The sequence below is a fragment of the Metallosphaera javensis (ex Hofmann et al. 2022) genome, assembly GCF_022064045.1.
In the GTDB taxonomy this organism is placed as follows: Archaea; Thermoproteota; Thermoprotei_A; order Sulfolobales; family Sulfolobaceae; genus Metallosphaera; species Metallosphaera javensis.
Genome location: NZ_JAKNCW010000001.1, coordinates 166052 through 276255 on the forward strand (window position 1 = coordinate 166052; position 110204 = coordinate 276255).

General features: G+C 45.3%; 118 protein-coding genes, 5 tRNA genes, 1 rRNA gene, 1 other RNA gene and 2 pseudogenes (1 of these 127 cut by a window edge). 59 read left to right on the plus strand and 68 right to left on the minus strand.

Going from position 1 to position 110204, the window contains the following annotated elements:
• Positions 1 to 521: the 5' portion of a sulfide-dependent adenosine diphosphate thiazole synthase gene (locus tag L3N51_RS01090; RefSeq protein WP_238024764.1), read on the minus strand. It extends 295 nt beyond the left edge of the window; the window shows 521 of its 816 coding nt (coding positions 1–521); its start codon is at positions 519 to 521; the stop codon falls past the left edge of the window.
• 229 nt (positions 522 to 750) lie between these two features.
• Between L3N51_RS01090 and L3N51_RS01095 the strand changes: the two genes are divergently transcribed.
• A complete protein-coding gene (locus L3N51_RS01095; RefSeq protein WP_238024765.1) occupies positions 751 to 1359 on the plus strand; it encodes a UbiX family flavin prenyltransferase in 609 nt (202 codons plus the stop codon).
• Here L3N51_RS01095 and L3N51_RS01100 read toward each other — a convergent pair.
• The 6 genes from L3N51_RS01100 to glyS are packed head-to-tail and all read right to left on the minus strand — an operon-like array spanning position 1352 to position 5473.
• Positions 1352 to 1762 carry a hypothetical protein gene (locus tag L3N51_RS01100; protein WP_320056929.1) on the minus strand — a complete coding sequence of 137 codons (411 nt, stop codon included), beginning with the start codon at positions 1760 to 1762 and terminating at the stop codon, positions 1352 to 1354. The genes L3N51_RS01095 and L3N51_RS01100 overlap by 8 nt on opposite strands.
• A gap of 40 nt (positions 1763 to 1802) precedes the next feature.
• Positions 1803 to 2351, minus strand: a complete 549-nt coding sequence (gene endA / locus L3N51_RS01105) for a tRNA-intron lyase (RefSeq protein ID WP_425597975.1) — start codon at positions 2349 to 2351, stop codon at positions 1803 to 1805.
• Positions 2351 to 2992 (minus strand): phosphate transport regulator, encoded by a 642-nt coding sequence (locus L3N51_RS01110; RefSeq protein WP_238024767.1) that lies wholly within the window; start codon positions 2990 to 2992, stop codon positions 2351 to 2353. Before L3N51_RS01110 ends, endA begins: the two co-directional genes overlap by 1 nt.
• 17 nt (positions 2993 to 3009) lie before the next feature.
• A complete protein-coding gene (locus L3N51_RS01115) occupies positions 3010 to 3411 on the minus strand; it encodes a hypothetical protein (RefSeq protein WP_238024768.1) in 402 nt (133 codons plus the stop codon).
• A complete protein-coding gene (locus L3N51_RS01120) occupies positions 3411 to 3761 on the minus strand; it encodes a hypothetical protein (protein ID WP_238024769.1) in 351 nt (116 codons plus the stop codon). The genes L3N51_RS01115 and L3N51_RS01120 overlap by 1 nt, the downstream gene beginning before the upstream one ends.
• Positions 3758 to 5473 carry a glycine--tRNA ligase gene (glyS, locus tag L3N51_RS01125; RefSeq protein WP_238024770.1) on the minus strand — a complete coding sequence of 572 codons (1716 nt, stop codon included), beginning with the start codon at positions 5471 to 5473 and terminating at the stop codon, positions 3758 to 3760. The genes L3N51_RS01120 and glyS overlap by 4 nt, the downstream gene beginning before the upstream one ends.
• 52 nt (positions 5474 to 5525) lie before the next feature.
• Here glyS and speB point away from each other — a divergent pair, with 52 nt between their 5' ends.
• The gene (gene speB, locus L3N51_RS01130; protein WP_238024771.1) at positions 5526 to 6407 is read left to right on the plus strand and encodes an agmatinase; all 882 of its coding nucleotides are present in this window, start codon (positions 5526 to 5528) and stop codon (positions 6405 to 6407) included.
• On the opposite strand, the gene L3N51_RS01135 is transcribed toward speB, so the two are convergent.
• Entirely contained in the window at positions 6394 to 6543 is a 150-nt protein-coding gene (locus L3N51_RS01135; protein WP_238024772.1) for a DNA-directed RNA polymerase subunit P, read from the minus strand. The two genes, speB and L3N51_RS01135, sit on opposite strands and share 14 nt — an antisense overlap.
• A gap of 91 nt (positions 6544 to 6634) precedes the next feature.
• On the opposite strand from L3N51_RS01135, the gene yciH reads away from it, so the two are divergent.
• Positions 6635 to 6934 (plus strand): stress response translation initiation inhibitor YciH, encoded by a 300-nt coding sequence (gene yciH, locus L3N51_RS01140; protein WP_238024773.1) that lies wholly within the window; start codon positions 6635 to 6637, stop codon positions 6932 to 6934.
• Between the two features lie 24 nt (positions 6935 to 6958).
• Here the strand turns inward: yciH and L3N51_RS01145 are convergent, their stop codons facing one another.
• Both L3N51_RS01145 and L3N51_RS01150 read right to left on the minus strand, forming a co-directional pair.
• Entirely contained in the window at positions 6959 to 7876 is a 918-nt protein-coding gene (locus L3N51_RS01145; RefSeq protein WP_238024774.1) for a transcription initiation factor IIB, read from the minus strand.
• A 159-nt stretch (positions 7877 to 8035) separates the two neighbouring features.
• On the minus strand, positions 8036 to 8296 hold the full coding sequence (locus L3N51_RS01150) for a TIGR00304 family membrane protein (protein ID WP_238024775.1): 261 nt from the start codon (positions 8294 to 8296) through the stop codon (positions 8036 to 8038).
• Between the two features lie 41 nt (positions 8297 to 8337).
• Between L3N51_RS01150 and L3N51_RS01155 the strand changes: the two genes are divergently transcribed.
• The gene (locus L3N51_RS01155) at positions 8338 to 9231 is read left to right on the plus strand and encodes a translation elongation factor (RefSeq protein ID WP_238024776.1); all 894 of its coding nucleotides are present in this window, start codon (positions 8338 to 8340) and stop codon (positions 9229 to 9231) included.
• Between the two features lie 3 nt (positions 9232 to 9234).
• Here L3N51_RS01155 and L3N51_RS12655 read toward each other — a convergent pair whose 3' ends face one another.
• The 6 genes from L3N51_RS12655 to L3N51_RS01185 all read right to left on the minus strand — a co-directional run bounded on the left by L3N51_RS12655 (position 9235) and on the right by L3N51_RS01185 (position 17018).
• Positions 9235 to 10485: an ABC transporter ATP-binding protein gene (locus L3N51_RS12655; protein WP_238024777.1), complete on the minus strand. Its 1251-nt coding sequence runs from the start codon at positions 10483 to 10485 to the stop codon at positions 9235 to 9237.
• Entirely contained in the window at positions 10482 to 11843 is a 1362-nt protein-coding gene (locus L3N51_RS01165; protein ID WP_238024778.1) for an ABC transporter ATP-binding protein, read from the minus strand. The genes L3N51_RS12655 and L3N51_RS01165 overlap by 4 nt, the downstream gene beginning before the upstream one ends.
• Positions 11843 to 12739 carry an ABC transporter permease gene (locus L3N51_RS01170; RefSeq protein WP_238024779.1) on the minus strand — a complete coding sequence of 299 codons (897 nt, stop codon included), beginning with the start codon at positions 12737 to 12739 and terminating at the stop codon, positions 11843 to 11845. Before L3N51_RS01170 ends, L3N51_RS01165 begins: the two co-directional genes overlap by 1 nt.
• Before the next feature lie 10 nt (positions 12740 to 12749).
• A complete protein-coding gene (locus tag L3N51_RS01175; protein WP_238024780.1) occupies positions 12750 to 13814 on the minus strand; it encodes an ABC transporter permease in 1065 nt (354 codons plus the stop codon).
• Between the two features lie 38 nt (positions 13815 to 13852).
• Positions 13853 to 16474 carry an ABC transporter substrate-binding protein gene (locus tag L3N51_RS01180; protein WP_238024781.1) on the minus strand — a complete coding sequence of 874 codons (2622 nt, stop codon included), beginning with the start codon at positions 16472 to 16474 and terminating at the stop codon, positions 13853 to 13855.
• A 455-nt stretch (positions 16475 to 16929) separates the two neighbouring features.
• Positions 16930 to 17018, minus strand: a tRNA-Glu gene (locus L3N51_RS01185).
• Between the two features lie 175 nt (positions 17019 to 17193).
• Between L3N51_RS01185 and L3N51_RS01190 the strand changes: the two genes are divergently transcribed.
• Both L3N51_RS01190 and L3N51_RS01195 read left to right on the plus strand, forming a co-directional pair.
• The gene (locus L3N51_RS01190) at positions 17194 to 17775 is read left to right on the plus strand and encodes a helix-turn-helix domain-containing protein (protein ID WP_238024782.1); all 582 of its coding nucleotides are present in this window, start codon (positions 17194 to 17196) and stop codon (positions 17773 to 17775) included.
• Positions 17775 to 18740 (plus strand): pyridoxal phosphate-dependent aminotransferase, encoded by a 966-nt coding sequence (locus tag L3N51_RS01195; protein ID WP_238024783.1) that lies wholly within the window; start codon positions 17775 to 17777, stop codon positions 18738 to 18740. The genes L3N51_RS01190 and L3N51_RS01195 overlap by 1 nt, the downstream gene beginning before the upstream one ends.
• On the opposite strand, the gene alaXM is transcribed toward L3N51_RS01195, so the two are convergent.
• Positions 18737 to 19444 carry an alanyl-tRNA editing protein AlaXM gene (alaXM, locus tag L3N51_RS01200; protein WP_238024784.1) on the minus strand — a complete coding sequence of 236 codons (708 nt, stop codon included), beginning with the start codon at positions 19442 to 19444 and terminating at the stop codon, positions 18737 to 18739. The two genes, L3N51_RS01195 and alaXM, sit on opposite strands and share 4 nt — an antisense overlap.
• A gap of 3 nt (positions 19445 to 19447) precedes the next feature.
• On the minus strand, positions 19448 to 19708 hold the full coding sequence (locus tag L3N51_RS01205) for a hypothetical protein (RefSeq protein WP_238024785.1): 261 nt from the start codon (positions 19706 to 19708) through the stop codon (positions 19448 to 19450).
• Positions 19709 to 19968: 260 nt separating this feature from the next.
• Here L3N51_RS01205 and cdvB1/B2 point away from each other — a divergent pair, with 260 nt between their 5' ends.
• Both cdvB1/B2 and L3N51_RS01215 read left to right on the plus strand, forming a co-directional pair.
• On the plus strand, positions 19969 to 20604 hold the full coding sequence (cdvB1/B2, locus tag L3N51_RS01210; RefSeq protein WP_238024786.1) for a cell division protein CdvB1/B2: 636 nt from the start codon (positions 19969 to 19971) through the stop codon (positions 20602 to 20604).
• Positions 20605 to 20649: 45 nt separating this feature from the next.
• Complete coding sequence (locus L3N51_RS01215) at positions 20650 to 21795, plus strand: tryptophan--tRNA ligase (RefSeq protein WP_238024787.1); 1146 nt, start codon at positions 20650 to 20652, stop codon at positions 21793 to 21795.
• On the opposite strand, the gene cbp1 is transcribed toward L3N51_RS01215, so the two are convergent.
• Positions 21796 to 22215, minus strand: a complete 420-nt coding sequence (gene cbp1 / locus L3N51_RS01220; protein WP_287689824.1) for a CRISPR DNA repeat-binding protein Cbp1 — start codon at positions 22213 to 22215, stop codon at positions 21796 to 21798.
• A gap of 125 nt (positions 22216 to 22340) precedes the next feature.
• Between cbp1 and L3N51_RS01225 the strand changes: the two genes are divergently transcribed.
• Complete coding sequence (locus tag L3N51_RS01225) at positions 22341 to 22910, plus strand: LysE family translocator (RefSeq protein ID WP_238024788.1); 570 nt, start codon at positions 22341 to 22343, stop codon at positions 22908 to 22910.
• Here the strand turns inward: L3N51_RS01225 and L3N51_RS01230 are convergent.
• Positions 22891 to 23238: a helix-turn-helix domain-containing protein gene (locus L3N51_RS01230; protein WP_238024789.1), complete on the minus strand. Its 348-nt coding sequence runs from the start codon at positions 23236 to 23238 to the stop codon at positions 22891 to 22893. The two genes, L3N51_RS01225 and L3N51_RS01230, sit on opposite strands and share 20 nt — an antisense overlap.
• A gap of 208 nt (positions 23239 to 23446) precedes the next feature.
• Between L3N51_RS01230 and L3N51_RS01235 the strand changes: the two genes are divergently transcribed.
• On the plus strand, positions 23447 to 23662 hold the full coding sequence (locus L3N51_RS01235) for a hypothetical protein (RefSeq protein WP_238024790.1): 216 nt from the start codon (positions 23447 to 23449) through the stop codon (positions 23660 to 23662).
• Here L3N51_RS01235 and L3N51_RS01240 read toward each other — a convergent pair.
• The 6 genes from L3N51_RS01240 to L3N51_RS01265 form a co-directional block, all read right to left on the minus strand.
• On the minus strand, positions 23632 to 24540 hold the full coding sequence (locus tag L3N51_RS01240; protein ID WP_012022099.1) for an Mrp/NBP35 family ATP-binding protein: 909 nt from the start codon (positions 24538 to 24540) through the stop codon (positions 23632 to 23634). The two genes, L3N51_RS01235 and L3N51_RS01240, sit on opposite strands and share 31 nt — an antisense overlap.
• Before the next feature lie 26 nt (positions 24541 to 24566).
• Positions 24567 to 25112 (minus strand): adenylate kinase family protein, encoded by a 546-nt coding sequence (locus tag L3N51_RS01245; RefSeq protein WP_238024791.1) that lies wholly within the window; start codon positions 25110 to 25112, stop codon positions 24567 to 24569.
• Positions 25113 to 25275: 163 nt separating this feature from the next.
• Positions 25276 to 25803, minus strand: a complete 528-nt coding sequence (locus L3N51_RS01250) for a rhomboid family intramembrane serine protease (RefSeq protein WP_238024792.1) — start codon at positions 25801 to 25803, stop codon at positions 25276 to 25278.
• A 28-nt stretch (positions 25804 to 25831) separates the two neighbouring features.
• Positions 25832 to 26443, minus strand: coding sequence for a peptidase M50 (locus tag L3N51_RS01255; protein ID WP_238024793.1), 612 nt, complete (start codon positions 26441 to 26443; stop codon positions 25832 to 25834).
• A gap of 23 nt (positions 26444 to 26466) precedes the next feature.
• The gene (locus tag L3N51_RS01260; RefSeq protein WP_238024794.1) at positions 26467 to 26997 is read right to left on the minus strand and encodes a hypothetical protein; all 531 of its coding nucleotides are present in this window, start codon (positions 26995 to 26997) and stop codon (positions 26467 to 26469) included.
• 86 nt (positions 26998 to 27083) lie between these two features.
• Positions 27084 to 27245 (minus strand): hypothetical protein, encoded by a 162-nt coding sequence (locus L3N51_RS01265; protein ID WP_238024795.1) that lies wholly within the window; start codon positions 27243 to 27245, stop codon positions 27084 to 27086.
• A gap of 93 nt (positions 27246 to 27338) precedes the next feature.
• Here L3N51_RS01265 and L3N51_RS01270 point away from each other — a divergent pair, with 93 nt between their 5' ends.
• Positions 27339 to 29816, plus strand: coding sequence for an MMPL family transporter (locus tag L3N51_RS01270; RefSeq protein WP_238024796.1), 2478 nt, complete (start codon positions 27339 to 27341; stop codon positions 29814 to 29816).
• Here the strand turns inward: L3N51_RS01270 and L3N51_RS01275 are convergent.
• Positions 29791 to 30705, minus strand: a complete 915-nt coding sequence (locus L3N51_RS01275) for a thiamine-phosphate synthase family protein (protein ID WP_238024797.1) — start codon at positions 30703 to 30705, stop codon at positions 29791 to 29793. The two genes, L3N51_RS01270 and L3N51_RS01275, sit on opposite strands and share 26 nt — an antisense overlap.
• Between L3N51_RS01275 and L3N51_RS01280 the strand changes: the two genes are divergently transcribed.
• From L3N51_RS01280 to L3N51_RS01295, 4 genes are all read left to right on the plus strand, one after another.
• Positions 30671 to 31408, plus strand: coding sequence for a DNA double-strand break repair nuclease NurA (locus tag L3N51_RS01280; protein WP_238024798.1), 738 nt, complete (start codon positions 30671 to 30673; stop codon positions 31406 to 31408). The genes L3N51_RS01275 and L3N51_RS01280 overlap by 35 nt on opposite strands.
• Entirely contained in the window at positions 31390 to 33138 is a 1749-nt protein-coding gene (locus tag L3N51_RS01285; protein ID WP_238024799.1) for an ATP-binding protein, read from the plus strand. The genes L3N51_RS01280 and L3N51_RS01285 overlap by 19 nt, the downstream gene beginning before the upstream one ends.
• Complete coding sequence (locus L3N51_RS01290; RefSeq protein ID WP_238024800.1) at positions 33098 to 33721, plus strand: protein-L-isoaspartate O-methyltransferase family protein; 624 nt, start codon at positions 33098 to 33100, stop codon at positions 33719 to 33721. Before L3N51_RS01285 ends, L3N51_RS01290 begins: the two co-directional genes overlap by 41 nt.
• Before the next feature lie 206 nt (positions 33722 to 33927).
• Positions 33928 to 34003: transfer RNA gene (locus L3N51_RS01295), tRNA-Gly, on the plus strand.
• Here the strand turns inward: L3N51_RS01295 and L3N51_RS12740 are convergent.
• A pseudogene (locus L3N51_RS12740) lies at positions 33985 to 34092 on the minus strand (putative integrase); the annotation flags it as partial. The gene L3N51_RS01295 and the pseudogene L3N51_RS12740 overlap by 19 nt on opposite strands.
• A 788-nt stretch (positions 34093 to 34880) precedes the next feature.
• Here L3N51_RS12740 and L3N51_RS01300 point away from each other — a divergent pair.
• From L3N51_RS01300 to lysS, 4 genes are all read left to right on the plus strand, one after another.
• On the plus strand, positions 34881 to 35993 hold the full coding sequence (locus L3N51_RS01300; RefSeq protein ID WP_238024801.1) for an MFS transporter: 1113 nt from the start codon (positions 34881 to 34883) through the stop codon (positions 35991 to 35993).
• Positions 35994 to 36061: 68 nt separating this feature from the next.
• A tRNA-Trp gene (locus L3N51_RS01305) sits at positions 36062 to 36193 on the plus strand.
• Between the two features lie 155 nt (positions 36194 to 36348).
• An RNA gene (ffs, locus tag L3N51_RS01310) (signal recognition particle sRNA) lies at positions 36349 to 36653 on the plus strand.
• A 63-nt stretch (positions 36654 to 36716) separates the two neighbouring features.
• On the plus strand, positions 36717 to 38198 hold the full coding sequence (gene lysS / locus L3N51_RS01315) for a lysine--tRNA ligase (RefSeq protein ID WP_238024802.1): 1482 nt from the start codon (positions 36717 to 36719) through the stop codon (positions 38196 to 38198).
• Here lysS and L3N51_RS01320 read toward each other — a convergent pair.
• Entirely contained in the window at positions 38185 to 39249 is a 1065-nt protein-coding gene (locus L3N51_RS01320; protein ID WP_238024803.1) for a site-2 protease family protein, read from the minus strand. The two genes, lysS and L3N51_RS01320, sit on opposite strands and share 14 nt — an antisense overlap.
• A 37-nt stretch (positions 39250 to 39286) precedes the next feature.
• Here L3N51_RS01320 and L3N51_RS01325 point away from each other — a divergent pair, with 37 nt between their 5' ends.
• From L3N51_RS01325 to L3N51_RS01335, 3 genes are read left to right on the plus strand one after another with little or no spacing between them, the layout of a single operon-like run.
• Complete coding sequence (locus L3N51_RS01325; protein WP_320056930.1) at positions 39287 to 39958, plus strand: nucleotidyltransferase domain-containing protein; 672 nt, start codon at positions 39287 to 39289, stop codon at positions 39956 to 39958.
• Complete coding sequence (locus L3N51_RS01330; protein WP_238024804.1) at positions 39933 to 40463, plus strand: DUF1122 family protein; 531 nt, start codon at positions 39933 to 39935, stop codon at positions 40461 to 40463. The genes L3N51_RS01325 and L3N51_RS01330 overlap by 26 nt, the downstream gene beginning before the upstream one ends.
• A 49-nt stretch (positions 40464 to 40512) precedes the next feature.
• The gene (locus L3N51_RS01335) at positions 40513 to 41466 is read left to right on the plus strand and encodes a radical SAM protein (protein WP_238024920.1); all 954 of its coding nucleotides are present in this window, start codon (positions 40513 to 40515) and stop codon (positions 41464 to 41466) included.
• On the opposite strand, the gene L3N51_RS01340 is transcribed toward L3N51_RS01335, so the two are convergent.
• Positions 41434 to 42459: an mRNA surveillance protein pelota gene (locus tag L3N51_RS01340; RefSeq protein ID WP_238024805.1), complete on the minus strand. Its 1026-nt coding sequence runs from the start codon at positions 42457 to 42459 to the stop codon at positions 41434 to 41436. The two genes, L3N51_RS01335 and L3N51_RS01340, sit on opposite strands and share 33 nt — an antisense overlap.
• A gap of 18 nt (positions 42460 to 42477) precedes the next feature.
• Here L3N51_RS01340 and rimI point away from each other — a divergent pair, with 18 nt between their 5' ends.
• Complete coding sequence (rimI, locus tag L3N51_RS01345) at positions 42478 to 42942, plus strand: ribosomal protein S18-alanine N-acetyltransferase (RefSeq protein ID WP_238024806.1); 465 nt, start codon at positions 42478 to 42480, stop codon at positions 42940 to 42942.
• 69 nt (positions 42943 to 43011) lie between these two features.
• Positions 43012 to 45363, plus strand: a complete 2352-nt coding sequence (locus L3N51_RS01350; RefSeq protein WP_238024807.1) for a DNA-directed DNA polymerase — start codon at positions 43012 to 43014, stop codon at positions 45361 to 45363.
• Here the strand turns inward: L3N51_RS01350 and dnaG are convergent.
• The 4 genes from dnaG to L3N51_RS01370 are packed head-to-tail and all read right to left on the minus strand — an operon-like array spanning position 45350 to position 48468.
• Entirely contained in the window at positions 45350 to 46582 is a 1233-nt protein-coding gene (gene dnaG / locus L3N51_RS01355; protein ID WP_238024808.1) for a DNA primase DnaG, read from the minus strand. The two genes, L3N51_RS01350 and dnaG, sit on opposite strands and share 14 nt — an antisense overlap.
• A 5-nt stretch (positions 46583 to 46587) precedes the next feature.
• Complete coding sequence (locus L3N51_RS01360) at positions 46588 to 47664, minus strand: tyrosine--tRNA ligase (RefSeq protein ID WP_238024809.1); 1077 nt, start codon at positions 47662 to 47664, stop codon at positions 46588 to 46590.
• Positions 47665 to 47709: 45 nt separating this feature from the next.
• Positions 47710 to 48024 carry a hypothetical protein gene (locus L3N51_RS01365; protein ID WP_238024810.1) on the minus strand — a complete coding sequence of 105 codons (315 nt, stop codon included), beginning with the start codon at positions 48022 to 48024 and terminating at the stop codon, positions 47710 to 47712.
• A 39-nt stretch (positions 48025 to 48063) separates the two neighbouring features.
• Positions 48064 to 48468 (minus strand): secondary thiamine-phosphate synthase enzyme YjbQ, encoded by a 405-nt coding sequence (locus L3N51_RS01370; RefSeq protein ID WP_238024811.1) that lies wholly within the window; start codon positions 48466 to 48468, stop codon positions 48064 to 48066.
• Positions 48469 to 48508: 40 nt separating this feature from the next.
• On the opposite strand from L3N51_RS01370, the gene L3N51_RS01375 reads away from it, so the two are divergent.
• From L3N51_RS01375 to L3N51_RS01460, 18 genes are all read left to right on the plus strand, one after another.
• On the plus strand, positions 48509 to 49783 hold the full coding sequence (locus L3N51_RS01375) for an AIR synthase-related protein (RefSeq protein WP_238024812.1): 1275 nt from the start codon (positions 48509 to 48511) through the stop codon (positions 49781 to 49783).
• A gap of 20 nt (positions 49784 to 49803) precedes the next feature.
• Positions 49804 to 50301, plus strand: a complete 498-nt coding sequence (locus tag L3N51_RS01380; protein WP_238024813.1) for a 30S ribosomal protein S13 — start codon at positions 49804 to 49806, stop codon at positions 50299 to 50301.
• 10 nt (positions 50302 to 50311) lie between these two features.
• Positions 50312 to 50854, plus strand: coding sequence for a 30S ribosomal protein S4 (locus tag L3N51_RS01385; protein WP_238024814.1), 543 nt, complete (start codon positions 50312 to 50314; stop codon positions 50852 to 50854).
• Complete coding sequence (locus L3N51_RS01390; RefSeq protein ID WP_012022072.1) at positions 50832 to 51230, plus strand: 30S ribosomal protein S11; 399 nt, start codon at positions 50832 to 50834, stop codon at positions 51228 to 51230. The genes L3N51_RS01385 and L3N51_RS01390 overlap by 23 nt, the downstream gene beginning before the upstream one ends.
• Before the next feature lies 1 nt (position 51231).
• Positions 51232 to 52020, plus strand: coding sequence for a DNA-directed RNA polymerase subunit D (locus tag L3N51_RS01395; RefSeq protein ID WP_238024815.1), 789 nt, complete (start codon positions 51232 to 51234; stop codon positions 52018 to 52020).
• A complete protein-coding gene (locus L3N51_RS01400) occupies positions 52017 to 52370 on the plus strand; it encodes a 50S ribosomal protein L18e (RefSeq protein WP_238024816.1) in 354 nt (117 codons plus the stop codon). Before L3N51_RS01395 ends, L3N51_RS01400 begins: the two co-directional genes overlap by 4 nt.
• A complete protein-coding gene (locus L3N51_RS01405; protein ID WP_238024817.1) occupies positions 52367 to 52810 on the plus strand; it encodes a 50S ribosomal protein L13 in 444 nt (147 codons plus the stop codon). Before L3N51_RS01400 ends, L3N51_RS01405 begins: the two co-directional genes overlap by 4 nt.
• Complete coding sequence (locus L3N51_RS01410) at positions 52800 to 53213, plus strand: 30S ribosomal protein S9 (protein WP_238024818.1); 414 nt, start codon at positions 52800 to 52802, stop codon at positions 53211 to 53213. The genes L3N51_RS01405 and L3N51_RS01410 overlap by 11 nt, the downstream gene beginning before the upstream one ends.
• 4 nt (positions 53214 to 53217) lie before the next feature.
• On the plus strand, positions 53218 to 53418 hold the full coding sequence (locus L3N51_RS01415) for a DNA-directed RNA polymerase subunit N (protein ID WP_238024819.1): 201 nt from the start codon (positions 53218 to 53220) through the stop codon (positions 53416 to 53418).
• Positions 53419 to 53428: 10 nt separating this feature from the next.
• Positions 53429 to 54106, plus strand: coding sequence for a 30S ribosomal protein S2 (gene rpsB / locus L3N51_RS01420; RefSeq protein WP_238024820.1), 678 nt, complete (start codon positions 53429 to 53431; stop codon positions 54104 to 54106).
• Positions 54103 to 54951, plus strand: coding sequence for an AmmeMemoRadiSam system protein B (gene amrB, locus L3N51_RS01425; protein ID WP_238024821.1), 849 nt, complete (start codon positions 54103 to 54105; stop codon positions 54949 to 54951). The genes rpsB and amrB overlap by 4 nt, the downstream gene beginning before the upstream one ends.
• Positions 54929 to 55579 (plus strand): hypothetical protein, encoded by a 651-nt coding sequence (locus tag L3N51_RS01430; protein ID WP_238024822.1) that lies wholly within the window; start codon positions 54929 to 54931, stop codon positions 55577 to 55579. Before amrB ends, L3N51_RS01430 begins: the two co-directional genes overlap by 23 nt.
• An 8-nt stretch (positions 55580 to 55587) precedes the next feature.
• Positions 55588 to 56223: a uridylate kinase gene (locus tag L3N51_RS01435; RefSeq protein WP_238024823.1), complete on the plus strand. Its 636-nt coding sequence runs from the start codon at positions 55588 to 55590 to the stop codon at positions 56221 to 56223.
• Complete coding sequence (fni, locus tag L3N51_RS01440; protein ID WP_238024824.1) at positions 56220 to 57320, plus strand: type 2 isopentenyl-diphosphate Delta-isomerase; 1101 nt, start codon at positions 56220 to 56222, stop codon at positions 57318 to 57320. The genes L3N51_RS01435 and fni overlap by 4 nt, the downstream gene beginning before the upstream one ends.
• Positions 57320 to 58303, plus strand: coding sequence for a geranylgeranyl diphosphate synthase (gene gds / locus L3N51_RS01445; RefSeq protein ID WP_238024825.1), 984 nt, complete (start codon positions 57320 to 57322; stop codon positions 58301 to 58303). Before fni ends, gds begins: the two co-directional genes overlap by 1 nt.
• A gap of 66 nt (positions 58304 to 58369) precedes the next feature.
• Positions 58370 to 59266: an MraY family glycosyltransferase gene (locus L3N51_RS01450; protein ID WP_238024921.1), complete on the plus strand. Its 897-nt coding sequence runs from the start codon at positions 58370 to 58372 to the stop codon at positions 59264 to 59266.
• Positions 59267 to 59454: 188 nt separating this feature from the next.
• On the plus strand, positions 59455 to 60081 hold the full coding sequence (locus L3N51_RS01455) for a molybdopterin-dependent oxidoreductase (protein ID WP_238024826.1): 627 nt from the start codon (positions 59455 to 59457) through the stop codon (positions 60079 to 60081).
• Entirely contained in the window at positions 60065 to 60541 is a 477-nt protein-coding gene (locus tag L3N51_RS01460; protein WP_238024827.1) for a hypothetical protein, read from the plus strand. Before L3N51_RS01455 ends, L3N51_RS01460 begins: the two co-directional genes overlap by 17 nt.
• Before the next feature lie 222 nt (positions 60542 to 60763).
• Here the strand turns inward: L3N51_RS01460 and L3N51_RS01465 are convergent, their stop codons facing one another.
• A complete protein-coding gene (locus L3N51_RS01465; RefSeq protein ID WP_238024828.1) occupies positions 60764 to 62137 on the minus strand; it encodes a hypothetical protein in 1374 nt (457 codons plus the stop codon).
• Positions 62138 to 62433: 296 nt separating this feature from the next.
• Here L3N51_RS01465 and L3N51_RS01470 point away from each other — a divergent pair.
• Together L3N51_RS01470 and L3N51_RS01475 are read left to right on the plus strand one after the other, a co-directional pair.
• Positions 62434 to 62509: transfer RNA gene (locus L3N51_RS01470), tRNA-Pro, on the plus strand.
• A 176-nt stretch (positions 62510 to 62685) separates the two neighbouring features.
• A tRNA-Asn gene (locus tag L3N51_RS01475) sits at positions 62686 to 62775 on the plus strand.
• A gap of 579 nt (positions 62776 to 63354) precedes the next feature.
• Here the strand turns inward: L3N51_RS01475 and rpl7ae are convergent.
• The 8 genes from rpl7ae to map form a co-directional block, all read right to left on the minus strand.
• Positions 63355 to 63732 carry a 50S ribosomal protein L7Ae gene (gene rpl7ae / locus L3N51_RS01480; protein ID WP_012022058.1) on the minus strand — a complete coding sequence of 126 codons (378 nt, stop codon included), beginning with the start codon at positions 63730 to 63732 and terminating at the stop codon, positions 63355 to 63357.
• A 62-nt stretch (positions 63733 to 63794) separates the two neighbouring features.
• The gene (locus L3N51_RS01485; RefSeq protein WP_255775968.1) at positions 63795 to 65489 is read right to left on the minus strand and encodes a glutamate--tRNA ligase; all 1695 of its coding nucleotides are present in this window, start codon (positions 65487 to 65489) and stop codon (positions 63795 to 63797) included.
• A gap of 5 nt (positions 65490 to 65494) precedes the next feature.
• Positions 65495 to 66163, minus strand: a complete 669-nt coding sequence (locus L3N51_RS01490; protein WP_238024829.1) for a phosphoglycolate phosphatase — start codon at positions 66161 to 66163, stop codon at positions 65495 to 65497.
• Positions 66160 to 67326 carry an HD domain-containing protein gene (locus L3N51_RS01495; protein WP_238024830.1) on the minus strand — a complete coding sequence of 389 codons (1167 nt, stop codon included), beginning with the start codon at positions 67324 to 67326 and terminating at the stop codon, positions 66160 to 66162. Before L3N51_RS01495 ends, L3N51_RS01490 begins: the two co-directional genes overlap by 4 nt.
• Before the next feature lie 31 nt (positions 67327 to 67357).
• A 5S ribosomal RNA gene (gene rrf, locus L3N51_RS01500) occupies positions 67358 to 67476 on the minus strand.
• Positions 67477 to 67509: 33 nt separating this feature from the next.
• Positions 67510 to 67704 carry a hypothetical protein gene (locus L3N51_RS01505; protein ID WP_255775992.1) on the minus strand — a complete coding sequence of 65 codons (195 nt, stop codon included), beginning with the start codon at positions 67702 to 67704 and terminating at the stop codon, positions 67510 to 67512.
• 6 nt (positions 67705 to 67710) lie between these two features.
• The gene (locus L3N51_RS01510; protein ID WP_238024831.1) at positions 67711 to 68856 is read right to left on the minus strand and encodes a DUF1512 domain-containing protein; all 1146 of its coding nucleotides are present in this window, start codon (positions 68854 to 68856) and stop codon (positions 67711 to 67713) included.
• Between the two features lie 59 nt (positions 68857 to 68915).
• Complete coding sequence (gene map / locus L3N51_RS01515) at positions 68916 to 69809, minus strand: type II methionyl aminopeptidase (RefSeq protein ID WP_238024832.1); 894 nt, start codon at positions 69807 to 69809, stop codon at positions 68916 to 68918.
• Between the two features lie 52 nt (positions 69810 to 69861).
• Here map and L3N51_RS01520 point away from each other — a divergent pair, with 52 nt between their 5' ends.
• The 4 genes from L3N51_RS01520 to L3N51_RS01535 are packed head-to-tail and all read left to right on the plus strand — an operon-like array spanning position 69862 to position 74315.
• Positions 69862 to 70542, plus strand: coding sequence for a metal-dependent hydrolase (locus tag L3N51_RS01520; RefSeq protein WP_238024833.1), 681 nt, complete (start codon positions 69862 to 69864; stop codon positions 70540 to 70542).
• Between the two features lie 4 nt (positions 70543 to 70546).
• On the plus strand, positions 70547 to 71944 hold the full coding sequence (locus L3N51_RS01525) for a phenylalanine--tRNA ligase subunit alpha (protein WP_238024834.1): 1398 nt from the start codon (positions 70547 to 70549) through the stop codon (positions 71942 to 71944).
• A complete protein-coding gene (pheT, locus tag L3N51_RS01530) occupies positions 71944 to 73566 on the plus strand; it encodes a phenylalanine--tRNA ligase subunit beta (RefSeq protein ID WP_238024835.1) in 1623 nt (540 codons plus the stop codon). The genes L3N51_RS01525 and pheT overlap by 1 nt, the downstream gene beginning before the upstream one ends.
• Complete coding sequence (locus L3N51_RS01535) at positions 73566 to 74315, plus strand: alpha/beta fold hydrolase (RefSeq protein ID WP_238024836.1); 750 nt, start codon at positions 73566 to 73568, stop codon at positions 74313 to 74315. The genes pheT and L3N51_RS01535 overlap by 1 nt, the downstream gene beginning before the upstream one ends.
• Here L3N51_RS01535 and L3N51_RS01540 read toward each other — a convergent pair.
• The gene (locus L3N51_RS01540) at positions 74289 to 75089 is read right to left on the minus strand and encodes a nicotinamide mononucleotide deamidase-related protein (protein ID WP_428846150.1); all 801 of its coding nucleotides are present in this window, start codon (positions 75087 to 75089) and stop codon (positions 74289 to 74291) included. The genes L3N51_RS01535 and L3N51_RS01540 overlap by 27 nt on opposite strands.
• Positions 75090 to 75127: 38 nt before the next feature.
• Between L3N51_RS01540 and L3N51_RS01545 the strand changes: the two genes are divergently transcribed.
• Entirely contained in the window at positions 75128 to 76333 is a 1206-nt protein-coding gene (locus L3N51_RS01545) for a PLP-dependent aminotransferase family protein (protein ID WP_238024838.1), read from the plus strand.
• A gap of 3 nt (positions 76334 to 76336) precedes the next feature.
• Here L3N51_RS01545 and L3N51_RS01550 read toward each other — a convergent pair whose 3' ends face one another.
• Positions 76337 to 77164, minus strand: coding sequence for an alcohol dehydrogenase (locus L3N51_RS01550; RefSeq protein ID WP_238024839.1), 828 nt, complete (start codon positions 77162 to 77164; stop codon positions 76337 to 76339).
• A gap of 53 nt (positions 77165 to 77217) precedes the next feature.
• Between L3N51_RS01550 and L3N51_RS01555 the strand changes: the two genes are divergently transcribed.
• On the plus strand, positions 77218 to 77574 hold the full coding sequence (locus L3N51_RS01555; RefSeq protein WP_238024840.1) for a hypothetical protein: 357 nt from the start codon (positions 77218 to 77220) through the stop codon (positions 77572 to 77574).
• Here L3N51_RS01555 and L3N51_RS01560 read toward each other — a convergent pair.
• A complete protein-coding gene (locus L3N51_RS01560) occupies positions 77551 to 77937 on the minus strand; it encodes a hypothetical protein (RefSeq protein ID WP_238024841.1) in 387 nt (128 codons plus the stop codon). The genes L3N51_RS01555 and L3N51_RS01560 overlap by 24 nt on opposite strands.
• Positions 77938 to 78001: 64 nt before the next feature.
• Here L3N51_RS01560 and L3N51_RS01565 point away from each other — a divergent pair, with 64 nt between their 5' ends.
• Both L3N51_RS01565 and L3N51_RS01570 read left to right on the plus strand, forming a co-directional pair.
• Positions 78002 to 78703, plus strand: coding sequence for a DUF2192 domain-containing protein (locus tag L3N51_RS01565; protein WP_238024842.1), 702 nt, complete (start codon positions 78002 to 78004; stop codon positions 78701 to 78703).
• A gap of 34 nt (positions 78704 to 78737) precedes the next feature.
• Positions 78738 to 79640: a CBS domain-containing protein gene (locus tag L3N51_RS01570; protein WP_238024843.1), complete on the plus strand. Its 903-nt coding sequence runs from the start codon at positions 78738 to 78740 to the stop codon at positions 79638 to 79640.
• 233 nt (positions 79641 to 79873) lie between these two features.
• Here the strand turns inward: L3N51_RS01570 and L3N51_RS01575 are convergent, their stop codons facing one another.
• The 4 genes from L3N51_RS01575 to L3N51_RS01590 are packed head-to-tail and all read right to left on the minus strand — an operon-like array spanning position 79874 to position 85135.
• Positions 79874 to 82492 carry an ATP-dependent helicase gene (locus L3N51_RS01575; RefSeq protein ID WP_428846151.1) on the minus strand — a complete coding sequence of 873 codons (2619 nt, stop codon included), beginning with the start codon at positions 82490 to 82492 and terminating at the stop codon, positions 79874 to 79876.
• A gap of 42 nt (positions 82493 to 82534) precedes the next feature.
• Positions 82535 to 83923, minus strand: a complete 1389-nt coding sequence (locus L3N51_RS01580) for a glycosyltransferase (protein WP_238024845.1) — start codon at positions 83921 to 83923, stop codon at positions 82535 to 82537.
• Positions 83920 to 84501: a ParB N-terminal domain-containing protein gene (locus L3N51_RS01585; protein ID WP_238024846.1), complete on the minus strand. Its 582-nt coding sequence runs from the start codon at positions 84499 to 84501 to the stop codon at positions 83920 to 83922. Before L3N51_RS01585 ends, L3N51_RS01580 begins: the two co-directional genes overlap by 4 nt.
• Positions 84443 to 85135 carry an endonuclease III domain-containing protein gene (locus L3N51_RS01590; protein ID WP_428846149.1) on the minus strand — a complete coding sequence of 231 codons (693 nt, stop codon included), beginning with the start codon at positions 85133 to 85135 and terminating at the stop codon, positions 84443 to 84445. Before L3N51_RS01590 ends, L3N51_RS01585 begins: the two co-directional genes overlap by 59 nt.
• A 65-nt stretch (positions 85136 to 85200) precedes the next feature.
• On the opposite strand from L3N51_RS01590, the gene L3N51_RS01595 reads away from it, so the two are divergent.
• Complete coding sequence (locus L3N51_RS01595) at positions 85201 to 85464, plus strand: hypothetical protein (RefSeq protein WP_238024925.1); 264 nt, start codon at positions 85201 to 85203, stop codon at positions 85462 to 85464.
• Here L3N51_RS01595 and L3N51_RS01600 read toward each other — a convergent pair.
• The 10 genes from L3N51_RS01600 to L3N51_RS01645 form a co-directional block, all read right to left on the minus strand.
• Positions 85446 to 85904, minus strand: coding sequence for a precorrin-6B methylase (locus tag L3N51_RS01600; RefSeq protein WP_238024847.1), 459 nt, complete (start codon positions 85902 to 85904; stop codon positions 85446 to 85448). The genes L3N51_RS01595 and L3N51_RS01600 overlap by 19 nt on opposite strands.
• 86 nt (positions 85905 to 85990) lie before the next feature.
• Positions 85991 to 86389, minus strand: a complete 399-nt coding sequence (gene upsB / locus L3N51_RS01605) for a pilin subunit UpsB (protein WP_238024848.1) — start codon at positions 86387 to 86389, stop codon at positions 85991 to 85993.
• Positions 86386 to 86814, minus strand: coding sequence for a pilin subunit UpsA (gene upsA, locus L3N51_RS01610; RefSeq protein WP_238024849.1), 429 nt, complete (start codon positions 86812 to 86814; stop codon positions 86386 to 86388). The genes upsB and upsA overlap by 4 nt, the downstream gene beginning before the upstream one ends.
• A gap of 12 nt (positions 86815 to 86826) precedes the next feature.
• Positions 86827 to 88410 (minus strand): membrane pilin protein UpsF, encoded by a 1584-nt coding sequence (upsF, locus tag L3N51_RS01615; RefSeq protein WP_238024850.1) that lies wholly within the window; start codon positions 88408 to 88410, stop codon positions 86827 to 86829.
• Positions 88391 to 89821: a type II/IV secretion system ATPase subunit gene (locus tag L3N51_RS01620; protein ID WP_238024851.1), complete on the minus strand. Its 1431-nt coding sequence runs from the start codon at positions 89819 to 89821 to the stop codon at positions 88391 to 88393. The genes upsF and L3N51_RS01620 overlap by 20 nt, the downstream gene beginning before the upstream one ends.
• A 26-nt stretch (positions 89822 to 89847) precedes the next feature.
• Positions 89848 to 91818 (minus strand): protein UpsX, encoded by a 1971-nt coding sequence (upsX, locus tag L3N51_RS01625; RefSeq protein ID WP_238024852.1) that lies wholly within the window; start codon positions 91816 to 91818, stop codon positions 89848 to 89850.
• A gap of 16 nt (positions 91819 to 91834) precedes the next feature.
• Positions 91835 to 92479: a cobalt-precorrin-7 (C(5))-methyltransferase gene (locus L3N51_RS01630; protein WP_238024853.1), complete on the minus strand. Its 645-nt coding sequence runs from the start codon at positions 92477 to 92479 to the stop codon at positions 91835 to 91837.
• Positions 92442 to 93590, minus strand: coding sequence for a cobalt-precorrin-5B (C(1))-methyltransferase CbiD (gene cbiD / locus L3N51_RS01635; protein ID WP_238024854.1), 1149 nt, complete (start codon positions 93588 to 93590; stop codon positions 92442 to 92444). Before cbiD ends, L3N51_RS01630 begins: the two co-directional genes overlap by 38 nt.
• Positions 93580 to 94683, minus strand: a complete 1104-nt coding sequence (locus L3N51_RS01640; RefSeq protein ID WP_238024855.1) for an RsmB/NOP family class I SAM-dependent RNA methyltransferase — start codon at positions 94681 to 94683, stop codon at positions 93580 to 93582. Before L3N51_RS01640 ends, cbiD begins: the two co-directional genes overlap by 11 nt.
• Positions 94676 to 95239, minus strand: a complete 564-nt coding sequence (locus L3N51_RS01645; protein WP_238024856.1) for a precorrin-8X methylmutase — start codon at positions 95237 to 95239, stop codon at positions 94676 to 94678. Before L3N51_RS01645 ends, L3N51_RS01640 begins: the two co-directional genes overlap by 8 nt.
• A 62-nt stretch (positions 95240 to 95301) precedes the next feature.
• Between L3N51_RS01645 and L3N51_RS01650 the strand changes: the two genes are divergently transcribed.
• Complete coding sequence (locus L3N51_RS01650) at positions 95302 to 95451, plus strand: hypothetical protein (protein WP_238024857.1); 150 nt, start codon at positions 95302 to 95304, stop codon at positions 95449 to 95451.
• Here L3N51_RS01650 and L3N51_RS01655 read toward each other — a convergent pair.
• Positions 95441 to 96073 (minus strand): hypothetical protein, encoded by a 633-nt coding sequence (locus L3N51_RS01655; protein WP_238024858.1) that lies wholly within the window; start codon positions 96071 to 96073, stop codon positions 95441 to 95443. The genes L3N51_RS01650 and L3N51_RS01655 overlap by 11 nt on opposite strands.
• A gap of 38 nt (positions 96074 to 96111) precedes the next feature.
• On the opposite strand from L3N51_RS01655, the gene L3N51_RS01660 reads away from it, so the two are divergent.
• Complete coding sequence (locus L3N51_RS01660; RefSeq protein ID WP_238024859.1) at positions 96112 to 97002, plus strand: FAD/NAD(P)-binding oxidoreductase; 891 nt, start codon at positions 96112 to 96114, stop codon at positions 97000 to 97002.
• A gap of 164 nt (positions 97003 to 97166) precedes the next feature.
• Here the strand turns inward: L3N51_RS01660 and L3N51_RS01665 are convergent, their stop codons facing one another.
• Positions 97167 to 98072 (minus strand): 4-hydroxybenzoate octaprenyltransferase, encoded by a 906-nt coding sequence (locus tag L3N51_RS01665; RefSeq protein WP_238024860.1) that lies wholly within the window; start codon positions 98070 to 98072, stop codon positions 97167 to 97169.
• Between the two features lie 2 nt (positions 98073 to 98074).
• Complete coding sequence (cimA, locus tag L3N51_RS01670) at positions 98075 to 99646, minus strand: citramalate synthase (protein ID WP_238024861.1); 1572 nt, start codon at positions 99644 to 99646, stop codon at positions 98075 to 98077.
• Between the two features lie 61 nt (positions 99647 to 99707).
• Here cimA and L3N51_RS01675 point away from each other — a divergent pair, with 61 nt between their 5' ends.
• Entirely contained in the window at positions 99708 to 100208 is a 501-nt protein-coding gene (locus tag L3N51_RS01675; protein WP_238024862.1) for a hypothetical protein, read from the plus strand.
• Here the strand turns inward: L3N51_RS01675 and L3N51_RS01680 are convergent.
• From L3N51_RS01680 to L3N51_RS01695, 4 genes are read right to left on the minus strand one after another with little or no spacing between them, the layout of a single operon-like run.
• Positions 100177 to 101004 (minus strand): ABC transporter substrate-binding protein, encoded by an 828-nt coding sequence (locus tag L3N51_RS01680; protein ID WP_238024863.1) that lies wholly within the window; start codon positions 101002 to 101004, stop codon positions 100177 to 100179. The two genes, L3N51_RS01675 and L3N51_RS01680, sit on opposite strands and share 32 nt — an antisense overlap.
• Complete coding sequence (locus L3N51_RS01685) at positions 101001 to 101660, minus strand: SAM-dependent methyltransferase (protein ID WP_238024867.1); 660 nt, start codon at positions 101658 to 101660, stop codon at positions 101001 to 101003. Before L3N51_RS01685 ends, L3N51_RS01680 begins: the two co-directional genes overlap by 4 nt.
• A complete protein-coding gene (locus L3N51_RS01690) occupies positions 101642 to 102559 on the minus strand; it encodes a cobalamin biosynthesis protein (protein ID WP_238024869.1) in 918 nt (305 codons plus the stop codon). Before L3N51_RS01690 ends, L3N51_RS01685 begins: the two co-directional genes overlap by 19 nt.
• Positions 102560 to 102595: 36 nt before the next feature.
• Positions 102596 to 103267: an A24 family peptidase C-terminal domain-containing protein gene (locus tag L3N51_RS01695; RefSeq protein ID WP_255775989.1), complete on the minus strand. Its 672-nt coding sequence runs from the start codon at positions 103265 to 103267 to the stop codon at positions 102596 to 102598.
• A 162-nt stretch (positions 103268 to 103429) separates the two neighbouring features.
• On the opposite strand from L3N51_RS01695, the gene L3N51_RS01700 reads away from it, so the two are divergent.
• From L3N51_RS01700 to L3N51_RS01710, 3 genes are read left to right on the plus strand one after another with little or no spacing between them, the layout of a single operon-like run.
• Positions 103430 to 106888: a cobaltochelatase subunit CobN gene (locus L3N51_RS01700; protein WP_238024873.1), complete on the plus strand. Its 3459-nt coding sequence runs from the start codon at positions 103430 to 103432 to the stop codon at positions 106886 to 106888.
• On the plus strand, positions 106885 to 108690 hold the full coding sequence (locus L3N51_RS01705) for a VWA domain-containing protein (protein WP_238024874.1): 1806 nt from the start codon (positions 106885 to 106887) through the stop codon (positions 108688 to 108690). The genes L3N51_RS01700 and L3N51_RS01705 overlap by 4 nt, the downstream gene beginning before the upstream one ends.
• 48 nt (positions 108691 to 108738) lie before the next feature.
• A complete protein-coding gene (locus L3N51_RS01710; RefSeq protein ID WP_238024877.1) occupies positions 108739 to 109875 on the plus strand; it encodes an acyl-CoA dehydrogenase family protein in 1137 nt (378 codons plus the stop codon).
• Here L3N51_RS01710 and L3N51_RS01715 read toward each other — a convergent pair.
• A pseudogene (locus L3N51_RS01715) lies at positions 109858 to 110127 on the minus strand (SLC13 family permease); the annotation flags it as partial. The gene L3N51_RS01710 and the pseudogene L3N51_RS01715 overlap by 18 nt on opposite strands.
• Positions 110128 to 110204 lie beyond the last annotated feature (77 nt).

Consider the following 110204-nt stretch of genomic DNA (forward strand, 5'->3'; position numbering starts at 1 on the left):
CCCGTAGCGTCAACTACTGCCTTGGCAGATATGAAGAGAGGATCTACGTGGAGGCTCGCCATTTGAGTGGCAGTCCATTCCACAGCTACCCCGGTTACCCTTAGCGGATTTTCCCTGAAAATCACGTCATCTACAGTAACTCCATGGATGATTTTAGCTCCGGCATCGATGGCAGCAGTAGCCAGTTTAGCCATAAATTCAGAGCTATCCACCACATACACCCCATCCTCAAACTTTTGTAATCTCACTCCTATTTCCCTGAGCACCTCATCTGCTGGGCTTTCTATCACGATCTTGTGGAACAGCATTGCTCCCCCTCCAATACCTCCACCGAAACTGAGTCTTCTCTCAAACACCGTAGTTTTCAGTCCAGCTTTGGCTAGATAATATGCAGCTGCTAGTCCAGAAGGACCTGCTCCTACAATCACCACGTCATTAATGGAAAAATCCATCCAATCTTCGAAAGTGGCCTTCAGGATATATCTTGTTATCTTGATTTCATCTACCTGCTTTACGTTCATGACAAAATCTTCATTTAACTCACTTATAAACTAACTTATAAATAGTTGACGAAGGGAATCGATATTAAAGATAGCTGGGAAACTAATCTATGCCACTTGAATTAAATACTACCAGCAGGTCTCTACGATGTGATGTTTGTAAAGCGATTATAAAGACGAAGCCAATAGTGGTTAAAACATGTTGTAATAATAGACCATGGACATTCTGTAGCAACAGGTGTTATACCATATGGATGAGAGATTGGCTAAGGAAACAGGAACAGGCAAGACAAAAGGGAAAGTTGTAGTAGGTATCACAGGTGCAAGTGGAGTAATTTATGGCATATCAATGGTTAAGACTTTAGTCTCCTTGGGATTTGACCCTGTTGTTATCGTTAGTAGGGGTGCTCTGAAGGTAGCAAAAGCTGAACAGGGAGAAGATCTGCTTAGTCGTGTGAAAGAGATAGCCAGAGAAGTTTACCTGGAGAATGAGATGGATGCGTCTCCATCGAGCTCAAGTGCCTTGGTGAAGACAAAGGGAATGGCAATCATACCATGCAGTATCAGAACGTTGGCCCAGATAGCCTCAGGCATATCATCAAACTTGATTTCAAGGACAGCTATAAACATTCTCAGGCTTAGGAAGAGGCTGGTGCTGGTGGTGAGGGAGACTCCCCTAGGCACCATAGAGTTAGAAAACGCACTTAAGGTCTCCTATGCAGGGGGCGTAATTCTACCTGCTTCTCCTGGATTTTACATCAGGCCAAGGAGTATAGAGGACATGGTAAACTTCGTGGTAGGAAAAACTTTAGATGCCTTAGAGATTGAACATGATATCTACAGGCGATGGTCTAGATAAGATCTAGATCCCTTTTGCCAAATTTCTTAGAAATTATCTCCTTAACCTTATCATCTTCGTATAAGTCATCCTGTTTAAGGTCCCTTTCCACGTCTTCTCCCCCATTGCTTCTGTTAATCGCAAAGGCGCACTTATTCCCAGGCAGTAGGGCCCTTTTCTCACAATACGCGTATTGACATTCACCAGTGATGCATGTGTCGCCAACCCATCTGCAGAAACCCACCTTCTGTGGGTTACCCTTAACGTACCTGGTTTGGATCATTAGGGCTCTCTTGTTGCACCTGAAGTAGGGGCACAAGTAGTTACATTTATCTCCCAAGGGAAGCGGTTTAGGTTCACCATCGGTCGGTCTACTACGCCTATCCCTGGGTTGATCCCTCCTTTGTTCGAAATCATCCCTCAAAGTAGCTGAACCCCCAATAGTCGTGATTACACATTTAATTTCATAGCTTCACCCATTTAAACATTATGTACTTGATTTCGCTCAGTTGAGTGTTGACGATTGCTAGTACCAATTTTTTCCTTGTGCTGTGCGATACTCTTCCGTAACTCATGAGTTCGTTCACAGAAAGCCTCTCAGACGAATCAATCACGGATACGACGAACGGTGCGTGCTCTACCCCTGGCCCAAGGGTATAAATCGCGAAATCTGAACCGAACTTTATGCCAGATCTAACGATGAAACCCCTCCTTTTCAGGTCCTTGTAAACTAGGTAGAGGGGTCTGAACTTAGTCACTATGGAGGTAGCGTAACTCTCCAGCCTTGTTACGTCCCAAATATCACCCAGATGTCTAACTTCCAGGAGACCCTGCTCAGATAGGTAAAGACCCTCAAGCAATGAAAGCTCCAATGGCTTATTTATATCCTTGACCGACTTCGGTTTAGAAATAGTTAGTGGCTTACCATAGAAGCCCATCTGATAGAGTGCCTTGGCCTCGTCCAAGTTGAAAATTACTATTTTATCTCCTAACAACTCGCCGGAAAATTTCATCATATTCTCCCAAAGGCTATATAGGTTATAGAAGTCGCCGAGTCCCTGACCATGTCCTCACTGTCCTCTAGTCTGTCAGCGACGTCCTTCATCAGCATAACGTAAATTAAGTCGTCGTATTTCTTTTCAAATAGCTTTAGCTCCAAGCTTCTGTACAGATCGTCAACCTCTTCCTCCAGCTTTATTATGTTTCTAGCTGCCTCCACAGATTTTTGAGCATTAACTGATAGAAGCCTAAGTGACTCTACTAGGTGCATCAGAGATGCAAGTAGCTTTTCAGCAATGATTGTTATCAATTTGTACATTAATTCATCTATCTGCGTTCCTCTCGAGATTAAAACGCTAAGCCTATAAGAGGCCGCGTCTAGGTTCTGGGAGATCTTTTCAAGGTTATTTAGCACGTCAATGTAAAGGTCCTTGTCCTGAATTCCTTCCTTTACCCTGATGATGTATTCGCCTAGCATGAACTTGTCAGTCTCTACACTATTCTTTATTCCATTGATCTTGGAGTAAACTTGCATTGGCGTAACATTATCCTCGGATTTCATTAGCTCGTAAAGTATTCTAACCTGATCAATGACCTTAAGTGATATCTGCTGTAACCTCTCCTCAAGGTTCATGTGGGCAATGCTCATTGACATGTTAGTGTAATAATGGTTTAAAAACTAAGCTTGGAAGTCATCTTCACTAATTCTTCCAACTGTGTTAAGTCCGCCTGTATATTCAATGAGACACCTGCCTTTCTAAGGAGATCCTCTGCACTTCTCAGGAGTTCCATCTCGTCTGTAAACCCTATCAGGTTAAGATAGCTAACTATTCCCAAGGTTTCCTGCTTTATTTTCTCATCTTTTAATGAAGGGTAATGTTCAATTATCACCTTAAGACCATCATATAATTCCTTACGCGTTCTCCTTATTCGTTTGACTATCCTGTGACATCTTTCCACATCTGGTTGATTTATAGCAATTAGGTTCTCCAGCTGGTTGAGATTATTGGAATGATTTTCTATTATCTCCTCAAACTTAACCAGTACATCTCTTATTTTCTGTTCTCCATCCATTATACAGACCTCAGGGTCACTGTACTGTTATCCTCGATTCCCAGTTTCAGCATGTCCTCTGGACTGGCCCATATTTCTATATCAGGCAGGCTATCTTGGGTAAGTGCCTTGAATCTAGCTCTCTTCCCCTTGACGGATATCTCTATCTCTCCTTTGATGCCCATGTCCTTTACAAGCTTGGAGGACACTAGGACAGTGCCACTCTTAACTTCAGGTCTCTTTCTAACCTTGACTCTCTTCTCTTTCAGCGTTTCCTTTTCTCTACCCCTTAGGGCTGAAGCCGGAGGAATTATATTAACTAGCGACTTGATGTCTGGTTTTTTCTCTTCCTCCGAGTTCTCCGGATTCATCTTTTCGCCTCTCCTGATAACATACTAAGATCTTGCCCACTAAATAACTTGTCCATAACACCTTCAAGATCGGAGATTTTAACCCTAATTTGATTCCAGGTATCCCTATCCCTCACTGTCACAGAGTCGTCGCTCAATGTTTGTGGGTCTACCGTGATAGCGTAGGGCACTCCAATTTCATCCACTCTTGCATATCTTTTTCCTATGCTTCCAGCATCGTCGAAAAGAACCTCATACTTTCTAGAAAGGGAACTGTATATGTCCCTAGCTCTCTTTATGAGCTCATCCCTTTCCAGCAGGGGGAATACTGCAACTTGATAGGGAGCTAAATTCTTGGGTAATGCCAGTACCACCCTATCCTTTTTCTCCCTGTAAGCGGAAAGTACACTTAGATAAAGGCACCTTTCAACCCCAAAGGAAGGCTCAACCACATGCGGATAGAATTTTACTCCATGTTCCTTCTCCTCCCTGTTCATTATGCGGACGAACTCGGAAAGTTGTCTACCAGCTACTTGGACCTGCTTATTGAGAAGTTCCTCCACCTGCTCGGGCGATTTTCCAGAGATTAGTTTCATGACCTCCTTCTGAAGCTCAGGATTATCCTTGAACTTATCCCTGTTCACTATGACTGTTTTCTTTATCACCGTTCTGGGCTGATCAAACTTCTTGAATACCGTTAGATCCTCATTGCTGAACTTTGAATGTCTGCTAAGATCGTAGTTTCCCCTATAGGCGTGGCCCGATATCTCCACTTTCTCCCCCATTACTTCAACTATTTGATCAAAGGTTTGCGACGAGTAGTGAGCCCTCTCGGTAGGCAACTTCTCCTCAAAGTAGAAATTATCCTTGGGTATACCCAGGGCTTGGACAAATTTAGATGCAGAGGCCATCCAGAAACTCATCCATGGATTTACAACCAGTTTCTCCTCTAACATCTCCTTTACCTTAACGGTAGTGGGTTTCAATCCCTTCTCTTTGGCATCTCCAAACAGGACCCTAAACTCCTCCTCGTAATATCTGTCCAACCACGGGATGTACTTATCCTCCGGATCAATGAAAAACTCCACCTCCATTATGGTGAATTCCCTCATCCTAACTAGACCCTGCCTGGGGGATATCTCATTCCTGGCAACTCTTCCCACTTGAGCTATTCCCAGGGGTAGCCTTTGCCTCGTAGTCTCATATACCCTCTTAAATGAGGTAAACATGCCCTGTGCTGTTTCAGGCCTCAAATACCCGGTATTCCCGGAATAAGGGCCTATGTTGGTGGAAAAGAGGAGGTTAAAGCTTCTAACCTCTCCCAAATCACCCCCACATGAGGGGCACTTAAGTCCCTTCTCAGAAATTAGTGAAGTCAGTTCCGATGGTTTAAGTCTCTCCACATTGATTTTCAGCATCTCCTCCACGAGGTGATCGGCCCTGTATATCTTGTGACACTTTGTACACTCCACAATGGGATCGGTGAAATTTTCTACGTGTCCGCTGGCCTCCAGCACCTTAGAGGGGGTTATCATTGGAGTTTCAATTTCTACCACAAATTCGCTATTTTCTTCAACAAATATTTTCCTCCATGTGTTGATTATTTTATTCTTTATCCTTGTGCCAATGGGTCCAATATCGTATAGCCCAGCCACTCCGCCATATATCTCGTAGGAGGGCCAGAATATGCCTCTCCTCTTCGCTAGCTCGATCACTTTGTCAGACTCTGGCATGGGACCTTTTCATAAAGCCGAGCTTATAAACTTCCTCAATTATCCTTTAGATATGTCCGATTCAAGACTACTATATTTGAACGAAACTGTGCAAAAATTTGGTGTATTTAGGGCCAACTCTCCCTTTGCCGTCTTGGGTATTCCCATGGACATAACCAGCAGTTTCAGGCCAGGGAGCAGATTTGCGCCCCAAAAGATAAGACACGTTTCCCAATTTATTGAATTTCTATCCATTAGGTCCGGAATAGATATGTCAGAGGTGGGATTCCAAGACTATGGAGATGTCATACTACATCCGTCAGATGTCGAGGAAAACGTGGAGAGGATCTCACAGGTTGTGAGTTACATTTCTGAGCTGGGTAAGATCGTGGTATCCATAGGCGGTGAGCACACAGTTACCGTGGGAACAGTGATTGGAACAAAGGCTGATTGTGTTCTTAGTTTTGATGCGCATCTAGATCTCAGGGATGAATATATGGGGTATAAATACGACCACGCGTGCGTTCAGAGGAGGTTGAGTGAGAGGGGGGTGAAAATAATGGAGATCGGGAATAGAGCCATGGGAAGGGATGAAATAGAGTATGCCAAGGCAAATAATGTTCCCTTTATAACTTCTCATGAGGTAAAGGTTTTAGGTCCCAGGGAAGTGGCGATGAGGGCAATTAACTTCCTTAAGCCATGTAACAGGATATATATCACGTATGATATGGATGCCATTGATCCGGCCTATGCACCAGGTGTTGCCACTCCAGAACCAGAAGGCCTTGATCCCTCAACAGTACTGGACATAATGAACTTGGTGGTGGACAAAAGGGTTGTTGGATTTGACGTAGTCGAGGTATCCCCATCCTATGATCCATCCGAAATAACTTCGGTGCTAGGTGCTAAGCTTATACTTGAAACCGCAGCCAAGCTAAAAACTAAATTGCCTTAACGGTCTTGATGGTTGGCTTTCTTATCATGTAAATGATATTATATCCACAATAGGGACATCTCACACCTGGTAGAACCCTGAGCTTATCGCTATCGAAGGTCTTCCAACATTTTCCACATCTAAATAGATCTCCCATCTTAGTCTAGTTCAGATTTTACTACGCTGTTTTAAATCTTACCCTCGATAGAAAAGCCTAAAAAGGCCCTTTCATAATATGATGTTACAAAATGGCAGACAGTTTGTGTGGAGGACTTCCACCGGAAGTATGTGAACAATTAAATAAAGAAGAACAATTCATCAAGATAAAACTTGAAAAAAGAAGATACGGAAAAGAGGTCACAGTTATAGAAGGTTTGGGAGACGACGCCGATCTCAAGAAGATAGCTTCTGAGCTTAAGTCAAAACTTGCCGCAGGTGGCACTGTGAAAAATGGGCGCATAGAGATACAGGGAGATCATAGGGAGAGAGCTAGGGACTTACTTGTAAAACTAGGTTTTCCTGAGTCTAACATAATGGTAATAGAATGATCAAACTAAAAATAAAGAAAAAGATTATTGATTTTGTATTTCAATCTTTAGTTCTTGAATAAGCTCCTTGTACCTGTTCCTGACAGTTACTTCAGTAACTCCAGCAACCTGGGCTATTTCCTTCTGTGTTCTCCTTTCCTCGTTGAGTAGGGCGGCGATGTAAATTGCAGCTGCAGCCAGTCCCGCTGGATCCTTCCCTGCGGTGAGTCCAACGTTCTTTGCCTTCTCAAGTATCTCTGCGGCAAGTTTCATTGAAGCTCCGCTAAGACCGAGCAGGGATCCAATCCTTGTAACGTAATCCTTTGGATCACTAACTGGAACATCTACGTTAAGTTCTCTCAATAGGAGTCTATAGCATCTGGCCACCTCCTTTCTATTAGCCTTGGTGTATTGTGCAATTTCGTCTAAAGTTCTAGCTATTTTCATGCGTCTGCATGAAGCATAAATCGCGGCTGCTACAACACTTTCAATAGATCTTCCCCTAACTAAGCCCTTCTCAACGGCCTTCCTGTAAATCAGTGCTCCTTCATCCTTAACTGACTTGGGTAGACCCAGAAGGTTTCCAATTCTCTCCAGTTCATTCATTGCTTGAGCGAGGTTCCTATCGATTGAACTCTGAATCCTGGCCCTGATCTGCCATTTTCTCCATCTCAGTACCTCCAGTCTCCTCTTAGGATCAAGGTTTCTTCCTATGGCGTCCTTATCCTTCCAATCTATCAATGTGGACAATCCACGATCATGTATGGTCTGGTTAAGAGGTCCGCCAACCCTGCTCCTTTTCTCCTTCTCCTCAGGAGTAAAGGCTCTCCACTCTGGACCTTGATCAACTATTCTCTCCTCTATGACTTCACCTGTTTCAGAGCAGATATATTCCCCCCTATCGGCGTCGAAAATTATTTTATCAGGGGGGCACTGATTATCTGACGAATTTTCCTTACTCATGAAGTTCACCATGCGGAAAATCTAAACCGGGACAAAAGCATTTATAAATTTTACTTCTACCCCTATATAAACTTTTCTATCGACTTAGCGTCTTTCCTGTCTACGCTTTGGTCCTAACCGGAGTTCCGTGTAACGACATAGCGGGAGATATTGGGTTACCTAGGCGCCATCTCTAGGTCTTCTTAGAAGGAGGATAGAGCCAAAGAAAAATACTAGAGCAATGATGGTAAAGATTATTCCTATTATCATGAGCGGGATAAGGTCTCCCGAATAACCTTTACCGAATATTATGGGTACAGGTCCTATCAAGATAACTCCGCCCACTGTTGTATTAGAAGGCTGTACAGAGGTGAATGTGCTCGCAAAGAGTAGCAGAAAGCCTGCAAAGATCAGAATAATTCCTGCAAGGGTTAACCTCATAATATCAGACTCGATGATCTCCCTAATATTGGTGACTTAACTTGTACAAGGGCAACATCATGTCCGTATTGGCAGGGAATAAGGATATGGCGAAGACCATAGCCGAAAAGCTTGGGAAGCTTCACGAGGATGGTAAAATAAGGATATTTTATAGGAGAAATGGCGACTACATTAGGTCAATTCTATCCTCTACAGAGTACCCGGAAAAGATATTGGACATAGCTGAAATAGCGACGCTCTCCTCCAAAATATTCATCCATGTTGGGGACAGTCTATCCTGGATTGATGGCGAGTTAGCTCTTTTGTCCACAGCCTCAGGCCTACCCACATTCATAGTGACCAATAGAGGAGAGACTGAGATACGGAAGATCTTTAAGAGTACATCTCTGGAGACTTCGCCAATAGTTCAGGAACCGGTAGACGAAGAGAGCGTAATGGAAGATAACGGGGTGGTATATATTGATAAGGCCTTCGTGGTTAGGGGAGTGGGTGTAGTTGTCACAGGATTTTCCATGACGGAGTTGAAGGTACATGACAAGCTGGTCCTACTTCCCTCCATGAAGGAAACAGAGATCAAGAGTATTCAGGTCTTAGATGAGGACCAGGAGGGTGTGGGTCCTGGTGTAAGGGTAGGACTGGCATTGAGAAATGTGAAGGAAGAGGAAGTAAAGGATTCATATCTAATGGTGAAGCCTGGAGTGAAGGCTCAGAAAGAATTTACAGGCAAGGCAATCATGTTCCCCTGGACTCAGGTCTCTGAGGGCCAGTTTCATTTCGTGTCATACGGAGTTTCAGTAACAGGATCTCTTCAAAAGAATGGAGAGGAATATAAGGTAACACTTAATCAGCCTATCCCAAAACCGAAGAGGATAGTTATCCTAAACGTAAACACAAAGCAGGGTAAACCTAGGGTAGCGGGGTATTTTTTACCCTAAAAACTATTTGAAAAGCAGACAGGCCACTTCCCTGTTATCGCTTTCCTTGAAGAGCCTGGGTTCCTCAAACTCCGATATTCTTATTTCACCGTCTTCCATCACGTCCATAATGGAGGTAAGAGACCTTATCTTATCTTTCTCTTCATTGATGACCTTCCTTAGTACTTCCACGTTGGCATTCCTCACGTACATTTTGTCTCCCTCTATGACCACACTAGCCTTCTCGAAGAGGTTGTAGTATTTACCCTGTATTAGGTAATTTATATCTTCCATAATCTCGTCTAGTGTCCATCCACATTTCTCAAATGCCATGGGGCATCTGGGATGGAAGACACATCCCCTAGGTGGGTTTATGAGGTTTGGTGGATCCCCTCTCAGAATTATTCGCTTCCTGGCAGAACCAGGCTCGGGCCTAGGAACCGAGGATATGAGCGCCATCGTGTAGGGATGTTTGGGATTATTCAAGACATTCTCCTTATCTCCAATTTCCATAAGCCTTCCGGAGTACATCACTGCAACCCTATTGGCCATATAACTCACCACCGCTATGTTATGGGTTATTAGCACCATGGTTATGTTCTTCTTTCTCCTTAATTCGTTTAGAAGGTTCAGGATTTGCGCCTGCACTGATACATCCAAGGCGCTTGTGGGTTCATCCAGGATGAGAAGGTCAGGGTCCGTAGCCAGGGCACGGGCAATAGCAACTCTCTGTCTCTGTCCTCCGGACAGTTCATGCGGATATCTCATTGCGAAGTTCCTGGGTAGCCCCACTTCCTCCAGCAGATCGTAGACCTTTCTTCTCGCCTCCTCACCCTTGAGGTAACCCGTGGATATCATGGGCTCCATAATCACGTCAAGAATCCTGTATCTTGGATCAATTGATGAATAGGGATCCTGAAATACCATGTTCATTCTTGTTCTCAGTTTCCTGAGTTCAGATCCCTTCTTTGCCAGAAGGGAATATCTTGAGGAGATTTCCTTCATAATTTTTTCGTCTTTAGCTAGAAGAGCCTCCTCGTACCTTTTTAATTCCTCCTCTGGTGCATCAAAGAGAATCTCTCCTGAAGTAGGCTCCAGCAAGCGTATAAGTAACCTTCCCAGTGTTGATTTACCTGAACCGCTCTCTCCAACTATGCCTAGGACCTCACCCCTATTTACCTTAATGGAGACATCGTCCACGGCCTTAACGTAGAGGTTCTTGAGAGCAGAACCCCTTACTGGAAAGTACTTCTTTAGATTGAACGCTCCGATCACTTCTTATCACCTTTCCTTACGAGGAAACATGCCACAGAATGTTCACCGTTTACCTCCACCATTCTTGGCTCATTCACCCTGCATTCCTCCATGGCAAAGGGGCATCTAGGCGAGAAAGCGCACCCGGGAGGTGGATTTCTCATGTCCGGTACAGAACCTGGAACCGTTTTTAGGACAGTCTTGTCCATAGTAGGTATAGCCTCCATTAGCATCTTGGTGTAAGGATGGAGAGGTTCCTGGAATATCTCCTTCGCTGACCCTATCTCGACTATCTGCCCTGCATACATTATTCCGATCCTGTCAGAGACCTCTGCAAGGACAGACAGGTCGTGGGAGATGAAGATAAAGGAGGTGCTGAAATCAGATTTTAGATCCTTTATCAGATCCAAGATCTGAGCCTGGATAGTTACGTCCAATGCGCTCGTGGGTTCATCCATGATCACTACCTTGGGATTGTTGGCAAGCGCTATGGCAATAACTATCCTCTGTCTCATTCCACCAGATAACTCGTGGGGGTATAATTTTACCACTTTCTCGGGATGAGGGATGCCTAGAAATGTAAGAAGCTCTACCGCTAACCTGTAGCCTTCCCTTATCAAAGCGTTCTTAGCAAATCTAGACGCTATTGGAAATCGTCCCATATTCCTCTGGTATAAGGAGATGCCCATCATGTCGGTTCTGGATAGCCTCACGTTAGCTAGGTTAAGGATCATCTTCTCCTTTCTAGCCTCATGGATATCTCTTCTTCTCCAGATAGAGAAGATCTGCTCGTCTAGCCCCTGAAGACCCTTCCTCTCAATTTCTTCAAGAAACCTGTCTTCCCCTTGTGACTTGAGAATGTTTAGAAGTTCTCGAAGTTCCTCATGAGTTACCTTCTCTCTACTCAGTGCCCTTCTGATCAATCTTTCCGGATCATGGAAGTATATGGCCTCGGCAATCTGATAACCAACTGGTAGTACGGGATTGAGTGCCGTTAAGGGTTCCTGAAATACCATGGATATTTTCTTTCCCCTTACGTCTTGGAGCGTCTTGTTTAACCTCTTAATTATCTTCTCGTTTTTCTTAACACTAAACTTCGAGACACTTGAACCGTAGTCTTTGAGGGGTTTGATCATGTCTATTCCATCGAGAACTACTGACCCTTCTTCAACCCTTGCATTTCTAGGGAGAAGCCCCATTATTGCCAATCCAAGTGTGGATTTCCCTGATCCGCTCTCCCCAGCTATTCCAAGCACTTCTCCAGTGTAAAGGTTAAGTGTAGCTCCCCTTAGGGCTTTATACACGCCCCTCCTCGTGTAAAAGCTTAACCTGAGGTTCTGAACCTCTAGCACCTTTTCCTTTGTTTTTACTTGCGACATTAGCTTCTCCTCCTGGGATCTATCACGTCTCTAAGACCGTCTCCCATCAAATTCACAGAGAGAGCGAATAAGGTTATGGCTAGCCCTGGAAATATCACGGTCCAAGGGGCCGACTGTATGTAGTTTAGGCCTAGGCTAGTCAGGTAACCGAGTTCTGGAATGTTTGCATTGGGTATGAAACCTATGAAGGCGAGGGTAGCGAATATGCCCACAACTGACCCTAGATCTAATGATATCTGCACCAAGATTGGGGGCAATGTATTGGGAAGAATATGCCTGAACATTATCCTAGTATTGCTAGCCCCCGATGCCTTAGCAGCCTCTATGAACATGCTTTCCCTAAGGCTTAAGGTGAGACTCCTGGAATACCTGGCATATATGGGCCACCATACTATTATCAGCGCAATAACCATGCTGTTCAAACTGCGTCCTAGAACGAAACCCACAGCAAGAGCTAGAACCAGATAGGGGACGCTGAAGAAGATGTCGGTAATTCTCATCAGTACTTCATCGAGATACCCTCCCACGTAAGCCGCTAACACTCCTATGACTGCTCCAATCAGTGCACCGCTCACCACAATTAGCAGTGAAAAGCCCAGATCTATCCTTATGGCCTCCATAATTGCCTGAAGCAAGTTCACTCCAGGATAGGTTGTCCCCAACGGATACCTTGCAGAGGGAGGTTGAGGAACAGGATTAATGAAGTTGTAAATTAGAGTATTTGGATTTCTAACCCCAATAATCTCAGGATAAAATTGCATAAGCAGGGCATCTGCCACATAACCTAGGAAAATGATCAGCCCTGCCACCGCAGTCTTATTGGAGAAGAATACCTTTAGTGATAATTTGAGGTTGTAAAATCTCTTCTCCTCTTCCTCTTGGACTTGCCTCTCCATGGGATTCACCTCAATACCTAATTCTCGGATCTATGATGGCGTAGATTATGTCAAGGACTAAAGTTGTTACAACCAATATTATGCCAAATATTAGAGTGGACGCCATCACACCTCCAACATCATCATTAAGTAGTGCCTGTGTTGTCCAATATCCTATACCCGGAAAATCGAACACAGTCTCCACAACCACAACTCCTCCCAGTAATCCTGCAACAGTGTAACCAAAGGAAGTGACCACAGGTAACATGGCGCTCTTCCGGGCATGCAGATTGTTAACCACCTTCTCTGGCACTCCCTTGGCCCTAGCAAGCTTGATGTAATCCTGCTCTAGGGTTTCGAGCATGCTGGCTCTCAATATCCTGATTATCCCGGCCATCACAGCTAAGGCCAAGGTTAGGGCTGGCATGATGAGATGAAGAAATGCATTCCACGCAACCGCAAAGTCTCCATGTATAATTGCGTCAATCAATAGAATATGCGTAGGATAGGATATTCCGTTAACATACCAGGGCAATCCAGAAACGAGTTGAGGGGAAACCTCTCCGCTAAAGGGCAATATACCCGTATACACTCCAAGGATCAGGATTAGAGCAATAGCAATTAAGTAGATTGGCATGGAGTAAAGGGTGAAGGAGAAAACCCTTATTCCCTGATCTGCCGCAGAATCTCTATTTACCGCTGAGAACACGCCAAGGGGTATGCCGATCAACCAAATCAATAGCGCAGCGAAGAGAGACAATATTACCGTGTTTGGAAGGAAAAGCACAACCGCAGTTGAGACAGGCCCACTAAATATGGGAGTATTGGTGTAGCCGAAGTTCCCGCTCAAAACTTGAGCTAACCAATAAAAGTACTGCACGTAGACTGGCTGGTTAAGGTGAAACTCCTGTGTTAACCTTTGTATTGCAAGTTCTCTGGCTTGACCGGTTAATCTAGGATTTAAATATTCGGAAAGAATCAAATTATTACCCTGAAGGTGAATTAAAACGAACACCATAAGGGTAAGCCCAATCAATGTTGGAATAAGGATCGCAATCCTTCTCAAGACGAACATCCATAATTTGATAATTATCACCCCTTAGAATAGTAAGAAAATAATGCTAAAAAATTAATTTATCCCTTAACCCACCAGAAGTATAGGCTGTCTCCAGCTCCTCCAATCATGGGGTTCTCTTCATAAGAGATATGACCCTGATATCCTGTCATGTATGGCTTGATAATCCAGAACGCGTTGGGTTGCTGGGTATATACGTACATGTAAAGGTCTATGGCAATTTGCTCGGCTTGCTTGTAGTAGTACGCCGCCTGAGTTGCATTCGCGGTATTGTCTGCCTCCTCTATGTATGTATTGAGTTCTTGATACAGACGTGCCTGATTTGTATGACCCAATGACTGCAGATATTGTACTGTCCATCCGTCAGGCGCAGGATAGGTTCCATTCTCCAGATACATGGCATTAACAAAGTCCGACGGATATGGATAGTCTGCGATCCATCCCAGATAGTAAATGGGCATTGGGTTTTGACCAGGAACCTCAAGACCTATGATCTCCGAGAATGGCAGGTAGAGTGGCTGGGCCTGAATGTTGGGATCAATCTGGTTAAGGGTCTGTGCCCACATTTCAGCAGCAGCGTAGTCTACGGTATCTCCAGAGGACACTATTATTGGGATATTGATCGACACGTTATACATTCCGGACTTGATCAGTAGCTCCTTAGCATAAGTTAAATTGAAAGTTGGGACGTTGTTTAACTCGCTTGGCGGTACGTAGTATGGTAAACCGGGTATAATCACTCCGGCATATGGTGAGGCAAAGTCAAACCCGTACTTCTCATTGCCCACTATATTATTGATGTAGTTTGTGTAGTTGAAAGCATATGCGAATGCTTCCCTGACATACAGGTTTGCAAAGTAGTCGGAGGGAATGTGATATTGGGTTCCCAGAGTCTTAAGGCTTGAATTGCTGATGTTGATGTTGAACACGAAGAAGAACTCGGATAGGGTGGGGAACTGGTAAATACTGGCCTGTCCTTGAGCCTCTAGCTGCTTCAGAGAAGGATAGTAATTGGTGGGCAATCCAGTTACAATATCAGCCTTTCCTGATGCGAATAATTCATAGGCAGTTTGCGGATCCTTTACCCAGTTAATGATTACTGTATCATTTGGCGCAGGTACACCTGGCACACCGTGGAAGTACGGATTTGGAACTAAGACTACATACTGTCCAGGCACGTAAGTCTTTATCATGTATGGTCCTGATGCAACAGGATCATTCTGAACTTGCGTGTTGTAGTTGCCCTCATTTGCATATTGCTCATACTGTAGGAATCCCTGAGGTGTGAAAGTAATCCCGGCTCCCACTTGCTCCAACCACTTGGCATCCACTATACCTGAACCCAGTGGATCAGCCACTGCAGTGAAGAATAACTGGGGTGGAGTGGGTTTAACCAAGTGGAAAGTCACCGTGTTGGTTTGATTATTGTAAGTAACAGCGTTCATGATTTCTTGGAAGGTCTGATTCATATTGGAGGATGTCACTATGGGTACACCTATGGTGGCTCCGGGTACTAGGTACTGAGCCAAGATCCAGTCTGGTGTACCAGGAGATCCTCCCACAAACAGTAGTGCCCTTATTACAGAGTACCAGACGTCGTAGGCGGTGAGGTTATCCCCATTGCTGAAATGAAGACCACTCCTGATATGGAAAGTATAGACAGTGTAGTTATCCTGAATGCCTCCGTTTTGTACCGTGGGAACCTCGGTAGCTGCGAAGGGTATGAAGGATGTGGTACTGGATCCGTTATAGAGAAGAAGGGTCATGAATATGTTCGAGACTACCTCGAATCCCACGCTTTCATAATCAATCTGCGGATCGAAGGAGTATGGACCTCCTGGGACGTTCTCAGCGACGGTTATTACGCCTGGGTTTGGTACAGTTCCATTGAATAACTTAAGAGTAAAGGAGACGCCAGATCCGGTTACTGCAACTGATTGATATGTGGTATACTCGTATGTTGCGCCAGAAGATGCGTTCTGAGTAACTAGGGTAAGGGTAACCGTGTAGAGGCCTGGGGTAGTGTAAGTGGTGTTTACTGGGTTAATTTCAGGGTCAAATGACGAGGAGTTTGCATTTACAGTGAGAGTTTGCCCATTGCCGAAGTTCCATATGTACTTGGAAATGGTCATGTTCTGTCCAGAGGGAGGTTGCAGATATCCACCATAGAAGAAGACTGGAGTTCCGGCCTGAACAATCGGCGCTGTGGGGTTCTTGGCAGTATCGAAAGATATGACAGGGATAGAAAGGAATTGTGTGGCCGTGGAGTTAAGCACTCCCAATACTTGAATCTGCAGAAGTGAAGTGCTTGTGTTCTGAACAGGCTTTCCGTTAAGATATTCTACCGCGTAGACTAGATAGGTTCCAGGTTGGTTATAGGTATAAGAAGCCTCAAGTGTATTGGATGTGGCAGTTTCGTTCAGAGTGTGTCCATCACCTAGGTAAAGAACCACATTGGAACCAGGAGTTACGCCATATACGGTGAACGTTATGGTATTGCCCTGTTCGCTGGCAAAGGATGTTGGAGCAAGGGAAATTGCTTGAACCGTAACAGTCTTATGAGACGTGGAGGTTAATAGATAAATTCCAGCTATTGCTGCAATTATAATTATAACCGCAATTACTATACCTGCTGTTCTTGAAAGAGCTCTAGAGAATTTAATCCTTTTGCCTTTATACATATCAATCACGTTTTACTCATTTTGAACCTTTTTAAGGTTTACTTGCTTTGGAGATTTATATTTTAAAAAACAAGAAACACTGGACATGAGCAGATTCTATCAAGAGAAATATATCCATATTTCTCCAGAGCTACAACTAAATATTTTGGGGTAAGTCACGTCAAACGATACAACATTACGAATATACAAGATTTTGAACTTTAGGTGGTGATAACTAAAAGTTTAAATTGAATTAAAGTATTTGAAAAGATATATAGATGATAAGATATAATCTCTTCTCCAAGTATAACAGTCTTGAAAAGCTTCTTGACTTCATAGCTTCCTAGTATACGTAGTGGCTTAAGCTTAGCTCAATCCTGTTAGTGTAGGTCAAAGGAATAGCTCAGAAACTCCACTAAGTTCAGGGCAAAATTTGGGATAACTAGGGAGTAGTCTTTCATATCATCATCAGAAAATGCCGCGGCCGGGATTTGAACCCGGGTCACGGGCTCGAAAGGCCCGCATACTGTCGGCGCAGAGCATGGCCGGGCTATACTACCGCGGCAATGAAAATAATACAACTAAGTATATAAAACTTATCTTGACCTCCATAAGTTATAGTTTTTTAAGTTAATTAACAGCAAGGGAGTATCCTTGGTTCGAATGTTTCCCATTGTGAGGATTCACAATTTTAGTGGTTATAAAGCAAATCTAAATAACCATGAAACCCCTGTATACTCGTGATCCTTAGAGTCACTTTCATTACACCTACAATATCATTACTTGACCTTAATCCAGAGAAGGGAACGCTCACGATTCTCGATATAAAGCAGGAAGGAGAACTTCAGAGGCTTTTAGTCGAGGTTAAGGGCGTTGATGATTCCGTGAGTAAACTACAGGGAAACTTCAGTAAAGTCTCCAAGCTGAAGTACCTTGGAACGATGAAGGTTAAGGGAGTGGTGGAGGAGATCCTTTCCAAGTACATAATTGTCAATGGTGTTGTTAATGGAAATTCGACCGTCTGGACAGTCATTCTGAGCGGTTATCAGGAACTAAAGAAGTTGTTGCGGGAACTTCATGAGCGTGGCGTTAGTGCTAAGGTGATAAAGGTAACCAAGTACAAGACCGAGGATATCCTCACGGCTAGGCAGGAACAGATACTCAGGATAGCCCTTGAGGCCGGTTATTACGAGTTCCCGAGAAAGATTACCATAAGAGCTCTAGCAGAGAAGCTGGAGTTAAGTGTTTCCTCCCTCTCAGAGATTATCAGAAGGGCAGAAAAGAATGTGATCGTGAACTACTTTGACGAAAAGGGATTGTAATGCATGGAGGATTGAGGTGGGAGAAGGGAAGGCCATCATCAATCAGGGACTTCAGTGTTAATCTTAATCCACTTGGCGTTCCCAAGTTCCTTGAGGAACTGATCGAGGAGGCTGTGAGGAGTAAGGTTTACTCCTTTTATCCAGACGACTATCGAGAATTGAAAAGGGTTATTTCAGAGATCTATGACGTGAATGAGGAGATTATTGCTGTGTTCAATGGAGCTAGTGAGGCCATATCCCTCCTTGATCGAGACTTCTTTGTCCCTGAACCCAATTATCAGGAATACCCAAGAGGCTGGATATACCTAGCTCATGAGGACGAAGAGTTCAGGTTTACCCTTCAAGGTAATAAGGTAATCACAAGCCATCCCAATAATCCCACAGGGGCCTCGCTTTCCCGGGACGACGTGATCTCCTTCCTTCAGGAGGGTAAAATCCTAGTCCTCGATCAATCGTTTGCTGATATAAGTCCCGTTGATTCCTTTGTGGATCTGGCGGAGGAATTTCCCAATCTTCTTGTGATCTCTTCATTCACAAAGGCCTTTTCAGTCCCGGGATTGAGGCTAGGTTTTACCATAGGAAATATGAGCAGGATCCTGGAGCGCCATGCTCCACCCTGGAGAGTTAATGGGATTGCATACTACGCATTTTCAAATATTAACCCACGAGATGCGAAAAATTTCTTCTCTAAATCGCGTGAGGAGGTGAAGGTGAGTCTTGAGAGAATTGGAAGGATTCATGGACTGAGGGTCTACAAATCTCACGCACCATACGTTCTGGCTGAGGCTCCTGTCCCCGCGGAAAGACTAAACCACGAGTTACTGAGACGGGGATATTACGTAAGGAATTGCTCCAATTTCGTGGGTCTGAGAGGGAACCATTTCAGGTTTTCCCTTAGAATCGACTTCCCAGAACTTATCTTGGTCCTGCAGGAAATTCTTCAAGAACTGGAAATACCTGGCTAAGGCTTTACGGTATAGTAGAGCCTCTTCTTTCCCTTTCCCCTGTTCTCTACCTTAATAACCTCTATGTTTCCAATTTCGCTGGTATTTCTAACGTGGGGGCCACCATCAGCCTGCACATCAACCCCCTCTATTTCCACGATTCTCCACGTCTCCAGCTCAGGTGGCATCTTTTCTGCCAGTTTGACCACTCCAGGTATTTTCATGGCCTCTTCTCTAGGCAGGAAATAAACCTTCACATTAATTCCCTTCCTTGCTATTTCATTTGCCTCCTCCACTATTCTTGGAAGTATATCCTTGTTCTCAACGTTAAAGTCATCCTTTGCATACTCGGGAGTGATGTTACCTCCGGTGATTAGCGCGTTATATTTGGAGAAGGCAATTGATGCGATTATATGCGATGTTGTGTGAAGTCTCATCATTCTGTACCTTTGGTCCCAGTCTATTCTTCCCTCGACTTCACTACCTTCTCTAAGTCCATCAATCCTATCAAGGACATGAACAATTTCGTTTCCCTCGAATTTAACTTCTGTCACCTTGTATGTATTCCCTTCATAGAGAATAATTCCAGTATCCGATTCCAGTCCTCCTCCCCGGGGATGAAATGCTGTTCTATCGAGAATAACACCTGGGGGCACTATTCTGACTATTTTTGCTGAAAAGTTCTTCATGTATGAGTCCTTGGCGTAGAGTTGTTCCGTTGCCATCCCCTACAGCCTCTCTAGGGTTATTCCAAGCACCCCGTTCCTCAGGTAATAGGAGAGGGGGAAGGACTTGACCTGCACTGGCAACCTCACTATCTTTATCACGTTCCTCAAATCCTTATTGTAGACGTAAACTGTGGAAATATCGGCACGAATTGCCAAGCTGGTCTCCTTTAGATCCAGCCCCCTAAGATCAATGTAAACATGAACCCTAGTTTCATCCGTGAGGATATCTACATCTGAATCGTCAATTTGAACGGAGGGCAAGAAATACCACGTTATAATTAACGTTGCCCTAAGTTATAAACCTTGGATTACAGTGAGGTGAAGAAATGAATAGGGAACAGGACGAAGTTAGAACGTGGTATTACATCGCAAGGTCAAATTTCATGGATTATTCGTGCGAGTTCCAAACGAATATTCTGGTCTGTTGTAATATAAATATGGTTATTTTAGATGAAACTACCAATTCCATATTACCATCTCTTCTCTCTTTTAACCGTACTTCGCCCAATATAGATATCAAGATGCTTGGAAAAGATTTCCAAAAGTATTGGGCTGGATCTGATGACAGGAGTGCGTGGGAAGGATTCAAGGGAGCCTTTAAGAGCAAAGAGCCCTTGAAATACAGGATAGTTCAGGCCAGGTATAAGCTGGGATCAATGATAAACAGGCTTGACGTTCACATAGCGAGACTGCAGGAGAGGGACAGAACACTCTTTGAGAGGGTAGTAAGTGCCCAGATGGCTAAGGACACCAGCAGGGCAGCAATGTATGCAAATGAAGTCGCAGAAATAAGAAAGATGAGCAAGCAACTGATCATGACGCAGATAGCATTGGAGCAAGTTCAGCTTAGATTGGAGACAGTGAGCGAGATCAGTGAGGTCTTTGTAAACCTTATTCCTGTGGTGGGAGTAGTGAACGAGCTTAAGTCAGTACTAAAGGGAGTCATGCCGGAGATATCCCTGGAACTCTCCTCGCTGTCTGAGGATCTACAGACTGTGGTAATAGAGGCAGGAGACTTTGCAGGAGGATACTCCTACACATCTGCTGCCACACCGGAGGCCAGAAAGATACTGGACGAGGCGTCAGCCATAGCGGAACAGAGAATGAAGGAGAAGTTCCCAGATCTTCCCGTGAACGCACTGGCCCAGAGGGCATAAGCCCAAGGGCCCAAGATATTTTATTTTCCTATTTTACTTCTTCTTGTGGCGGAAGGAAACTACTCTGTTACTCCTTGGGAAGTTAAGGGTAAGGTTGATTACGACAGGCTAATCATCCAGTTTGGGACTCAAAAGATAACAGACGAATTAAGACAGGAGATACGTTCCATTGTTGGGGATATGCATCCCATGCTCAGGAGGGAAATCTTTTTCTCCCATAGAGATCTTGACCTTGTCCTGAAGGACTGGAAGGCAGGGAAGGGTTTCTTCCTGTATACCGGTAGAGCTCCATCCCTTGGAATGCACATAGGTCATATGATCCCCTTCATTTTCACTGCGTGGCTCCAGCAGAAGTTCGGGGTTAACGTGTATATAGAGGTCACAGATGACGAGAAGTTTATGCGGAATCAGGACTACACCCTGGACCAAACCAGGCAATGGGCTTTAGACAACATTTTAGACATAATAGCAGCTGGTTTTGATCCGGACAAGACATTCATCTTTCAGGACACCGAATACATAAGGAACATGTACCCTCTAGCCATTAAGATTGCCAAGAAGTTGACCTTCTCGGAAGTGAAGGCGACCTTTGGGTTGGACGTATCTTCCAATATAGGTATTATCTTCTATCCTTCCCTTCAAATAGCACCCACAATGTTTGAGAGGAGGAGATGCCTCATACCCGCAGGGATAGATCAGGACCCATACTGGAGACTACAGCGGGATATTGCCGAGAGTCTAGGATATTATAAGGCGGCTCAGATACATAGTAAATTCCTGCCTCCTCTCACGGGTCCTGAGGGAAAAATGAGCTCCTCAATACCCGAGTCTGCCATATACCTTTCTGACGATCCAAAGACCGTTGAGAGAAAGATCATGAAGTATGCCTTCTCTGGAGGACAACCCACAATTGAACTTCAGAGGAAACTGGGAGCTAACTTGGATATAGACGTGCCTTATCAATGGCTCTATTACTTCTTTGAGGAGGATGACGATAGAATACGTAAGATTGGAGAGGAGTACAGATCAGGAAAGATGCTCACAGGTGAGATAAAACAGATCCTCGTCGAGAAGCTTAATACTTTCCTGGAAAGGCACAGGGAAAGAAGGGAGAAGGCCAAGGAACTAGTTAAGGAATTCAAGTATGAGGGGAAGCTGGCAGTTCAGATGTGGCAGAAAATTCACGAATAATTAGCTCTTTAATTGTAACTTTTTCAGGTAATATACCACTAGATTGGTGGATATATCAAGCTCCTTTGCAATCTTGTAAATGGAAGCTCCGCTCTTGTACATTTCCATGATTCGCTGTATTTTATCCTGGGTTAACTTTCTCTTGGTCTTGACTAGGTTGTGCTTTTTCAGTATTCTTAGAACAGTGTTGGAGTTCATTTTGAGAAGTTTACTGATCTTATTTGCGCTGTACCCTTGTTTCCCGTATTCAATTACCTGCTGAATTAGCTCAGGTGGGGTTTTTCCACGGAACTGAACACCGCTGTCCTTAAGTATCCTTCTGGCCCTGGAGTAGCTGAGGCTTAGCTCCTTGGCTATCTCCCTTATTGATCTCCCGCTCTCGTACATTTTCTTTGCTTTTTCAGTAATATCCTCTTGCATAACGAAAAGTTCTCTTTCACTCTTTTTATATTTTTCCCCAAAATCTTTTTTATTCTTCTTATAACCCGTCAAAAGCAGGGGTTAGAAGGTTAAATCTATTTAAAGATCACAGGTTATTAGGTTACGTGAATGCCCTACTTATGATCTTTGGTCTGGCATTGGGACTGTCGCTGGCAGCTCCTCCAGGTCCAGTGAATTCGGTGATAGCCTCCGAGTCTCTCAGATCCAAGTTGCACGGAATAAGCGTGGGTCTTGGCGCCATGACCGCTGATATGGTGTTCTTTGTTCTGACCCTTGTATTTGGAGATTTTTTGCCCAGGGACGCCAGGTATGTATTCTATTTAGTTGGAGGAGGCATAATGATATGGTTGGCCTTTGGGGTGTTAAAATCCACTCTGTCCAACAGAACCTCCAGGGCCAATTACCTGACAGGTTTGACCATGGGGCTCACCAACCCCTTTCAGATCACATGGTGGTTAACCAGTGGGCTGTTCATGATTCAACAATTTGGCATTCTGGTAATACCGGGCTTCTTCAGTGGAATAGTGGTCTGGATAACACTTTTCCCTTTCATTATAAACAAATTCGGTAAAAGACTAGCAAGAGCTATAAAAATTGCATCATTTATTATTTTACTTGGATTTGGGATTTATATACTGGTCCAAGGTGTTCTTCTCATAACCCAGATATTATAGAGGATAGGTCAGAGCAAAGCTCAGAGGCTCTCATTTTCATTTTTTCTATTACTTCGTTCCTGTCCACTCTATACACATACTTGGGCCTGCCTCCCTTCGAGCCGGTGCTCTTCTGTTTGGTAACCAATCCCGCGTCTGAGAGTCTCTTAAGAATCAGACTGGCCCTGCTTTTGCTTATTCCCAGCTCCGAGGCAATGTAATCCACATCCCTTCCCTCAGAACCCTTAATTATCCTTATGAAAGCCTCTACGTCAGCCTCTGAGAGCCCATAGCCTACCATTAGGAACCTTTTCAAGAGGATATTTCTTTCCGCAAGCTCAGTTATCAATTAAATTGCACCGTTTAACATTTAGTTTTTATTGTTTTTAAAGTTTTATTGTGATTGGGAAACCTTTTCGGTAAATGGCAATACGGCTTCCTGGTTTGTGAGGATCTCGAGCGAGGTATTATTCAGCTAAAGATCCTCAATGCATCCTACATGCGCTAGGATCCTTTCGTTTCTCCAATTTTTTAAATCTGAACGGCGTTTTGTATTCATGGAAAGCTTGGAGGAACAGATAAAATCTCTACTTAGGGAAAGACCTATGATATCTGAGGAAATACGGGATAGATTAATGGAGAAAGGAGTTCGTTTCACTGCTCTGGAACTTAGGGAGACATTGGCAATGATGGTCAGAAAGGGAGAAATAGAAAAATATCCCGACTATGAGAGGAGAAAATTTTATTTCAGATTAAGATCAGATAATTTCTGATTTTCAACCATTTCTATTACTTTATCAGCTATTTTGAGGAATTCCTTAGAGGCCGGCGAATCTAGATACTTCAAGAAGAACGGCTCCCCGAGATCATTGGACTCTGCAATTCTGGGATCCAGAGGAACTTGTCCTAGAAGGGGTACTCCCAACTCCTCAGCCATCTTCTTTCCCTTGTCCTGTCCGAAGATGTAATAATTCTTCCCCTCTGAGGGGCACACAAAGTAGCTCATATTTTCCACAACCCCAAGTATCTTAGTGTTTACCGTCTTGGTGAAGTTAATTGACCTCCTTACGGCCAGGGTTGATACCTCAGAGGGTATGGTGACAATGATGAACCCGGTTATGTTGGGGACCAGCTGAGCTACTGAGAGGGCTTCATCTCCCGTTCCTGGAGGCATGTCTATGATTAGATAGTCCAGCTGACCCCAGTTCACGTCTCCCAAGAACTGCCTAATTGCTGAGTGCTTTATGGATCCTCTCCATATAACGGGAGTGTCGTCTCTAGGAAGCAGAAAGTCAATGGAAACAACCTTTATACCAAATGGTCCATTCACAGGATTTATCCCGTTGTCATCTGCTGTGAGCATCTGCCCCCTAACACCAAGCATCTTGGGAACTGATGGGCCGTGGAAATCAACGTCAATAATTCCCACACTCTTTCCAGCAGCAGCTAGGGCCATAGCTAGGTTAGATGAAACGAATGATTTACCAACTCCTCCCTTTCCACTGAGGATGGCTATCTTATACTTCACGTTTTTCATCCTTGACTGAATCTTGAGATCTGCTCCTTGGACCTGGGGTGCAGGCGCTTTCCTAAGGTCCCTAGGTTGCTTTGTAGGTTGTGGCGATTGCAATCTAAACGGATTGGAACTCATTTTTCTCAATTAACATATCTTCATGGTCAACTAATAATCTTATCTAAAGCCAGAAGCAGATCCTGGACATCCGGAAAATCTAGCCAATCTATGGGTTTATCACATTTATTCTCAAGAATTTTTGTAATTACTTCCTCAGGAGAAAGATTAGTAGTATCTATTTCACAGCTCTCCTTGAACCACTCTTTGGCTTCCTGCGCCACATAACCCAGGATCTCTGCCTCTACGTTCTCTATCACCTTTATTTCGCTCCATCCACGCCTTTTCAATTCGTCGTATAACACCTTAGGGTGCCTTCTCAACACCACTACTTTATCTGCGTTGTCCACAAGCGAGGGATAGACAGTCTCCAATACAACGTCTTTTCTTTGACTTAGATAGTGATTAAGTTCCTTGGCCACTTCCTCATCGTCTATCTCAAAGGAGGATCTAAGACTATCATAGCTTCTGTATAATCTTCTCTCAATCACAAAATTGGAGACGTGAAGATACTCTAGTCCCAGACGTTGTGATAACAAGAGACTGACTGTGGTTTTGCCAACACCAGGCGTCCCTGTAATTACAATAATCATCTAAATGCAAGAATGCTTTCGATAATAAATAACGTTAATGAAGTGATGATCAGGGTAAGCTTTGTCTTAGTCGTGCCGTCACCTTTCGCAATCTCATACATTCCATATGGGAACATGATCAAGCCTGTGACGAACAGAACGAGTTCAAACAAGTTCATGAATTTTATTTTACTTGCGAATGCCCTAAAAGCCTCTTTCTTCCAATGGCTAGAACTACTCCTCCTAGCACTCCCCCAATATGGGCTATGTAGTTCACGCCAGGTATTATATCACTGAGAACGAAAACGATTATAAGTAAAGCAAGACCGTTCCAGTCAAGCCTATTGAACTCCAGCATGTCATCTATAATGTAATATGCTAGGACTCCGAAGATGCCTCCCGAAGCTCCTGCCGACGCAACGTACGGGGGAAAGAATACCAGAGTTAGTATATTTCCTATTATTCCAGACACTAGGAAAGTTATATACTCCAGCTTACCCGCCTTAGACCCGAAAAGATAGTATATTACACCCATAGAAAAGAAATTGAAAATAAAGTCAGTGAAACTGTTGGTAACGAAGATAGAGGTTACCAGGGAGACATAATCCCCTCTCAGTACTAGATAGTTCACTTGAATTAGAAATGAAAAGAGATATGGGCTAATGTTATATGTAATGATTCCTGTAATGAATCCCGCAAGAATTAACGCCATGAGGACTATGGTTGGTTTGATTGTTATTTCAGATCTCCCCTGTAAAATACATTAACACGAGAGATAATGCGATGAGTGTTATCCATACCCCTATGTTCCACCTGAATATTTTCAGGCCATCCAGTATCCAGAAGGGAAGTAGGTTGAAGAAGGCCACAACCGCGTTAAACCCTGAGATTACTTGGAGGAAGAAGGCCAAAAGAGGGTTGGATACAGCTATAGCTCCAAGGAGGAAAATCAGTGATATTGCAATATTAGTTGCTGGCCCGGCGGCCGCGGTTATTCCTTCAATTCTCTTGTCGGCGGAGAAAAATCTGCAGGAAATCAGAGTATACCCGGAAAAGAATACCAGACCAAAGAACGGTAGCAAGTTAATAATTGTGGTGAAAAGAAAACCCGTGAAGTTAAGGGTAAACCTAGAATAACATCCGTATCTCCTTGCTGACTGTCTATGTGCTAACTCATGGGGTACTATGGCAATTGTTGCTGCGACCAAGGCGGCCAGAACACCGAATCCAAAGAATCCTGACACTAGATATAGAGAAAGTCCCTTCACAGCAATTGAAAATATCGCTAGCAAGAAAGATTCAGTCTCATTTAGCCTACTAAATCTCCATTCCCACTCCCTAAGCCATGACAAATCTCTTCTCCAACCGGATTAGCTCAGTAGTTTAAATGTATAAGCGTGATATTCTCCCTATTAACTAGATTCATTTTGGGTTCCTCAATTTTCCAGAGTAATGCCTTCTCCTTTTCCAGGGCTACCATGTATTTCTCTGTACCTTCTGATACTATTCCCTGGTATTTTACGTTGGTTACCCTGCTAAACGTGTGGAAAGCTTCGAAGATAACGAACTTATAGAGAAAGGGCATAGTGAGCTGGTATCTCTCTAAGTTCTTGCCATAGGAAATGAGTTTCTCCATGACATTAGTAAAATAGAACGGTTCCAGGAGGGTTATCTCGTTTATTCCATTAAACCTGGAGATTACCAGGAACAGCCTCCTAGTTCTATCGGGAGTTACCACACTTAGATCTAGGATCCTGGTGGTTCCACCATTCTCTCCAGAGCCCCAGTACGCGGTGAAGCTTGCGCTTCCCTCATTTAGGAAGTCGATCACAGCTTCAGCGAAAATTATGGGTGGTATCTTTAACCTCTGTAGTTCTTCGTTAAGGAAACTCGAGACGCAGAACAAGTGACCTTCCCGAGTTATTCCTCTTTTGCCCTCACAATCAGCTACATTTAATTGAATCTCAAATACCACGAAAAATAATAATGGGATTAACTCCTTATATATTTTGCATAGGCTTCCGCTTCAATTTTCATGTTTTTTGTTATTAACAGGTTGAGGAGATTCTTATCCTCCTCGCCCTTAGGGTTATAGGAGCTCAGTATCTTTTCCACCTGCTCCAGCAGGGCTAACGCATCTTTAAGGGACTGCATGGAGTAAATAGTAGACCTAATTGAATAAATGGGTTACATTCGTAAAAGTGGTATTTCCTTAACCATTTTATGTGGTTGAATTAACAATCATCAATGAAATATCTCCTCGTTCTGTGGATACTGCTGATGGTAATACTGGCACCGTTGGTTATTCAGGTACAGAACTACTTTGTTTACAGCGATTCGCCATTCCTTTCCTCCGCATATCAAAGTGTGGTCGTGGAGAACGAGGCTAAAGAATACTTTAACCTGTCACAAACGTCGTACAGCGAGATATATGTCATTGTTAATGGTTCCTATAATCAATCATTTAGCGAGTTACAGAAAAATCTCCATTACCTTCAGGATGCCAAGGTTGTAACTCCCTACGAAGTTATTTCCCAGTATCAACAGCAGTACCTGCAGGAAGTATCTCCTCTAATAAATAGTACTGAGGCCAAGTTACTTCCAGTTCATGAGCTATACGTAAATCTGACCACGCTCAGGGTCAAGCTTCTGAATAACATATCTCAATTCCTATGTCAACTGAACGTCACGTACGGTGTGCCACTCGGAAAAAACGTGCAGGCATCAACAGATGTGATCTCCACGTTTAAGACCTACTACTTTCTCGCGTTGCAAAACTTCTCCCAAATTAATGCGTCAAGACTGGCTGGTTACCTGACATTTAAGGACCCCTATGTAATTTTCTTCGGATACAACAATTACACCAATGCGACTCTGGCGAGGCAGTTCCTTCTCAACTTCAATAATTACTCTATCCTTATTCACCTCCTCACGGGCAAGGAGCTACCACCCCTGGCCTATGAAGATCCACGCAAATATGCTATCCAGTTAGTGGAGAGCAAAATCCCTCAACCTGGAATCTCCCTGTCCTACTTTCACAGGAATAACTCTTGGCTCTTCATAGTCCAGGTTCCCGACAACGAGAGTCTAAGCAATATAAATATTTTCATGGCCAACCTTCACGGATTGGTCACGGGACATCTCCCAATATACGCCCAGTCGGAGCTATACACCGAGCAGAACTTGAGGATAATAGACGTTGTTACTGTGACCCTGGTTGGTATTCTGCTAATCTTACTGCTCAGATCGCTGGTTCCAATCCTACTCCTGGTAGGTAGCGCAGTAATAGGTGTTGAGGTGGCATATGCGTCTCTTCTAGGGCTGAGGTTAGTGGGCTACCAGATCTATTACATCTCAGGCCTTGTTATTCCGCCCATAGTGTTCGGGATAGCGATAGATTATTCGCTTCTGTTCATTTACAGGTACTTTGAGGAGTTAAGGTCAGGGTCAAGGGAACCCCTCACCAAGGCTTTCAAGACGGCTGGCAGGGGCGCCCTTTTCAGCGGTCTCTCCATTACTCTAGCGTTTGCCTCATTCTTGGTCTCTCCATCTCCTCTATTAAGGAATATAGGAGTGGCCCTCGTATTGAGCTCCGTCTCCTCCCTTCTACCGTCCATAGGTTTTATCTACACTGCACTTAAAGGGATGAGTACTAGGACCCTTTCCTTCCCCAGAAAGGAAATTCCTAACCCATCAGATTCAAGGAGCAGGTACCTGAGGTTCATGGTGGACCTCTCCATAAGGCGAAAATATGCGGTGGTGCTGTTAATGTTAGTTACCTCCATTCTGGCCCTGGGAGTATTTCTGACTCATACGACAAACATTAACGCCAGCGAAATTGTCCCATCCTCATCGGAATCCCTGGTGGGGCTTGACCAGCTGACTAAATTTTTCAATTACAGCCTAGACTATGCGGTGATAAGGGGGAATCCCAACGAGTCTTATTCCTTTATATATAATGTGTCTGCCGAAGCTATTTCCAGAGGGGCATTGGTTTACGGACCAGCCTCTCTGGGTAAGGCAACGTTCAGCGAACCCACAGCGCTAACCAGCAGGTTTTACTCCCATGGATACACGCTCATGGAGTTTTACATTCCCTATCCTGTGTTCAGTGACGGTGCCATAAATTTCACCAAGTGGCTCGCATCAACCGGTCTCATGGTGGGAGGAAGCAACGCACAGAGGATAGACATAGTTTCCAACACGGTTCACGTTTATTATTCCCTAACTTTACCCATGACGATTATCCTGATCCTAGTGTACCTGGGGGTACTGCTAAGGTCCGTGGCCTTGCCCATAAGGCTAGTACTATCCTTGCTTTTCAGCTCCCTTGTGGGAGTGGCAGTTATGTTTCTGGTCTTTGGTACCGTTTACTGGCTCTCCCCGCTCATTGTATTCGCTCTTCTCTTTAGTTTGGGCATAGACTACGATATGTTCATCGTGCTTAGAATCAGGGAGGAGCAGGGAACAGAAGACGAAAGGATAAGGAAGGGAGTGGAGAAGACTGGCCTCGTAGTTACGGCTGCCGGTCTGGTGCTGACCGGAGCGTTTATCTCCCTTACCGCGGTGAACATGGAGTTCCTCAGGGAGATAGGATTTGCAGTGGGCTTCTCCATACTATTCGATACGTTCATAGTTAGGCCCTTCATAGTTCCAGCCATAATGTCAATACTTGGGAAGTATAACTGGTGGCCAGGTGTCAGGAGGGCTCACAACAAAGCTTAGCTATCTTGAGTACCTTGGAGGAGACTTCTAGGGGATTCTCACCAAAAACGTAAGCATTAGGTTCTACCCCATTTCCTCCAAGGTGGATAACTACGTCTGGGCACGAAGATATGACTGCGGCGATCATGTTTGCAATGGACTGATCGTCCCTCCTATCTGAGGGACCAACCTTGATGTTTATGAGACCAGAGCTCCGTATCGCCTCATCGACACCATCGTCGTATTTGATGTTCATAACGGATCTCCACCTCTGGCATCTCTTTCTGGTTTCAAGGAGAATGGTTGCTAGATGTCTGCTTCCACCCCACGTGGGTCTGGACGCGGGAGTAGGGACCCCTCCTATCACCGCTATCCTCCCTGGAATAGCTAGGACATCCAGTATTTCCTTGGCATCTCTCTTGGAATAGGCCAGGTTACTCAGGATTTCAGGAATTAGCTTTGCTACGCTCTCATTTCTCAATAGAGAGAGGGCAAGCTGCAACTCTGTTTCCTCATCCTCCCTATACAATGACTGACAAATTCTACAATCGGGTGAAATGGAGGTGTTCATGCGCCTGTGGAAGTTGCATAGTTTCAGCTGGCTCAACATGGTCAATCCGAAGGTGGTGAAGTAAAGCGAGGCCTCCTCTCTCCTTCCGCTTGAAACCAGACTCACCAGGTTTGATACAAGCGATTCCACCTCGTCGTTGCTGAGGCCAGCCTCGCCGAGCTTTCCGCGTAGATCATCCTCATCCTCGTCTAGGTATTGTTTGATTGCCGGTTGAGTTACGCCCACGAGAAGGGCGATCTTGTTCTGGCTCATACCCTGAGCTCTAAGCCTTTTAGCCACCAATCCCCTAACGTTAGGTAGCAGTATGTCCGTGATCAGCGACAGTGGTGTATCAAGCACGGTAGTAAGATTGAGCGGGGAGAATAATTACGTTTTTGATATGGAGATCTCTGCCGTTGATGGAAGCCTTCACGATTTCTTCACCGAAGAGGGAAAGAAGAGCTACGTTGTGGTTGCGACTGTGTTCTTCAGGCTGAAGGGATCAAGACTCGTGTATCTAGGTTCTAGAATTAAGGAGGCTGTCTCTAACGAAGATGGAGAAGAAGTGATGAGAAGGATGGAGTATGAGGAGGCCAACTCCCTGAGCGGACTGCTTCTGATGGACAGGAAAATAACCATGGACATGTCCCTGGGGCTGAGTATACCCCACGCAGTGATAGGGATCGTCAAGGATTTTGATCAGAAAGAGAGAAGTAGCCTGAACATCCCCAACCCGCCCTGGTTGCTCATGTCACAGCTCCAGGGACCTGTGAGTACGGGATACATCAAGCTAGCCACCCACGGATGGACTTTTCGCGTGGAGACTAACCTGAAGTGGGATCCGGAGAGAATCTTGGCCCTGTTATACGCCATGTCCAGGGAGCCCATCCCTGAGGCCTTTGGTTATAACTACCCACTCTTCCTTGCAGACAAAATGGCCAAATTCTACAGGGATAGGGCAAAGAGGACGCTCGATTTCCTGTACACCAAGGAACTGGTGAGATATAGGACTTTTAGGAGTATAGTGGAGGGTAAGAGGAGATCATGGAATTTGAACCGGTGACAGGAAGGCTCAGGGAGGTCAGGGTCACCACCAGACCCACAGCTGACGGGAGAAGTTCAGTTACTTTCAGGAACTTTGTGGTGGAGATGCCCTATTCCAGGGACCTGAACCTAAACATAGGAGCGCTTCTCGCAGTGGAGACCATAAAGAGCGATACCTATCTTATCCTTGAGGTGGCCGACTACGTTCCTGTCCATTACGGAATGATAAACATGGATGGGTCAATTCCCAAGGAGATAAGGGACCAGGTGATGGAGGAAGTTTCCAAGAGCTGGCGCGACGGGAACAGCTCGGAGATGTGGATAGACGTATTTGCCTATCCCATAGGTTATATTGCCACCCCTGAAGGATTCAAAAAGGGATATCTGCCTCCACTTCCGGGTTCCCCTGTCAGGATCCTCAACAGGGAATCATTCAGGGAATTTGTATGCGCAAGGAGTGGGGTGGAGATAGGGAAAGTGATAGGGGAGGACATCCCCCTGACCATAGATATCTCTAAGGCCATGGTTTACCACATGGGAGTTTTCGCCTTCACCGGGTCAGGTAAGTCCAATCTCACTGCTACCTTGATTCGCAGGATCCTTAACCACACCAACGCTAAGGTGGTGATCTTTGACATTTCCATGGAATATTCAATCCTGCTGTTGGACCAGTTGCTCAGTCAGAGGGCGGAGATTCTCACCACAGATAGATATCCCTCCACTCCACTGGACGCAAGCAGGAGGTTCATGAGGACCCATGTGATTCCGGAGGATCTGGAGAGACACAGGGAAAACATAAGGAGGAGGGTTGAGGAGCTCTTTGCCTCAGGCAAGATAAGAAATCTCTACATTCCACCTCAGGGCTCAATGGGCCTAACCTTCGAGACCCTGCTGGAGCTGGTGAGAGCTCAGATAGATGATAAGTATACGGCCTTTGCCCAGAAGCCACTGTTCAGCCTCATGCTGAGGAAGCTGGACACGTTCATGAGGGAGAATAAGATCCCAAAGGATGCTCCTCTGGACGACTCCATTCTTTCAATACTTGAGGACATGGAAAATGAGGGCAGGAACGCTGGGCTAAAGGAGAACTCCTCGCTCTTCTCCTTCATCTCGTCTTTGAGATCGTACATAAACACTGAGGTAAGGGAGAGCGAGGAATATGACGTGGAGAAGCTGGCAATAGATATCTTGGATAGGGATGAATCATCTCCAAGACTCTTTATCCTGGAGCTACAGAACCTGGAGGAATCCAGGGAAGTTGTTGCATCTCTCCTGGAGGAGGTCATGTCCAGGAGGAAGAGATCGTTCAGTACCTCGCCCGTTCTCTTCGTGTTAGATGAGGCACAGGAGTTCATCCCCTTCGATACTAGGCAAAGGGACAAGAGCGAGCTGTCCAGCAACGCAGTGGAGAAATTGCTGAGGCATGGAAGGAAGTATCACCTCCATGCGTTGATCAGCACCCAGAGACTGGCGTACCTCAACACAAACGTTCTCCAACAGCTTCACACCTATTTCATCAGTGTTTTGCCCAGGCCCTACGATAGGCAACTGGTGTCTGAAACCTTTGGAATAAATGACACTCTTCTGGATAGAACCTTGGATCTCGAGGTAGGACAATGGCTCTTGGTGAGCTTTAAGGCATCCCTACCGCATGACGTTCCGGTTTTCTTCAGTGCCCCAAATAACTTGGAAGAGGTGAGGAGAGCGCTTGAGGAAAATAGATCAGCTAATCCTGTCAATGATAAATGATGATTCCCTGAGAAATGCCTACCTGAAGGTGGACAGGGCCAAGTTTCTTCCAGAGAGTTCAGCTAACTTGGCTTACGATCCAGAGTTCGCTGATAAGCCCATCCCAATTACTGACAGGATTAACACCACTGCCCTAACCCTTGGGATGAAAATGCTGGAGTACTTGGGTCTAAGGAAAGGGGATAAGGTACTTGAGGTGGGGACTGGATGCGGGTATTACACCGCCCTGATTGGTGAGATTGTTGGGCCGGAGAACGTTACCACAGTAGAGGTGGATCCATGGATGGCGAGATATGCTGAAGAGAGGTTGGGCAATCTGGGGATCAGGGTTCAGGTAGGTGATGGCACCCTGGGATTTCCAGGCAACTCTCCCTATAATAAGGCAATAGTCTGGGCAGCGATGCCCACGCTTCCCTGTTTCATTTATCAACAGCTTGCGGATGGAGGAGCCATGATTGTTCCCATAGGGACCCAGAAGACACAGAACCTGTACAGGATAGTTAAGGCGGGTTCTCCCAAGCTCGAGAAACTTGATTCAGTCATTTTCATGAAGGCCCAGGGACTATGCGGTTTTTATGACTGATCAGGACTCAAGACCCTCTTCATGATTCCGCCCTACTGTCCTCATCATTTTCGAGAATCAATAGTATACATGAATACATCGATCTATTTTTTATTTTTAATAAACAACGTACAGAACTCTATCATGACGTCAATCAATTCAGGTAATTAATCCCTTCGTTTATCCCTACCGATAGGTTTTTAAAAAACGTTATCTACTCATAACTTGCGGCCGTAGTCTAGCCTGGATTAGGACGCCTGCCTGCCACGCAGGAGGTCCCGGGTTCAAATCCCGGCGGTCGCACTTCTCAGAATGTGGGGCAGAGTCCCCGCACCCTCGTTTTCTTTCAGTTCCACGTACGATCTAACAACATCATCCAAAGGTGCGAGGTAATGCTACTTCATCTCATGGTTCACGTTCTCCAGAACGTAAACATAATACCTCCCTTTTCTCTCCGGATAATCACGTCGCCATACTTATATCCCGTGCTTTTCTCTATCAAAGCGGGTCACTTCACGGTTGCCATTTCACGCGTGTAGACAATTGGCAACCGTCAAATTCCCTAACTTGAAGGTAGATTTAAAGAGGATGATAACTTTCCACACCTGTGAGATAACTCAATAATACCTAGAATGCCTCAACTTTTTCATAAAGTAACATAACGTATGTATTAATCTTATTTCTGCAGTAAATCCTCTATGGTACGTAGTCCTGATTCCTAATCTCATGTTGGCAACGGCGATCGTATTAGGAGCTCTCACACTACGTTTCTCGCTCTGCAGGACCACATTAAGCAGAGTTTTTAGTCTCTTTAGGAAGAGAAGAGGAAGGTCCTAGCCTGATCGGACCACCTATAAATCCTTATCAATACGGTCCAGTCATGAATTGTACTCTCGCCGTTTACTTTATGTTTTAAACTCCGCATCGATAATTTCTTGTAACGTCGACAATGTATATCCGCGTTCTCTTTATTTTCAAGACCTCATGTTATTACATTCACTTCTCATGAGTAGCTAGTTCAGTAAAAATATCTTACCAGAGGTATTAAACTGATGATGAAACTTCATGCCAAGAGCCAGACCCGAGTTAATCAGTTTATGACCCAAATTCATGGAAGTTCTCTAAAAACCCGATCCTTCAACTGCAAGACACAAATACTACCATTTGACATCTTGCCCTCATGAAATATTTTCTTATTTTCGTCACCTCTTCATCCTTCTTCTTAGGGTACTTTGCGAGAATTGCATGGAGCATTGTCTCAGTTTATTCCTCACTGAAGCCAACAGAGATTCAGGATAGCGTGATTTTTTCGCTTTTCTTCTTGGGTTACGTTATTGTTCAAATTCCGTCAGGTATGATATCTGACAGGAGACCAAGGGAAGTGGTGATGCTAGCGCTGGTTGGTCTAGCCATTTCCTCCTTTCTCTCAGGTATCTCCACCTCAATACTTCAGGAGTATGTCGCAAGTTTGTTAATGGGTCTTTCAGCGGGGTGGATTTATCCTGTTACCATAAAGATATTGGCGTCCTCATTTGATAGGAGAGACTTACCCGTGGCAATTGGCTACTACAGCCTCGCATGGCCACTTTCCATAATTCTCGCAGGTCTTGTTCTACCTTACCTCAGTATCAATGCTGGATGGCGTTACCCATATTACATGATATCCCTTCTCTGCCTGATCATTGCAGTATTATACGCGAGGGTAAGGGTTACTGGAGGGGAGGCTTCAGGGAAGTTTCACCTGATAAGGGATCGAAACGTTCTGATAGTAAGTATGGCCGGTTTCCTGTTTTTTCTATCATACTGGATAATAACCCTCTATGCATTTAAATACTTTATTGAGGTGGGCCTGAGCGGATATGAGGCAGGAATTGCTTACTCTTTCCTGGCTATTGCTGGAATACCCTCCACAGTAATTGCAGGGCATTTGATAAGGAGAATGGGAGTCAGAAACACGTTATCCACTTTTGAGGGATTTTATGGAGTGCTCACAATCCTGCTATCCTTTCTTGTATCCAGCGTATCCCTTTTCGTGATATCATTTCTCATGGGATTTGTAAGGTTCGTAATAACTCCAGCCAATTCCAGCGCGGTTTCCCTCATCGATAAGGGAAGAGCTGGAAGCGTCTCGGGCTTTGCTAACTTTTTCTGGCAGAGTAGCGGTATTCTGGCTCCTATAGTTGCATCTTTTATGATCATTGAACATGGTTATCATGTTCTATGGATAGTTGTAGGGGTCGTTGTGCTAATCTCAGCACTGTTGTATAGGGTGATGCTGAGGATTGACAGATAAGAAGAACTGAAATGCGTAGACAAGTTTAATTACCCCATAGGTCTAGTTTAATTTACGTGATCGATAATGGGCCCATAGCTCAGCCAGGTTAGAGTGCTGGGCTCCAGATATCAGCATTGGGTCTGTCGACCCGAAAGGGGATGAAATATATCTGGAATGGAGAGACCCAGTGGTCCGGGGTCCGAATCCCCGTGGGCCCATTAAAATTCTATTTTGTGATCTTATCCAGTATTTCCCTGTGCAAGAAGCCAGGAATGGTAGTCGGGTATTGTTGTTGAGTTCCCTTGCCAGTGATCTTATTCAGCTTCACCCGACCCATGAGATAGATTAAAAATCGTGCCTGCACAGATTTACCTGGTCGGGTAGGGTGGAGGTCTCGCCAGCCTCTTTACCCGCTTGGCGTAATGCGGGCACCAGTAACCTGCATATGGCCGTGACCTCAATGGGGGAGTCCAGAGCTTACGATGAGGATCGCCCGGTAGGGCTGACGGATACAGTCTCCTCTTCCGGAGGGAGGAGGGGAACTGTATTAGCTGGGGGAACCGACTAGGCCCGGAAGGGAGCAGTCGTACCTGGACGTCAGCGCTTGCCGGTCACCGGTCTGAGGAGACTCTGGGTAAGCTCCTCCATTGATGCACGGTTATATGCGGGGGCCGACCTTTACCTGTCCTATCTTTCTTGGATTCGCTAAGTTTTATAAAATGCAATCCATTGAAGTTGGCTATGAAATGGGACGAGAGGAGAATTCAGGTTCTGGAGGAACTCAGGGCCCGTGGAGTGAATCCTTATCCTCAGAAATATCCGCTCACACATACCATAGTTCAACTGAGGCAAATAGGTAATCAAAGGCAGGATAAGCCCAAGGACCCATTCCTGACCGGGGTGAGGACGGCCGGAAGGGTAGCTAATCTCAGAAGACATGGAAGGGCATCCTTCATTGATGTGTTTGATGACGGCGAAAAGCTTCAGTTATATCTGAGGGTGAACGAGCTCGGTGACAAGTACGAGTATTTCTTCAAGATTGTGGACAGGGGAGACATAATAGGCGTACAGGGGGACCTCTTCTTTACCGCGAAGGGGGAGCTGACGCTTCTGGTCAAGGATTACGTCATGCTGGCCAAATCCCTGATAGAGCCCCCAGATTGGTCCACAATGAGCCCGGAATTCAGGTATTCTCACAGGTACGTGGATTTCCTGTATAATGATAATGCCAGAAGATTCATGGAAACTAGGTTCAAGATTATCAGGGAAATAAGGAATATTCTGGGAGAGGAGGGATTCATTGAGGTGGAAACTCCCATCCTTCAGCCAGTGTATGGAGGTGCTCTTGCTAGACCCTTCAAGTCCCACGTTAATTACCTAAATGAGGACTGGTATCTCAGGATTTCCCTGGAGCTCTATCTGAAAAGGTTCATTGTGGGAGGCTTCAATAAGGTATTTGAGATCGGGAAGGTCTTCAGAAATGAGGACATAGATGTAACCCACAATCCCGAGTTCACGCTCATGGAGCTCTACTGGGCCTATGCCGACTACAACGATATAATGGACTTGACGGAGAGGTTGTTTAAACAGCTGGCTGATAGGGTTCTTCATACAACCGTAATTCCCTACAGGATGGGCGAGAAGAACGTTGAGGTGAACCTAGGAAGTTTCAGGCGGATATCCATGTATGATTCCCTGTCAGAGGCCCTAGGGAAGAACGTGGAGGAAATGAGCGATGAACAGCTTAAGGAGTTAATGCAGAAGAACGGGTTGGTTCCCAGAGGTTCACTCTACATCAGGGGACTTATGATAGAGAAACTTTTCGACAAGCTTGTTACGCCAAGTCTGGTTCAGCCTACCTTTGTAACTGACTATCCCATAGAGACAACTCCCCTGTGTAAGCCACATAGAAGTAAACCGGGACTCGTGGAAAGATTTGAACTTTATATCGCGGGGGTGGAGTTTGCCAATGCCTATACCGAACTCAACGATCCAATTCTGCAGGACAAGTTGTTCAGGGAGGAGCAGGACATGATGAGACGTGGAGATCAGGAGGCACATCCCTATGATAAGGACTTCATAAATGCCCTGAGCTATGGTATGCCCCCAACAGGGGGACTGGGGGTTGGAATAGATAGGCTTGTGATGCTCTTCACCAATAATCAGAGCATAAAGGAAGTCATTCCGTTCCCCATGGTAAGTTCGAAACTTATTGAGGAATGAAGGATACGGAGATTGCCAGGACCAGAAGTAGGACTAAAAAGCTCTGTATAACCATGGATACTCTCTCGCTTACATGAATTCTTTTCAGAAGTTCAGTGAATATTTTTCCCCCGTCGGTTATGATGAGTGGTGCCCCATTGAGCAACGCAAGGCTAAAATTCACCACAAACATCCAAAGGAAAAAGGCTACGAAGGGGTAAACGTACCAGGGATAATAGTAGCTAATGTAGACTCCAAGGAAGTGGGTTTGGGAGGTCACGTTCACGAACTGGGTTCCATTGGGAGTCAAAAGGCCTAGTGTGTATCTAGTGCTACTCTCCAGAAGGGACTTAAGTTGAGAGGGGGTAGATACAGCTACTCCGTTCACGGATTGGATAACATATCCTGGATGGAGGGAAGCGTTATAGGCTGCAGAGTTCGGAATAACACCCTCAATGTATATACCGTGTGAAAGTAGGGGTGGTAGATAGACTGCCAGAGGAAAGAAAATACCTGCAAGTACTAGGTTAATCGCTATACCAGCAGATATGATCTTTAGTTTTGCAATAAAGCTAGACTCTAGAAAGGAATTTTCGTCGGGCTCCACGAAGGCTCCAGGAAAGAATGCAAGGAGTATGAATCCACCGCTCTTCACAGGAACCCTGTTTGAGGTTGAGGATATGGCGTGCATCAACTCGTGGAGCACCACGGATATACCAATACTGAGGAGAATGTAGGGAGCTTGGTCTATTCCCACGGTGACTCCGGGAATTATGGGCTCAAGTTTAACCGCTGAGGGCCTTGCAGGAAAGAGTAGTGTGGAGAGGGAGGATAGGATCAGGTAAAGTCCCCCGATCATGGATACTATGGCTAGAACCACGGAGAGTGTTTCAAACACCTTAAATGATCTGGAGTTCGCTAACCTTGGAAACCATTGATCCCTAGTTCCTTTCTTCCACATAAGGAGGAAGGGATAAACACTGAAACCCTTCCTGCTAAGGTAATTTCGCAGTCCTAGGACAACTACCCAGAACACCAGTAAGCCAATGAAAAACTCTACACTCGATGCCATCGACTCATTTAAATTGTAATCGATTTAAAAAAACCTTGTGCAGATAGTGTATGATGAAGGGCGCTGGCTGATCCTGAAGACCCTTAGGGGCTGGGCACTGGAGATACTGAATAAACTTGAAGAGGGGTCCATGAGGGGATTCGTTTATGGTTCCGTTGCCAGAGGCGACGTCAAAGAGACCAGTGATGTGGACGTGATAGTTTTTGCGCCCAATATTGTCTGGCTTGATCTTCTAGAGGCCGATCATAAGTTCATCGTGCAGGCCACCCCTTCCTCAACCCCCAAGGCCTATATATCCCTGGATCGTGAGGAGAGGAGGGTAATATCATTCCCCTTGGGGAAGCTGACAGGAGTTGAAGAGGACTTCTATAGATTTGGAGGTCTTGTGGACAAGGAGCAGTTAATCAGGGGAGAGAGATCACCAGGAGTCAATAAGGACCTCCAGATCATAATTCCCAACGAGAAGGGCCACGAGGAGTTACCGCTGAAAGGTAATGAGGATCTGGCAGTGAAGTTGATGAAGGTCTCCATGAATACCGTTATGCAGAGGGAGAGACTTCTGAGCAGGCGCAAGGAAAGGGGAAGAACTGGAACCTTTCTAAGTTATGAGCTGAGGGAGGATGAGAGCTTTCAGGAGGCCGTAAGGAATTTGTTGAAGGAAAACAAATTCTTTCGAAGGACAATTGATAGAGGGAGTTATAGGGGGTAAGAAACTCAGGTCGGTCAACGTCACCCAGACTCATATAGCCGAGCTTAAAGCGTTTGAACTTCTGCTGGACGAGAGACCGCTAGGCAAATGTAACTACTTCACAGGAAGGGGGTATTACCCGCCATGGATCGAAGTGGATTACGATCCGTGGCCTAGAGAGCAGGGGTTAGAGGTGGAGCTGTTCAAGTTGATTTACGATCTTCTACCGGATAATGGGAGGTTTTTTGTAACCTATTATAGAGATAATAACACCTTCAACGCCATAATGAAAGGTTTTTCGGTTGCTGATACGGAGCTGGGAAGATCCTTATTGAGGGCTGGCTTCACCTGGTTCAAGAACTGGTATTTTCCCGAGGGAGGCAACGAAGGAGGGATGAAAATACAGGCCAACAAGACTCTGGACCAGGAGACGAGGAGGAGACAGCTCTCGGAATTACTAGCAGAAGTTAAAACCCCAGAGAGCAATGGGCTAATAGTTGAACTCCTTGCTCAAGGGAAATCCTGAAATTGGACTTTACAACAGGGAATTGCCCAGGGGATGCGAGCTCTGTAGGATGGGCAGTAAGATGGTAGTATTTATATCAGGGGAATGTGGGGACTCCTGTTATTACTGTCCAGTCAGCGAGGGAAGATTCGGCAAGGATTTTGCTTACGCTAACGAGCGTAAGGTCACGGAATTGGAGGACTTCATTTACGAGTCCTACAGGATGAATGCCCTTGGTGCAGGAATAACGGGGGGAGACCCATTACTTCATCTGGACAGGGTCGTGGAATTGATCACCTTATTAAAAGACGAGTTTGGGAGATCCTATCATGTTCACCTGTACACAACTGGCAGGTACGCCTCCATGGATGCGCTTACTGAGTTAGCGAAGGCGGGACTTGACGAGATCAGGTTTCATCCAGTTAAGGAGCAATACCTCTCTGCAGTGGAGAGGGCACTTAGACTGGGGATAGACGTGGGGCTGGAACTGCCAGCTATACCGGGGGAAGAGGAAAGGATATCTCAGCTCGTGAACTGGGCCAGAAACAAGGGCGTTAAATTCGTTAACCTCAACGAACTTGAACTCACGGAGAGGAATTTTCAGAGTCTCAACTCCAGGGGCTTTAGGATAGGCCACGGATTGGCTGGGGTATCTGGAAGTTTCGAGGCCTCCATGAGGGTCCTCGAGAAGTTTCATGAGGCTGAGATTTCCCTTCATTACTGCAGTTCAGTATACAAGGACGTGGTGGAGACCAGAACCAGGTTTATCAGAACCTTGAGAGCTAGTGGAAAACCCTATGAAGAGGTAACAGGGGAGGGGACCTCGTTGCGGGCTGTGGTGAAGGCGTCTGTAGACCTTTCAGAGTTCGGAGAAAGAAGCGGAGACGCTTTCGTGGTGAGTCCCTCTCTGGTTAACCTTCTTCCTAAGGAGAAAATTGACGAGATATGGGTGGTGGAGGAACTACCCTATGGTCAGAGACTTTCCGAAAAACTAGTTTATTCTAAATCTAAGGATAGCCAGTAGACCTGTCAGGTTCTTTAACTGAAGGTACACAGGTGAGTCCTTGGGCACTATCATAACCTTCCCACCCTTGCTTTCTACTGCCTCCATGATTTCCTCGGTCCTCTTCCTAGTTTCCTCGTCTTCCAGTGTTAATAGATCGTCGGTCACCAGAAGGGTTTCCACAGCGCCAATCTGGGATGCCCTCTCAACTTCCTCCCTACCATAAACCACGAGGGACGAACCCTGAGCTAGAAGCGACAGACCCCTCTCCAGTTCCCTTGAGGCTATGGAGATCTGATAGTCCCGCATAACTTCATCTATGACGTCTCTCCTGAGGATTTCGTTTAGTCCAGCCCTAGAGGCCGAGGATACGTTATCCATGTAAATTCTGGCTTTCACCTTGAGCTTATCCCTCACTATCTCCTTAAATGGTCCAGGGCCTGCTATGATTATGGCGTCGGGAGAATATTGTTTCACGTATTGTTCCACTTCCTTGCTCACCTCCAGCGCAGCGTTCTCAAGGGACTTATCCTCGTCAGATACCCCTGGAAGGCTTCTCTCTGTCAGTATTCTGATTCCCTGTTCCATGGGCAGTGCAACTAGGAGTTCGTCCTGATCCGTGAGGACTATGAGTACCCTTCTATTTTTCTCTGCTTGCTTCTTTATTCTATCGATGAGTCCCTTGGTCCACTTCTTTATAATTACAATTTCATCTCCAATATCAAGATTTATTGTGTGATGCGATCCCTTAATGCTGTATCTCTCAGGGGCGTCCCTAACTATTCCGTGAATCCTGAGCCTTGAGGTGAATGGTTGAAATTCTGAGAACTCTACCTCCAGCTCCACAACCATGGGAATTCGCCTGCTATCGTTACCCATGCTCACGTCTCTGGTGGTTCTGGCCACCACGATATCTCCCTTGTTTAAGACAAGGTGAATCAGCCAGAGATCATCCTCATTTTCCACGTGAAGTTTAAGGGCACCAGCCTTTTCGTCATATTCTAATATCTTCATCGTGTTAACACAAGTATTATGTCCTCCATAATTATTTCTGACGCGTGGGAAGAGGACCTTGAGCAGATAGAGAAGATAGAAAGGGAGAGTTTCGATAATCCCTATCCCTTTTCTCTTCTTAAGGCGTATCTGCAGTTGGCTGAGGGTCTTTTCCTCGTTGCCAGAGATGGGGATAGGGTGGTTGGGTATTGCATAGGTATAGTTCAGTTCAAGGTGAGGGGTCATATCATTTCCATAGCATCCTCTAGTGAGGTCAGGAGAACGGGAATAGGCTCTCTTCTTCTCCAAGAGCTCGAAAGGAGGTTCCATAAACTGGGATGCACGTATTCGTATCTGGAGGTAAATGTAAATAATGAAGAGGCCATAAGGTTCTACTACAACAGGTCATATAGAGTTGTGAGGACTAGAAGGAATTATTACGGAAGAAATAAACACGGATTCGTAATGGTAAAGAACTTTAAGGGAGAGTCAGGATTTGAATGATCAAGGGTTTTTATGCCTCAAGGAGCAGATCAATTATAAATTAAGTCTAGAATAGCGTATTGAAAGATTATGAGAGTCGATATTTTCGTCTTAGATTTCTCCTATGATGTAGAGGATGGAAAGCCCGAGATTTACATCTGGGGAGTTGATAGGGAAGGGAACAGGGTGGTAGTTCTAGAGAGAAATTTTAGACCCTACTTCTACGCCATCCTCAGGGACGACGCTAACGTTAAGGAGGCCATCGAGCAGATCAAGAGACTCTCCAGGGATCAATCACCCATAACATCAATCACCGAACAGGAAATGAAGTACTTTGGAAAACCGCAGAAGGTCCTGCGAATAGAAACCGTAATTCCAGCCCTGGTAAGAACTTACAGAGAGGAAATTGCTAAACTGAAACCCGTGAAGGACGTACTTGAAGCCGATATCAGATTCTACATGAGATATTCCATTGATACTGGAATCAGGCCATTCTACTGGCTTTCTGCTGAAGTGTCTCAGGTAGAAAGGAAGGATCTGAGGGTATCAAAGGTCTACGAACTAAAGAAGGTTGAGAGAATATATGAAGACACCCCTCCACAGCTCAGGTTCATGGCCTTTGACATAGAGGTTTATAACAAGTATGGTTTTCCGAACCCCAGAAGGGATCCCATCATTGTGATTGGAGTCTGGACCGATAATGGGTCAAAACAGTTTGTCAACAGCGATGACGATGATCTCAAGATCCTGAGGGACTTTTCAAAATTCGTTGTGGAATACGACCCGGATGTGATCTTGGGGTATAACTCCAACGGCTTTGATTGGCAGTACATGCTGGAGAGGGCATCTGTGAGAGGAGCTAAACTTGATATTGGGAGGAAAGTGAACTCTGAACCCAGTCAGGGAACCTATGGCCACTATTCCGTGGTTGGTAGGCTCAACGTTGATCTCTATGGTTTCGCTGAGAGCCTGGAAGGAGTGAAGGTTAAGAGTCTAGATAACGTGGCCGACTATCTAGGAGTTTTACCTAAAAACAAGAGAACTAACCTTGAATGGTATCAGATTCCAGAGTTTTGGGGTGATCCCAAGAGGAGGGAAGTGGTTCTTAAGTATAACTTAGATGACGTGAAAACCACGTACCTTCTCAAGGATGTATTCTTCAATTTTGGTGAGCAGCTCACTGCCATTTCAGGCCTACCACTGGATCAGTTGTGCATGGCCAGCGTAGGACATAGAGTGGAGTGGTTGCTCATGAGACAGGCAAAGCAGTTCAATGAGTTAATACCCAATAGGGTCGAAAGAAGATATGAGGGATATAAGGGAGGTCTAGTCATAGAGCCAAAGCCCGGTCTTCACGAGAACGTGGCTGTTCTAGACTTCAGTTCAATGTATCCTTCTATCATGATAAAGTATAACATAGGTCCAGACACATTGGTACAGGGAGAGTGTAATGACTGCTGGATAGCACCGGAAGTAGGCTACAAATTCAGAAAAGATGTGGACGGATTTTATAGGAGTATACTCAATTTCCTTCTTGAGGAGAGAAGGAGGGCTAGGGAGTTACTGAAACAGGCAAAGGACGAATATGAGAAACGCAGGTTGGATGAGAGACAGAGGGCCCTCAAAATCATGGCTAATGCGATGTATGGTTACATGGGCTGGTTAGGAGCAAGGTGGTACAGCAAGGAGGGTGCAGAGGCTGTTACAGCGTGGGGAAGGCAGACCATAATGAGAGCAGCAGACATCGCTAAGAGTTCCGGATTTGAGGTGATTTATGGAGATACCGATTCCATCTTCGTGAAGGGGGATATGGCCTCCGTAGAATCATTGACCCAAAAAATAATACAGGCTCTAGATCTCGATATAAAAGTGGACAAGAAATACAAAAAAGTTTTCTTTACAGAAAACAAAAAGAGATATGCTGGCCTAACCTTAGATGGGAAAATAGATATTGTGGGGTTCGAGGCAATAAGGGGAGATTGGTGCGAGTTAGCCAAGGATACCCAGAGAGTTGTCATAGAGAGGATCCTTCTGAAGGGAGTAGATGACGCGGTTAAGGAAGCTAAGGAAGTTATAATGAGGGTCAAGAGAAGAGAATTCGAGTTGCACGATGTGGTTATATGGAAGTCGTTGGATAAGAGCTTGGACGAATATGAGGTTGATGCACCTCATGTTATCGCCGCCAAGAAGGCTATAAACGCCGGTTACGCTATCATGAAAAACGGGAAAATCGGTTACGTTGTGGTAAAGGGATCGGGAAGGGTCTCGGATAGGGTGGAACCATACTTTATGATAAAGGATAAGTCCAAGATAGACGTGGATTATTATGTGGAAAAACAAATTATTCCTGCAGTAATGAGAATATTGGAGCCATTCGGAATAAAAGAAAATAATTTGAAGGGAGGAGGTATAGATATCATGGATTATTTCAGGGACCGATAACGTCAGCCAGCGTAAGTATTTTGACGTTCTCTGGTTTCTTGTTTATGCCTCCTATTCTTACCCCTATTATCATCTTAACGTTCTTCGAGGCAGCCAGTTCCAGAAGTCTCTGAGTTATGACTCCGTCAAAAATTATGAACGATGCGTTTCCATTGGTTAGGTTCTCCAGCTTGGTTATGATATCCCTAACCTGTACCCTCTCAACAGGGTTCCAGTTTTCATCGAAGATAATGCCCTCTAACGTTCCTGGGAGCTTCTTTATCTCCTCCATTACGTTTCCAGGAATCTTAATCTCTATCTCCTTTCTGGGTTGCTCGATTACCTGAACTGATTGCTGTTCTGCTACCTCGGTTCTTGCTCCTGCGCTCTCTATTCTACTCGAGACTGAGGCAATGGTTTCCTGCTGTCTCTTCAGGTATTGGGAGAGGGGTACCATGTTGGAGAGAGCCTTGGCAATCTCCTTTCCTGTAAGTTCCTCGACTTCCCTTCCCACTGGTGCCCTAGCTACGTAATCTATTTTCACGTTAGCATTGATGAGGTCCTTAAGGATCATGTCACCGCCGTGATCTCCGTCAAGGAACGCTATAACCATCTTCTTGTTTTTGGATAATTCTACCACGGATTGGGGGATCTTCCCGCTCGCCCCTTCCACTGCTACGGTGTTCTTGTAGCCGTATCTTAGTAGATTTATTATATCTGCCCTTCCTTCAACTATTATTAGGTTAGGATCAGTATATACATCAGGTCCTGCCGGTAACCTTTCCGGTCCGTACTCTATGAGCTCCCCTGTCTTGACAGCTCCACTTATCTCGTTCATTACTTCCTTGATATCGAGGTTCTTCTCTCTGGTCCACGTTGTGAGTATCTGCTTGGCCCTCTCTATGATCTTCTTCAGCTTCTCCGCCCTTACATCCTCTATTTCCTTTAACTCAAACTTCGCATTATAGGGGCCGACTTTCTCTACGCTCTCTACCATGGATGCGATGAGGGCAGTCTCCACCCTGTCCAAGTTTGAGGGGATCTCTATGTATCCTTCTGCCTTACCACCCTTATTCTTTATCTCAACGATGATTCGTCCGAGCCTGCCCTTATCCTGCAGTTCCCTAAGGTCAAATTCTTGCCCGAACAGGTTTTCGGTTTGGCCGAAAATGGCCCCTATAACGTCAGGTTTATCAACTGACCCATCAACTTCGAAGGTCAGTTTTATTATATATTTCAACGATGTCACCTGCTAACACTCCTTGCTATTTCTTTTGCTAGTTTATCATATTCAGGTCTAGATTTAATAGACTTCCTTAAAGGATCTATCACTTGATTCAGCTTTCTTGCTGTGGCAACCTTGAGGTCCTTGGGGTGTAATTTTCCCTCAGCATAGGCCTTCTCTAATTCTTCATAAGTGTTGAAGTGCACGTCTCCACCAAACTTAGCGTCTCTCTCCACCTTGAGTCCCTTGTCGTCCACCTGGAAGAGAATATACTTGTTAATTTGTAATACCGGGTTATTCTCAACCACGCCCTTGGGGCAGTAGGCAGTCATTAGCTTTCCCTCGACCTCCTCTGGTTCATCGTTGATGAATATGGCAGTTTCAGGTTTGGATTTACTCATCTTTATGTCGGCCAATGCCTCATCCTCGTCCACTCCTGGGTTCATCCTCTGCCCTCCTTGCAGTCCAACTAGAAGGGGAGTATGGATAGCTATTACCTTCTTCTTACCCAGCTTGTCCGCCACATCTCTAGCGAGCATGTGGGCCTTTCTCTGATCCGTTCCCCCTAGTGCAATATCCAAATCCATGTAAAAGATGTCACTAACCTGCATCGCTGGGTAGATGAGTTTTGAGGAGTCCAGTTCAGCCTCATCAGCCTTCCTTCCCATGATGGTGAGGGCTCTCTTCATTCTGGCGAGACTTGTGTTCTTGGCAACCCTCAACACCAACGACCAGTAATCCTTGTCTTTTACCATGTCCTCAGTATCTATAACGTGAATTTTACTCCGGCTTATTCCGAAGCTATCCAGCACAGTGATAGCGTAATCCCCTGCTAACTTTATCATCTCCATGTTGCCTCCCAGCTTGTCGTTTATCCAAGCATGCCATGTGGCAACCAGAAGGCTCATATCCACTCCTGCCTGCAACAGATCCTTTACCTTTTGAGCCCAGATCAGCCATCCTATATGGAAAAGTCCGCTAGGCTCGAAACCTAGATATCCCTTAAGCCTTCTACCGTTTTCCAAGGCTTGTTTTAATTCCTCGGGAGTAACAACCTCCGCGGTATTTCTGGTTATCAATGAGAGTTTACTCTCCAAGTAATCATCCCCTACATCAAAAGGCGAAATTAAGACTAAAAAGTCCTATTCATCCATGAGTTGCTTAAGGAACATGAGGACAGGGTGATTATTTCCCAATCTATTCCTGAGATCCTCAATTATAGTATTAAGATCCAAATCGGTTTCCGTTTCCATTAACCTCCCTATCAGGGCCTCGGTGAAAAGATACGAGTTCGTCACAGTCTTCTCATCTGTTGGCGGTTCCTCATCCCTGAAAACGTGAAAATTTTCAGATCCAGAGAACAACATTGTTAAGTAATCATCTACTACCCTCTGTATGCACTCTCTACTTTCGCAGATGCCCAACCTATCAAGCGGAGATAGAAACCCAGGAGGCAAACTGATCGCAGTTAGTTACCATTCCGAAAATAAAAGTTATTATTCACCCATCACCTTTACCTGAATTCTCCTTGTTCTCGGCCCGTCAAATTCCAGTAAGATAACCCTTTGCCATGTTCCCAAGTCCAGTTTGCCAGACTTCACGGGTACGGTTCTTGAATTTCCTATGATCATTGCCGAGATATGTGCATGCCCGTTATTGTCTATGGTGTTATGTTTGAATTCCCCATTGGGAGGAACTAGCTTCCTCATCCACGTCAGGTAATCCTCCATGAGACCTGACTCCGGCTCGTTAACTATGATCGCGCACGTGGTATGCTTCACAAATACGTGGGCGACTCCATCTTGAAAATCTCCAACAGCCGCTTGAACGTCCTCCGTAATATCGATGCTCTGAAACCTTGAGCTGGTCTTCACATCAAATTCTCTTGTTAAAATTTTCATTTTCCCTCAAATTTATCAGAGAGGGGACTTATTTAGGCTTATGGATCTGGAGGGTTATGCAAGGAGATTACTGAACCATGTTGATGAATCCAGGGTGAGAACTGAGCTCCTTCGCTGGCTGGAATTCTATAAGGGTAGACGGGACTTCAATCAAAGGTTCGTGGATGCACTGATAATGGAGGTCAGGAACTCAGAGAAATTCAAGAATTTCTCCTTCACCAAGGTAGGTCTCACGGCAGGGGACAGCGGACTGGGTTCCCGTGGACTCGGAGATAATCTAATACATCTGAAACTGTTTGAGCTAAGTAAAAGGAATCTGGAGACGCTGGATGATGCGGGGATAGTCCAGGATGTAGTTGTTTCCGTTGACGGGATACACTCCAGGTTATCCTACTTCCCCTTCCTGGCAGGATTTCACGCAACAAAGGCAACCCTCAGGGACATCATGGTGAAGGGGGCAATTCCGCTGGGAATTCTGGTCGATATTCATCTTTCCGATGATAGCGACGTTTCAATGCTATTCGACTTTGAAGCTGGAGTATCCACTGTAGCTGAATCCATGAATGTGCCAATCTTGGCCGGTAGTACACTGAGGATAGGCGGTGATATGGTTCTGGGCGAAAGGATAAGCGGAGGCGTGGCCTCTGTGGGTAAACTCCAAGGAGAACCCTTCACAAGAAAAAGGATAGTTGAGGGTCAGCAGATCATCATGACGGAGGGACATGGGGGAGGGACCATCTCGTCAATGGCCATATTTCACGGTCTTGAGGGTATAGTGGAGGAGACCCTGAGAATTAAGGACCTTGAGGCCTGCTTTGCAGTTAATCGAGTTAGAGACCTCGTGAAATCCATGACCGACGTTACCAACGGGGGGATCAGGGGAGACGCTCTTGAAATTTCGGAGATAACTAACTTAAGCTTGGTAATAGATGAGGAGGAGTTCCTTTCCCTTATAAATCCCAGGATAAGGAAGGCCATGGAGGAACTAAGGATTGATCCCTTTGGCCTTTCTATAGACTCTATCCTCATTTTCACGGATAGTCCGGATGGGGTTTTGAAGACACTGAAGGAAAACGGGGTAGAGGCCAAGGTTATAGGAGAGGTCACAAGGAGGAAGGGATACCCAATACTCACCCGCGACGGAAGGGAAATGAGACCCGCGTTCAGGGAGAGCCCCTACACCCCCGTCAAGGCGGTTATAGGGAATTACTCCCCAATGAATTTGGACGAGATTAAGAGTAGACTGGAGGAAGCCTATAAAAACTCCTTATCAAAAAAGGAGAACGTATTGAAAAACTTAAAAACAAGAAGTTAATAGAGCACTAGACGGTCTTAATGTCAGAATCGCAGTTTAGGTACATAGTTAGGCTCTTTGGTCAGGACGTAGACGGTACCATGAAGGCCCCATATGGTCTGGCCATGGTAAAGGGGATAGGTTACAACACTGCTAGAATTATCCTCATGAAGTTGAATATCGATAAGGATAAGAGATTGGGCGAACTCACTGACCACGAGCTGAAGAAAATAGAGGAAATCTTGGCTAACAAAAGGATCGAGTCTATGCCCGCATGGATATTTAACAGGAGAAAGGATATAGAATCTGGTCAAGATCTACATTACGTTACTTCTGATTTGGTATTCGTTGTGAGAAATGATATTGAGAGGGAGAAGAAGCTCAAGAGCTGGCGCGGCGTTAGGCACTCACTGGGCTTGAAAGTTAGGGGTCAAAGGACAAGGACAACAGGAAGGACTGGGACGACCATAGGAGTTAAAAGGTCAAAGGCTGCACAACCCTCTGGAGGGCAGCAGTCTCAACAGCAGCAGAAGAAGTAGGGGTGATCAGATGGGAGATCCTAAGAAGAGCAGGAGAAAGTGGGAAGGCCCAGGAATGCCCTGGCTATCCCAAGCTCTAAAGTCAGAGCAGAAAATTATTGGTGATTACGGGCTTAGAAATAAGAAAGAGATTTGGTTAGCAAGAACCATTGTGACAGGATACAGGCATATGGCAAGGTCACTTTTGGCTCTGCCACCAGCGGAAAGGGCAGTTAGGGAAAAGCAATTGCTCAGCAAGTTGTATAGGCTAGGTCTATTGAAATCCGAGCAATCGACTATAGATGACATTCTAGGACTAGAGGAGGAGAGCCTTCTTGAGAGGAGATTGCAGACCATCGTGCACAGGAAGGGTTTGGCGAGAACAATATACCAGGCTCGTCAGCTCATAGTGCACGGTCATATAGCTGTGGGAGGACGTAAAATCACCTCCCCTGGTTATATTGTGAAGAGGGATGAGGAGGATTCGATAGACTTTTATCCCACATCCCCCTTCAAGAACAATCCGCCTACAGCAGGACAAGGTGAGGTAAATGTCGAGCAAAAGGGAAATTAGATGGGGCTTGGCGAGGATATACGCCTCGCAGAATAACACCATAATAACGATTACTGATATCACTGGAGCTGAGGTAATATCTAAGGCATCTGGTGGAATGATGGTGAAGGCTGATAGGGAGAAACCCTCTCCCTATGCAGCTATGTTGGCTGCCAATAAGGCGGCTAGCGATGCGCTCGATAAGGGTCTAATGGCCATTCACATTAAGGTGAGGGCACCTGGAGGTGCTGGACCAAAGACACCAGGTCCTGGAGCCCAGCCAGCCATAAGATCTTTGGCCAGATCTGGATTCATTATTGGAAGAATAGAGGATGTGACTCCAATTCCACATGACACAATCAGGAGGCCAGGAGGCAGAAGAGGAAGGAGAGTCTGACATGCCTATTCATGTCCTAAAGAAGGAGAATTATTTTCTTTCCATCTTAACAAAGGATTACCCCCTTGAGTTTGTTAATTCTATCAGAAGGGCTTCAATGCTTTACGTTCCAGTAATGGCAGTCGATGAAGTTTACGTCATAGAGAACAACAGTCCACTCTACGACGAGATGTTAGCCCATAGGTTAGGTTTGATCCCCTTTGACAGCAAGGATGCACTCGACTACTATAGGAGGCCAGAGGAATGCGTAGATTGTGTGGAAAATTGTGATAGGTGTTTTACCAAGGCCTACATAGATGTTAAGGCTGAGGACTCCCAGGTCATGGTTTATTCCAGGGATATAAGAACAGAGGATCCCAACGTGGTCCCCATCAGCAAGGACATTCCCATAGTACTTCTGGGTAAGAATCAGAAGGTAACACTGGAAATGAAAATGAGGCTAGGTTACGGTAAAGAACATGCTAAGTTTAATCCTGTGAGTTTGGCAATACTGAGGTATAAGCCCAGGGTTGAGGTGAGCAAGGATTGCGAGAAGGCAGTTCAACTTTGCCCAGAGGGGGTATTCTCCTTTGAGAATGGTAAGCTGAAGGTAGTAAATGAGATGTCCTGTACGCTCTGTGAGGAGTGCGTAAAGGGTTGTGAGGGGATAAACGTGAGCCCGGAACCAAATCAGTATATTCTGGAGATAGAGTCTGTAGGCTCTTTGGAGCCTAGGAGAATTTTAATAGAGGCAACAAAGAGTATACTGAGCAAGATCGAGGAGTTGAAGAAGAAGGTGGAGGCATTATGAAAAGGACCGGAAGTACTAACATAGAAAAGAGGAAGTTGATTCGTTCCCTAGCCAAACAAGAGAAACCTCTATGGAAGGCTGTTGCCAAGGAACTTGATGTCCCCACTAGAAAGATGAGAACTATCAATCTTTACAAGATAGATAAGTATACCAAGGAGGGGGACATTGTGGTGGTTCCAGGGAAAGTGCTTGGAGTGGGCAATATTTCTCATAAGGTCACGGTTTTCGCCCTTGATTTCTCCCAAAACGCGCTCAATAAGATAAGGGGTGCAGGGGGCAAAGCTCTTCCCCTTTCCCAAGGGGTAGAGGAAATTAAGGGAAAAGTCAACGTGAGGTTGATGAGCGGATGAGCGAAACTGTAATAGTGGACGGAGAAGGTCAGATACTGGGAAGGCTAGCATCGAAGGTGGTCGGTTTACTCAAGGAAGGTAAGAAAGTGGTTATAGTTAATGGGGAAAAAATAGTGATAAGCGGTCCCAGAAGTAGGGTGGTGAACGGATATATGTTGCTCTTCAGCGTTGGAACGCTGTTCAATCCCTATAAACTAGGTGTTAGGAGGCCCAGAACTCCCATTAACATTGTTAAGAGAACTATTAGGGGGATGTTGCCCAAGACTCATAAGGGTGAGGCTATGCTGAAGATGGTCAAGGTTTACGTGGGGGTTCCAAAGGAGTTCCAAGGTAAAGAGATGGTGAAATTTGAGGAAGCAAGCGTTGCAAGATTAAAAGGTAAGTATATAACTGTTGGTGAGTTGTCCAAAGTTCTGGGGTGGAAGGGAAATGTCAACTGAATCGCGCGTGATTATTACCAATTCAAGGAGAAAGATGGCCAGAGCAAAGTGCTATCTTTATCCAGGGAAGGGAAGAGTGTTCGTGAACAACGTTCCAATAGAGCTGATTCCAGTGGAGGTAATAAGGATGAAAATAATGGAGCCCATGCTGCTGGCCGGAGAGGGAATAACTTCCAAGGTTGATGTAAAAATTTACACCTACGGAGGAGGTATCATGGGGCAGGCCGATGCAGCTAGGATGGCATTGGCTAGGGCTCTGGTTAGGTTCACGGGAAGTCAAGAGCTAAAGGAACTCTATAAGAAGTATGATAGGACCATGCTGGCTGGAGATCCAAGGCAGACTGAGGCAGAGAAGTGGATGAGGTATAGCGCAAGAAGATGGAGACAGAAATCATACAGGTGAGACCATGATTGTGCCCGTAAGATGTTTTACATGCGGTTCCCTAATTGCGGATAAGTGGGATGCTTTCAGTACTAGGGTCAAGGCAGGCGAAGATCCAGGGAAGGTTCTGGACGAACTTAACGTGAAAAGATTATGTTGCAGACGTAGCTTACTTACACACGTTGACATTATAAGGGAAGTGGTTAACTACACAAGACCAATCTAGGTGATATGGCATGAGTGAGAACGAAAGAGGAACACAATTAACTGAGGAGGAGAAGGAGGAACTTCAGAGGGGTGAGAAAGGAGCAATTATAGAGCTCTTAGTACCCCTCGAGAATTACCTTTCAGCTGGAGTTCACATAGGTACCCATACTTGCACTAGGTATATGGAGAGGTTCATTTACAGAGTTAGACCTGAGGGCCTTTACGTTTTAGATGTGAGGAAGATAGATGAGAGGCTTAGGGTAGCTGCCAAGTTCCTATCAAGGTTTCAGCCACAATCAATACTGGCTGTGGCTTCTAGGCCATATGCCTTTACTCCTGTTCAAAAATTCGCTGAAGTAGTGGGCGCAAGGGCCGTTGTCGGAAGAATGGTTCCAGGGATGCTTACTAATCCCTACCTTGAAGATTTCATAGAACCGGAGGTTCTTTTGGTTTCAGATCCTAGGACAGATACGCAGGCGATAAAAGAGGCAGCCGATATGGGAATACCTGTGATTGCGTTTTCAGATACCGATGCAAAGGTAGACTACGTGGATCTAGTAATACCGTCCAACAATAAGGGGCGCAAGTCATTGGCCCTTCTGTACTGGGCGTTAGCAAGACAAATACTCAGGGAGAGGAAGGAAATTGCGCCGGACGCTGATATACCTGTAAAAGTAGAGGAATTTGAGGTGAAACTATCTCAGTGAGAAGGAGACCGGCAGTTGCCGGTTCCTTTTATGAAGACGATCCTACAGAACTAAAGAAAAGAATAGAATGGGCTTTTCATCACCCTCTTGGTCCTGGGGGTATACCCGCGGTAGGTACAGGAGGTTCCAGGCAAAATCCTGTTTTTATTGTTCCACATGCAGGTTACATGTATAGTGGTCCCGTTGCTGCACACTCCTATTATCACTTGGCTCGAGAAGGTAAGCCAGACGTTGTAATTATTCTTGGCCCCAATCACACAGGTTATGGATCTCAGGTATCTATATGGCCTGGGGGCGACTGGGAAACTCCTCTTGGGTCATCTCACGTTAACGCCCAACTGGTTAAGGAACTGGTATCGGTATCCGAGGTTGTGGATATAGACGAAAAGGCTCACCTTTATGAACACTCAATAGAGGTTCAGCTACCTTTCCTTCAATACTTCTTTGGTGAAATTTCCATCCTCCCTGTGGTTATACTCATGCAGACCCCAGAAATCGCCGAGTTTGTGGCTGAAGGGATATGGCGATTTATGCAAAAGCATGGTGACATGGATGTGGTCGTCCTAGCGAGCTCTGACCTTAACCATTACGATCCCCATGATGTGACATTGGCCAAGGATGAGTTGGTAATCAAGAAGATCCAAGAAATGGATCATAAGGGCTTGTACAAGGTAATAGAGGAATACGACGTTACCGTGTGTGGGTATGCCCCCATAATGGCGTCTCTCATTTTGGCTAAGAAAATGCATAAGAAACCATACGTGCTGAAACATGCAACATCGGGCGACACTTCTGGCGATAAGTCCAGTGTGGTAGGTTATCTTGCCACAAGATTCGGTGATTGAGGCCCCTCTTATCCTCTCCGGTATATGGATAGATGGGGTGAACAACCCCTTTCTCGTGGTCCCAGCCAGGTTCCTCTATTCCAGATTGGAAATACCCGCTTGGTGGAGTCGTTTCAGCGAATTGGTGAAGGAAGCTACTGGCTTCGAACCCACACCTCTCCTAGGTGCAGATATACCTCTAGCCTCGCAGTACGCTGTCATGTCCCTAGAATCGCTTAAGGCTCTTGGCCGGAGGATATCCCTCACTGAAGAGGAAGTGTGGGAAACGCTAGATCTGGTGGATGAGGTAATGTTCGAGTACTATGTCATAAAGGCCGTAAGACATGTGCAGAGGAAAGGAACTCCCATTCTATACAGGGAAGCTGAGGATCCAGTTCAGGTCAAGACCGCGTCCCTAACCGTGAGGAAGTTAATGAGTTATCCTCTTGTTAGACCAAGTTACGTGGACAACTCCGTAATTCATCTGGCCGGAATGCTCCCTGTGCTTCTTAGCGAGGGGATTGACCAAGCGAATGTAAACTTAGAAAATGGGCTCTGGAAGTTACTTTACGATCTAAATACACCTCCGGGAAGATTCAAGTGGGTCTGGGATATGCAATGGGCAAGCCTAATCGAGTTATTAAACTAGGAGGTAGTATGATAACCTGTAAGTCTGTGCCCTATTGTGTGGATTTTCCAGTGCTCAGGCAGGCTGTGGGAGAAATCAGAGATTTCACTGAAGGCCTTGTGTTAGTTCATGGTGGCGGAAGCTTTGGACACTTTGAGGCGGGAAAAAGGAGTCCTTTGAGGGTAAGCCTAACCTCGGCCTCCATGGAGGAGCTCAACGCACTAGTTATCAGGGAGATGGCTATGATAGGGATTGGGGGCTTTCCCTTACCAGGGAGGGTCTTTGATCTCGAGAAAGTGGAGAGGATTCTAGACCAAGGGCTAGTTCCTGTCCTCTTTGGTGATATAAGGGAGAACGGCGAGATAATCTCTGGAGATGACATCACCATATCCATAGCGCGCGAGTATTCGTTAACTGCCCTGTTTGCAACAGACGTGGACGGTGTTCTGGTGAATGGGAATGTAATACCCGAGTTACATGACCTAAATACTCTCGTTGCACTCCCCTCCGTTTCGTACGATCTGACTGGAGGGATGAAGGAAAAGGTAAGAAAAATATTTCAGAATAAAATCAACGCAATGATATTTAATGGTAAGAAGAGGGGAAACGTTTTTAACGCGTTGAAAGGAGAAAGGATAGGTACGTTCATTAAGGTGAGGGAATGAGCTTAATTAACAGGAAGCTAGAACACGTGGAGATCTGCCTTTATGAGGACGTCCAGGGAATTGTTTCCACCCTCCTTGAGGATGTTACCCTGGTCCACCAGGCAATGCCTAAGCTGAACACCAAAGATGTGGATACTAGGACTCAATTTCTGGGCAAAAACCTTTCGTTTCCCCTCATGGTCACCGGAATGACCGGCGGGCATGAGGAACTGGGGAAAGTCAATGCGGTTATAGCTGAAGTAGTTGAGGAGATGGGGTTAGCAATGGGAGTGGGAAGCCAGAGGGTTGCGGTGGAGAGGCCGGAAACTGCCGAGAGCTTCAGGATTACAAGGAAGATGGCCCCTACTGCACCTCTCGTGGCTAACCTTGGACTCCCTCAGGTGACAAGGGGTTACGGTGTAAAGCAATTCATGGACGCAATACAGATGATAGAGGCCGACGCCATAGCCGTTCATCTGAATCCTGCACAGGAACTCTTCCAGCCAGAGGGTGAACCCGAGTATCCTCTCTCTGCGCTGGAGACTTTGCGGGACATCTCCAGGGAACTAAACGTTCCAGTGATAATAAAGGAGTCAGGGACCGGTATATCCATGGAAACCGCAAGGTTACTTGCAGATTACGGATTCAAGATCCTTGACGTTTCTGGACAGGGAGGAACCAGCTGGATAGCTGTGGAAATGGTCAGGAATAAGAGGAAGAGTAACTGGAAATATGAGAGCTCCCAGCTATTTTCAGGGTGGGGAATACCAACTGCAGCCTCCATAATTGAGACCAGATATTCCGTACCCGATAGTTACATCATAGCCAGCGGAGGGATAAGGAACGGTCTGGATATAGCTAAATCCCTTTCGTTGGGGGCAAACATAGCCGGTATGGCCAATCCAGTTCTCCATCAGGCAGTTAGAGGGAAGGAACAGCTAAGGAAGTTCTTCCAGGAGGTGGCATTTCAGCTCAGGGCGGCGATGTTTCTCACCGGTTCAAGAGATGTTGTAGCACTTAAACGGGTGCCCCTCATAATTTCTGGAAAGCTTAAGGACTGGATGGAAAGCAGAGGATTAACCTTATCAGTTTATGAAAGTATTAGAAAAGGAGCTTGATGGGACTGGACCAATATTTTGAGGAAATTGTAACTAAAGTCAATGCTACCATGGAGAGTTTTCTGCACGGTGACACCAAGGAACTTTATGAGGCGTCGCGATATCTGATAAGTGCAGGTGGAAAGAGGTTACGTCCCCTTGTAGTGGTACTTTCATCAGACCTGCTAGGTGGAGAAAGGCACAGGGCAATTCTAGCTGGCGCTGCCGTTGAGGTTCTTCATAACTTCACCTTAATACATGACGATATAATGGATCAGGACACAACGAGGAGGGGTCTCCCCACAGTTCACGTGAAGTGGGGGATACCCACCGCCATACTGGCCGGCGATCTCTTACACGCCAAGGCATTTCAAATTCTCACGGAATCAATCAGGGGATTGAGCGGGGAGGTTGCCTATAAGGTACTGGAGTGCTTCTCAAGGTCAGTCATAGTGGTCTCAGAGGGACAGGCCATGGATATGGAATTTGAGAGGAGATGGGATATGAAAGAGCAGGACTATATTGAGATGATCAGGAGAAAAACAGCTCAGCTCTTTGCATGTTCTGCATATCTGGGTGGGGTATTAGCTGGAGGTAACCCCGAGGAAGTGGATAACCTATACAAGTATGGGGAAAAGATGGGTATTGCGTTTCAGATAGTGGACGATATCCTTGGTATAACTGCAGATGAGAAGGAGCTAGGAAAACCGCTTTACAGTGATATTAGGGAGGCTAAGAAGACACTGCTTGTAATCAAGTCGCTTGAGAGGGCTAACAGTGAGCAGAGAAAAATTATCATGGAAGGTCTAGGATCCAATGATCTTTCAAAACTTAAGGCTACGGCAAGTCTGATCACCGAGCTCTCCCTTGATTATGCCTATGAAATGGCCAGGAAGTATCACGAGGAGGCCATCGCTCACCTTTCTAGGGTCACCCCTAGAAACGAGATTGCCATGAATGGTTTACGAAGCATAGCCGATATAGTTATCAAAAGGCGAAAATAATTGCTTGATGTGCTTTTACCTCTAATCGTCGCATTTATTGTAACCATTCTGACGACCAAGTGGGTGATGGGAGTCTCTAAAAGGAGCGGTTTCGTAGGGAAAGACGTGAATAAACCTGATAAACCAGAGATTCCGGTTTTGGGAGGTATAGGTATCCTTGCTGGCCTGGTGGCGGGCGATTTTGCCCTCCTGGCCATAGATCAGGAATACGCGGGGATTATAACCGCAGTTCTTCTCTCCTCTCTGATAATAGGGTTTATAGGACTTCTTGATGACGTGCTCAACCTCAGACAGTCCATAAGGGCCCTTACACCTATCTTCGCCTCAGTACCGTTGGCCATCTACAGTATAGGACATTCCACAATATCAATACCCTTTGTAGGCCCAGTGAATTTTGGAATATTTTATTACATTATTATTGTACCAGCTGCATTAACCATAGCTTCCAACGCTTTCAATATGCTGGAAGGATTAAACGGCCTTGGAACAGGTATGGGTCTGATCATGGCCATGGCTCTGACTGTTATAGGTTTAAGGGGAAGTGGGGTCACCGCAGAGGCAGGGGATATGGCCATGATTTTGGCAGTGGTTTTGGCGTCATTTCTCTACTTTAACAAGTATCCCGCAAAGGTATTTCTGGGAAATATTGGAACGTACTTGATAGGTTCTGCCATAGGCTCAATTGGAATATCAGGTTACATGCTGACAGCGCTGGCCTTTCTCTACTTTCCCTACGTTCTGGAGTTCATTCTGAAGGCCAGAACCAAGTTCAAGGGAGTTTCATTTGGTCAGGTGAATCCAGACGGTACGCTGACCTGGAGTGGCTCTCCTAACTCGCTCACCCACGTTGTTATGAAACTCGGGAGGTTTAGGGAGTACCAGGTAGTTGCAGTGCTGTGGAGTGTGGAAATAGTGATGGCGGTGTTGGCTGTAATCTTCCAGACTACAGTAATCAGGATATAAGGTTATAGATGGAATCCAGTTTCACATGGTCCGCTCACGCGCCTCCAAAGACTTGACCGTCGAGAAAGCTGAGCCCAAATCCTGGCTCGAAGGATGATATGTCGCAACATTCATTCGCTTCGACACAGTTCGCAACAATTCAACACGATATTTGATTTGGGAATTTTCTTAAAAACGCTAATTAAGATATGCTAACTGTGAAAAGGAGAGATTTTCTCAAAGCAATGATTATTTCTACCTCATTGCTGGTGTTGGGAAGACCCCTAGTATATGAGTATCAACATTCACAGAGCGCCCTAACTCCCTTTGGCTCATGGTACGTTGTTCAGATAGCCGGGACCCCGGAAGTCCTGGTCAACAATTACGTCCTAACGGTTGACGGTGAAGTGAAAAATCCTATGACCTTCACCTACGAGGATTTAATTAATTTACCATCCGTTGAAGTGAAGGATACCATACAGTGTGTTTCGGACCCCTTTTTCCTTAAAGCCAATGTGGTATGGACAGGGATTCCCTTGAAGGAGATTATTGATATGGTTAAGCCTAGTCCTGATGTGATCAAGGTGGTCGGATTCGGTGCCGAGGGTTACACCGCTGATATCCCAATCTATAAGGCAATGGAACCTGACGTGATAATTGCATATATGGCCGATGGTAGACCCTTACCTCAGGTTCACGGATATCCAGCGAGATTAGCAGTGCCAGGGTGGTGGGGCTACACATATGTCAAGTGGCTGGTAAGGTTATACTTCACCTCAAAAAACGTCCTAGGCTACTGGGAGTCAGAGGGTTATCCAGATGTGGCGAAAAAGTGATCTACTCGGCCTATCAGCCCTAGTACCAATCCTCTCCTTCATTTTCCAGCCAATGTGGATACTTGGGATAATCATGATCACAGTATCTTTCAAGTCGTTTGACCTCAACTTTAGGGATTCGATCTATACGGCTCACTTCAGGAAAAAGACATCTCTGGGTCTTCTCCTTCTTTCAATCCTGGAGGGGATAACGGGATTTGGGGCAGGGCCTACCACGTCTAACTTCATAAGCGAGGTTACCTTTGGGTTAATGAGTAGAGGCCTTTCACTGGAACTTCATCTTGCGTTGATCACTCCTTTGGCTTTATTGTTTGTACTTCACACTGTATCAGGTTTCGGATCCATACTAATCTCTAAGGGGATAAGAAACCAGACGGTTTATAGGTACGTGATACCAGCAGTGTGGTTGGGAATGTATATAGTTACTGTTTATCTGGACCTCAATTATTTCATCCCTTAAGCCTGCTCCTCTAGGTATGGGAGAGTGATGGAATCCGGAAGCTATGCTAGTGGTTTTTATTAATTTTTATCCTCTGGCACGGGCACCGTTCAGAAATAGCTGAAAACTTGCAGAATAGCGCATGCGTCAGGGGAGGGTCCGCACGGTCCTCAACCTCACCATAGGGTGGAGCCTTCCATTGCGGTGGATTTTCAGGACCGTCACGGCTGAAGGGAACCGCCCTCACGCGCACACTCCGAACCTCACGCACATGTATGCCCTGTGGATCTGCTGTTCCACCGGGTCCACGTGCTGAGTCTCGGGATGGTCCGGAGCCCTGAGCTCCCCGCTTATCTGTCGCGCCAGGTTTTCTATGCCCCTCTCGAAGAGCGAGGCGGTCCACTCCAGCTGGTCCACCGCATAGCTCGCTATTTCCTCCGACCAGCCCTCCCTCACGAGAGCCTCCTCGAGCCTCACCGCATCCACAAGGAGGTCCACAGCCTGGATGAAGGCCTGCCCCACTCCCCTGGAGTTGGCGAACTCCACTATGTGGTCAAAGCTGTACGACCTGGGAGGCGGGACAAGATAGGACGATTTGAGCACGAAGGTTGAACCCTGATAGCTCTCCTCCAGGTCCGGGATGACTCCCGACTCGCCCACGAAGCCCGCGAGCCCCAGCTGTTGGCACTGGCCCGTGCAGGGCAGGCTGGCGAAGAATGGGGCACCCTGTATCACGGGGTATTCCCCAACACCAAGGCCGAACACCTCCCGTATATAAGTAAACAGGGATGAAGTGACTCCTGGAACCCTCAGGGAGGCCAAGGCGTTGGGGTAAGAGACGTAGCCAGGGATGCCCAAGAACGACAGGGGATTCTCTGTCGCTGATAGCGCAGGCAACCAGGTTGGAGTACCATCAGATGCAGCATTAATTTGATTTGATATAGTACCACTCAGAACCTCCTTGTTGAAAAAGAGACCTTCTCTTCCACGGCTCGTGCCTCCAATATATGCATATACTCGGGGAACAAATGAGGGTATGGCTCCCACATCGAGATAGGCCCCAAACTCCGTAATATCCTGCACCACCCCTGAGGTACAGGGCGATACTGGAGGAACGAATTCCCTGAAAAATTCTTCATCTGCGTAACGTTGTCTCACAGGTATCGCGGTAACCCCATAAGAGCCTGACAGTAACCTTCCGAGCAGATTCGAGTCAGAACTAAAAGTGAAAGAAGAACCGTACTGGGATACGTTCACCTTGTTCACGTTATATGCCCAGACGGGAGAGAAACCCCCAAGGAACACGAAAATCTCCCTCTCCAGTCCTCCGGTGGTCCTGGCCTGAGTCTTCACCAGCAGTCCATGTCTCACCAGCTGATCAATGCTATTTATGTAGCCAGCCCTATCCTTTGAGGATACCCTACCCGGATAGATGAGGGAGGGGATTAGCGGGAGGGATTCCGGATCGTTCTTCACATGGTTCAGGGTGCAGGTTCCCTCGGCCGTGCTCACCACAGCTGCCGTTCCCAGGATAGCCATGGAGAGCCAGTCCAGGAGTTCACCCCATGATATCTCCCCAGTCTCCGACAGGACACTTCTTTCAGTTTGAGTTGCCATGTATATCAAAATAGGTATCAATATATTTGAGTTTTTATTTAAATCATATATCATGTTCATTATATAATGCCTGGATAGATTGGGGTCACTGTCCCTAGTTTAGAAAGATCTAACCGCAAAGTTCCTGATCTGCCCTTCGGCTTTCCCACAAAAATGTCAATCCGATTATCTTGATTTCTCCACGTCTATTATGGAAGTCTCAACATATGTATCCCGTTGAGATAGCAGGAAAGAATGCGAATGATCTTTTATATCAAGATTAAGCTTATATGCCATCCGTTATAATGGCAATAGAAGGGGCCGTCGTCTAGTTTGGTCCAGGACGCCAGGCTTGGGCCCTGGTAATCGGGGGTTCAAATCCCCTCGGCCCCACGTGCGAAGTCCTAACTTTAATGGATCACCTGTCTGTTTCTACGTATTTTAAGCGTTGATTGCCTTGAAATATACTACTCGACCAAGTTTTAGATGTGAATTAGCTCTACTACGTGGAGGTCCGGTCTCACGTGAGAAAGTTTTAAATGGGATAGTCCATGTTTTATAATGCACGTGCCGCGGTAGCTCAGCTGGCAGAGCGCTCGGCTGTTAGCTTTAGTCTGGCAGAAACCGAGCGGTCGACGGTTCGAGTCCGTCCCGCGGCGCTCTTTTTGTTTAGAATCTTTATTCACTTTTGTGAAAAATGGTTAGCAGGGACATGGTGTTATCAAACTAGCATAAATTTGTTTTACGGCTTCACAACTTCCCATTGACATGACTGCACTATGAAGAATAACAACGTGAGTAATCAGCGATACACTTCAGTACTGTTAAAAAGGAAAAATTCAAGTTTCTCGATCTCTCTGGAGTTATTGAAAGGAGATTCATATCATTTTTTGGGTAAAATATGATAAAGATGTGTTAAATGGAGTTTGTAGATCTCACAAAGAGGATTGACGGGTCACCATGCCAGAATAATTTTAAAGAACGTCAAATCCGGTGTGAAGTCTCAAAGAGGAAGGCACCGATTTACGATCAAGTTGTCATCGCAGGATGATTTTTATGGAAGTTTGACAACACTATGGAACAACTTCAATGGCGTTGGAACGCATCGTCCAGGACGGTAGAGGTAGTAAATTATCTTTCCTAAAATGTCATAAGTCTTGCCAGAACCAGGTAATAGTAGAAAATCAAACAAAGAAATAAATTCCTTACTGATTAACGTTAAATTAACTGTCAAAAAATCAAGACTTGCCCGTAAGCTCCGAGACCCTCTTTATTACTTCGTCTAGCACGTCTTTACCCTGTCCTGGGTCCAGTATGGCAGCAGCGGCTGCACCAACCTGTAATCCGCAGGCCTCGCCGATTCCCTTCTTGGTGGGAACGTAAATGTATGGTATCTTCTTCTCTTCGCACAAAGGTGGTAGATGGGCAACTATTTCCTCAGGCTGGACATCCTCAGCTATGAGGACGAGTTTAGCCTGGCCCCTCTCTATAGCCTTGGTAGCCTCGTTGGTACCCTTTCTTATCTTGCCTGTTTCTTTGGCTTTCTTTAGAGCCTCTAGAGCTTTCTCCGCCAATTCCGGCGGAACGTCAAATTTTACATAAGACGGTTTAGCCATTTGCGTTCATCCTCCTTCCTATGTCGTCACGCCGTGCAATTTAAGCCTCGAGAATTAAAAAGTTACTCATGTGCGAATATCATGGTAATTCCGCTAGGCGAGATACTATCGACTCTAGCGAATCCGTAGCGAACTAGCTGAACAATATCCCCTGCTTTCAGGTTCTCAAAGTACCTTTCCCCATATCCCTTTATCTCCTCTAGGTTCTTCTCGGGATCTGCCCTTATCACGATCACGGGTTTGCTATCGCTCTTCTTTACCCACTGGATTATGTCAGCCCCCATTCTCTTGGCTGACTCCAGATCCTGACTGATGAACCTTAAAGCGTCTCCTTCTATCTTCACGTTGCAAAGATCCATGAGTCTAACTATCTTCCCCTGTTCAACGTCATCTCTGTCCAAGTAAATCTCATCGCCGGGCTTCACCGAAATCTCCCTGAACTCCTGTTTGGACGGGATTAAGGGTACTTTGGCTTTCATTTCCTGAGGAATGTCCAGCTTGAAGGCAACTCCGTCCTTGACGAACATCAGTCTCTTGGCCACGGGGTCCAGAAGTTTCCTGTTAACGGAAGCTATGTTGTCGAAGCTAATCGTCGCGTCAGTTACTTTCAGTCCCACCTGTATTATGATCTCCCTCACTGTGTCCGGTATAATCCCCCTCCTCCTTAGCCCCGCCAGCGTAGGCAATCTGGGGTCATCCCTTTCCGATCCTGTCTCCAGCATTCCCCTTATCTTGGACTTACTCATCATGAAGCCCTCAAGTTTCAGTCTTCCGAACTCCAGGACTGTTGGCATTTCCCAGCCCATATAGTTGTAAACCCATCTCTGTTTCTCGGTATTTGTCATATGTTCCTTTGCACGTAGAATGTGGGTTATCCCAAACTCATGATCGTCCACCGCGGTGGCAAAGTTGTACGTGGGCCAGACCCTGAACTTGTCCCCAGTTATGGGATGGGGGTTCCTCCTGGTGTCGATAATTCTGAGCATGACCCAATCAATCTTGGACGGATCTGGATCCTCAGGGTTGGTCTTTATCCTCACAACAGCCTTACCCTCGTCAAAATCGCCATTTAGCATCCTCTCCCACAACTCTAGGTTGACTTCAGGTGGGTTGCTCCTTGGTTTGTATTCCGCCATCTTCCTTGCGTCCCTATGGGCCTTAAACTCGGAATCGCTGAGCGTATCAACGTACGCAACCCCCTTCTCCAGCATCACCTTGGTTACCTCGTAGTAAGCGGACAATCTCTCAGAGGCCTTGAACTCGAGATCCCACGTTATATTCAACCATCGTAGATCATCCCTGATCCACTGGTAAGCCTCCTTGATTGGTTTCTTTACCTTGGGATCAGTATCGTCGAACCTAAGAATGAACTTTCCATTGTACATCTTGGCATACTCGAAGGAGAGGACTGCGGCCCTGGCGTTCCCCAAGTGAAGAGGACCATCGGGATTCGGAGCGAATCTGGTGACCACGGTTCCCTTTACGTTTGGTAAAGGAGAAAGGGTCTTTTTCTCTTCCTTCTTTCTCTCCTCAAGCAGGTCAGGGTACCTCTGGATCTCTGCCGTCTGCTGTTCCAGAGTCATTGAGTTTACCTTGGCTACCACTTTCTCGGCAAGCTTAACCACTTCCTTTGCATTGGCCTTTAGCTCAGGCTTCTCCGCAAACACCTTGCTCACAACTGGACCTACCTGGGCCTGTCCGTTGTGCTTGACGGCATTCCATAACGCGTATTTATATACAATTTCCTCTAGTTCCATTACGATCAACTCAGTAACATTTCAATGAATTCCATAACTCCTGCTCCGCTTTTTAATTTAAGTGAGATGGAAGCAACTTTCTTCAGCTCCGGATCTGCATTGGAGACAGCGGCTGTAATCCCAGCCTCCCTAAACATTTCCACGTCGGTTCTGGAGTCCCCTATGGCGCCGGTTTCCTCCTTGGTGACCTTCGCGAGTTCAAGTAGTTTCCTCACTCCAGCTCCCTTCCCCCCAGGTTTACCAGATAGGTGAAGAGCGTAACCACTACTCTGTACAACTAGTCCTCTCTCCTCCGCCCACTTGATCATTTCATCTTTCAATTCTGCTGGTGTAAATCCAAAATCCGATTTTCTGAACTCGTTCTGCCAGCTTTCCTTGAGGTTGAATACCTTAGCGAACTCCGAGACTATATCTCTGGAGAGCGTCTCGCATACCCTATATGTGACTCCTTTGTAAAAAACAAAACAACCATTTTCCGCAACAACCCCTCCAGTCAATCCCAGATAATTGTGTAACCCCCTCAACACAGGATAGGAATTCCCACTTACGAGGGCCACTTTTATGCCTGCCTTTTCTGCTCTCCTCAGTGCCCTGATAGCGTCTATATCCACGACATAGGTGCCCCTGTCTTCGGTTAATGTACCATCTAAATCGGTTAAGAGCATCTTAATCAAATTAATTCCCTAGCTCTATTGACAAACCTTCTATCGACATAAACTCTTCTAATGATGAGCCTCTCGGGTATTGACCTAAGTAGGGTGGGATAACTATCTAGGCCTATTTCCTTGTCCTTGGAAATCACCCTTATCCTGTCCTTATCCAGTATTGAGATTTTTTCTTCAAAGGGGTAAAGAGAATCGGGAGGAATGAACTTGACTAGCCTCTCTGTGATCTCCTTGAATTTGGTATCTTTCTCGTTGTCGTAACCAATTTCCTCGTAAACTACCTTGGGCCCTCTCCTGTCAAGGAAATCCTTAATCATCTGCGATGTGACTGAGTTGGGATTGTTCGAATAGCACCTATAGAGGGAGCCAAAAACCCACTCGTCATCCCAGTAGGGAAAAGTTCCTCCCTCTATCATTCTCTTTACATCCTCAACCTCCAGCCTAGTCTCGCATTCCTCCACAAGTTTAGAGTAGATGCTCCTCAGGAACAGCTCGTATCCCAGGATCGTTTTGTGATAGTATACCGCCTGGTACATGTGAAGCCTTGAGAGATAGAAGTTCTCCAAGCTTATTATTCCCTTATCCTGGATAGAAATTCCGTTTTCTCCATATGAGATAGTAAAAATAAGTCTATCTAGATCTATCCTTCCCAGTTGAATCCCAGTATGCGTCGAATCCCTTATCAGGTAGTCCATTCTATCCACATCAACGTCACCGTCAATCACAGAGGTTAACATACTGGTTCCGTTGAGGAGATCCCTCACCTTTCTATGATCTATTCCAAATTCGTCTAGGACATCCGATATGTAATTTTTTATAACCAGCTCCCTGAGTTCCTTGTTTCCGAGACCCTTGGTTATGTAAAAGCTCTCTATTGCATGACTGAAAGGAAACTGACCCAAATCGTGAATTAGGGCTGCTATCTTGACAAGGTTTAACTCCTCGCTATTTATTGTACCTTCCTTAACTAATTTGTTTCCAATTTTATCGGCAAGGTAGTACGTCCCTAGGGAATGGCTGAACCTAGTGTGAGTTGCGCCCGGGTAAACTGTGTATGCAAGGCTGGTCTGCCTGATTCTTCTAAGCCTCTGAAATTCCGGTAAGTCCACCAGTTTAACCGCTAAATCGTCTAGCTCGATGGTCCCATGAACTTCATCGAATACCCTTTTCATATGCAGAAATAAGAAATGTAAAATTAAAAGTCCATCCCAGTTTGGGGTAGCTGCGGGCCCTTTCGGATCCCACCGCATCCCCAACGCGGAGGACTTTACTTCCGGGTTCGAGATGAGTCCGGGTGTTGCTCCCCCGCTATGACCGGGTGGACAATCTCTTATTGTTCAGCCTTCCTTAAAAAATTATTTCTTAGATGTTACGGCCTCAGCATATATCCCGGCAATGTAGAGCGGGCCGTTATCTTTGGGACAGTTGCCCACGAGCTTGAGTACAAAGTCACCTACTTGGAAGTCTCTTTCTTGAGTATAGTCGCATTGCATGCATTTTATGAGAGTCTTGACCTTCAGATTCTGCTTGGAGTCAACACTTATTGCCACTTTCCATCACTGGGCTATACCCGCCGTGTTACCTACTCCCACAACCACCACAGTGCTTCCAGGTTTTGTCCTTTCTAGGATGATCCTCTTTACATATTCTATTGCTTTATCTGCAGCTTGATATACCTCTTTCCTCATTTCCGTAATGGCCTCCTCCATGCTCATTTTAACAATGACTGCGTCAATTGGTATTCCATACTTCACTGCAACCCTCTCTATGGCTATCTTCTCTGGCCCTGGGTCACCCATTGCAACACCCATTCCCTCGGCCACAGAACCAGTCTCCTCTCCCTCAAGCTTAAGCGCCGCATCCACTGTTATTATTCTTGACACTCTTCCGCCTTCTCTCTCAATCACGTTTTGCACTCCCTCACCTGGAGTACCCACAGTAGCCATTGGGCCTTCTGCCTTCACCACAACTACCTTCCTTCCTTCAAACTCTATCGACCCAGCTATGGTATCCTTACTTACAGTGAACTTCTGATCGGCTTTCATTAAGAACCTTGAGGCAACTAAAGGTCCTAAACCATCTCCTATGGGTATTCCCTGAAGGAAGACTTTCTGTGCCTTGGCATAGGCCTCCGCGTATTTCACGTATATGGGAGCCACCATCTGAAGCTGATACATTATCATGATGCTGTTCAGTTTCTTCGCCATGATTAGGTAATGCCTAATCACCTTGTAGATCAGGTTGAGCGCATTAACCACTTCTGTGGAAATTTCTATTTGACTCCTTGTCATGGGATCAATGTTAGGGTTCACAGCGGTTATCATTTCCCTCACTGTGTCCTCGTTGGACCTCATTAGAAGCTTCATCCTGTTTATGATGTCAGTGGGCTCAACGCTAACTGGGTCAATAACGAACCTGTCTATTATCCTGTCCACGAAGGCCTTTGGATCTGCAAATCCCTTCTCCTTTAGAAGCTTTTCAGTGAGTCCTCTGGAGTCCTTCAGGTATCCCTCGATCATCTGAAGTTTCTGTTCAACATCTCTGCTAAGAAACATGATTTGGGTCTTCTGCTGAACTCCAGGGAAGAATGAAAGGGCTAGAAGGGCTATGAAAAATATGTAAAATATATATGAGAACGCCAAGGCTGCCCCGCTTTGACCTTGACTACTGGTCTGTGCAAGAGCTATTATTAATCCATTCATAATGTTCGTATAGACACGCGTTTGTGAGAAATTAAACTTTTATCAAAGTACCAGTAACCTCAGGTTAAAACAAGCGTTCCCTTCTCGTCAACGTAAACCGTGTGTTCAAACTGGGACACCATCCCCCTTCTAACCTCCAGGAGGACCGGATATGCGTGAAGGGCACCGCGCTTGCTTAGGGTCCTGAGAGTTTGTTCAACCTCCTCCTTGCTACCCAGGTCTGATAGCCATCTCTCTGAGAAGGGCAAGGTCTTAAATCTCCTATCAATTTCCTCCAGGTATTTCCTTTCAGTCTCTGTTAGACCCCTCACCTGTTTCAATCTTAATGAGTAGATTGTTACCTCCTTCCCCTCAACCACTTCTCCTCCACCGTCAGTAGCGAAGGGCTCTATGGCGTAAGTGTTACCTCCCTGAATCCTCCCGGTGATTCTCTCGTAAACGTTAGGCACGAAAATACCTGCATGGAGTTCATATCTTCGAATGAGGTGCCCCCCAAGGTTCCTTACGGGTTTAAAGCCGTATCCCCTGATCGTTTTCTCAATAACTTTTCCTATATCTGACAGTGAAGCCCCCATCTTAAAATTGGAGATAGCAGACTTCAATGCATCCTTAGCAGCATCAGCTAGCCTCTCCATTCTGTCATCGAGGTAGACAGTTACTGCGGTGTCCGTTATGTATCCCTCTATATGGGCACCTATGTCCAGTTTCACAATTGCGCCATCAGGAATTACCTTCTCGTCCCCTATCACGGGGCTATAGTGTGCAGCTTCGTGGTTAATGGAGAGATTGCAGGGAAAGGCAGGCCTTGCTCCAGCCTCAATTATGGCCTTCTCAACAGCCTCACAAACTTCAATCACCTTAACTCCCGGTTTAATCATTCTGGCCCCAAGATCCCTGGCCCTAGAAGCAATCTCACCAGCGGCCTTAACAAGCTTTAATTCGTCCTCGGTCATGGAAAGATAATACGCGAATGAAATTTTTATTTTTAGTCTAATACAATGTCCCATGTCTCAAATTAGATGGTTAGGTCATGCGGCAGTGGAGGTTCTCATTTCTGGAAAGAGGGTTGTAATTGACCCCTTGATAAAAGACAATCCCCTATCTCCAGTAAAGCTTAACTATCTGGAGGGAGTCAGCGTCGTTGGGGTAACCCACGATCATTATGACCATCTTGGGGATACGGTGGAGATATTGAAAATGAATAATGAAGCAAAACTATTTGCGACCTTTGATCTAGAGATGTATCTAGTTAATCAGTTTAAGGTTCCTGAGGCGCAGCTTATTCCCGCCAATGTTGGAGGCTATGTGGAATATGAAGGGATAAGGCTGGCCCTGACTAAGGCAGTTCACTCAAGCGAACATAGTGACCCCACAGGGATTGTGGTATCCGATGGCCGTACAACCATATATCACGCAGGTGATACGGGACTCTTTGAGGACATGAGGTTGATAGGCCAAGTATTCCAGCCGGATTACGCACTCCTACCTATTGGTGGAAGATTCACCATGGATCCTAAGCAGGCGGTGATTGCGGTGGATATGATAAAACCGAGGAAGGGTGCAATCCCCATACATTTCAACACGTGGGACATGATAAGGGTTGACCCCCAGGAGTTTGTGAAGGGAGTTAAGGAGAAGGGCTACGAGGCAATTCTGTTACAGCCAGGTCAGTCAATCGAGTTGTAGCGTAATGCTCAGTGAGAACGAGCTTAAAATCTTGGATTTTTTGAGAAAGAGAAAGGAATCGACTTCCCAGGAAATTGGGGAAGCAACAGGTCTTCCTCCAAGCTCTGTTTTCAGTATTATTGCAACTCTGGAATCCAAGGGTATAGTGAAAGTAATCTCAGAGGAGACCAGAAGGGTGGCTAGGTTAACTGAGGAGGGTAAACTGAGGGCTGAACAGGGTTTACCAGAGGATCGTCTGGTTTCCACTCTCAATGGTAAGCCGGCTAAGATACAAGAATTGAAAAGCGTCCTTGGCAAGGACTTTGAGATAGGTTTTGGATGGGCTAGGAGAAAGGGGCTCATAATCGTAGAAAATGATACTGTAATACCCAAGGTCTCGAGTCACGTCTCACCTGAGTACATTGCGCTCAAGGATCTTCAGGCCGGAAAGGAAATTGGAAGGGAGATGCTGGATTCGCTCGTCAAGAGGAAGCTGGTTGAGGTAAAGGAGGAGAAAGTTTTGAAGGTTCAGCTGGTTAAGGACGTTGAGGTCAGACCAGCGGAGCTCTACCTAACCCATGAAATGCTTACAACAGGTTCATGGAAAAATTACGAGTTCAAGCCATATAACGTGGAGGCCGATCCTCCTTTCTTTCCCATAGGCAAGACACACTACTTCAGGGATTTTATAGAGAAGGTGAAGGACCTTATGGTTGGATTGGGTTTCGTGGAGGTGTCTGGAGAATTTGTGGAGACAGAGTTCTTCAATTTCGACATGTTATTTCAGCCACAGGATCATCCTGCCAGGGAAATTCATGATTCCTTCGTAATTGAGGGAAGAGGGAAACTACCAGATGGGGACCTCGTTAAAAAGGTAAAGGAGGTACACGTGAAGTGGTGGAGGTATTCGTGGAGTGAGGATAATGCCAGGAGGCTTGTTCTCAGGAGCCAAACCACCGCGGTCACTGCTAGGGTACTAAGTGGTGCACCTAGGGCAATAAGGGCCTTTACAATAGGTAAGGTCTTTAGGCCAGATTCCATTGATGCTACCCATCTCATAGAGTTCCATCAGATGGATGGGCTGGTTGTGGAGGAGAACTTCACGTTCAGGGACCTCCTTTCCACTCTTCGTGATATATTTCAAGGGCTGGGAGTTAAACAGGTGAAGTTTAAGCCGGGCTACTTCCCGTTCACAGAACCCAGCGTTGAAGTCTATGGTTTTATTGATGGCCTTGGTTGGGTGGAGATGGCCGGTGCTGGACTCCTTAGAAAGGAGGTTACGGAGCCTGCAGGTGTTTACTCACCGGCCGGCGCATGGGGAATAGGAATAGACAGGCTGGCCATGCTCTTCCTAGGTGTCAAGGATATAAGGGATCTGTACTCGCTTGACATAGAGTACCTGAGATCAAGGAGGGTGATCTGATGCCAACCATAAACCTTAACAAGTGGATATTGCAGGACTTGACCAGGCTAAATGAACAGGAGTTAGTGGATTACCTCTTCAGACTGAAATCTGAGGTATCGCCGGTGAATCAGGACGAGTATTCCATAGAGGTTAACGCCGATAGGCTGGACATGCTTAGTCTAGGTGGGATAGTCAGGGCACTGAAGGGAATAACAGGTAGGGAATTGGGGGAGCCAAAATACACAGTAAGGGACACCGATTACGTGTTGGAGGTGGAGAGAGTACCCTCAAGGCCCTACGCTCTAGCCTGTATCGTTTATAACGTGAAACTCAACCCGGACCTTTACCTGAAGGAACTCATTCAATTCCAGGAGAAACTACATGATACCATAGGCAGAAGGAGGAAGAAGGTTGCAATTGGAATTCATGATCTTCAGAAAGTTGAGGGGAAGGTGATAAGATATGCCCCAGTGCCTCTTTCCACCACCTTTGTCCCTCTCTACCAGGAAAAGGAGATGAGCGTTAAGGACGTGCTTCAGGAAACACCTCAGGGGAAACAGTATGGGAATATTTCAGTTTGGGATAATTATTCGCCTGCCATAATGGATGAAAAGGGTATTCTGAGTGTGCCCCCTGTGATTAATTCTGACAGGACCAGGATCACTGAGAATACTAGGTCACTTCTGATAGATGTAACGGGTACCAACTTCGACTCAGTGGTGGAGACAATGGATCTTCTGGTAACGGGGTTGGCTGAGCTGGGAGGGATAATAGGAAGGATTAAGGTGAAGGGGATGAACGTGGAGACATCGCCTGTATTGAGACATACTCTAGTTCCGTTTAGTCTAGAGGACGTGAACAGAAGACTGGGCATTAATGTCTCTAAGGATGAAGCAGTAACCCTCATCCGTAGAATGCGAATGGAAGTTGAGACAGGAGATGGGTTGGCTGTTGTGGTTCCACCTTACAGGGTGGATATAATGAACTACACAGACGTGGCAGAGGACATAGCGATGGCCTATGGCTACGATCGCTTCACGCTGGAGTCCAGGCGAGGCATGGTCACCGGATCACTATCGGAGAAGTCTGAAATTTACAGGAAGCTGAGAACACTTCTCATAGGAGCAGGATTTCAGGAAATATATACATTAGTCTTGACAAAATCTGATTATCAGAGGGGTGAAGTTGTGAGGATTGCTAACCCCATCTCAGTGGAGTATGATTCAGTGCGAAACTCGTTACTCTGGAATAGCCTCCTCTTTCTCTCCAACAATCAGCACTCTAGGTTTCCTGTGAAAATATTTGAGATAGGCGAGGTTGTTCGGAGGGACGAGAATAAGGATACCAACTACGCCAACGCGACTAGGTTGGCCGTGGCCATCATGGACAGCAAGGTCAGCTATGAAATGCTTCAGTCCCCGCTTCACCAGGTCTTACTTAACCTTCTAGGAATAGCCCCGTCTTACAGGCGTGTAGACAATGACATCCTCATGAAGGGCAGATCAGCCGAAATCATACTTAGGCACGAAAGAGTTGGGGTAATTGGTGAGGCCAATCCAGAAATATTAAGAAGTTTTAATTTGCTATATCCTGTGCTATTGGCAGAACTTGACTTGGATGCATTGAGGAGGGTGATATGATGCCAGTTCTAGAGTTAGCTGATGTAGACCTCTATTACAGGAGTGATGGAAGAGGAAAACCGCTGGTCTTGGTACATCACCTAGCCGGTTCTACTTTAAGCTGGGAGTTCATGATTCATGACCTGGCGTCCAGGTTCTGGGTCATCACATATGATTTAAGAGGTCATGGAAAGAGCTCAGTTCCTCCATCAAGATATACAATATCTGACCACGCTCAGGATTTGAAGGCATTGTTGGAGTATCTTGGTGTAAAGGACCCAATACTAGTAGGTCACTCAATAGGTTCTCTAATTACAATGGAGTACGCCCTGAAAAATTCAGTGAGTAGGCTTGTTCTCGTGGGCGCACTATACAAGGCACCTGATCCAATACCCTATATGAGGTATATGGACATCGCCACCAGATTCGGCATGGAGGCGTTGGCATTTTACAGGAGATTGAACGGAGAGATTCCCGTCAAGATAACGGAATCATTTTCTCTGTGGTCCAGATTCCTGCAAATCTACAGGGGCACTTCCGTGATAGGTTACATTAATACGGTGAGGGGACTTTTAGAGTCTCCAAATTATGAGTCAGAATTGGAGAAGTTGAGGGATTCTGCGCTAATCTATGGAAGTGAAGACAGGTTAAAGGCGAATCTGGACGTCTTCAAGAGGGCTGGATTCAGATATTTTGAGATTAAAGGAACTGGGCATTTCCCGAACCTGGAGAGTCCAGAGGAGCTACTGAGAATTCTCTACTCCCTCTAGTATAGTCCCTCCCAGCTCTCTTACAATAGCCTTTACCCTTTCGTTCACTCTCCTTACAGTATCTCTCACCCTTTCAGCATTTTCACCACTGTAGGCAATCTGGATCTCTAGATACGGTTCCCTTGTTTCGTGACCCTTTGGATGGGTCTTAATATAGACGCCGGTCTCCTTTACGACACTCTTGACGTGAGGAGCAAGAGCGGACTCCATTACCCCCTTAACAAGAAAACTTTCCTCGTAATAGTGAACAGGAGGTCGTCTGGCTAACCTGTTCAGAAAGCTCTCCAGAACGTTCTCCATTTCCTTAGGCACGCCTGGAGTGACTACTATGTCCGTTCCATTTACGTTAAGGGTGAAGCCGGGAGCTATACCTGCCTCATTCCTTATGGGTTTTGCCCCCTCTGGCAAGAGTGCCATTTTCAGTCTCTCCTGAGTTAGGGGTAGACCTTTAGCCTCATACTTCTCCCTCAACTCCTTGAGCGCTTCATCATTCATGACTAGAGGCCGGTTAAGCCCCTTGGCCAGTCCTTCAGCGGTCATATCGTCATATGTGGGTCCCAATCCTCCACTGACCACCACAATGGTAGGGCTTCTCGCCAAGATCTCCCTTATTGCCTTGGATATCTCATCTAGGTCATCTCCGATAACAGTGATCCTCCTCACGGAGAAACCCATTACCGTGAGCCTAGACGCGATATGAGAAGCGTTGGTATTTACAGTTCTGCCAGTTAACAGCTCATTTCCTATAGTTAATACCTCTGCCGTATATAGCATACGCATAATAATAAAAGCCATATCGAACTATAGAATTTATGGGCAAATGGGAAGGCTTCTTCTCAAATGAAACCAAGGGGCTCAAATCCTCGGAGATAAGGGATCTACTTAAGCTCACTGAAGGAAGGAATGTGATAAGCTTTGCCGGTGGGTTACCAGATCCCTCTACCTTCCCCGTAGAGGACATAAAGAAGATAACGGACGAAATTCTAGATACAAAGTCCTCGTCTGCTCTTCAGTACACGGCAACCGCTGGAGTCTCAGAGTTGAGGAAAGAACTAGTTTCATTCACTGGCCTGAGGGGTATCACTGGAATTAGTGAAAATAATATTTTCGTGAGTGTTGGAAGTCAGGAGGCCCTTTTCATCCTCTTTAATGTCCTTGTGGATCCTGGAGATAACGTAGTTGTTGAAAAACCCACCTACTTAACCGCCCTTAATGTACTTCGCACAAGAAAGCCACAATTCCACGGAGTTACGGTTACGGATAAGGGGCCCGATCTACACGCTCTAGAGTCCCAGCTGAGGAAGCTTAAGTCAGAGGGAAAGAAGGTTAAGCTCATGTATGTTATTCCCACAGCGCAAAACCCCGCTGGAACCACCATGTACCTAGATGACAGGAAATATCTCATGGAGCTAGCCTCTTCCTACGACTTTCTTGTAGTTGAGGACGATGCGTATGGATTTCTGGTGTTTGAGGGGGATAACCCTCCGCCCCTGAAAGCACTGGATAAGGAAGGGAGGGTAATCTATCTCGGTACCTTCAGCAAGATTTTGTCTCCGGGGTTGAGACTGGGTTGGATCGTCGCAGATGAGGAAATAATCCGAGAAGTTGAACTGTTCAAGCAAAACGTGGATCTTCACACGCCCTCGTTAAATCAGTTCATAGCTGCAGAGGCCATAAGGAGGGGGGTTATACAATCCAACTTACCCAAGACTAAGGCCCTCTACAAGCAAAAGAGGGACTATATGATAGGGGCAATGGATAAGTACTTTCCCTCGATAGTAAGGAGGACGAAGCCCGTTGGTGGAATGTTCGTGTTCGCCTGGTTGCCCGAAAAGTTCAATACCACACAACTACTTCAGGAGGCCATGTTGAAGGGAGTAGCGTACGTGCCGGGTAACAGTTTCTATTACGATTACAGCGGAGCGAATACCATGAGGATAAACTTCAGTTTCCCAAGCAAGGATGAGATAGAGAAGGGAATTGAAATTTTAGGTAATCTGATAAAATCCAAGTTGTGAGTTTTAGCTTAGTGATTTTTTCACATTTACTATAACTCCAGGTTTTGGAGTGGGTATTGAGGCAAGGACGTTTTCTGATTTACCAACGAAATTCTTGATCATTTTGTCGCTCTCCTTACTATCTAGATATTTGAATGCGTCCTTTCTGACAGTGGGATAAACAACCTCGCTGGAGCTAGGCATGAATGGTGGCCAAGAATTCATGAACTTCGGTATTATTATCTTCCCATCGGGGCCGATCATTTTTTCCGCCAGATATCTAGCCCATCCTCTCACAGTGGAGACAATGATGTAATCCCATTTCCGTTCCATTGCAGAGTTTCTAGAGGAGCCATCATCCTCCACCATAACCAGATCTCCGATTAAATCTGCAAGTATCCTGGTGATTAATCCGGTACCCATGGCAAGAACAGAACCACCTCTAACTCTTTCCTTGATTTCAAGCGCCATGGAGATCAATGGAAGGAGTAATGCCCTCTCGTCAATTCCCTCAGGTAAAATAACGACCGAATCCACTGGTACGACCGCCCTTTCTGCCAGCACGCCGTGAGTTTCAGTCCCTATGCCTCCAAAGGAACGGGAGTAAGGCATAACAAGAGCAAGCTTCCCCATAATTGACTGATCAACATCAATACCCACATCTCTAACCCTTCCTAGACCTATCCCTCCTAGAATAGTGCCAGGTCTGACCCAGATTAAGCCCAGGTATATCCCGTTTTCAATTCCGTCAACTAGCGCCTGTTCCGTGGATAACTCCACAAAGTTTCTGCCCACTGGTATTTCCGGGACTTCAGCCTTAATAATACCCTGGTTGAACACTACCGATTTCATTTAGGACAAAAGCTGTGATGAAGTTAATAGAATTAAAGTTGAGTGGAGTTTGAATGCGTGCAGTTCACAATATAAGTAAGGAGTGTAGGGAGAAGATAGTGGAGCTTCTGCTGGAGAAGAGAAGTAAATCCGAATTAGCCAGAGATTTAGGTATATCTCCTGCCTCAATTGTCAAATTTTATAAAGGTAGAACGCACGCTAGCGACTTGACTATTTTGAGGGCATTGAATGTGGCAGATGAGGAGGAGAAGAAGGCTATAGCACGTCTAATTGTGGACGATCTTGTTGAAAGTTTACTCGACGTATTATCGGAAAACCAAGATTTGCAATCTGAAAAACTCGATCTCTTGAAGAAGACACTTGAGGAAAGGGATAAAAGAAGGATACTAACTTCTCTTGGCCTCGTATAGAGGGCATGTGATGCAGAAATGGGGATATTTCTCAACTACAACGTGCTTGACATTTTCTCCTCCAGCCTCTACGTACTCTGAGCTTAAACCTATCCTCTCCGGCTCGCTCACGTTCCACGCGTTGCACCTACCGTTCACCGAATGTCTACAGGTCTTCGATTTCCACACTCCCTGAACCTGGGCTATCTTTAACCAAGAGACGAAATCCCAGAGTCTCTGTATATCTTCCCTTATCTTTTGGACGTTGTCGCTCTCTTGATCCTGATGTATCTTTAGTTGTTCCTCTAACCTCTTTATGTCAAGCTCTATATCAGTGGGGGATATCAACATAATACTTGGCTTAAGATTATCCTCTACACTCATGATTACCTCATTGTCATAATATCCTTTTTAAGGCAGAATGCATAATAGTTCTTCGTGGCATGTGATGGTCAAGGAGCTCTATAGAGAGAGAATAAAGGTGCTAACTGATCTTTGGGGAAACATTCTGGACAACTGGGAAAACATGGACAGGAACTCACTTTTATCTCTGGTCCAGGAGATTTATGAGAAAAATGACATAAGACCATTCAGGGGCTTCAAATCCACCAATCTTTACGAGAAGGAGCTCATTAGTATATTTGTAGTTGGAAAGGATGGGCTTGGCCTTTATGATGACTATAGGCCTGTTTTTGATAAGCTGCTTCCCCTTGAGGAGAAGTTCTACGAGGTATCAAGGGCCATAATAGAGAAGGGAGCCGAAGAGGCCTATGCTCTAGCTGGTAGTGATAAGGACGTATTAGCTAGAGCGCTCAGGCTAATCTTTACCGAGGTAATTTTCTCATTCTCAGACGAATCAAAGTTACTTCAGGCCCTTAGGGTGCTCGATTCCTCTCCCAATGATGCCATAAAACACACAGCAAAGAGCTTTTCTAGATTCTATACAGCCTTTAGGCTAGCTGAGAATATAGCTGAGGGTCTGATTAGGGATAAAATGAACTATATAGCCATGAAGAAGGCATTTGCCATTAGTTTGGGCATAGAGTATCCACTGCCCAAATCCAGTTACGTGGCGTTAATATCCAAAGAAGTTTTCAACGTTAGTCCAAAACTGATCCGTAAAGTTCTAGAGGTTTCTGTTCAACCATAGATCTTTTTAAACAACGGTCGAATGATAATTAGGTATGCAAAATTTATCATCAACACAAAGGGAGATACTCCTGGCGTTAATTGAACTCTATAACAGACAAAAGAAAATGATTAAAAGTAAAGAAGTTGCTGACATGATAAGCAAGGATGAGGGTACTGTCAGAAACATAATACTGAGCCTAAAGGTTCTCGGACTTGTGGACTCCAAGCCAGGTCCCAATGGCGGATATTTACCAACATTGAAGGCATACGAATTCGTGAAAAACCCCACCATATTGCCAATATTGGACAAGCTGAGCCTTTATCGTGGTAACGTTGAAACTGACGTTAAGGTGGAGAATATTGAGTTGCTGGATATAACCAATCCGTCAGGTAATAGGGTTATCCTAAAAATTTCGGGAGATCCCAGGAAAATCAGACCAGGTGACAGCGTGAGGGTGGGACCAACGCCCTACAGTAGATTGGTTATTGAGGGTGTTGTATTAAATGCGGAGGAGGAACGCAGAGAGATAATTATTGATGTGAAGAGAATGATAAGCATTCCCAAGGAAAAGGTAAAGAATATCATAGGAAAGAGGCTTGTCTCCCTGAAACCTAACATGTCTCTCAGGGACGCCTCTAGAATTCTTCATAAAGAGGGTATAAGGGGAGCGCCTGTTCTGGACGAGTCAGGGAATGTGATAGGAATAATTACCACTGCGGATTTGATGAGGGCGTTTTACGAGGGTAATTTCGACGCAACAGTTTCGGATTACATGAAAAAAGACGTGATAACCATAAAGGAGGACGACGATATAATGGAAGCTGTCAAGAAAATGGTAACATATAACGTTGGAAGATTAGTGGTGATAGATGCCATTAACAGGGTAACAGGAATGGTTACGAGAACCGATATACTGAAATCCATTGCCGGACTAGAAGGATTATGGTCCATTTGAGGGAAAGATGCGGAATAATATATAAGGATAAATTCGTGGAGATTAGAAATGTATCAGAACGAGACCACGAATTTCTAATGGATCCGCAGGAGATCTACTCCTATCTTGATGGTATACAGGCAATAGTGCATTCTCACGAGGAGATATGCTACCCCAGTTTTAGGGATATTGAAAATATGTGGACGTGGAGGGTTCCATGGATAATTGTGGCGCCCAATTGCATCAAGGCGTTTTTATTCGCTGACAGTAGTGTAACTGAGATCGACGTTGATTCCCTTCTCCCTGAGGAATTGAAGGACCTTATCGTGCATCTTTCTTAGGAACTCCCTCTTATCACTGGCTAATACTATATCACTATACTCCTTGGCAAGAATCTGATGGGCAAAGGGACTCGGGATAGGATTGGGTCCGATCACAGTGAGCCTGATATCTCCCTTAGCTATTCTCTCCAGTATCCATTTTGCGCTGTGTATATCCATGTAGTCTTCCAGTATTTCCCTTAGAGTTTCCTTAAGCACAGGAAAATTGGGTATTTCTTTCACCACGTTCATCAGTACCTCGGAATTTAACTGTCTCCTATCTATGCTGGTTTCCCTCCCCTTATACCTCTTGAGGAGCATAAGCGATCTCTCGGCAGTGTGCCTAAATCTTCGTTTAACCATTTCAGTCCTGAGCACGATGTTTCCCAAGAGATCGTACACGTCATTTGGATTGATCTCCGCTATTGCCTTAGCTATATCGTAGTCCTTTTTTTCGCCTATGGTTAAAACGAATCCGTTATCCGTAATAGATGTTCTCACGTCCATGTTAAGATCGGATCCAAGTTTCCAGGCAACTATCCTTGAGAGCGCATCTAGGGCTCTTCTACCAAAGAGTGCGTGGAAGATAAAGTTCCTCCTGTCCTCCTCATCATCATAAATTTCGATGAGCAGGTTTTTATCATCGGGCACATTTCCGTCAGTAAATAGGTATTCCTCCAGTATGTAGGTGTAGATTGATCTAGCGGCTGATTTAGAGATATCAAGGAAATTCTCTATATAAGTAACTATCTCCTCCTGGGATTTACCCTCTCCAATCATTCGGGCAATCCTACCACGAAATGATGAGATCTCTATTGCTGACTCTATGGCAAGGGGTAACATCTCTGAGAACCAGCTGGGAACTGTGGGTCTCTGTCCCTCTGCAGGTTTTACCAGGACCCTGTTTCCCTTTGAAAGAAGAAACTCGTAAGTTCTTCCTCCCAGAATAAATATGTCTCCAGGGGAGAGGATTTCCACAAACTCCTCCTCAAGGTTTCCCACATACTTATTGCCCTCCGTGAATACTGGAATTAATGACTCCTCTGGGATGGTACCGCTATTCAGATAGAAGATCATCCTACCACCCCTCTTGGGCCTGATCCCTTTGTCGCCCAATCTTATCTTTGGGTACACATTCCTGCTATCCAGCCCAAACTTTCCCAGAAGATAATCAACCACGGAATCAAACTCCTCCCTCGTTAAGTTTGAAAAGGAGTAGGACCGTTTTATTGCCGAATAGAGTCTTTCCACATCCTGTTCAGCCATCAAGGATGATGCCAGTACCAGCTGGACCAGCACATCAAGGGGTTTTCTGGGTATATGAACGTTGTCTATCTTTTTCTCCCTTGCTAACTTCGTTAGGATAGCACATTCCACAAGATCATCTCGGTCTACCACTATCACTCTTCCCTTGCTTATCTGTCTTATATGATGACCTGCCCTCCCAATTCTTTGAAGCAATCTGCTAACGCTCTTGGGACTGCTCAGTAGAAGCACTAGGTCAATATATCCAATATCTATTCCCAATTCTAGGCTAGTTGACGATACCACTACCTTCAGTTCTCCATTCTTCAGTTTGTTCTCTATTTCCAGCCTTACGTCTCTACTTAAGCTACTGTGATGCGCGCCAACTAGATCGGCATCAAATAGCTTCTCCTCCTCAACCATCTTCCTTATCCTATAAGATACCCTCTCGGCCGCGCTCCTAGTATTGGTGAATATTAACGTGGTTCTATGTTTCTTAATTTCATCCATTATTGTTCTGTATATACCCCTGCTTACCTCCTCTTCCGATGAGTGGATGAGATCCCTTACTGGAGAGATGACCCTTAAATCCATTCCTTTCAGGAATCTCGCGTCTACAATCTTGCAATCCCTGTCCCCTACAAGGAATTTAGCTACCTCTTCTAGGGGAGAAATGGTGGCGCTCAGACCTATCCTTACGGGCGGTGTATTGCTGAGAAAGGACTCGAAGAGCTCAAGAAAGCCGGATAGATAGGCACCTCTTTTACTTCCTGCCAGTTCATGAATTTCATCCACAACTACCCATCTAACATCCTTCAGCCTCTGGCTAAACTTGGGGGAAACAAGGGAGATGGCGAAGGATTCGGGCGTGGTGATCAGTATGTGGGGTGGTCTCCTGAGCATTTTTTGCTTCTCGTTTGGCGAGGTATCACTGGTTCTCACCCCAATCCTTATCTCCTGGGGTAAGGAAACCTTAGTTTTTATCTCCTCTAGTGGAAGAAAAAGATTTTTATACATGTCGTTATTTAATGCCCTAAGTGGAGAAATATATACCGCATATACTTTGTCCTCTAGGGCATTTTTCTCCGCCAGCTCCAGGAGAGAATCAAGTATTCCCACAAAAGCAGCCATGGTTTTCCCACTACCTGTGGGACTGGAAATTAATACATTTTCATTTGCTTTTATTGTTGGTATAGAGGCTCTTTGAGGAGGAGTGAAGGATCCATACTTCTCACGAAACCATTGGGCCACATATGGTCTCAGGAGCCCAAATACCTCCTCATCGCTGATCTGCTTTGCCAGAGAAATCATTCAATCTACATCAAAATGAGGTAGAAAAAAAGTTGAGTTCTAAAGCTCTCTTTTGAATGTTGCTACGGTGAAGAGGTAACCCATGGAGTAATAGAGGAGCCACAATCCGGTCACCGTGGCTCCGTGGACAAGGTACATGATGGACGACGCTAGGAAGAGTGCTCCAAATAATAGTATTGGGTATTGAATCCAAGTGTCTACCTTAACTCCTTTTGGTGTGACAACATATTTCCTGTTTTTCCTAAGACCTGATAAAAGTCCGATAAGTATGAAAGGCGATATCGCCACGGTGTAGGAGGAGACCTTCCCCAAGGCCCTCATGGCCTCTACTAGTCTATAGCCCTTTCCAAGCGCAGTTTTAATGAAATTATATCCGTAAATAGAAAGCGAAAGGATCCAGACTAGGAGTATGGGAGTTCTCAGATAGTCAGTGATATGATTTAGCACAAAGAAAGAGATAAAGGTTAGGCCCAAAGCTGCCAAAAATGTCAGTCCTATGGGTACATATTGAAGAAGGAATATCAATATGTCTATTTTTTGTCTCAAAGATATGTTCTTGCTCATTATTTCCTTAAATCTCCTTGTTAGTACCTCTATACTCCCCATGGCCCATCTAGTTTGCTGGACGTAGAACGCCACTAGGTTATCAGGTACCTCTACGTAGACAGGGGAGGTGGAGGAACAGATCCTCTTTCCGCTTTTGATAAGTCTGGCTCCTATCTCTAGGTCGTCTTGAATCATTGATGGATCCCATGGACCCACCGATTCAATAGCCTCTCTCTTGAACATAGTACCGCAACCCACAGGGAAGATCCTGAGACCGCTGTTATCCCTTCCATTTAGAAGGGCTGTATCTGCTATAATGGTTGATATCATGATTCCCTTTGCTAGGGTGGAGTATGGTCTCTGTGAATATCCTACCCAGTTCAGCGTCACAGCATCGCATCCATGAATCCTTAACCTGTTGAATGCTTTCACAAGCGAGTCTCTTTCCAGTCTGGCATCGACATCAAGAGTTATTATTAGATCCCCACGGGATAAGGAGTACGCATATGCTAGGGCCCCGCTCTTATAACCTACCTTTTTCTCTCTCCTAACAATTTTGACCCTGAGTCCCTGGGGTACTGATATCTCCTTGATGAGTTTTTCGAAATACTCTGGAGGATCATCGGAAACCACTATTACCTCCATTTTGTTTTTATCCCATTCAACAGTTGTTAAATTCTCAAGCAGACCTTGAAGCGTATCGGCTCTCTCTCCCTTAATGGGAACTAGAATCGAAAGAGAAGGTAACTCTTCAGAGAATAAGGGTTCAAGACTTTCTCTAAATTTCATTCCGTTACGGAACAGAAAGTACTGGTAAAGTAAAAGGAAACTAGGAATAATAAATATGGCAATGGTGAGAATTGCTTGTATCAGCAAACTCATTGTAGTTTTACTCTATCCTTGGGGATAATAAAATCATATAGATGTCTGCTACTCTTTGGAGGTAACCTAAGTCCCTTGCTGGCTACGTTCAGTATTATCTCCTTTGATAAAGTCGGTGGTTTATATCCCTCGTTAGGGCTTCTTTCCACTGATACTCCAATTTTCCTTAAATTTTGTTCTATTAACTCTAACTTCCAGTAGGCTTCGAAAGCCGAGTTAGCGCAAATCCTGTACTCAATTTCAAGACAGATACTTCCTTCGGATTTCATTGATTTTAGAAACATTTTCCCTATGCTGTTCAAAGTTAGCTTTCTGTACCATACTCCAACGCTGATGCTGGAATCCAAGTAATTCACGTAGTACACTGGTATATTTCTATACCCTAGGACGAGGAGCGCCTCCCTCCTGTGATGCCCATCGATCACTAAAAGAGATTTTTCATCAACTATAATAGGAACAATGGATCGAGTCTCCCTAACGGAAATAATCGTCTCATTGAGTCTGCTCTTTATGATATCCTCATGCGGTTTCAGATCCCTTGGATCCGCGTAATCGAGCGTAATACTCACAGCATCCATTGAGTACACAAGTGTCGCACTTAGGTTTAATTGCTTTGCATGTGGTCCTACCGTGAGTTATAAGAAGAAGGTGTGCCATCAAATTTGAATCATCTGATACATTCCTCCAGAACAAGCTTATTTCGTCGTAACCTCCCTTGATTCCCAGTCTCTTTGAAACCCTGAAGATGTGGGTATCCACAGGAAATACAGAGTAACCCTTACATGTGAGTAACACCACATCAGCGGTCTTTTTCCCAACTCCCGGCATATCCACTAATGTTTTCCTAGCCTGGGATGGATCTAGGTTAAGGATTTTATTAATATCTCCACCGTATTCATTAGAAACTATTTTTGATACTTCCTTAAGTATTTTGGTTTTATTATTATACAGACCTACCTTTTTTATGGATCTCTTGATCGCTTCGGGGTCAGCCTCACTGAGTCTCTCAGGTGTGATACCCACCTCCTTATCCAGCTCCTCATAAGCCCTCTTTGCTCCTTTATCAGTGGTGTTTTGCGTTAGGATAGTAGCTATCAATACCTTGAACGGATCTCTTGTCTTTTCCCATATCTCCATAGCCAGAAAATCCTCCGATTTTATGGTGTAGGCTTTCTTGAGTCTATTTATGACCTCTCTTCCTTCGCATCTCAAATAATTCTCAAGGAAAGATTTGAGGCACCGAGCTTATAAGTGCTCTCAGATAAACTCCATCTTTGATGTATGAGTTAAAACTGGTCTTAGAGGCAATTTCCGATGGTGCACTAAACCCTGGGGAAGTGGTGATAAAGACTGGACTACCCAGATATGAGGTGCTGGCAATCTTCCATGTATTGGAGGGAATAGGGCTTGTTGAAACCATTTATTCCAAGGGTTCCCATAAGGTATACAGATTGACTGAAAAGGGAAAGGAGGTATTAAGGGGTCTAGAAAAGGGAGAAATACTAGATGTGAGAACGAAGGCTCAACCCTTGGAGGCGTAAAAGATATAAACTGGATTTCTTGCAATAAAAGCCCTATATTTTCCTAGTCTTTCCGCCTTACTAACAGACACTTGAATAACATCGTACTCCTGAAAGCTTGCTTCAAGTGCCCTGGATATTTCTCCCAGTGACTCTAAGGTAAACGCATTAATCACGACCCTTCCACCCTTCCTTAGCAAGGCGCGTGCAAGTTCAATCGATCCGCCCACGTTTTGCGTGCCTCCGATAAAAACGGAATCGAATACTTCCCTAGCTGAAAATAGCGGAGATTCTGCCTGAATGAAATCTACGTTCATGGATAGTTTCCTGCCTGGGGATCTTGATATATATTCGTTGAGATCTAGGGAAATCACATAACATCCCAGCCTGTCTAGGTCTACCGAGACGGCACCTGTTCCGGTTCCAATTTCCAGCACCTTACAGCCAGGAAAAATCCTCATCTTTGATATCGAGATCGCCCTTATCTCCTCTTTAGTTGGACCTGGAATCTGTGATTCAAAAAAACTATCATCTGTTAGCGGAAACATTAATCCTCAAGGAAATATTGACCGTTGGCATTTATTAGTAAGGGGCCATTTACCGTCATGTTTCCTACTAGGTCAGATAGCGAAATCATGGAATCAGGTTGCAGATCTGCATGTGTTGTGATGAGCTTCCCGTTTATGGAGATGGCCTTAATGTAAATATCTATCTCTCCGTAATTGAACAGAAATATATCATCCGTTGAATTTCCTATTTTTATTATTCTCAACTTTGTCTCGGTTGATAATAGTTCACTGTTCACTGTGGAGTCAATGCTACTCTTTTGGGTGGAGCTTACCTGGTGAAAGTAGTAAAGAAGAGGACCGCTCATGGCCAGAACAATAACTGCAACAATCAATGCAGAAAAAATCTCTGAAATCCCTTTAGATTTGAGCCTCCTCATTGGCTCACCGCTAAAACGTTTGATACTGAATCATACAGTTGTCCGTTGGGAGTCTGCGCAACGACAATAATTGAATAATAATTACCTGGGATAATATTCGATACCTGGGATATGTTCTGTATTTCTTGACCCGGCTCTATTACCGTATCGACGGATATTATTTGGTTCGTGTTATTGCCTACGATCTTGATATATTCTACATGAAGCGCCACATTTCCCTGGTTCTTGAGGGTATATTGCAAGAATCCTATATTGGATGAGGATAAGAGATTATATTGTGTATACAAGTCCTCATTGGTCGATAAATTACTGAACAGGCCCTTACTATATCCGTAAAGCAACCCTCCCAGCGCTAAGGTTATGGAAATGATGAGAATGGTGCCAAGGATTGAGGAGACTCCTTTTTTCTGTTTCAGGTTTATCACCTATTCTTTACATTACAATATTAATCCTGGAGGGACAAATGAAAGTAATATTGAAAGTCCAGTAACAATTATATATATCAATGGGTTGATAAACGTAAATTTACTGATCCTTGTGTATAATAATGCTAAAGTCAAACTATACCCCAAATTCATTAGACTTAGAGTTGATGACGAGAAATTGGAAATAGATTCGATTGACGTCGTCGAAAACCAGAAAAGTACGGGAGTTATAAGGGCAAGGGCATTAAAAGTAGTTAATTCTCTCTGTAGCCTGGATCGAGTTGAGGAGATGGAGTATATCATATCTCCAAGCTCCTGAAGCACCCTTACGCCCTCTCCTCCTTTTCTATCGAGTATATTCAATAACTCTAAGATGAATTTAAGTTGATCACTCTTGATTGAATTGTTGTAAATATTTTCTCCCATCTGAATCTGTTTCTTAATATTTTCAAATAATTTAATGGTGGGTCTATGCAAACTTATTCCATCGAAGCTTATTTTCTGAATGGATGCCCTAATTCCATAGCCGAGCTTGGTGAATTCTCCTATTTCTCTCAGCACTATCGGGAAATCGCTGAGAATGATCTCTTCCCTCCTGATGTCAAGATAGGATGGAATAAGAATTATTTGAGTTATGAGTACTAGTAAACCTAATCTGAATAAAATACTGACAGGGAAAGCCAGGATCGTCAGCGATGAGACGAGACCGATTATCTGATACTTCCTTATCTTAACATGAATACCCATGTTGGGCTGCGAAACCGATATCCACAGGTAAATAAGGGGGGCAAAGAGTAGGGGAATCAATAGTACTTCACTGTTGTTATTTCTTGATAATCCTTGAAATCCGATGGTTACCAGAGGTACCAGTAGAAAGAGAGAGAACATAACCTCAACTATCTCTGAGGCCCTTGAGGCGTAGCTATTGAAGGTCTCCTTCACATTGTTCAGGAGATCATTCACCAGATCTAACGATCTTTGTCCCATGGAGATACCTAGGATTTGACTTGAGATGGACACGGAGTATAGCTTGACGATAAGGCCAGATTTAAGATTTCTAATTCTCCTCTGAATTCCATCAAGAAATGATACTCCATGGAAAAGGATGTATCTCTGTACTATTTCAAACTCCCTTTTAAAGCCGACGAAAAATGTGCTCTGACTCGCATCGTTAAAGGTTTCGTGCAGACCCTTCCCCAAAGAAGCGTTCAGATACATAAGAATTGAAAAGGAGAGCAGTTCTAGGTTCAGTCTTGATACGTATTCCGTTCTTTCTGTAATCACATAGATTATAGGAAGAAAATAAAGTAAAAAGGAAATAAACAAGAGCGGAATAAAGTAAATTCCTAACATCAATATCAATATTGCTATAGCTGGCAATGAAACCAAAAATATAAGAAATGATATCTTGGAAATCTCTTCCAGTCTGGATATACTTCCTCCATACACTTCCATGTTTTCCCTTATTGATTTAGAGAACAAGTTCAGGGGGTATATGGATGATAAGAATGGTATACTCTCAAATTTCCCTGCAAGATTTAAAAATTTATTTATTCTAATAGTTATAGCCTTAAATTCAAATCGTACTCTGGACATTTAGACCCCTCTCTCTGTAGAATTTAGCTATCTCCAGCTGAATCATCTCATTATCTACTATATTCTCATTCACTAATCTCTCAAGTATACTTTTTCTCCTTTCCAGCTCACGAATCACATCAGTCTTAGTAAGTCCGTAAGAGTCTGAGATAAATTTTAGTCTTGTAGAAATTTTTAATAAATCTCTAAAATTGTCTGGTTTGTACTTCTTATCCTTGAATGACCACCAGATTATTCTCCTAAACTTGGTCTTGCCGTTCACCTTCTGAGTCTCGTAAATGGCGCTTATCGCCTTAACTATTCTGCCACTGTCATCAACTCTTCTTCCGACCAAAATGAATCCCCAAACGTTGTTCAGGAACATTATAGCCAGTTCCTTTGGAAGTAGGCTTACTATTCTGGTCACCACGTCCGAGGGCTTGCCCCCGTGGAAAGTACTCAATGATGCATGTCCTGAGGACGACGCATGGATCAGTGTCTCTATTTCCTTTCCCCTGACCTCCCCTATGATCAGGTAATCCGGTCTGTATCTCAGGGCTAATCTTGAGAGCTCGTTGATGGAAACATCGTAGGATGAGATCAGCGACTGTCTTGAGAAGAATCTTATCCAATTTTTTCCATTAAGATTTAATTCTGGAGTATCTTCTATGCTCAGGATTTTTGCATCTGGATTAGTAAAATTTAGTAAAGCGTTGAGAAACGTGGTTTTGCCTGAACCTGTGGATCCAACTATTAAATAGAATGGCTTATAATCCAGTAAAAACCACAGAAATGAAGCAATTTCTATACTTAAGGAATTGGTTTTTATCAACCTAACAAGTGATATGGGAGAGACTGGGAACTTCCTTATATCGAAGGTAGAACCGGGGTTCGAAATTTCATTGGAGACCGTTGCGGCCACCCTATGGCCTTCCGGCAGGGAAAACTCTAGATAGGGCCTTGCAATATTAACAGATTTGTTTGATTTTATGGCGAGTTTCTCTATAACCCGAAGTATATCTTCCTCCTTGTTAAGAACTATATTTGAATATAACCTCATATAATTAGAATATTTCCTATGTATTACGGTGAGGGGTAAACCAGGGCCCATACACTCTATTTCTTCCACATCCGGGTCCATGACGGGTATGGTTATCTCGTCATATAGAATCCTTTTCTTGAAAATATTTATAATTTTTTCGTTGAGTTCTGGACTAATATTCTTTGATTTTAATATTTCAACTAGCCTATTTTCGGCCTCTGCCAGAGAAGTTGATGAGAAATATATTTCATCAATTATTGTTGATATGGTAGAGGATTCCTCTCGAGAGACTTTCGGATCCTCAACTATATAGAGACCTTGTCCATCCTCATCTATGATTGAGACCTTACTGCCCAGTACATAATATTCCTCAAGGATTGTTCTGCTCATCAAAATAGGTAGTAATATAAAGATAGTCAGGGTAGTCCGACACTTTCAGTTATTCTAGATAGTGCCATTGCGGACTTAACTGCGGTAACTAAACTCAATTTCAGCGAGTCAATTGTGAAGCTTTTCTCAATTACTGCGTTACCTATATAAATTTTAAATATAATAATATTATATACTGGATCTATAGGAAACAGAACCTTAGTCCTAAATCCTGTGTAAACGTGCGTGGCATAGAAGATCTGAATAAGGGAGTCAAATTTAACGTTTGGCGTGATACACAGGTAGTTACCCTCTATCTCTACCTTGGGGTAGCCAACGGGATCTTTAATCTTTACTTCTATGATAGAATTCTCCTTCACAGAGAAGCTCGTACCGTTATCTAACTCGTTATGTGTCAATTCCCCTGAATAGAGGTCATGAATTCTAATGGGTTGAGTGTAAGTGGGAGCTACCTTAACATTGTCCCACACGAACATGCCATTCTCATATCTATCAATGTGAAGAATAACATGCCCCTTGTTAGCTCTTATCTTTCTCATAGTTTTAGGTCTCTCAACCTTGATTATCGGGACAATGAATTGGGTTTTGGAGATGTTCCTGTCTTCGACTCTAAGGTCAAAGTCCACAGGTATGATATCAGAGTTATACGACCCTAACTCAAAGGGCAAGAATACGTCTACTTGATTAGAGTCTATCTCTAAGCTCCTAGTTTTTGATCCAATAGATATGATTAATTTTAGTTTTACCTTGGATTTTCTGGAAAGTACTACCTTACCCGATAATATAGAGTTTCCTTCTCCTAACTTTACTCTGCCGTTTCCAGTCGCAACGTATATTTTTCCGTAAAACATTATCCTGATGGGAGGGCCAGATAACTGGATCTTAAGAGGTAAAGAGATGAACTCGGACTCTATGGTCACCTCTTCCTCCTTGTCCCCTCCAAAATACTCAAATTTTTCTACAATAGAGTTTTTATCGAATATCCTCTCAACACTAATCAATCTATCACTTCTCTTCACGTCATATCCTTTAGGATAAGTTATGGTTACGCCATCTTCGCTCCTTACCACGCCGGGACTATAGCCTTCTACCAAATCTACCTTAAACAACTTGGAGCCTGTATAGATTACGGCCTTCCTTAATCCAATACCCAAGATACTTTCCCTAAACCTGTACCTAAGGGAAAGATCTTGATCATAAATTAACACCTTCCTCTGTGAAACTAGACCGATAAAGTTTTCACTTCCGTCACTTCTAAGGGTATCTATACTCGTTTCGAGATCTCTCCAGGCGCCTTGAAAATAGTATCTGGCTATTCCATTGCAGGAACCTAAAATCCATCCCTGCCCTCGTGAAATTATATCAAATTGTCCACCGCAAATCCCTATTACTTTACCGTTTGAGACTATCCTGTTCTGAAGGTCTGTGTACAGGACCTCATTTTTACCGTACCTTAGAATAAAACCCTCCACCTGAATTTCCCTGAATGTTTCATCCCACTGGTATAGTCTGGTGAAACCATCGGAAACAATGGAAAGACCGGCTTTAGTGAAGCCCACTGCCTTTACTCCTTCGTGTGTGTAGATTTTCCCTCCCACAAAAACCGTAGCCTCATCCCCTCTTGCCAGATATGAGATGTTTAGCCTCCTCTTGAACAGGGAGTATTCCTCGCCGTTGAAGATGAACCTATTCTTGAACTCAAGTATGGGGATATCTTGGTTATCAACAAGTACATAGTGAACGGACCACGCCTTCGAACATTCCTCTCTTTCACATCTCACACTTTTCTCCTTATCCCCTTCAATTTCAACCAGGAGGTTTCCCCTTTGAAACTTCCATAAACTGTTAGATACCGTAACTTTTTCCCCAATCTCTATTTTAGGTTGTAATAATGCAGAAGTTAATAAAATGAATTTTTCACCATCCTTTATAAAACTAATAGTAACCCCGTCCGGAACATATAACGGTTCGACAAGGTCAATCTTTGGTAACTTCACACTATAGCTGCTCGCTTTAATTCACAGAGGGTGAGATGAAAATTACCTTAAGCCCGTTTTCATCCGAGGCGCTTAGCTCCGATATTTTTCCCCTTATCACTCTTTCATTTGCTAGAGAGAGATTAAGGCAAACTGCTACGTTCATGTTCCCCGGATTCGTAAGATATAATGACAGTTTTCTAATGATCTCCCCTACCGTTAATGCTGGTTCTGGAAGCAGAAAGACACGAAAGCCTAAACGTAAAGCTGGGTCTATCTTCTCGTAATTTTTTCCATATCTTGTGGAAATTATGGTGCTATTGGTCAACTCCTCGTGTATTAGTGAGGCACATTTTTGAACTGAGCTAATTCCGGGTTCTATCTCATGATCTGGAAAGAATTTACCTATTCCCGCTATCATTGGGTCTCCCGTTGACAGGATTAGCGTACCTTCCTTGCTTTCAATATTTTTAATCATAGTATAGAAGCCGTGACCCTCCTCGAGCTCAACCAGCTCTGCGTTAGTGAAAGGTTTAACTGCAATTAATAGCCTCTTTGTCGCTATAACCTTCCTTGCATCGCGTAAATTGTTTATTAGCTTTAGCGTGAAATACTCTGGATTTCCAGGGCCTGCCCCCATTATCTTAGGCCAAGAACTTTCCCGCCTCGCTCGATATTCCAACTATCTCCCCTTCCATGTTTATCAGTATGCAGTGTACCTTTGCCTTCCCCTCAATTAGGTTGAAGGAGTTTAGGGCTATTCTTTCCGCTATCTCATTGAATATTTCCTTGTAGCTATAGTTTTTTAGAATGTTGATGGCCTCATCAGTGGTTTTGGCATTGATGAGTCTCAAGATGTCATCATGGGCAACTCCATGCTTGGCCGCATATGCAGTTATCACCTCTAACCTGCCATCACCATATTTATAATGAGAGTTCCATATTCCAATTGCGCTCTTTATTAGCTTCCCCACGTGACCATAAAGCAGAATCTCCTTAAATCCTCTCCTCGCAGAAGCCTTCAGCATGCCACCAGTGAATATTGCCATCTGAACAATGGACCTAGGATCAACGTTCAGTTTTTTTCTGGCGCTGGTTTCGCCAATATTTCCTGGAACTAGTACAACTCGATCTATCCCAAAGGATTTAACAATATCAAGTTGTTCCACCAGGGAGGCATACCAGGACACGAGACTCATGGGCTTCACTACTCCACTGGTTCCCAGAATGGAGACTCCGCCCTCTATCCCCAGCTTGGGGTTGAAGGTCCTCTTGGCAATTCTCTCGCCATCGGGAATAATGACCTCTATTTCTGCACCGAAATTATCTCCTAGAACCTCTTTCAGGTTATCTACGAGTTGTTTCCTAGGAACTGGATTTATTGCAGGTTCTCCTGGATTTACTGGTAATCCACTATTTACTGCTTTTCCAAGACCCTTTCCCGCCCTTACCGACACGTACCCCCTATCGTTGTTGAGCTTCATTCTTACAATTATTTCCATTCCATTAGTGTCATCTGGGTCGTCTCCTCCGTACTTCGTGACGGAAGCAATGCACCACTCTCCCTCCATCCTCACGTAGTTTAGGGGAATTTCTATTCTGAGTCCAATGGGTGTAGACACGACCACAGCCTTCTTCATCTCTCCCATTATGGCGTAAGCACAACCTTTTGCCGCAGCTGATAGCGCTGTTCCTGTCGTGAAACCCATCTTGAGGATCTTCCTCTTTGCGGACTTAGCATTGGAAAGCGATGGCGAAGCTGGCTGGTAGTTTAGGGGTATTCTAACGCTCATGTGACTCACTTCCCCTCAAGGTGGCAATGAAAAAGTCCTCTGTTCCATGTATATGGCCAAAATATCTATTACAGAATTTACCAGATCCATGATTCCCATATCCCTCAACTCCCCCGGCCTTGGTTGAAAGCAAATGATCCATGTACTCGTCCATTACTGCTTCTCCCTCTTCTGGAAATATGGAACATACAGAATATACAGCTTTTTTAAAACGAATATTAAACGCCTCTCTAATCATCAATTTCTGTATGACTGAAAAATTTTCTACTTTGCCTTTATCCCTCAAACCCAAAAGGACTGTGGGTTCATTGTAAAGTATTCCGGAGGAGGAGCAAGGCGCATCAATTAGTACCTTGTCTGCTTTCAGAACAGAGTTCATAGTGGAATCCTGATTGATGAAGTCTACCTTTCCCATATCCACACCCAACCTAGACAGTAGTTTGATCTCCTTGGTTAGCCTTTCGCGATCCAGTTCAGCTAGGATAAGGTAGACATCTCCCTGCGTCAGCTCATAAATGAGTTCTGCCTTTAAGCCTGGGGCAGATGCGAATTCAAATATGACATCTCCTTTCTCAGGTTTTAAGGCTTCTACTACCGCTACGCTGGCCTTGTCCTGAATTATTACCTTGAAATTTCGAAACTCATCCGTCTTGGTAATGTTCCCCGATCTAACTTTGAAAAGATAGTTGAAGTCCCCATCCCTTTCGAACTTTATGCCTTGACGCTCAAGGGAGGTGAGAACTTGGTTTTCCTCTCCCAGAACAGTGTTGACCCTAAACCATTTGTACCTACCTGATTCCAAACTCCTCAAGTAAGCTTCCAGGTCTACCAATCCTCTAAGCTCATCGTTCATCCATTGGGGTAAGGAAATTTTATTCGCACCCTCCAGGAAAGATATTACTTTCTTCCTTGCGGAGCTTCCGCTCAAGGAATAATAGGACAGGATGAGCTTTCTGGACAGTTCAAATAACTCGTCGTAATTTACGTTGCGAACTCTCCTTATCTCCTTTGCCTTGGAGAAGGCTACAGGTAGGGGGTCGCCTCTCTCACAGAAATGTATTACTGACGAAAGGAAGTCAATTAGGTCATCCAATTTCCATCAATGCCCTCACTATGCTGACACCTAGGGCCACTCCACCCTTCACGCTTATGTTGGTTATGTACTCTACACTGCTTTGTCTCGAGAGTCTGTACTTGGCGTGAAGAGCGTTGACGAAACCCACGGGAACACCCACTATAAGCTCCGGCCTAATTCCCTCCTCTACCAAATCCAGCAACTTTTCGAGCGCAAGAGGGCTAGTTCCTATCATTACCACCTTACCCTTCAGTTTGTCCCTCCATGACTCGATCATATCTTGGGCAAGATATCTGCTCCTCCTAGACGTTGGCTCGACGTACTCCCCTAAACTTCCAAGACCCTCCCTTGCCATCCTAGTGTCCACAAGTACGCCGTTCTTAACGAGCTTTGGACCTACCTCTAGTGCCCTTCTAGAGAACCTAAGAGTTCCTATCAGATCAAGATCTCCAGTGCTCCTTATAGCCCTAAGTACTACCTTTCTCTCCTTCTCATCCAGCAGATCCAAGACCTCATTTAACACGTGTTTAACCCTTCTCTCCCCCTCTTCGCTGATATTATCAATGAACTCCATTACATGGTCATATTAGTCTTGAAGGTCACCGATTATAAAATGTTGGTGGAACAATTATCTTCATGAAGGATGAAATTATATCCCTACTAAGCATAGCGCTAATTCTCGTCTTTAAGGGCACATCTCTAGATGATATCATGTACCTGCCGGCTCTGTATTTCACACTAAGGTTGATCAGGATAGTCAGGTCAGGAAAGATCACTAAAGCATGAAATACCTGTTGTTTGAACAGAGCCCCGCCTCTCTACACTTGTTGATGAAGCACTCCATGCCCTGTCTTCCCTTTAGGCCCAGCTCCTTTGAGAACTGCGGAATTTTCCCCTGAGACGCAACGATGGAGGCAGATTCCCTTATGGCTATCTTGACCTTAGATGCCAGCGATTCATCAAGGTTTATTGCTATCAACTTTAGTACCAGCGGAACATCTCCACATTCGCTTCTCCAGATGGGGGTAAGATCCTCCTCAACACCCTCGATACTAACACTGCACCCGCATTCTCCTCTAGTTACCGTACGTTTTGGGTCGAATATTTTGATAAAATAGTACTCGGTTGAATTGGAACTTTTAACACACACTGTATCCCCCTCGCATTTACCCCTTACCCCAATGCTTTGGGCTATTCTAGCTCCATTTGAGATAAATTTTATATCAGGAATATAATTTATTAGTGGAACCGGAACATATATTAAATCAAACTTTTGAAACACGAACTTCAGGTCGTCCTCTTTAACCTTTACCGGTTCAATAGTGATATCTCTATCAAGTTTGCCCTCGAGCAGGGGAATCAGAGGAACCAAATCTGCTTCATCTGAGTAGCCTAGGGATAATTTCACGATTAGACATTTAGTATTCCGTCGTCTATTAAGCTTAGATGACCGAGAGACGCGTGGATAACCTGATAGTTGGGGGAGGATATGCGGGACTTAACGCTTACTACACCTTAGGGAGAAAGGCTACTATCCTCTCAAGAAGCGATGAGTTTAGGTTTTGGACAGCTGAACTAAGGAAAATTGTGGAACCTAGATTAACTACCCGAACGAAGGTACCCTTTGTGGAGGTGGGAGAGGTAAGGGACCTGGACCTTCCCTCCAAGATGGTTCTGGTTAACGGAGACAGGATTTACGCCAACAATCTCGTCATTGCTCCTGGCTGTGTCAGGAAAAACTTTGATGAGATCATAGCAGAGTCGTTGAAATTGTCCAGCGTGACTTTAGGGAGCCAGGATGAAAGAGACGAGTACCTCATCCTTCAGCTGGCGTTCTACCTCAAGAGGCTTGGAAAAGATGTGAAAGTTAAAAGTTCCTACCTGAGCTGGTTGGGCAATCAGGTGAGAGAGGAGATATCAGCTCTCCTGACATGGACAGGCGTGGGGACCACCGAGACTCCAAGTCTGGTGCTAGACGAGTGTGTTCCACCTCATCCCTTCTCCTTTTACGAGGGAAATCAGTTCCTTGAGACTAGACCAGGTGTGTATGTGGCGGGAGACATCATTAAGGGATGGCCCAAGCTTGGCGAGTTGGCCATGAGAACTGGCATATATGTGGGCCAGAGGTTAAGGGGGCACGGGGGCGAGTTCAAACCCATTTTCATCTTTATCTTGGACAGCGGGAAGGGAATCGGAGTTCATATAAGATCTACTGTTCCCTGGGGAGGTACAGCTGTATCAATCGGGAAGTCTAGGATTAGACCAATCTTTAAGCGATTCATTGAAAGGTACTACATCTGGCGAAAGGGCAAAATGGGATTTTTGATAAAGTTGTAGGACACCCAGGGACCCGGGGGGTGTCTGGGGGAAACAATTTCCTCCTCATTCTGAGGTCCCTGAGAGTCCTATATAAAATTTGCATAATGGGGTTAATTTGCTTAGTGTATAACTGTTAAAACCGGGTTGCCATCGCTTTAGCATTATGAATCTGTCGCATCCCTCTAGGTGAAAGGTATCCCAAGAAGAATGTCCATATCTATACCTAGCCCCAGTATAATCGACGAATAGATATTGTAGTAGAAGGCCTTCCCGAACATTCCTCTAGAGGCTAAATAGAAGGCATATGCCATGACGAGGCCATGTAAGATGGTTGAGGCATAAGATATAGGCCCTAAATTGTACACGAAGTCTGCAATTATATCAAGAATAACCGAGAATAATTGATTGAGTCCAGCAAAGGTTAACGCCTTATTACCTAATACTACGGCGAAGCTATGCAGGCCCATCTTTTTATCAAAATCCGCGTCTGGAATATGGTTATAGAGGTCAAAGCCAACGGCCCAAAGTATTGTGGCTATTACAAACAACCAGGGAACAGAACCAATAACCTGGACCAAGGACGTTGCGCTTACTCCCACGCTTGCCACCGCACCGCTGAACACGGCTAAACCTTGCACTGTAGCTATCTGGTAGTTAGCGAAAGCGGTGAACCTCTTCATATAGGGGTATGTCATGGTAACCAGAGCCACTATGGGAGAGAGAAGGAACGCCCATCTGTTCACCAGATATGCAGAGGCAAAAAACCCTACAAGTCCTATGGCAATCAGTATCTTTGCCTCCCTGGTGGTGATAGCCCCTGTCACAAGGGGTCTAGTCCTTGTCCTAGGATTTCTGGCATCTATCTCTCTGTCAGCTAAATTGTCATTAGTCATACCCGCAATTCTGAGGAAGAAGAGCGCCGAAAATATCAGGAGCAAGACAGTTGGTGAAGGTATGCCTCTAATGGCCACGAAGGCCCCCATATATGCCATGGGCAGACTGAAAAAAGTCTGCTCCATTCTGAGAAACTTTAGATAGATGTAAAGCTTACTCTGGCTAGCTGTTGCTCCTCCTGGATCCCAAGACACGATTACTCTCTTGCCATTAGTGGCTTTAATTTCTTATTAAGTTGCAGATAATAGTCTAGCCCATCCACAAGTGCCATTATGGACGCCTCTATAACACTTGTCGAAACGCCCTCAGTTCTCCAGGACCTCTCTCCATCGTTAAACTCAATGGTTACACGCACAACGCTTTCTGTGTTCTTCACCTCTCCAGGAAGGACCACTCTATAGTCCGTGAGCTTGACCTTCTCTATCTCTGGAAAGTCCTTCGAGAGACATCTCCTCAATGCCACGTCCACTGCGTGAACTGGTCCCGTGCCCTCTGCAGCTTCAACCCTAGAATTCACCTTGACTACAGCAAGCGCCAATCCGTTCTCGTTTATAACCTTCCAATACTGCACATCAAAGAACTTCTCGTAGATCCCCATTTCCTTGAATGCTACTAGGACAGCTGATTCTGGGGCCAGATCAAAGCTGTATCCACGGGACTCCATCTCTTTAATTGTCTTGAGTGCCCTTTTCAACCTCTCCTCTCTCTTTTCCACCTTAACTCCTATTTTTTCAAGGTAATTCACTAGGTTTGATGTACCAGATAACTCTGAGATGACCACTTTCCTCTGATTACCAAGCAGAGATGGATCTATGTGCTCATACGCTCTGGTGTTTTTCATAACTGCGTCTGCGTGAACTCCAGCCTTATGCGTAAATGCGTTATCTCCTACGTAAGGCTGGAACGGATTTGGATGAAGTCCAGCCAGCTCATATAAGGTGGAAGAGACCTGTTTAAGCTTCTTAAGACCTTCTTCGTTTCTGAGCACCCTATACCCCATCTTCAGGATCAGGCTAGGTATAATCTGAACTAGATCTGCGTTTCCCGTTCTCTCACCAATTCCGTTAATAGTTCCTTGGACATGCCTAGCCCCTGCCACCACTCCCATCAATGAGTTGGCGACAGCAGTACCCGAATCGTTGTGCATATGAACTCCCAGCTTCACCCTACTCCTCTCTGCAACCCTTCTGGTTATTTCTAGGATCTCGTGGGGCAGTGTGCCTCCGTTTGTGTCAGCCAGAGTTACCACACTGGCTCCAGCTTCGCCTGCCGTGTTCACAACTCTTATTGCATACTCTGGATCTTCCTTGAACCCTTGATAGAAATGCTCAGCGTCAAATATGACCTCAAGGCCATGATCTCTCAGGAATTGAATGCTATCTGCTATCATGGAGAGGTTATCCTCCAGTGTTGTTTTTAGTATCTCCTTAACGTGGAGAGTCCATGTCTTGCCGAAGAGCACCGCAACCTTGACGTCCGCTTCCAAGATAGAGGATAGGCTTGGATCATTTTCTGGCTTCAGGTCTTTTCTCCTAGTGCTTCCGAAGGCTGCTATTTTGGAATTTTTAAGATGATAGTTCTTTATTTCCCTGAAGAATTCGTAGTCCTTTGGATTGGAACTAGGCCATCCGCCTTCTATGTAGTCTACTCCCAGTTCGTCTAAGAGTAGAGCTATTTTTATCTTGTCCCTTAGGGTAAATGAAATAGATGCGGCTTGAGAGCCATCCCTAAGGGTTGTATCAAGTATTTCTATGGATTTCTTGGCCACCGGCCATGGGTAGGTTATGCTTAAACTAATTATATAAACTTGACTATGGAGAGATGACGTTATGAACTTCAATCTATTGGCTCTCGGAACGATATTTCTGGTCATTGGTTTATTGCTCTACATTTCATTGCCACTGTATTATCCCGGATATTCCACCGTTAATAACGTGTTTAAATCGAACCAGGGTTACGTTGTTGTGGGTCCTGCACAGACAGTCATTGTGAAGAACCTCAGCGCCCAAAAGGGACAGGCCATAATATTTCTAGTGCTTAAAGGAAACGCCAATGTTTCATTGCTGAGCTCAACTGGTCATCCTATTCTCGATCAGCAAAAGGAGATTTCCATCGAGTTAAATCAGTCGGACTATGAAATTCAAATAATAAATTTAGATAATCAAACCTCAAATATATCCTTCACCTATGGTCTCTTTAACGCCCAGACTATCAGCAATTTCTATTATTCGCTAGGGATCCTCCAGACCTTCCTAGATGTAGTTATCTTAGCTGGAGGCGCCATGATACTCTGGTATATTATTTCTTGGTTTGTAACCAGGAGAAAATAACCTCATTGATCCATGGGATGACCTCCTGAACGAAGCTAGGACCCTGATGTGCCAAGAAATCTCCTTTTGTGACGTACATTGGAACATCCAGCAGTTTGAAAAGTCCCCTAGTCCTTAGCGAATCCTTAAAGCGTTGCAGTTCCTCTTGCCTCTCCTTTTTTGGTTCATATATTACCAGGTCAATTTGAAGTTCCATAAGCTGGTCGGAACTGGGCTCCACGTAAGCGTCAGTTAGATGATCAAATACATTCTTCCCTCCAGCCAACCAGATTCCGTCGCTAATATGGGACGGAAAACCTGGTGTTATGGGACCACCTAGGTCTAACTCGACGTAAACAGCAGGTCTTATTTTTGGGGAAGGGAGCGTATTCAATCTATTTAAAAGGCTCCTATAGAGCAGTCTGGAGCTCTCATGACGTCCAGATGCGTTACCGACCAGGAGAATATTATTCAGAATTTCACCAACAGTGGTAGCTACTCTCAAAGGATAAACAGGGTAACCTCTCCGTTTGAGCTCAAGTGTGAGATCTTTCTGAGCTCCGAGTGTGGTGAATATTATGTCAGGCTTTAGTTGATCAAGGATCTCATACTTAACATGGGTGTAGCTTCCCAGCTTTACCCTGTTTCTGGCCTCTTGAGGTCTGTAACTAAAGGCATCAGTCCCCACCACCAGTTCACCAGCACCTATCATGAAGAGGGTCTCCGTGGAGGCAGGGTCTAGACTCACCACTTTTCTCGGAGGGTACTCCACTTCTACGAAATCGTTCAGCACATCATTGAATATTTTCTTTCTCATCTGGACCATCTCTTGAGCAGAAGGAGAGAGTTCATATCCACGTCATCAATATTTAACTCCTCAACTCTTCCTTGGATGACTGACTGATAGTCCCTCATTGCATTGCGTACTATATAGAAATTCCATCCCTTAGCCCTCTCCTTTATTTCCTTCTCGATCATCTTGGCCTCTCCCCTCCTTCCTACAGGATTAATGTTGTATATTCCAATGGTGAAATTAGCCTCTATAGAGGCCCTTAACTTCTCCAATATCTTGTCGAGGGTTGAAGAGTATGTGCTAGCGCTTATCACCGCGTAATCATCAAGGGGTATCTTTAGCAAGCTGGCAACTAGGCTTATCGCAGTGATCCCAGGGACAATCTCGTCAGCATCCCGATATAGGCGCGATCCCATACCGAAAACCATAGGATCTCCGGAGCTGATCACAATAGTGTTCTTGTCCCTCATGCCACGAGCTTGCTCCACTCTCAATTCAATTTCCTCAACCCTACTCTCCATGATTTGAGCCTCCGGATTCAGGAAATCCTTGACCATGTTAACGTAACTTGAGTAACCAATAACTACGCTCGCGTTTTTCAATTCCTTAACTGCTCTGAGCGTAAGTGTATCCCCACCAGCTCCAATTCCCACCACTTTTATCATTTGACTCCCAAGCATGTAACTACTCCATACGCTCTTTTAGTTCTTTTAAGGACAATCTTGGTACCAAGAGCCTCCAACGAAGGCTCACACACACCCTCGACTCCAAATCTCTCCCTGGCAACCCTGGAGGGGGTTGACTGGTTTCTACCTCGAATCTGATCCAGAGGGACGTAGATAATTGATGCTCCCAGCATGTTACCTATCTTCTTTATCTTTTCGTCTCCGCGCTTCAACTCAGGTACCGTAATGAAATCCAATCTTCTTTCATGAATATGAATGGATTTCATTGTGCTAACAGCAGAGAAATAGAGAACCTCTACCGGAGCGTTTGTGGTGTAACCTAGTCCCATGGCTAGCCTTATGGGCCTCAAAGTGGGAAGTTCCGCACACTCTTCCCCTATCACAAAGTCGGCGTTCTCCAGCCTATCCGTGGGCTCAAAGCCTTCAACAGGCTTAAGGTCTAGCTTATCCTCGAGGTAGAATTTCAGTTTCCCGTTCTTAACAAGCTTGAAGTTTAGCAGGTCCGCTACCTTAGAGTCTATCTCGAGTCCATTTATCCACGCGAATTCCTCCACACTGTAAATGCCCATCTGGGAGGTGCGCGACGTGAGAATCAGTTGAGACCCCATGAGATCGGCAATTATACCCCCTAGAATTGACCCTCCCCTGTGCTCCTTTATAACTGGTATTACGTAGCTTCCGTCGTCGGTCACACTTATTACCACAGGATCAGTTGCCTTATCTCTTATTAGTCCCTGTATTTTTCTCACAGTGATTCCCAGGGGGTAAAAGAATACATAGATCTCTGGGTTTTCGTGAACTATGTAGTATCCAAGCTCCTCTAACCTTTTGCTCAATGTCCTAGCCAAGTCGTTACCGGGATCAGAAACTATCTTAATCTTAGATACATACAAGTCAAATAGTTGATTACGTACGTTCCTTATTAAATATCATGAAAAAGACAGTCCAACCACGAGGCTTATCAAATACCCGAGTAGGATGAAGGGAAGGACTGGTACGCCCCATGCAACCCATATATATCTCTCCTCCTCAAGCTTCCCCTCCTTGACCAGTTTGGCGTAAAGTTCTCGCCAGCGCGAATCATCCTCATCAACTGAGAATCCCATTCTCAGGCTCTCGGATCCACTCTCATCAATTTCAGTTAAGGGGAAAAGAAACTTGGACTGAAGGAACTGCTTCACCTTAATTCTCCTCGCAGTGAAGGAAAGGATAAGTCTGGTTCCCAAGGGTAACTCACGGGTATATCTGAAATTTCGGGCAAAGTTAATTATTCCAGATAAGATGATGAGAATCGATGAATATAGCACTATTATTAGTGGTTCCATCCCCAGCTCAGAAAGCCTGCTAAAAAGGAGTGGGTGTACAGATGCGTTAGCAAGGCCTAGGATGATCATGGCAAATAGATCAGCCCCACCCATAAACGATATCATGTAAAAGCCAAAGAACACTGCAAGTACCGCGACTATGGAGTAAAGGTAGATGAACAGATTGACCTCATGGATATCGAAATAAATGAAAATCGCCAGTGGAGAATATATCAACCAAATCTTAGGATCCACTTCCCTGTACTTTAGGTCCAGAATTGACGTGTGAAGTAACATTACAGAGCTCAAAACAACCTGAAATAAGTATATGGATAACACGGCAGGAAACCCTCTTCATCCCAACCCTACACGGGGGAGTCTGGGGCCAGATACCCTTGTGATCATGCTTTCAGGTAAAGATAAAAAGTTTTCCGTATTGTATGGATAGGCTAACCAGCAATGAACGTAAAGGGAAAACTTGCGGTCCTCATAGGCTGGAATGGTTCTGTTATAAGAACCTTTGTGGAGAGAGCCAGTGAACTGGGCGTGGAACTGAAGGTAAAGTATCCTAGGTTAGATCCCATTGACGAAAGCTTCATGAAGTTTTTGGAGGAAGCTGATGTTGTTTTCATCCATCACTTCTCTAGCGAACATCTCTATCAGGAAGTAATGGAGAAACTGTCTCCTATCCTGAGGAGGAAGGAAGTTGTGGTGGTAGTGGATCCGGCTCTGAGCAATTACAATAAGGCTCCACCAGAGGCTCTAAGTAAGGTATCAGCTTACTACTCCTATGGCGGGGAGGCAAACATCCGTAACCTTATCCTTTACCTGCTCAGTTTGAAATTTCCTGATATCAAGGTACCAGACCCCAAGCCCCTTCCTTTCTCGGGGATCTATCATCCACGTTTTCCTGAATCTTTCACCGATGTAAGGGACTTCCTGAATAAGATTGGCGATTCCGGGAGGAGAGTGGGAATTCTCTTCTACAGAACAGCTTGGACAGATAGAGACCTGGGAGTAGTTGACTCCATAATCTCCAGCCTGGAGAGGCACGGGATAACCCCGATACCGGTTTTCGTGCAGGGATTTGGAAGCAAGGATCGGGGAATTGAAGGAAATGATGAGGCTATCCAGAGATACTTCATGATCGAGGGAAAGCCCATTGTGAACGCCGTGATAAGCCTTCTCTCATTCTCCCTGATAAAGAACTGGGATTCCACATTACTTCAGAAATTGAACGTACCTGTGTTTCAGGGCTTGATTGATTACTACAAGACAGAGAGCGAATGGCTCTCCTCCAAGGGCCTGGATCCAATAGGTACTATGATGAGCGTGATGATGCCGGAGATGAATGGAACCATAGAGCCCGTTCTTGTGGGAACCATAAAGGTGATAAGGACGGGTAATTACACCTACAGAGTTCTAAACCCCGTGAGGGAGCAGGTAGAGTATCTAGTTTCTAGGGTCAGGAAATGGATTGATCTTCAGCACAAACCCAATAGCGAGAAGAGGATTGCTATAATACTTCACAGTGCCTCCGCATACAAGGACCTGGAGGCGAACATAGGCACTGCCACTGGACTGGACACTCTGCAGACAACGGTAGAGATACTACATCTCTTGAGGAAACGTGGATACAGAGTGGAAAATCTTCCCTTAAACGGCGAGGATCTGGTTAAGCAAATAATCTCGAGGAGGGCTTTTCCCGAAACAAGATGGAACTCTCTCGAAGATATCCTCGGTTCAGGAGTTGCCGGGACATTGGGTTATCACGAATACATGGAATTCTTCAACAGTCTTCCTGAAGAGGCCAGGAAGAGGGTAGTTGAAACGTGGGGAGAACCGAAGCCTGGTGCCAGGGATTATATGTTTGACGGAGAGAGATTCATCGTCCCAGGCCTAGTGTTCGGGAACGTTTTCGTGGGTGTGCAACCCAAGAGGGTAACATGGCAGGATGAGGAGAACGCGATCAGGCTGGTTCATAACTCTGACCTTCCTGTGCCCCACTTCTGGCTGGCCTTTTACAGGTGGATATATCAGGGATTCAAGGCTGATGTGATAATTCATGTTGGAACTCACGGCACCTTGGAGTTCACGCCTGGGAAGGGAGTGGGGCTCTCCCCTGCATGTTTCCCCCAGATCTCCATAGGAGAACTTCCGCACCTTTACATTTATTCCATGAACGTTCCGGGTGAAGGCATAACCGCCAAGAGGAGAAGTTACGCTGTTCTGGTGGATCACCTTTCCCCTCCAACCATATTTGATGAGATACCGGAGGAAGCCAGAAAGCTTGAGGACATGATAGAGGAATATGAGGAGGCAGAAAGGGCGGACAATGAGGTCAGACAGAAGCTGGTGCTCAATAAGATCAAGGAGACCGCGGAAAAGATAGGTTTAACCGTGGACTTCACCGATCCAGATAAGGCAACCCACGAGATAGAGCATAGGCTCAATATCTTCAAGGATTCAACCATCTCCAAGGGACTCCATGTACTGGGGGATGTACCCTCTGAAGAGGACCTGGCTGAATATGTCGTGACTGCCACAAGGTTCGAGAACGATTCTCTGGTGAAGACCTATGGGAGAGAGAAGGCCAAGGAGATAGTGATCAGCGCCATTCAGGGGCAGACCAAGTTGCCGGAAAAGGAGAGTTATGTGCTCACCAAGGTACTGGAGTCAGTGGCCATGGAGAGGGAGAGCCTGATGGAGGCACTTAACGGAAGGTTTGTGGAACCAGGCCCCTCAGGTTCTATCACTAGAGGAAGATATGACGTTCTCCCCACAGGAAGAAACTTCTACGCGGTGGATCTCTGGAAGATCCCCACTCAGTCAGCATGGCAGACCGGTGCACTGCTTGCTGAGAAACTTATTGATGCCTTCTACAGGAAGAACGGCAGGTATCCAAGGGCTATAGGGTTCATACTCTGGTCAACTGATGTATTCAGATCGGACGGTGAACTGGTGGCGCAGATTTTGAGGACTCTTGGAGTAACTCCCGTATGGAATTCCATAACCAAAAGGGTTCAGGGGGTTAAACCCATTCCCTTGGACGAACTTCAGAGACCTAGAATTGACGTGGTAATTAACGTTAGCGGTATTGTGAGGGACAACCTGATGAACATCGTGGAAATGCTGGATGAAGCTACACAGCTAGTTACGTCGCTCAACGAGCCCGAGACACTAAACTACCCGAGGGTCAACTCCCTCAAATATCACGTGTTCTCTGCGAAACCCGGAGCTTACGGCTCAGGTGTTAGCCATGCCATAGAGGCTGGAGTATGGGATCAGGAATCTGAGCTTGGTGATATCTACCTTAACTGGTTGGGATATGCGTACGGAAAGGGAAAGAATGGGGTGAGGGCCGTGGATCATTTGAAAAGGGCCATTGATAACGTGGAAATGATAGTTCACAAGAGGGAGATAGATGAGATAGATATACTGGACGATAGCTGTAACTATAGCTACGTGGGGGGGCTGTATCTGGCCTGTAAGAAGATCGGTAAGAACCCAGAGCTGATGTATGAGGACACATCAAACCCCAGCAGGCCTCAGCTCAGGCTTTTCAAGGAGGAGATAGAGAGGGTGAGCATTGGGAAGCTCCTCAACGATTCTTGGCTTAACTCGCAGATGAGGTTCGGATATAGGGGAGCAACGGAGATACTGAAGAAGGTTGAACACCTGTACGGCTGGGCGGCCACCACCAGGCTGGTAAATGACCAGATATTCAATAACGTGGCCTCCAAGATTGTCTTAAACGAGAGGATGAGAAACTGGTTCAGTGAAGTTAACCCCTACGCTCTGGAGGAGATAACGAGGAGGTTAATAGAGGCAAAGAACAGGGGCATATGGAAGCCCTCTAGGGAAATAGAGGAACAGTTGCTAAGCGCCTACTCTCAGATAGAGGGGGAGCTGGAGTGAGATCATTTCCTTTCAGTGCAATAGTGGGTCAGGAAAGATTGAAAAAAGCTCTTCTCCTGGTAGCCGTTGACCCAACGATCACCGGGGTGTTAATCAAGGGACCAAAGGGCGTAGCGAAATCCACTGCGGTAAGGGCTCTGGCCAGTCTCTTGCCTGAAATAGAGGTTGTCGCGGACTGCCCATTCTCCTGTGATCCAGACCACAGAGACAGGATGTGTAACAGATGCAGGGCAAGATTGGATCAAGGCGAGAGTTTGCCTAGGTCCAGGAGAAGAATGAGAATCGTGGAGCTCCCTGTGAGCGCTACCCTCGATAGGGTTGTAGGTACTCTTGACATAAAGAAGGTTCTCAAGGAGGGTGAAAGGGGTCTTGAACCTGGCCTATTAGCCCTTGCCAATAGGGGGATCCTGTACATTGACGAGGTGAATCTGCTCCCGGATGAGGTGGTCAACGCTATCTTGGACTCGGCCGCATCTAAGTTTAACGTGGTTGAGAGGGAAGGAGTTTCTGTCATCCATCCAGCAGATTTTATCCTGATAGGGACCATGAACCCCGAGGAAGGAGAATTAAGGCCACAGTTACTTGATCGGTTCGCCATTTCTGTTGAGGCTGAATCCCCAAGAAGTCCCGAGGAGTTGATCGAAATCGCGAAAAGAGTGGAAGAGTTCGAGAGGAATCCAGAGGAGTTCACCTCCAAATTCAGGGAACAGGAAGCGGAAATAAGGGAGAAAATTCTCAAGGCGAAGGAAAACCTACCCAAGGTCAGGGTTCCGGACGAGCTGATGCATTATCTAGCTCAGGAGATACTCTCTCAGTCCCAAAGTACTAGGGCCATGATAGCGGCGACCAAAGTGGCCAAGGCTCTAGCCGCGTTGAGCGGTAGGACTGAAGTGGACCAGGAAGACGTGAAGGAGGCTCTGGAGTTTGTGCTACATCATAGGGTTAAGGAAAGACGTGCCCCGCCTCAAACCTCGCACCTTCCTAGGAATCAGGGAGAGGCTCAGAATCACGGTAATAGGGATTCCACCTATACAGGCAACGAGAAAAGAAAGAACGCTCAAGAGCCTGAATCTAACCTCTCAGCAAACATGGATTTACCCAAGATAAAGTCACCGGGTACAGGATTCGGCAAAGGTGGAGTATTCGATATCATTACGGGTAAGTTTGCGGGAAGCGGGATCCATCTAGATCTCCACTCCTCCCTAGTTAACATGGCTCTCGATAGGAGAACCCGGCTTCATCCAGATGATCTTGTAATGAAAAACGCAGAAACTCAGGGCGCGGTGCCCATCTTACTCCTGCTCGATACCAGTAGGTCCATGGACTTTTCCAGGCGAATTCTAGTTGCCAAGGCTATACTGAGAGGGTTAATACAAAGGGCATACCAGGTGAGGAGCAGGGTGGGCCTCATTACGTTCTCAGGCTCTGAGGCCAGATATGATGTGCCCCTGACCAGAAACCTGAGAAGGGTGGAGGAGTTTGTTGACAACGTAACTCCATCCGGTAAGACTCCCATGTCCATGGCTCTCTCCTTGGCTTTGAACGTGGTGAACAGGGAGAGAAGAACCAGGCGTAAGTTAACTCCTCTGGTCTTTTTGATCTCAGACGGGAAGGCTAACGTATCCCTCTACGGAAACGTTCTTCAAGAATTAGAGTATTTTTCTGCTAGATTGGGCGAAATTTCTAAGTTCGTAGTGATAGATACTGGAAATCCATATCACCCCTCTTTCAACTCTATGCTTGCTGAGAGGTCTCATGGCGTCCTTCTACGCGGTTCCGATTTTGTTAAATCTGCACTGTGAATCAAGATAAAGTTTAATATCATTTATACCTTTCAGAAACCGATAGCCATGTTCGAGCTAACAAAGGAACAGCTTGAGTACAAGGAGAAGGTAAGGGATTATGCCCAGAAGGTTGTCAAGGAATACGCCAAAACCATGGATGAGAAGAACGAAGGAGGAGAGAAGATTGTAAGGGACTTCGGAGAGATGGGACTTCTTGGAATGAAGATTCCTCCCCAGTATGGCGGATTGGGACTAGGCGAGGTCGCCTTCGCCATAGCAACGGAGGAACTCGGCGCGGAAAGCGGTGGTGCCTCGCACAGCCTTCACACACAGCTCAACGCCCTCCAGTTACTGGTCTCCGTGGGTGGGGATTCGGCCAAGACATGGATAGAGGATGGGGTTAAGGGAAAGGAAATCTACGCTGTGGCGCTTACTGAGCCAGGTGCTGGATCTGATCTTGGTGCGCTTCAGACTACAGCTAAGCTTGAGGGAAACGAGCTTGTCATTAACGGGGAGAAGATATTCACCAGCGGAGCTTCATTCTCCACAAAGATGGTTGTTCTAGCGAGGACAAGCGGTAATCCAGGAGACAGACAGGGTATCTCATTGCTACTTGTGGATACGAAGACCCCAGGAATAGAGGTTCACAAACTGGACCTGATGGGGATTAGGGGAGCAGGAGTCTCCTATGTGAAGTTCAACAACGCCAGGGTTCCAAAGGACTCCATCATAGGCAAGGAAGGAGATGCATTCAGAGGGGCAATAAAGGCATTGATGGTGAGCAGAAACGGTTATGCTGGAATAGCTGTGGGCATAGCTAGGGGAGCTCTAGAGGACGCCGTTAACAGGGCTGCCTCGAGAAAACAGTTTGGAAAATCCCTTCTTGAACAGGAGTGGATATCCTTCAATTTGGCAGATGCGCTGGTTAAGGTTGAGGCGTCGAGATTGTTGACCATGAGGGCAGCATATATGCTGGACAAAGGAATAGAGGCGTTAACTGAGGCAAGTATGGCCAAGTATATGGCTGCCGTAACTGCGGCAGAGGTCAGTAGGACTGCCCTACACGTATTTGGAGGACATGGGCTGAACAGAGGTTCAAAGGTTGAGAGGTTATACAGGGACGCCAAGATAATGGAAATTGCCGAAGGGACCAACGAAATGCAACTTATAGCGGTGTCTAGGGCCCTACAGCCTAAGAAATAGATAAAGAACTAGAAAATTTATTATCAATACAGGAATGGAATTTTTAATAAATTCTATAAATCCAAATCCCTTTCCTCCCCTGCTTTCCGAGGATTCGGATATTATCACGTTACTAGCTGCCCCTATTAAAGTAAAGTTACCTGCAATCGTGCTACCTGCAGCTAGGGCGAGCCAATCCAACGGTGTTGTCGCACCTGAGGAAATCATTATGGGGATATATATTGCAACAAGAGGAACGTTACTGAGCAATTGTAGCACTTTTCGGAACTTACCTCAGGCTGAACAGTTTCTTGGTATCACCCACCTCAAGGTAAAGGGTTTTAAGCAGG

What these genes read in the sequence shown, in the direction of transcription:
- L3N51_RS01580 (WP_238024845.1), bottom strand. Translation starts at nt 83,923, where the DNA reads ATGAGTTTGCTGATACAAGCAATTCTCACCATTGCCATATTTATTATT.
- L3N51_RS01240 (WP_012022099.1), bottom strand. Translation starts at nt 24,540, where the DNA reads ATGAGTTCCAATCCGTTTAGATTGCAATCGCCACAACCTACAAAGCAA.
- L3N51_RS01170 (WP_238024779.1), bottom strand. Translation starts at nt 12,739, where the DNA reads ATGGAGAGGCAAGTCCAAGAGGAAGAGGAGAAGAGATTTTACAACCTC.
- upsF (WP_238024850.1), bottom strand. Translation starts at nt 88,410, where the DNA reads ATGTCCAGAGTACGATTTGAATTTAAGGCTATAACTATTAGAATAAAT.
- L3N51_RS01685 (WP_238024867.1), bottom strand. Translation starts at nt 101,660, where the DNA reads ATGCTTGGGAGTCAAATGATAAAAGTGGTGGGAATTGGAGCTGGTGGG.
- L3N51_RS01385 (WP_238024814.1), top strand. Translation starts at nt 50,312, where the DNA reads ATGGGAGATCCTAAGAAGAGCAGGAGAAAGTGGGAAGGCCCAGGAATG.
- L3N51_RS01485 (WP_255775968.1), bottom strand. Translation starts at nt 65,489, where the DNA reads ATGGAACTAGAGGAAATTGTATATAAATACGCGTTATGGAATGCCGTC.
- cdvB1/B2 (WP_238024786.1), top strand. Translation starts at nt 19,969, where the DNA reads ATGCTTGGAAAAGATTTCCAAAAGTATTGGGCTGGATCTGATGACAGG.
- L3N51_RS01195 (WP_238024783.1), top strand. Translation starts at nt 17,775, where the DNA reads ATGCATGGAGGATTGAGGTGGGAGAAGGGAAGGCCATCATCAATCAGG.
- L3N51_RS01675 (WP_238024862.1), top strand. Translation starts at nt 99,708, where the DNA reads ATGAACTTCAATCTATTGGCTCTCGGAACGATATTTCTGGTCATTGGT.
- L3N51_RS01320 (WP_238024803.1), bottom strand. Translation starts at nt 39,249, where the DNA reads ATGGCATCGAGTGTAGAGTTTTTCATTGGCTTACTGGTGTTCTGGGTA.
- rpl7ae (WP_012022058.1), bottom strand. Translation starts at nt 63,732, where the DNA reads ATGGCTAAACCGTCTTATGTAAAATTTGACGTTCCGCCGGAATTGGCG.
- L3N51_RS01375 (WP_238024812.1), top strand. Translation starts at nt 48,509, where the DNA reads ATGGATCTGGAGGGTTATGCAAGGAGATTACTGAACCATGTTGATGAA.
- L3N51_RS01350 (WP_238024807.1), top strand. Translation starts at nt 43,012, where the DNA reads ATGAGAGTCGATATTTTCGTCTTAGATTTCTCCTATGATGTAGAGGAT.
- L3N51_RS01285 (WP_238024799.1), top strand. Translation starts at nt 31,390, where the DNA reads ATGGAATTTGAACCGGTGACAGGAAGGCTCAGGGAGGTCAGGGTCACC.
- L3N51_RS01540 (WP_428846150.1), bottom strand. Translation starts at nt 75,089, where the DNA reads ATGCTATATACGGCAGAGGTATTAACTATAGGAAATGAGCTGTTAACT.
- L3N51_RS01545 (WP_238024838.1), top strand. Translation starts at nt 75,128, where the DNA reads ATGGGCAAATGGGAAGGCTTCTTCTCAAATGAAACCAAGGGGCTCAAA.
- L3N51_RS01250 (WP_238024792.1), bottom strand. Translation starts at nt 25,803, where the DNA reads ATGGCGTTAATTCTTGCGGGATTCATTACAGGAATCATTACATATAAC.
- L3N51_RS01600 (WP_238024847.1), bottom strand. Translation starts at nt 85,904, where the DNA reads ATGAGGATTTTTCCTGGCTGTAAGGTGCTGGAAATTGGAACCGGAACA.
- L3N51_RS01405 (WP_238024817.1), top strand. Translation starts at nt 52,367, where the DNA reads ATGAGCGAAACTGTAATAGTGGACGGAGAAGGTCAGATACTGGGAAGG.
- L3N51_RS01525 (WP_238024834.1), top strand. Translation starts at nt 70,547, where the DNA reads ATGCTCAGTGAGAACGAGCTTAAAATCTTGGATTTTTTGAGAAAGAGA.
- L3N51_RS01510 (WP_238024831.1), bottom strand. Translation starts at nt 68,856, where the DNA reads ATGAATGGATTAATAATAGCTCTTGCACAGACCAGTAGTCAAGGTCAA.
- lysS (WP_238024802.1), top strand. Translation starts at nt 36,717, where the DNA reads ATGAAATGGGACGAGAGGAGAATTCAGGTTCTGGAGGAACTCAGGGCC.
- L3N51_RS01710 (WP_238024877.1), top strand. Translation starts at nt 108,739, where the DNA reads ATGTTCGAGCTAACAAAGGAACAGCTTGAGTACAAGGAGAAGGTAAGG.
- L3N51_RS01340 (WP_238024805.1), bottom strand. Translation starts at nt 42,459, where the DNA reads ATGAAGATATTAGAATATGACGAAAAGGCTGGTGCCCTTAAACTTCAC.
- yciH (WP_238024773.1), top strand. Translation starts at nt 6,635, where the DNA reads ATGGCAGACAGTTTGTGTGGAGGACTTCCACCGGAAGTATGTGAACAA.
- L3N51_RS01145 (WP_238024774.1), bottom strand. Translation starts at nt 7,876, where the DNA reads ATGAGTAAGGAAAATTCGTCAGATAATCAGTGCCCCCCTGATAAAATA.
- fni (WP_238024824.1), top strand. Translation starts at nt 56,220, where the DNA reads ATGAGCTTAATTAACAGGAAGCTAGAACACGTGGAGATCTGCCTTTAT.
- L3N51_RS01120 (WP_238024769.1), bottom strand. Translation starts at nt 3,761, where the DNA reads ATGAATCCGGAGAACTCGGAGGAAGAGAAAAAACCAGACATCAAGTCG.
- glyS (WP_238024770.1), bottom strand. Translation starts at nt 5,473, where the DNA reads ATGCCAGAGTCTGACAAAGTGATCGAGCTAGCGAAGAGGAGAGGCATA.
- cbiD (WP_238024854.1), bottom strand. Translation starts at nt 93,590, where the DNA reads ATGAGCGTTAGAATACCCCTAAACTACCAGCCAGCTTCGCCATCGCTT.
- L3N51_RS01380 (WP_238024813.1), top strand. Translation starts at nt 49,804, where the DNA reads ATGTCAGAATCGCAGTTTAGGTACATAGTTAGGCTCTTTGGTCAGGAC.
- L3N51_RS01180 (WP_238024781.1), bottom strand. Translation starts at nt 16,474, where the DNA reads ATGTATAAAGGCAAAAGGATTAAATTCTCTAGAGCTCTTTCAAGAACA.
- L3N51_RS01555 (WP_238024840.1), top strand. Translation starts at nt 77,218, where the DNA reads ATGCGTGCAGTTCACAATATAAGTAAGGAGTGTAGGGAGAAGATAGTG.
- speB (WP_238024771.1), top strand. Translation starts at nt 5,526, where the DNA reads ATGTCCGATTCAAGACTACTATATTTGAACGAAACTGTGCAAAAATTT.
- upsB (WP_238024848.1), bottom strand. Translation starts at nt 86,389, where the DNA reads ATGAGGAGGCTCAAATCTAAAGGGATTTCAGAGATTTTTTCTGCATTG.
- L3N51_RS01410 (WP_238024818.1), top strand. Translation starts at nt 52,800, where the DNA reads ATGTCAACTGAATCGCGCGTGATTATTACCAATTCAAGGAGAAAGATG.
- L3N51_RS01110 (WP_238024767.1), bottom strand. Translation starts at nt 2,992, where the DNA reads ATGTCAATGAGCATTGCCCACATGAACCTTGAGGAGAGGTTACAGCAG.
- L3N51_RS01560 (WP_238024841.1), bottom strand. Translation starts at nt 77,937, where the DNA reads ATGAGTGTAGAGGATAATCTTAAGCCAAGTATTATGTTGATATCCCCC.
- L3N51_RS01650 (WP_238024857.1), top strand. Translation starts at nt 95,302, where the DNA reads ATGAAGGATGAAATTATATCCCTACTAAGCATAGCGCTAATTCTCGTC.
- pheT (WP_238024835.1), top strand. Translation starts at nt 71,944, where the DNA reads ATGCCAACCATAAACCTTAACAAGTGGATATTGCAGGACTTGACCAGG.
- L3N51_RS01570 (WP_238024843.1), top strand. Translation starts at nt 78,738, where the DNA reads ATGCAAAATTTATCATCAACACAAAGGGAGATACTCCTGGCGTTAATT.
- L3N51_RS01400 (WP_238024816.1), top strand. Translation starts at nt 52,017, where the DNA reads ATGAAAAGGACCGGAAGTACTAACATAGAAAAGAGGAAGTTGATTCGT.
- L3N51_RS01455 (WP_238024826.1), top strand. Translation starts at nt 59,455, where the DNA reads ATGCTAACTGTGAAAAGGAGAGATTTTCTCAAAGCAATGATTATTTCT.
- cbp1 (WP_287689824.1), bottom strand. Translation starts at nt 22,215, where the DNA reads ATGCAAGAGGATATTACTGAAAAAGCAAAGAAAATGTACGAGAGCGGG.
- L3N51_RS01550 (WP_238024839.1), bottom strand. Translation starts at nt 77,164, where the DNA reads ATGAAATCGGTAGTGTTCAACCAGGGTATTATTAAGGCTGAAGTCCCG.
- L3N51_RS01595 (WP_238024925.1), top strand. Translation starts at nt 85,201, where the DNA reads ATGTATGAGTTAAAACTGGTCTTAGAGGCAATTTCCGATGGTGCACTA.
- L3N51_RS01265 (WP_238024795.1), bottom strand. Translation starts at nt 27,245, where the DNA reads ATGCAGTCCCTTAAAGATGCGTTAGCCCTGCTGGAGCAGGTGGAAAAG.
- L3N51_RS01700 (WP_238024873.1), top strand. Translation starts at nt 103,430, where the DNA reads ATGAACGTAAAGGGAAAACTTGCGGTCCTCATAGGCTGGAATGGTTCT.
- L3N51_RS01565 (WP_238024842.1), top strand. Translation starts at nt 78,002, where the DNA reads ATGGTCAAGGAGCTCTATAGAGAGAGAATAAAGGTGCTAACTGATCTT.
- L3N51_RS01395 (WP_238024815.1), top strand. Translation starts at nt 51,232, where the DNA reads ATGCCTATTCATGTCCTAAAGAAGGAGAATTATTTTCTTTCCATCTTA.
- L3N51_RS01370 (WP_238024811.1), bottom strand. Translation starts at nt 48,468, where the DNA reads ATGAAAATTTTAACAAGAGAATTTGATGTGAAGACCAGCTCAAGGTTT.
- L3N51_RS01280 (WP_238024798.1), top strand. Translation starts at nt 30,671, where the DNA reads ATGTCCGTGATCAGCGACAGTGGTGTATCAAGCACGGTAGTAAGATTG.
- L3N51_RS01645 (WP_238024856.1), bottom strand. Translation starts at nt 95,239, where the DNA reads ATGGAGTTCATTGATAATATCAGCGAAGAGGGGGAGAGAAGGGTTAAA.
- L3N51_RS01495 (WP_238024830.1), bottom strand. Translation starts at nt 67,326, where the DNA reads ATGAAAAGGGTATTCGATGAAGTTCATGGGACCATCGAGCTAGACGAT.
- L3N51_RS01335 (WP_238024920.1), top strand. Translation starts at nt 40,513, where the DNA reads ATGGGCAGTAAGATGGTAGTATTTATATCAGGGGAATGTGGGGACTCC.
- L3N51_RS01150 (WP_238024775.1), bottom strand. Translation starts at nt 8,296, where the DNA reads ATGAGGTTAACCCTTGCAGGAATTATTCTGATCTTTGCAGGCTTTCTG.
- L3N51_RS01695 (WP_255775989.1), bottom strand. Translation starts at nt 103,267, where the DNA reads ATGTTACTTCACACGTCAATTCTGGACCTAAAGTACAGGGAAGTGGAT.
- L3N51_RS01300 (WP_238024801.1), top strand. Translation starts at nt 34,881, where the DNA reads ATGAAATATTTTCTTATTTTCGTCACCTCTTCATCCTTCTTCTTAGGG.
- L3N51_RS01135 (WP_238024772.1), bottom strand. Translation starts at nt 6,543, where the DNA reads ATGGGAGATCTATTTAGATGTGGAAAATGTTGGAAGACCTTCGATAGC.
- alaXM (WP_238024784.1), bottom strand. Translation starts at nt 19,444, where the DNA reads ATGGCAACGGAACAACTCTACGCCAAGGACTCATACATGAAGAACTTT.
- L3N51_RS01460 (WP_238024827.1), top strand. Translation starts at nt 60,065, where the DNA reads ATGTGGCGAAAAAGTGATCTACTCGGCCTATCAGCCCTAGTACCAATC.
- gds (WP_238024825.1), top strand. Translation starts at nt 57,320, where the DNA reads ATGGGACTGGACCAATATTTTGAGGAAATTGTAACTAAAGTCAATGCT.
- L3N51_RS01620 (WP_238024851.1), bottom strand. Translation starts at nt 89,821, where the DNA reads ATGAGCAGAACAATCCTTGAGGAATATTATGTACTGGGCAGTAAGGTC.
- L3N51_RS01095 (WP_238024765.1), top strand. Translation starts at nt 751, where the DNA reads ATGGATGAGAGATTGGCTAAGGAAACAGGAACAGGCAAGACAAAAGGG.
- L3N51_RS01535 (WP_238024836.1), top strand. Translation starts at nt 73,566, where the DNA reads ATGCCAGTTCTAGAGTTAGCTGATGTAGACCTCTATTACAGGAGTGAT.
- L3N51_RS01115 (WP_238024768.1), bottom strand. Translation starts at nt 3,411, where the DNA reads ATGGATGGAGAACAGAAAATAAGAGATGTACTGGTTAAGTTTGAGGAG.
- rimI (WP_238024806.1), top strand. Translation starts at nt 42,478, where the DNA reads ATGTCCTCCATAATTATTTCTGACGCGTGGGAAGAGGACCTTGAGCAG.
- L3N51_RS01660 (WP_238024859.1), top strand. Translation starts at nt 96,112, where the DNA reads ATGACCGAGAGACGCGTGGATAACCTGATAGTTGGGGGAGGATATGCG.
- L3N51_RS01680 (WP_238024863.1), bottom strand. Translation starts at nt 101,004, where the DNA reads ATGAGAAAGAAAATATTCAATGATGTGCTGAACGATTTCGTAGAAGTG.
- L3N51_RS01465 (WP_238024828.1), bottom strand. Translation starts at nt 62,137, where the DNA reads ATGGCAACTCAAACTGAAAGAAGTGTCCTGTCGGAGACTGGGGAGATA.
- L3N51_RS01435 (WP_238024823.1), top strand. Translation starts at nt 55,588, where the DNA reads ATGATAACCTGTAAGTCTGTGCCCTATTGTGTGGATTTTCCAGTGCTC.
- L3N51_RS01450 (WP_238024921.1), top strand. Translation starts at nt 58,370, where the DNA reads ATGGGAGTCTCTAAAAGGAGCGGTTTCGTAGGGAAAGACGTGAATAAA.
- endA (WP_425597975.1), bottom strand. Translation starts at nt 2,351, where the DNA reads ATGAAATTTTCCGGCGAGTTGTTAGGAGATAAAATAGTAATTTTCAAC.
- L3N51_RS01585 (WP_238024846.1), bottom strand. Translation starts at nt 84,501, where the DNA reads ATGGATGCTGTGAGTATTACGCTCGATTACGCGGATCCAAGGGATCTG.
- L3N51_RS01390 (WP_012022072.1), top strand. Translation starts at nt 50,832, where the DNA reads ATGTCGAGCAAAAGGGAAATTAGATGGGGCTTGGCGAGGATATACGCC.
- L3N51_RS01245 (WP_238024791.1), bottom strand. Translation starts at nt 25,112, where the DNA reads ATGATTATTGTAATTACAGGGACGCCTGGTGTTGGCAAAACCACAGTC.
- L3N51_RS01520 (WP_238024833.1), top strand. Translation starts at nt 69,862, where the DNA reads ATGTCTCAAATTAGATGGTTAGGTCATGCGGCAGTGGAGGTTCTCATT.
- rpsB (WP_238024820.1), top strand. Translation starts at nt 53,429, where the DNA reads ATGAGTGAGAACGAAAGAGGAACACAATTAACTGAGGAGGAGAAGGAG.
- map (WP_238024832.1), bottom strand. Translation starts at nt 69,809, where the DNA reads ATGACCGAGGACGAATTAAAGCTTGTTAAGGCCGCTGGTGAGATTGCT.
- L3N51_RS01165 (WP_238024778.1), bottom strand. Translation starts at nt 11,843, where the DNA reads ATGTCGCAAGTAAAAACAAAGGAAAAGGTGCTAGAGGTTCAGAACCTC.
- L3N51_RS01415 (WP_238024819.1), top strand. Translation starts at nt 53,218, where the DNA reads ATGATTGTGCCCGTAAGATGTTTTACATGCGGTTCCCTAATTGCGGAT.
- L3N51_RS01235 (WP_238024790.1), top strand. Translation starts at nt 23,447, where the DNA reads ATGGAAAGCTTGGAGGAACAGATAAAATCTCTACTTAGGGAAAGACCT.
- L3N51_RS01270 (WP_238024796.1), top strand. Translation starts at nt 27,339, where the DNA reads ATGAAATATCTCCTCGTTCTGTGGATACTGCTGATGGTAATACTGGCA.